General features: G+C 32.7%; 81 protein-coding genes and 2 pseudogenes. 24 read left to right on the top strand and 59 right to left on the bottom strand.

Annotation, left to right across the window (positions count from 1 at the left end; all coding sequences use genetic code 11):
• The first annotated feature begins 104 nt into the window (after positions 1-104).
• Complete coding sequence (locus AC061C_RS06755) at positions 105-1,781, top strand: outer membrane beta-barrel family protein (protein WP_478290537.1); 1,677 nt, start codon at positions 105-107, stop codon at positions 1,779-1,781.
• A 406-nt stretch (positions 1,782-2,187) separates the two neighbouring features.
• On the opposite strand, the gene AC061C_RS06750 is transcribed toward AC061C_RS06755, so the two are convergent.
• Positions 2,188-2,385 carry a transposase gene (locus AC061C_RS06750; RefSeq protein ID WP_478290540.1) on the bottom strand — a complete coding sequence of 66 codons (198 nt, stop codon included), beginning with the start codon at positions 2,383-2,385 and terminating at the stop codon, positions 2,188-2,190.
• A 345-nt stretch (positions 2,386-2,730) separates the two neighbouring features.
• Between AC061C_RS06750 and AC061C_RS06745 the strand changes: the two genes are divergently transcribed.
• Genes AC061C_RS06745 through AC061C_RS06735 form a run of 3 tightly spaced genes read left to right on the top strand, consistent with a single transcriptional unit; the run spans position 2,731 to position 3,732 of the window.
• Positions 2,731-3,003 (top strand): hypothetical protein, encoded by a 273-nt coding sequence (locus AC061C_RS06745; protein WP_478290536.1) that lies wholly within the window; start codon positions 2,731-2,733, stop codon positions 3,001-3,003.
• 47 nt (positions 3,004-3,050) lie between these two features.
• A complete protein-coding gene (locus tag AC061C_RS06740) occupies positions 3,051-3,320 on the top strand; it encodes a hypothetical protein (protein WP_478290535.1) in 270 nt (89 codons plus the stop codon).
• 4 nt (positions 3,321-3,324) lie between these two features.
• Positions 3,325-3,732: a hypothetical protein gene (locus AC061C_RS06735; protein ID WP_458566487.1), complete on the top strand. Its 408-nt coding sequence runs from the start codon at positions 3,325-3,327 to the stop codon at positions 3,730-3,732.
• Between the two features lie 147 nt (positions 3,733-3,879).
• Here the strand turns inward: AC061C_RS06735 and AC061C_RS06730 are convergent.
• Positions 3,880-4,512, bottom strand: a pseudogene (locus tag AC061C_RS06730) (IS6 family transposase).
• 446 nt (positions 4,513-4,958) lie between these two features.
• Here AC061C_RS06730 and AC061C_RS06725 point away from each other — a divergent pair.
• The 8 genes from AC061C_RS06725 (at position 4,959) to AC061C_RS06690 (ending at position 9,700) form a co-directional block, all read left to right on the top strand.
• Positions 4,959-5,798, top strand: a complete 840-nt coding sequence (locus AC061C_RS06725) for a helix-turn-helix domain-containing protein (protein WP_478290534.1) — start codon at positions 4,959-4,961, stop codon at positions 5,796-5,798.
• Positions 5,799-5,886: 88 nt separating this feature from the next.
• The gene (locus tag AC061C_RS06720; protein ID WP_478290533.1) at positions 5,887-6,435 is read left to right on the top strand and encodes a YbhB/YbcL family Raf kinase inhibitor-like protein; all 549 of its coding nucleotides are present in this window, start codon (positions 5,887-5,889) and stop codon (positions 6,433-6,435) included.
• A 4-nt stretch (positions 6,436-6,439) separates the two neighbouring features.
• The gene (locus AC061C_RS06715) at positions 6,440-6,886 is read left to right on the top strand and encodes an OsmC family protein (protein ID WP_478290532.1); all 447 of its coding nucleotides are present in this window, start codon (positions 6,440-6,442) and stop codon (positions 6,884-6,886) included.
• Between the two features lie 10 nt (positions 6,887-6,896).
• Entirely contained in the window at positions 6,897-7,298 is a 402-nt protein-coding gene (locus AC061C_RS06710; protein WP_309755596.1) for a GlcG/HbpS family heme-binding protein, read from the top strand.
• Between the two features lie 246 nt (positions 7,299-7,544).
• Positions 7,545-7,952: a hypothetical protein gene (locus AC061C_RS06705; RefSeq protein WP_478290531.1), complete on the top strand. Its 408-nt coding sequence runs from the start codon at positions 7,545-7,547 to the stop codon at positions 7,950-7,952.
• 170 nt (positions 7,953-8,122) lie between these two features.
• Positions 8,123-8,476, top strand: a complete 354-nt coding sequence (locus tag AC061C_RS06700) for a hypothetical protein (RefSeq protein ID WP_478290530.1) — start codon at positions 8,123-8,125, stop codon at positions 8,474-8,476.
• On the top strand, positions 8,451-9,380 hold the full coding sequence (locus tag AC061C_RS06695; RefSeq protein ID WP_478290529.1) for a hypothetical protein: 930 nt from the start codon (positions 8,451-8,453) through the stop codon (positions 9,378-9,380). The genes AC061C_RS06700 and AC061C_RS06695 overlap by 26 nt, the downstream gene beginning before the upstream one ends.
• An 89-nt stretch (positions 9,381-9,469) precedes the next feature.
• Entirely contained in the window at positions 9,470-9,700 is a 231-nt protein-coding gene (locus AC061C_RS06690) for a hypothetical protein (protein ID WP_478290528.1), read from the top strand.
• 112 nt (positions 9,701-9,812) lie between these two features.
• Here AC061C_RS06690 and AC061C_RS06685 read toward each other — a convergent pair whose 3' ends face one another.
• A complete protein-coding gene (locus tag AC061C_RS06685; RefSeq protein WP_478290527.1) occupies positions 9,813-10,028 on the bottom strand; it encodes a transposase in 216 nt (71 codons plus the stop codon).
• A 317-nt stretch (positions 10,029-10,345) separates the two neighbouring features.
• On the opposite strand from AC061C_RS06685, the gene AC061C_RS06680 reads away from it, so the two are divergent.
• Together AC061C_RS06680 and AC061C_RS06675 are read left to right on the top strand one after the other, a co-directional pair.
• Positions 10,346-12,133: a S41 family peptidase gene (locus AC061C_RS06680; RefSeq protein WP_478290526.1), complete on the top strand. Its 1,788-nt coding sequence runs from the start codon at positions 10,346-10,348 to the stop codon at positions 12,131-12,133.
• A gap of 799 nt (positions 12,134-12,932) precedes the next feature.
• Positions 12,933-14,054, top strand: a complete 1,122-nt coding sequence (locus AC061C_RS06675) for a serine hydrolase domain-containing protein (protein ID WP_478290525.1) — start codon at positions 12,933-12,935, stop codon at positions 14,052-14,054.
• Between the two features lie 122 nt (positions 14,055-14,176).
• Here the strand turns inward: AC061C_RS06675 and AC061C_RS06670 are convergent, their stop codons facing one another.
• A complete protein-coding gene (locus tag AC061C_RS06670; protein ID WP_478290524.1) occupies positions 14,177-14,347 on the bottom strand; it encodes a hypothetical protein in 171 nt (56 codons plus the stop codon).
• A gap of 50 nt (positions 14,348-14,397) precedes the next feature.
• Entirely contained in the window at positions 14,398-14,754 is a 357-nt protein-coding gene (locus AC061C_RS06665) for a transposase (RefSeq protein ID WP_478290523.1), read from the bottom strand.
• Between the two features lie 320 nt (positions 14,755-15,074).
• Here AC061C_RS06665 and AC061C_RS06660 point away from each other — a divergent pair, with 320 nt between their 5' ends.
• From AC061C_RS06660 to AC061C_RS06645, 4 genes are all read left to right on the top strand, one after another.
• A complete protein-coding gene (locus tag AC061C_RS06660; RefSeq protein ID WP_478290522.1) occupies positions 15,075-15,197 on the top strand; it encodes a toxin-antitoxin system YwqK family antitoxin in 123 nt (40 codons plus the stop codon).
• A 546-nt stretch (positions 15,198-15,743) separates the two neighbouring features.
• On the top strand, positions 15,744-15,995 hold the full coding sequence (locus AC061C_RS06655; protein ID WP_478290521.1) for a hypothetical protein: 252 nt from the start codon (positions 15,744-15,746) through the stop codon (positions 15,993-15,995).
• Between the two features lie 93 nt (positions 15,996-16,088).
• Positions 16,089-18,251 carry a TonB-dependent receptor gene (locus tag AC061C_RS06650; RefSeq protein WP_478290520.1) on the top strand — a complete coding sequence of 721 codons (2,163 nt, stop codon included), beginning with the start codon at positions 16,089-16,091 and terminating at the stop codon, positions 18,249-18,251.
• Between the two features lie 102 nt (positions 18,252-18,353).
• Positions 18,354-19,898, top strand: coding sequence for a PepSY domain-containing protein (locus tag AC061C_RS06645; RefSeq protein ID WP_478290519.1), 1,545 nt, complete (start codon positions 18,354-18,356; stop codon positions 19,896-19,898).
• Positions 19,899-20,432: 534 nt separating this feature from the next.
• On the opposite strand, the gene AC061C_RS06640 is transcribed toward AC061C_RS06645, so the two are convergent.
• From AC061C_RS06640 to AC061C_RS06625, 4 genes are all read right to left on the bottom strand, one after another.
• Positions 20,433-22,868, bottom strand: coding sequence for a TonB-dependent receptor domain-containing protein (locus AC061C_RS06640; protein WP_478290539.1), 2,436 nt, complete (start codon positions 22,866-22,868; stop codon positions 20,433-20,435).
• Positions 22,849-24,216, bottom strand: coding sequence for an HTTM domain-containing protein (locus AC061C_RS06635; protein ID WP_478290518.1), 1,368 nt, complete (start codon positions 24,214-24,216; stop codon positions 22,849-22,851). The genes AC061C_RS06640 and AC061C_RS06635 overlap by 20 nt, the downstream gene beginning before the upstream one ends.
• A 2-nt stretch (positions 24,217-24,218) precedes the next feature.
• Positions 24,219-25,334, bottom strand: coding sequence for an imelysin family protein (locus AC061C_RS06630; protein ID WP_478290517.1), 1,116 nt, complete (start codon positions 25,332-25,334; stop codon positions 24,219-24,221).
• A 72-nt stretch (positions 25,335-25,406) separates the two neighbouring features.
• Complete coding sequence (locus AC061C_RS06625; RefSeq protein WP_478290516.1) at positions 25,407-26,636, bottom strand: DUF4856 domain-containing protein; 1,230 nt, start codon at positions 26,634-26,636, stop codon at positions 25,407-25,409.
• Between the two features lie 159 nt (positions 26,637-26,795).
• Here AC061C_RS06625 and AC061C_RS06620 point away from each other — a divergent pair, with 159 nt between their 5' ends.
• Positions 26,796-27,962, top strand: a complete 1,167-nt coding sequence (locus AC061C_RS06620) for an imelysin family protein (protein ID WP_478290515.1) — start codon at positions 26,796-26,798, stop codon at positions 27,960-27,962.
• A gap of 66 nt (positions 27,963-28,028) precedes the next feature.
• Positions 28,029-29,423: a di-heme oxidoreductase family protein gene (locus AC061C_RS06615; RefSeq protein ID WP_478290514.1), complete on the top strand. Its 1,395-nt coding sequence runs from the start codon at positions 28,029-28,031 to the stop codon at positions 29,421-29,423.
• Between the two features lie 679 nt (positions 29,424-30,102).
• On the opposite strand, the gene AC061C_RS06610 is transcribed toward AC061C_RS06615, so the two are convergent.
• From AC061C_RS06610 to dinB, 9 genes are all read right to left on the bottom strand, one after another.
• Entirely contained in the window at positions 30,103-30,738 is a 636-nt protein-coding gene (locus tag AC061C_RS06610) for an SOS response-associated peptidase (protein ID WP_478290513.1), read from the bottom strand.
• Positions 30,739-30,756: 18 nt separating this feature from the next.
• Entirely contained in the window at positions 30,757-30,954 is a 198-nt protein-coding gene (gene xseB / locus AC061C_RS06605) for an exodeoxyribonuclease VII small subunit (protein ID WP_478290512.1), read from the bottom strand.
• 1 nt (position 30,955) lies between these two features.
• Positions 30,956-32,368, bottom strand: a complete 1,413-nt coding sequence (xseA, locus tag AC061C_RS06600; RefSeq protein ID WP_478290511.1) for an exodeoxyribonuclease VII large subunit — start codon at positions 32,366-32,368, stop codon at positions 30,956-30,958.
• Between the two features lie 410 nt (positions 32,369-32,778).
• Positions 32,779-33,453, bottom strand: coding sequence for a hypothetical protein (locus tag AC061C_RS06595; RefSeq protein WP_478290510.1), 675 nt, complete (start codon positions 33,451-33,453; stop codon positions 32,779-32,781).
• A gap of 392 nt (positions 33,454-33,845) precedes the next feature.
• Positions 33,846-34,253 carry a hypothetical protein gene (locus tag AC061C_RS06590; protein ID WP_478290509.1) on the bottom strand — a complete coding sequence of 136 codons (408 nt, stop codon included), beginning with the start codon at positions 34,251-34,253 and terminating at the stop codon, positions 33,846-33,848.
• Positions 34,254-34,830: 577 nt separating this feature from the next.
• The gene (gene ppsA / locus AC061C_RS06585; RefSeq protein WP_478290508.1) at positions 34,831-37,254 is read right to left on the bottom strand and encodes a phosphoenolpyruvate synthase; all 2,424 of its coding nucleotides are present in this window, start codon (positions 37,252-37,254) and stop codon (positions 34,831-34,833) included.
• A gap of 151 nt (positions 37,255-37,405) precedes the next feature.
• Entirely contained in the window at positions 37,406-37,738 is a 333-nt protein-coding gene (locus AC061C_RS06580; RefSeq protein ID WP_478290507.1) for an ATP-binding cassette domain-containing protein, read from the bottom strand.
• Positions 37,739-38,387: 649 nt separating this feature from the next.
• The gene (locus tag AC061C_RS06575) at positions 38,388-41,444 is read right to left on the bottom strand and encodes a DNA polymerase III subunit alpha (protein WP_478290506.1); all 3,057 of its coding nucleotides are present in this window, start codon (positions 41,442-41,444) and stop codon (positions 38,388-38,390) included.
• Positions 41,445-41,619: 175 nt separating this feature from the next.
• Positions 41,620-42,780, bottom strand: a complete 1,161-nt coding sequence (dinB, locus tag AC061C_RS06570; RefSeq protein ID WP_478290505.1) for a DNA polymerase IV — start codon at positions 42,778-42,780, stop codon at positions 41,620-41,622.
• 88 nt (positions 42,781-42,868) lie between these two features.
• Here dinB and AC061C_RS06565 point away from each other — a divergent pair, with 88 nt between their 5' ends.
• Positions 42,869-43,633 carry an XRE family transcriptional regulator gene (locus AC061C_RS06565; protein WP_478290504.1) on the top strand — a complete coding sequence of 255 codons (765 nt, stop codon included), beginning with the start codon at positions 42,869-42,871 and terminating at the stop codon, positions 43,631-43,633.
• A gap of 485 nt (positions 43,634-44,118) precedes the next feature.
• Here the strand turns inward: AC061C_RS06565 and AC061C_RS06560 are convergent, their stop codons facing one another.
• From AC061C_RS06560 to AC061C_RS06445, 24 genes are all read right to left on the bottom strand, one after another.
• The gene (locus AC061C_RS06560; protein ID WP_478290503.1) at positions 44,119-45,585 is read right to left on the bottom strand and encodes a 2OG-Fe(II) oxygenase; all 1,467 of its coding nucleotides are present in this window, start codon (positions 45,583-45,585) and stop codon (positions 44,119-44,121) included.
• Complete coding sequence (locus tag AC061C_RS06555) at positions 45,582-46,202, bottom strand: HD domain-containing protein (RefSeq protein WP_478290502.1); 621 nt, start codon at positions 46,200-46,202, stop codon at positions 45,582-45,584. Before AC061C_RS06555 ends, AC061C_RS06560 begins: the two co-directional genes overlap by 4 nt.
• Before the next feature lie 152 nt (positions 46,203-46,354).
• Positions 46,355-47,596, bottom strand: coding sequence for a hypothetical protein (locus tag AC061C_RS06550; protein ID WP_478290501.1), 1,242 nt, complete (start codon positions 47,594-47,596; stop codon positions 46,355-46,357).
• Positions 47,593-48,018, bottom strand: coding sequence for a hypothetical protein (locus tag AC061C_RS06545; RefSeq protein ID WP_478290500.1), 426 nt, complete (start codon positions 48,016-48,018; stop codon positions 47,593-47,595). The genes AC061C_RS06550 and AC061C_RS06545 overlap by 4 nt, the downstream gene beginning before the upstream one ends.
• A gap of 362 nt (positions 48,019-48,380) precedes the next feature.
• Positions 48,381-49,703, bottom strand: a complete 1,323-nt coding sequence (locus AC061C_RS06540) for a WG repeat-containing protein (protein ID WP_478290499.1) — start codon at positions 49,701-49,703, stop codon at positions 48,381-48,383.
• 175 nt (positions 49,704-49,878) lie between these two features.
• A complete protein-coding gene (locus AC061C_RS06535) occupies positions 49,879-50,256 on the bottom strand; it encodes a hypothetical protein (RefSeq protein WP_478290498.1) in 378 nt (125 codons plus the stop codon).
• Complete coding sequence (locus AC061C_RS06530; RefSeq protein WP_478290497.1) at positions 50,256-50,816, bottom strand: hypothetical protein; 561 nt, start codon at positions 50,814-50,816, stop codon at positions 50,256-50,258. The genes AC061C_RS06535 and AC061C_RS06530 overlap by 1 nt, the downstream gene beginning before the upstream one ends.
• 181 nt (positions 50,817-50,997) lie before the next feature.
• Positions 50,998-51,930, bottom strand: coding sequence for a CBASS system CD-NTase-associated NAD(+) hydrolase Cap12 (gene cap12 / locus AC061C_RS06525; protein ID WP_478290496.1), 933 nt, complete (start codon positions 51,928-51,930; stop codon positions 50,998-51,000).
• Positions 51,930-52,946, bottom strand: a complete 1,017-nt coding sequence (locus tag AC061C_RS06520) for a hypothetical protein (protein ID WP_478290495.1) — start codon at positions 52,944-52,946, stop codon at positions 51,930-51,932. The genes cap12 and AC061C_RS06520 overlap by 1 nt, the downstream gene beginning before the upstream one ends.
• Before the next feature lie 169 nt (positions 52,947-53,115).
• Complete coding sequence (locus AC061C_RS06515) at positions 53,116-55,995, bottom strand: type I restriction endonuclease subunit R (RefSeq protein WP_478290494.1); 2,880 nt, start codon at positions 55,993-55,995, stop codon at positions 53,116-53,118.
• Positions 55,992-57,539: a Fic family protein gene (locus AC061C_RS06510; RefSeq protein ID WP_478290493.1), complete on the bottom strand. Its 1,548-nt coding sequence runs from the start codon at positions 57,537-57,539 to the stop codon at positions 55,992-55,994. The genes AC061C_RS06515 and AC061C_RS06510 overlap by 4 nt, the downstream gene beginning before the upstream one ends.
• A 284-nt stretch (positions 57,540-57,823) precedes the next feature.
• Positions 57,824-58,201 carry a GxxExxY protein gene (locus AC061C_RS06505; RefSeq protein WP_478290492.1) on the bottom strand — a complete coding sequence of 126 codons (378 nt, stop codon included), beginning with the start codon at positions 58,199-58,201 and terminating at the stop codon, positions 57,824-57,826.
• Positions 58,202-58,377: 176 nt separating this feature from the next.
• On the bottom strand, positions 58,378-59,634 hold the full coding sequence (locus AC061C_RS06500) for a restriction endonuclease subunit S (RefSeq protein WP_478290491.1): 1,257 nt from the start codon (positions 59,632-59,634) through the stop codon (positions 58,378-58,380).
• The gene (locus AC061C_RS06495) at positions 59,634-61,196 is read right to left on the bottom strand and encodes a type I restriction-modification system subunit M (RefSeq protein WP_478290490.1); all 1,563 of its coding nucleotides are present in this window, start codon (positions 61,194-61,196) and stop codon (positions 59,634-59,636) included. The genes AC061C_RS06500 and AC061C_RS06495 overlap by 1 nt, the downstream gene beginning before the upstream one ends.
• A gap of 972 nt (positions 61,197-62,168) precedes the next feature.
• Positions 62,169-63,893, bottom strand: a complete 1,725-nt coding sequence (locus AC061C_RS06490; protein ID WP_478290489.1) for a HAMP domain-containing sensor histidine kinase — start codon at positions 63,891-63,893, stop codon at positions 62,169-62,171.
• 1 nt (position 63,894) lies between these two features.
• On the bottom strand, positions 63,895-65,022 hold the full coding sequence (locus AC061C_RS06485) for a sensor protein KdpD (protein WP_478290488.1): 1,128 nt from the start codon (positions 65,020-65,022) through the stop codon (positions 63,895-63,897).
• Between the two features lie 33 nt (positions 65,023-65,055).
• The gene (locus tag AC061C_RS06480) at positions 65,056-66,138 is read right to left on the bottom strand and encodes a porin (RefSeq protein ID WP_478290487.1); all 1,083 of its coding nucleotides are present in this window, start codon (positions 66,136-66,138) and stop codon (positions 65,056-65,058) included.
• 151 nt (positions 66,139-66,289) lie between these two features.
• Positions 66,290-66,850 carry a K(+)-transporting ATPase subunit C gene (locus AC061C_RS06475; protein WP_478290486.1) on the bottom strand — a complete coding sequence of 187 codons (561 nt, stop codon included), beginning with the start codon at positions 66,848-66,850 and terminating at the stop codon, positions 66,290-66,292.
• A gap of 57 nt (positions 66,851-66,907) precedes the next feature.
• Positions 66,908-68,941: a potassium-transporting ATPase subunit KdpB gene (gene kdpB / locus AC061C_RS06470; protein ID WP_478290485.1), complete on the bottom strand. Its 2,034-nt coding sequence runs from the start codon at positions 68,939-68,941 to the stop codon at positions 66,908-66,910.
• Positions 68,942-68,949: 8 nt separating this feature from the next.
• Positions 68,950-70,671: a potassium-transporting ATPase subunit KdpA gene (kdpA, locus tag AC061C_RS06465; RefSeq protein ID WP_478290484.1), complete on the bottom strand. Its 1,722-nt coding sequence runs from the start codon at positions 70,669-70,671 to the stop codon at positions 68,950-68,952.
• A 19-nt stretch (positions 70,672-70,690) separates the two neighbouring features.
• Positions 70,691-70,768, bottom strand: coding sequence for a K(+)-transporting ATPase subunit F (gene kdpF, locus AC061C_RS06460; protein WP_230158663.1), 78 nt, complete (start codon positions 70,766-70,768; stop codon positions 70,691-70,693).
• A 156-nt stretch (positions 70,769-70,924) separates the two neighbouring features.
• A complete protein-coding gene (locus AC061C_RS06455; RefSeq protein WP_478290483.1) occupies positions 70,925-71,206 on the bottom strand; it encodes a DUF7674 family protein in 282 nt (93 codons plus the stop codon).
• A gap of 246 nt (positions 71,207-71,452) precedes the next feature.
• The gene (locus AC061C_RS06450; protein WP_478290538.1) at positions 71,453-72,796 is read right to left on the bottom strand and encodes a sigma-54-dependent transcriptional regulator; all 1,344 of its coding nucleotides are present in this window, start codon (positions 72,794-72,796) and stop codon (positions 71,453-71,455) included.
• A 1,006-nt stretch (positions 72,797-73,802) separates the two neighbouring features.
• Positions 73,803-74,060, bottom strand: coding sequence for a hypothetical protein (locus tag AC061C_RS06445; RefSeq protein WP_478290482.1), 258 nt, complete (start codon positions 74,058-74,060; stop codon positions 73,803-73,805).
• A gap of 2,057 nt (positions 74,061-76,117) precedes the next feature.
• Between AC061C_RS06445 and AC061C_RS06440 the strand changes: the two genes are divergently transcribed.
• A complete protein-coding gene (locus AC061C_RS06440; RefSeq protein ID WP_478290481.1) occupies positions 76,118-76,468 on the top strand; it encodes a hypothetical protein in 351 nt (116 codons plus the stop codon).
• Positions 76,449-76,685 carry a hypothetical protein gene (locus tag AC061C_RS06435; RefSeq protein WP_478290480.1) on the top strand — a complete coding sequence of 79 codons (237 nt, stop codon included), beginning with the start codon at positions 76,449-76,451 and terminating at the stop codon, positions 76,683-76,685. The genes AC061C_RS06440 and AC061C_RS06435 overlap by 20 nt, the downstream gene beginning before the upstream one ends.
• A gap of 467 nt (positions 76,686-77,152) precedes the next feature.
• On the opposite strand, the gene AC061C_RS06430 is transcribed toward AC061C_RS06435, so the two are convergent.
• From AC061C_RS06430 to AC061C_RS06375, 12 genes are all read right to left on the bottom strand, one after another.
• A complete protein-coding gene (locus tag AC061C_RS06430) occupies positions 77,153-77,827 on the bottom strand; it encodes a DUF547 domain-containing protein (protein ID WP_478290479.1) in 675 nt (224 codons plus the stop codon).
• Positions 77,824-78,768 carry a radical SAM protein gene (locus AC061C_RS06425; RefSeq protein WP_478290478.1) on the bottom strand — a complete coding sequence of 315 codons (945 nt, stop codon included), beginning with the start codon at positions 78,766-78,768 and terminating at the stop codon, positions 77,824-77,826. The genes AC061C_RS06430 and AC061C_RS06425 overlap by 4 nt, the downstream gene beginning before the upstream one ends.
• Positions 78,769-78,770: 2 nt before the next feature.
• Positions 78,771-79,463: a methyltransferase domain-containing protein gene (locus AC061C_RS06420; protein ID WP_478290477.1), complete on the bottom strand. Its 693-nt coding sequence runs from the start codon at positions 79,461-79,463 to the stop codon at positions 78,771-78,773.
• 63 nt (positions 79,464-79,526) lie between these two features.
• A complete protein-coding gene (locus tag AC061C_RS06415; protein ID WP_478290476.1) occupies positions 79,527-80,183 on the bottom strand; it encodes a hypothetical protein in 657 nt (218 codons plus the stop codon).
• Positions 80,180-80,806: a hypothetical protein gene (locus AC061C_RS06410; protein WP_478290475.1), complete on the bottom strand. Its 627-nt coding sequence runs from the start codon at positions 80,804-80,806 to the stop codon at positions 80,180-80,182. Before AC061C_RS06410 ends, AC061C_RS06415 begins: the two co-directional genes overlap by 4 nt.
• Before the next feature lie 3 nt (positions 80,807-80,809).
• Positions 80,810-81,535 (bottom strand): ABC transporter ATP-binding protein, encoded by a 726-nt coding sequence (locus AC061C_RS06405; protein ID WP_478290474.1) that lies wholly within the window; start codon positions 81,533-81,535, stop codon positions 80,810-80,812.
• A complete protein-coding gene (locus AC061C_RS06400) occupies positions 81,532-82,308 on the bottom strand; it encodes an ABC transporter permease (protein ID WP_478290473.1) in 777 nt (258 codons plus the stop codon). The genes AC061C_RS06405 and AC061C_RS06400 overlap by 4 nt, the downstream gene beginning before the upstream one ends.
• On the bottom strand, positions 82,301-83,119 hold the full coding sequence (locus AC061C_RS06395; RefSeq protein WP_478290472.1) for an ABC transporter permease subunit: 819 nt from the start codon (positions 83,117-83,119) through the stop codon (positions 82,301-82,303). The genes AC061C_RS06400 and AC061C_RS06395 overlap by 8 nt, the downstream gene beginning before the upstream one ends.
• Positions 83,120-83,157: 38 nt before the next feature.
• The gene (locus tag AC061C_RS06390; protein ID WP_478290471.1) at positions 83,158-84,381 is read right to left on the bottom strand and encodes an ABC transporter substrate-binding protein; all 1,224 of its coding nucleotides are present in this window, start codon (positions 84,379-84,381) and stop codon (positions 83,158-83,160) included.
• Positions 84,382-84,426: 45 nt separating this feature from the next.
• Positions 84,427-87,402, bottom strand: a complete 2,976-nt coding sequence (locus AC061C_RS06385; RefSeq protein ID WP_478290470.1) for a TonB-dependent receptor — start codon at positions 87,400-87,402, stop codon at positions 84,427-84,429.
• A gap of 36 nt (positions 87,403-87,438) precedes the next feature.
• A complete protein-coding gene (locus AC061C_RS06380) occupies positions 87,439-88,140 on the bottom strand; it encodes a DUF2064 domain-containing protein (protein ID WP_478290469.1) in 702 nt (233 codons plus the stop codon).
• Positions 88,141-88,284: 144 nt separating this feature from the next.
• Positions 88,285-89,232 carry a hypothetical protein gene (locus AC061C_RS06375; protein ID WP_478290468.1) on the bottom strand — a complete coding sequence of 316 codons (948 nt, stop codon included), beginning with the start codon at positions 89,230-89,232 and terminating at the stop codon, positions 88,285-88,287.
• 397 nt (positions 89,233-89,629) lie between these two features.
• Between AC061C_RS06375 and AC061C_RS06370 the strand changes: the two are divergent.
• Positions 89,630-90,608, top strand: a pseudogene (locus AC061C_RS06370) (IS30 family transposase).
• 836 nt (positions 90,609-91,444) lie between these two features.
• On the opposite strand, the gene AC061C_RS06365 reads toward AC061C_RS06370, so the two are convergent.
• The 5 genes from AC061C_RS06365 to AC061C_RS06345 form a co-directional block, all read right to left on the bottom strand.
• Positions 91,445-91,744 (bottom strand): transposase, encoded by a 300-nt coding sequence (locus tag AC061C_RS06365; RefSeq protein WP_478290467.1) that lies wholly within the window; start codon positions 91,742-91,744, stop codon positions 91,445-91,447.
• 183 nt (positions 91,745-91,927) lie between these two features.
• Complete coding sequence (locus AC061C_RS06360; RefSeq protein ID WP_478290466.1) at positions 91,928-92,305, bottom strand: hypothetical protein; 378 nt, start codon at positions 92,303-92,305, stop codon at positions 91,928-91,930.
• 1 nt (position 92,306) lies between these two features.
• Positions 92,307-97,496: a fibronectin type III domain-containing protein gene (locus AC061C_RS06355; RefSeq protein WP_478290465.1), complete on the bottom strand. Its 5,190-nt coding sequence runs from the start codon at positions 97,494-97,496 to the stop codon at positions 92,307-92,309.
• The gene (locus AC061C_RS06350; protein ID WP_478290464.1) at positions 97,462-99,918 is read right to left on the bottom strand and encodes a TonB-dependent receptor; all 2,457 of its coding nucleotides are present in this window, start codon (positions 99,916-99,918) and stop codon (positions 97,462-97,464) included. The genes AC061C_RS06355 and AC061C_RS06350 overlap by 35 nt, the downstream gene beginning before the upstream one ends.
• A gap of 59 nt (positions 99,919-99,977) precedes the next feature.
• On the bottom strand, positions 99,978-105,684 hold a 5,707-nt coding region (locus AC061C_RS06345), incomplete at its 5' end, for a T9SS type A sorting domain-containing protein (RefSeq protein ID WP_478290463.1).

Genomic DNA, 105,684 nt, shown 5'->3' with positions numbered 1-105,684 from the left:
TTAACGCTTTATCAGTTGAGGATATTAAAACTATAGAAATCATAAAAAATCCTTCGTCGAAATATGAAGCTGAAGGAAAAGCAGTAATTTTAATTACACGAAAGTTGAGTAAAAAAGATGGTTTTGAAACTAATATATCTGAAGTTGCTTCTTTAAAAAAAAGATATAATAATTATTTGGGAATAAATTCAAGTTTTAAAAAGAATAAAACAGAAATAAAAACTAATTTTAGTTATAATCAACTAAGTCCTTGGGAAAGTATTGGGAATAATTTTGAAATTTCAAATAACAATATAACTTCAGATTTTATTGCTGAATCTTATACAAAAAGACGTCAATTTATTCTTGGAGGTGGTATTTATCATCAAATTAATGAAGCTGATTACTTATCATTTAATATTAGTGGGAAAATTCAAAAAGACAATGACAAAAACACGACAAATTCTTTCATTGACCAAAACAATATTCAAAATAACATTGAAACATTGAATAACAATGATGAAAACAGAAATTTTTTAAATTCGTTTGTAAATTACAACAAAAAAATAAAGAGTTTAGACGCAAAATTATTTACTGGTTTTCAATTCTCCAGTTTTAACCAAAAATCAAATAGCGTAATCCAAAATAATTATGATAATACTCAATTTGACTTAACACAAAACAGAAATCAAAAATTTAATGTAAATGTATTTTCAGGTAGAACAGATTTGGAGAAATTATTTAAAAATGAAATGAAATGGGAAATTGGGGCATTATATTTATCAGCAGACGCAAATACAAATTTTGAGCTTATAGATTTTATTTCAAATAACAATGAGCTTACAAATTATAATTTTAAGGAGAAAAATATAACAGGTTATACTCAATTGTCTGGGAAAATTAAAAAATTAAATTATTTGTTTGGTATAAGAACAGAAAATACGAACATTAAAGGAAAATTTAAGATTGATGATAATTTATTGATTGATAAAAATTACACTAATTTTTTTCCTAAATTTCAGCTTGATATACCACTAGATAGTACAAAAACTATAAGTCTTAATTATGCAAAAAGTATTTCAAGACCTAATTATTCATCAACAAGCCAAATTTCAATTTATACAAATCCTTTTTTAGTATTTTCAAGAAATATCAATTTAAACCCAACAATATCAGATGAAATTTCGGGGACTTTTCAGTATAAAAATAAATCTGTAAAGCTAAATTTCTTTCAAAGTAAAGATCCAGTATATTTTGCATTTTCATATGATTCTTCAATAAATTTGATTTCATTTAACTCTATTAATTATGCTAAAGAGTCTGGGGTTAATTTAGAATTTATGCTTCCATTTAAACAAAAATTTTGGACTTCTACAAACAATTTCAATTTTATCCTAAACAAAATTGAAGATAAATCTGCTGTTTTTAATGAATCAAAACCATATTTATACTATTACTCAAATCATATTTTTGAATTACCAAAAGAATTTGATATTTCTGTTACAGGTTGGGGTTTTACAGAACGAAGTGAAGGAGTTTTTAAAAGAAACTCATTATTCATAATGGATTTAGCATTATCTAAAACGTTATTTAAAAATTTTGATTGTACCTTAAGCTTTAATGATGTTTTTAGAAATATGAATTTTAATGAAAACTTCACAATAAATGATATAGCTTCAGAAGGAATATATTATACTGATACAAGAGAAATATCGTTTTCAATAAGTTATAAATTTGGAAGGATTAAAGATTCAAATTATCAAGAAAGAAAAATTGACGAAAACTCCAATCGAATTAGATAAAAACAACACACAACAGATAAGGTTTCGTTGCGGCTGCAAGCCGAACAATGAAACCTGTGTTGAACGGAACCGTTCATTGGCAGGAACTATGGAGTTATCGTAAAGTTATTTGAGTAAATTTCAAGAGGATTAAGTGTCCTCTTTTTTTGTGAAGTAAAATCAAGATGGTTTTTACGTGTTTTCCTTTACTTTCGGGCATACGTCACCTTACCCTTAAAATTAGTTTTCACACGGATTTAGATTTTGGCCACCGCTAAAAAACCATCGATAGCTATGGTTTCGCCACCTATCAAATCAGCATCTTTCAAGAACGAAACAAATAGTTTAAATAGCTTTTTCAAGGCAGTGGGATTGTCTTTCTAAAATCTGAGATGCTGTCGTAATTGGGACGAATATCCTTTAAAAGCTATTGCATTTCAATGTTTCTTAAACATTCCTTTACTAGATCTCGATCATTCCTGACCCCGTTGAAATAACAATATAAATACATCTTTAGAAATACTTTATTATTGAAACTCGAACGACCTTCAGTCTTGAGCGCTTTTACAGCACAATCGCGTTTAGAGAAGTCTATATATTCGACAAAAACATATATTAATAACACCAAATTATCAGGCTTATAGTATCTTTTAAACTTGAAAAACACATTTGATGGCGGCAAATTCCGGTAGTGTGCTGCATTCTTAAAAATATGAAAAATCTTCTTTTCATACTAGTATTTTATTATATTTGATGATAATACAACGGAGGTTTTTTCTCAAACTGACGTTAGCAGTAATTATAAAAAAACGATACAATGAAGTAACTATTATTATTGACTTTAACTCTTATTTCTTTATCAACTTATGATCAGGAGGAAAAAACACAAATGAAATTATTGCTGGGGCTCAAATAATTGGCGGAACACTTTTAATGTTTACACCATTAGCGCCTGTAGGAGTAGCTTTAATTGGAGCAGGTTACTCATTTTGCAACAACTTACAATGAATACAAACAAACAGGCGATTGGAAATCTGCATCAAAAAATGCTGGAGTGTTTTTTAACGTTTCTTTTAAGACTGATTTGGGGTATGGCACGGACAAACAAAACGGAGTTACTCAAAGTGAGCCGGTTGTAAAGTCTAAAACAGTTAAAGAGGTGAAAAAAGATAAAGGAGACGATTCGTTTCATCCTGGACAATATTTAGCTAATTTCAATCAGATATTGGATTTGATTTTTTAAAATTTAAAGGATCGCATTATGGTGTTCCTGAGTTTGAGTCAAGCGTAATGACTGGAGGAGCTATAACTCCTGGACCATTTGTTCTTTATCCTACTGGGGCAAGTAGTAATGAATATTATAGTACCCATGAACCTGGCCATGTATTACAATTTAGATTAATAGGAACTTATTATTTGCCATTTATTGCTATACCAAGTTTTCTAACATCTAGAATGGAAAATTCAGAAAATTTTTACATTGAAAAAACTGCAAATCAATTATGGTATTGGTGGTCTGGGGAATTTAATCCTAAAAATCCTGTTTATTTAAAAAACTAACATTATGAAAAATAAATTTTTATTAATAGTGTTACTATTAATATTTACCAGATGTGAATATAATAAAGATAAGCTTAAAATTAAAAATGAAACTTCAAATAAATTATTTTGTGAAACAATAACTATTGATAAAGAAGATTATAATTATCACCAAAATTCAGGAGGAGCTATAATTCCTGCTCATTCTGTTGGCTCTCCAATTGTAAGAGGAGGTGAGAATAGTATAAAATCTGATATACTCCAAAATTCAGTAGATGGTTATTTGTATATTATTTACTATTTTCAAAAGGATCAAGAGTATATCAATAAAAACATAAGAACAATTATTTTTGATAAAAGATTTAAAGTTGGTAAATATAATTTGAAAGAATTAGATAGTTTGGGCTGGACAATTACTTATGATGGGAACTAGGTAATTTAAAACAATTTGCCTAATTCATAAAATTAGTTTTGAGAGGAAATGGTGTTTTGGCTACCGCCGAGAAAAAATCTATAGCTATGGTTTCAGGTTCTGTCGCATCTGTCAGAATCAAATATAAGAATTTAAGTAATTTAAAGTTTAATCAGCCAATTTACAGAAAGATTTAAACATAGTTAGCCATGGTCCAATCATCTGATTCTTTCTCAGCATATGGACAACTTCAATTCCGCTCAAGGTTCGTTTGGCCGATTCAAAGCTTTTAAAGCCTAACCCGTTTTGTATCCTCCATTTTATAAATCGATGATCCTGTTCTACAATATTGTTGAGATATTTACACTGTCGGATTTTAATCTTTGAGAAAGAACGCTTGTTATATACTTTAATCGCTGCGGTATTAGAACCACTTTTATCAATGTTAATTACTCATGGCCGGCAATTACTACCATTTGCTTTAATTAGAAACGACTGAGCACTCATTCTCTGTCTTTTTCTGGTCAAAAGAAAGTCTACTGTATTGCCTAATTTATCGACCGCTCGATATAAATAACACCAAATACCTTTTACTTTGATATGGGTCTCATCCATGCTCCAACTCGTCCCCACTCTTCATTTTCTCATCTTCATCTCTGAATCAAACAAAGGTAATAACTTATATACCCAACATTGAATCGTAGCATGATCAACAGAAACTCCTCGCATTTTCATGATCTCTTAAACATCACGATAGCTTAATGTAAACCTAAGCTTAAAATATAATGCCTGCAGTATAATAGATTTCGGATAGCAATAACCTTACGTATTCATGAGTTTAAGAATTTTAAACAGACAAAGATAAAACTTAACTTTAGATGCGACAGAGCCCTTATGTTCAATTCTGAAACTAATGAGCTATTGGATTGAGCTCATTTTTTTTGTTTAAAACTTAAGCTTTAAAACTACTTTTACAGCTTGACTTTTAAAACTACCTACTTGTTTTTTGAAACACACTACCAAATTTCTCACGCAGCTCACTAATCCAGAAGTCCTACTAAAGTAATACTACTATTTATTATTTTTTATATTTATAGTATCTTTGATCAAAACAGATATGCTTGCTACAGAACTGAACAGCATAAAACTTGCAATTTTAAACCAGATTCCTATATTTGAAAAAAATATTTGGCCTATAGCTAACTATTTTCAACATTGAAACGATTGTACCTATTAATTACAAAAAAATGGAAATTCAATATTTACCTGAGCAGATAGAAACCACCAGCGATAGTGAACTACAACTGTATGAGTATTTTATTTCGAAAAGTATCAATAAAAACAAGGTACAACTATCTAAAAATGTTTTTAGTTTCTTGCTCAACGGTACCAAAGAACTCATCACTCAAAACCACACAACCCGCATCGAAAACGATAAATTTGTTATTATCAAAGCGGGCAATTGCTTGATGAGCGAAAGCATTTCTTTGAGTCAAAATTACCGCAGTATGTTGCTTTTTTTTTCAGACAAAGCCGTTGAGGACTTTCTAAAAAAATACGATTACAAGAACAATCACAAACAAAATAACGATCCTTTTATTATCACAGAATACGATCGAGTGATTCAAAATATTGTTAAAAGTTTGGTTCACCTTCAAACACAACCTGTTGATTTTATCAACAAAATGCTGCCGTTAAAATTTGAGGAAATCTTATTGTATCTCATACAAATAAAGGGAGTCGATTTTTTATTGAATTTTGTTCAACATCAAAACCCATCGGCAAAATCATTTGTAGATACAATGCACAAAAATGCTTTGAAGAATTTAAGCATCCAAGAGCTTTCGTTTTTATGTAACATGAGCGTTTCCACTTTCAAACGCTACTTTGATAAAGAATTTCAAACAAGCCCAATTCGATGGTTTCAAGAAAAAAGACTAGAGCACGCTGCCTACTTATTGCAAACCAAAAAAATGCGTGCCTCTGATGTGTACGAAGAAATAGGTTTTGAAAATTTATCGAGTTTTGTTCAAGCGTACAAAAACAAATTTGGAACCACTCCAAAACAATCACAAATTAATATTTGACCTTTTAGCAACATTTTTTGAGCTTTTTACTTTTAGATTTTATCTCGATATTAATGAATTTTGTAGTGTAATTTTTAAACTATAAATCATGCAAAAATCATTTTTATTTTTATTGGCTGTATTACTTTTTACAGGTACTCTTTTTGCTCAAAAAACGTTTACGCTAAGTAGTAAAGATCTGGGCGGATCCTTTACCATTCAAAACGAGTTTAATGGATTTGGCTGTAACGGAAACAATGCGTCACCCCAATTAAGCTGGGCAAATGCTCCAGAAGGAACCAAAAGTTTTGCTATTACGTGCTACGATCCAGATGCGCCTACAGGAGCAGGTTGGTGGCATTGGGTATCTTTTAACATTCCGTCAAATAGTAATGAAATTGTTTCCAAAGCAGGAAATCCAGCTTTAAATTTAATGCCTGCAGGAACAATTCAAAGTACTACAAGCTTTGGCGCAACTGGTTTTGGGGGTCCATGTCCACCGGCGGGTCATGGTATTCACACCTATATTTTTACTGTTTACGCACTAAAAACAGACAAACTAGTATTAGACTCAACTGCTAATCCTGAGTTAGTTGGCTACAATTTATGGGCCAACACCATCGCAAAAGCAACTATTGTCGCACATTATAAAAGATAACATTATGGGAACATTACGCAAAGCAACCGCCACATGGAACGGTACCGGATTAGAGGGAAAAGGAACTCTAAACTCCCAAAATCAATTTTTTAATAACACTCCTTACAGCTTTAATTCTCGTTTTGAAAACGTAGATGGTACACAAGGAACCAATCCAGAAGAACTCTTAGCTGCAGCTCACGCAGGATGTTTTGCTATGGCGTTGAGTTTTGCTATCACTCAAGCTGGTTTTACTCCAGAAGTTTTACATGTTGAGGCCAAAGTAGCACTCGACGCTGCTGGCGATGGATTTGAAATCTCCGTAATCAAACTTCATTTAACTGGTGAAGTAAACGGAATGACTGAAGCACAATTTAACGAATTAGCCGAAGCGGTAAAACTAGGATGCCCAATTAGCAAAGCATTAAGTGCAACACCTATTGAATTAATTACCCAATTTACAACCAAATAAGTATAAAAAAATGAACATTACATTACAACAAGCAGAAGCAGTAATCACTGCAGCAAAAAACAAATCAGTAGAAATTGGCACTAAAATGGACATTTGCGTAGTAGATGCAGGTTCAAATCTAGTTGCCTTTGCTAGAATGGATGGTGCATGGATAGGCTCTATTGACATTTCATTCAAAAAAGCAAAAACATCAGCATGGTTCACCATGGACACTGCCACTTTAACTCCGTTGGTAAAACCTGATGCTCCGTTGTACAACATAGAGCACAGTAATGGCGGATTGATTACTTTTCCTGGAGGTGTTGTTATCAAAAACAATGCTGGTGAAGTAATTGGAGCTATTGGAGTAAGCGGCAGCACCGTAGAAGACGATCATACTGTAGCAGAATTTGCAGCCAAAGCGATCCTGTAACTTACAAAACCTAATTTTTAAAAGCCTGACAAATATTTGTTTTGTTAGGCTTTTTTGTTTGAAGTCTAAAAGTTAGAAGAGTTCACTAGATTATGAATAAAACCGAATAAAGTATATATTTACCATGCTTTTGCTCATCAACAAACTGAAATAAATTACGCTAATCCAATGAAAACCTACCAAGACCAACTACAAATTGTACATTCTTTTCATGAAATGGGATAAACGATTGCTGCAGCGCAGTTCTTGATTGAAGAATACGGATTAACACACCCTAATTTCAAGAGTTTTGAACTAAGAGAAAAAGCAAAGCCTAACTTTATCTTGATGACTACCCAAGGACCACGGGCTGGACCACAAATTATTCGGATACCGGAGAATACTTTTGAATATCCGCTACATTTAATGCTCAACTTACTCCTGCATGAGATGATTCACGTGGCACAAAAAACGCCTCAAAACTCTATTGCTGACAAAAACGAGAGAGAATGGCAAGCGTATTATGAAATGATTTATCATGAACAATACCCCCAAGTTCCTGAACTATCTTATTTTCACAAACGCTTTTTTGCAAATAAAGCACTAGAGTATTATAACCGAATGGGCGAAGGCTCAACACTGCAAATAAAATACGGAACACAAAACAAAAATTAGACACATTACTGCAAGAATTACAAAAAAAGTAGTTTGTACCCACAACTCCATTTAACAGCAAAATAGCCTTAAACAATCTATATGCTAATGGTTTATTAAACTTTAGGTTAACCGTATACAAAACAAGGGAAAAGTTGCTATTTTAGCCATCCCAAATCAATATAGTAAACATGAAAACCACAAAACAAAAAATTGGTCTTTTTTTTAAGATATTCCTCGTGGTAATATGCCTTATTGTTGGAGGTTTTTTTGTGTTTAGAGATGCCGTTTTACAACAAACTCTAGATAAAATATCAAATGAAATGACGGTGGACTACAACAATACATTTACGGTGAAAAATGCTTCTTTTGATGTTTCGTTTGGTTTGAACTTATTCGAAATAACACTTGTTCCAAAAAATGCCGATACCCTATTTAAAATAAAAAAACTAAAAACAAGCGTCAACTTGTTGAAGCTATTTACAGGAGATGAGCAGTTGGGAACTCTAGAAGTTCACGATGGCTTTAACAAAAAACTTAAATAATTATGGATTTTACTTTGCCGGCCACTCTAAAGGAAAGATCTATTTAGGAAATACCATTTCTCTTATAACTATCATTGAGTTTGACAGCACATTGCAACATAAAAAACAATATTCTATTCAACTTACACCGTACACCTTACCTTTTAGAGCCGTTAGAACAAAAATTGTGGGTTCCTATTTTTTTCTTTACGATGGTTTTATTCCTATCATTTATCGGGGTTTAACTTCTAATTGGAAAGCTACCATTTGGGTTACCAAAAAACCTTACTTTACTATATTACAACCAATTGACTCTACTCCTTGTGTATTTAGAGGACAACAATTAGGTACTTACGAAAATGTATTGGGTACCGTATCTTTACTTGATTCTTTAAAAATTAGAAAGCAAAAGCACTTATTACAAAAACAAATAGACGGTATTTTTGACACGGACGGAACCCTGACTTACAGTGAGGGTTTAAAGAAAATCGTTTACACGTATTTCTATCGAAATCAATTTATTGTAGCCGATACAGCTTTGCAACTTGTCCATCTAGTTACGACTATTGATACCACTACCAAAGCTAAATTAAAAGTAGTCAGAGTCAAAAAATCAGGAGATAGTAAACTTGCAGCTCCGCCCTATTCTGTTAATTTAACAAGTGTGGCCTTTAATCAACTTTTGTTTAATCAATCAGGGCTTCGTGGTCGTTATGAAAGTGAAAAGAATTGGAGCTATGCCTCAATAGTTGATGTTTATGATATTACCAATAAAACCTATTTATTCAGTTTTTATATCTACCATGAAAACAAGATGAAAATGAGTGATTTATTAATAACTGAGAAAGCTCTTTATGCAATAGTAGGACATCAAATTGTCAAATATACATTTGGAGCACCTATCCTAAAGCAACTGAAAAAATAAAATGAAAGATATACTGGCCAGTATCAGGGGTAAGATCGAAAACCTGTAGAAAAGAGTAGATCGAAATAATAATTATTAATTTTTTTATTATGAAAACAGATTTTTTAAAATTGATTGTGCTTCCAATGGTGGCATTCTCATTGGATAGTGCTGCTGCTGTAACTACTAGTATGGCTAAAGAAAGCCAAACAGCTACTGCAATTATTAATGGTTATATTCATTCACCACTCCCTTCCAGTTGTAAACTTATAAACGTAGATTGCGATGTTACTGGAAATGCTTTTTTTCTTGTCATAATATCCTATTTCAGTTATCTTTGAAAAGTACTACTTTTTCGGTTTCGTGCTACGAAGGTTTAGTTCAACTTAGTTTTGGCAAGAAATTGTGTTTTGGCTACCGCCAAGAAAAAATCTATAGCTATGGTTTCACCACTTATAAAATTAGCATCTTTCCATAACGAAACAAATAGTTTGAAAGTGTTGTTTGATGCGATTGGGTTATTTTTCTGACATCGGTAATGCTTTGGTAATTGGGACGATTATCCTCTAAAAGCCATTGCATTTCAATGTTTCTTAAACATTCCTTTTCTATATCTCGACCAATCCTGACCCCGTTGAGATAACCGTATAAATAGATCTTTAGAAACACTATAGTATTGAAACTCGAGCAACCTTCAGTCTTGAGCGTTTTAACAGCAAACGAACCTTAGAAATATCACTAAGCCCTACAAAGGGATCTATAAGTCGCACCTGATTATCTGGACTTATAGTGTCTTCTAAACTTCAAAAACCCATTTGTTGACGTGAAATACCTGTGATATGTTATCATTCTTAAAAAAACGAAAAACCTTCTTTTTATACAAGTATTTTGTTATATTTGGCGATACTACAAGTAGCTTTTTCCACAGACTTATGTTAACAGAAATGCTTCTGTAAATTGACGAATTCAATAACTAAACTATACAAATGGGCAAATATTTAATCTTAAGTTTACTATTAATTTCAAACACAATAATTGCACAGACAAAATTAGAGACAAACAAATCGAAAACTAATCATGTTGTAAAAAGAACAGAGGAAAAAATATTTTCTTTTGAACTGAGAAAAGATAAATACTATTCTATAATTGTTGAACAACAGGGAATTGATGTAATACTGTATCTAAAAGACTATCAAAATAAAATTATTAAAGAGCAGGATAGTCCAAATGGACAAATTGGTCCAGAAAAAATTATTTTTTCACCTGATAATTCAAATACATTTTTACTACATGTAAAACCGTTAGATGAAAAAGAAAATTCTCAGGAAGGGAAATTTTCCATATCAATTAAAGAAATACCAAAGAAATTAATGCTGTTTACAACTCAACAATTAAATAAAGATTTTGATATTTTGAAAAACGCTTTTATTGAGACAAAAGTTGGCCTTTGGTATAATACTTACCCACAGTTTGATAGTATTTGTAAGGTTCAACGAAGCAAAATAAAAGATAAAATGAATGCATTGGAATTTTATCAAATTGTAGCACCACTTGTATCATTTACAAAAGAAGGTCATAGCAATATCCGAATTTCAGATGATGTAAGTACTTACATAAAACAAACAGGAAAATATTTTCCATTTCTTGTAAAAATATTAAACGGTAAAGTATTCTTAATTAATGATTTGAACAATTTTAATACCAAAGGATTTATTCTTACGAAGATTAACAATAACTCTGTTGATAAAATTTTAGAAACATTTCTAAAAATTGAACCTTCTGACGGTTTTAATATGACCAGCAAATTCAAATGGATAGAAACTGCTTTTTCAAAATACTATTTACGTTTTTTTGAACTAAATCCGACGTTTTTCACTATCGAAATTGAAAACCCTACAACAAATGAAAAATTAACCTATAAAAATATTCCTTCTTATAACTTTAAGGAATTTTCAAATTTGCTTCCAAATTTACAAGCAAAAATTCCTAATTATAGTTTTACGAAACCATCAGCTTTTAGCATTAAAAAAGATATAAATTGTGCAATTCTTACTATAAATGATTTGAATACAAATGTGTTTGAAAATGGCAGAAAAGGTTTTAAACAGTATTTAGAAAATAGTTTTAAGGAAATTAGCGAAAAAAATATTCAAAATTTAATTATTGATTTAAGAAAATGCGAAGGTGGTACACAAGGAATGGAAGACCATTTGCTATCGTATCTTGTCAATAAAGAATATCAAAAGTATAAATATGTAGAAATACCAGGTTTCAACTATTCGTTTATAAAATATTCTGATTACAATGGTAAAGAAGATGACTTAATCAAAGATTTAAAAACAGACTTTTACTTAACTACAGATGGAAGATATTTGACAATGAATGGGCATTATGAAGGTGATAGTATTAAACCAAATAACTTTAAAGGAAATATTTATATTTTAATTAGCGGACTTACTTTTTCAGGTGGTTCTGAATTTGCATCATTAGCACGAAATTATACCAATGCAAAATTTTTTGGAGAAGAAACAGGCGGTGGATATTATGGCAATACGAGTGGTTCATTTATTTCTTATACTTTGCCAAATACCCAACTAACAGGTAGAATTCCACTGTGTAAATTTGTAGTAGAAACGAATAAAAACGATATTCCTTTTGGACGAGGACTAATACCTGATTTTTATGTACAATCAACCATTGAAGATTATATAAACGGAAATGACACCGAAATGGATTTTGTAATAAAAATGATTTCTAAAAAATTGAACTTCTGAGAACAGCTAGAATTTCGTTGCGTGCGTAGCACGAACAATGAAATTACTATTGATCAGAACCGTTCACTGGCAGGAACCATGGAGTCATCGTAAAGTTTTGAGAGAGAATTTCAAAAGGATTTAGTGTCCTCTTTTTTTCGAGAAGCATTTTGGGTTTAGTTTTGTGTTTTCCATCACTTTTGCACATAAATTCCCTTACCCATAAAATTAGTTTTGACAAGAAATTGTGTTTTGGCTACCTCCAAAAAACATCGATAGCTGTGGTTTGTCCACTTGTAAAATCAGCATCTTTCTAGAAGGAAACAAATAGTTTGAAAGTGTTCTTTGATGCGATTAGGTTATTTTTCTGAAATGGGTAATGCTGCGGTAATTGGGACAACAGCGTCGATGAGCTACTAAAGGTTCTTGTTTCTAAAACATTCTTTTTCTAGATTTCGCGCTTCTAACTCCGTTGAGATAACAATATGAATAGATCTTTAAAAACACTTTACTATTGAAACTCTGGCGACCTTCGGTCTTGAGCGTTTTTATGGCAAAATAGCGCTTAAAGATGTCAATATATTCGACAAAGTCATATATTAATCGCACCAAATTATCGGACTTTTAGTATCTTGTAAACTTGAAAAACGAATTTGTTGACGGGAAATACCTGTGTTATGTTGCATTCTTAAAAATACGAAAAATCTTCTTTTTATATTAGTATTTTGTTATATTTGATGATAATACAACGGAGGTTTTTTCACAGACTGACGTTAGCGGTAAGTTTCCAAAACCCACTAAATTTTAGAACAATAACATTATGACAAAATTTTCATTCCTCTTTTTTGTATTTCTTTCTGTTCATTCTTTTGGGCAAAAAAAATTAAATTCAAGCAAAAATAATTTTGATAAATCTGTATACCATTCGATGGATACAGTTGCAGACTCTTTTCTGAAAAAATCAGGAGCTAATTCTGTTTCAATAGCAATTGTTAAAAATAAAAAAACTTATATAAAACACTACGGAGAGTTGGATAAAGGAAAACGCAATAAAGCAACCAATCAAACACTTTTTGAAATAGGCTCTACAACTAAAGTATTTACAGGAACGCTTATGGCTAATGCTGTATTAGAAAATAAAATTGGATTAGATGACGATATTAGAAAATATCTCAATGAAGATTTTTCTAATTTAGAGTTTCAAGGCAAGCCAATAAAAATAAAGGATTTACTTGTCCATAGAAGTGGAATACTAACACCTTTTCCTGTTACTCAACAAATAAGAGAAAAATACCCTGCTGAACTTTTCCTTTATTATAAAAACAGACTCGATAAAGCGTATACTAAAGAACTTTTCTTAGCTGATTTACGAAAAGTAAAAGTAGATTCACTTCCGGGAACTGGCTATAAGTATGGTGCTTTAGCACCAGAATTGTGTGCTTATATTTTAGAAAATGTATACAAAAAAAGTTACGATGACCTATTAGATGACGAGATTTTTAAAAAAGAAGGAATGAAATCTACAAAACTTAATGTAGGAAATAACGAGATTCTTGCAAATGGCTATAATGCAAAAGGCGATATTATGGAACCTTTAACAATTAGTATTTGGGGAGCATCAAAATTTCTAAAATCAACAATGGATGATTTAAGCAAATATATCAAGTTTGAATTAAATCCAAATAATAAGGTTGTTATTGAATCTCATAGAAAAGTTTACTCAAAAATAGATATGGGATATTTCTGGGACACAGTAGCAGATGAAAATGGAAATACAAACTATATAAAAGACGGAGGTTCAAATGGAACTTCTAATATACTTAAAATTTTACCAAAATACAATCTAGGAATCTTGATTATTGCAAATCAAAATGATAGAACTACAGGCGCAAACATTGAAGATACTTTAAATAAATTAGAACTAACTTTAAAAGAGTATTAAAAAAACTACCGCTAACAGCTAGAGATTCGTTGCGTGCGCAGCACGAACAATGAAACTCCGGTTGAACGGAACCGGTCACTGGCAGGAACTATGGAGTTATCGTAAAGTTTTGAGAGAGAATTTCAAGAGGATTTAGTGTCCTCTTTTTTTGGAGAAGTATTTTTTGGTTTGCTATCGTGTTTTTCTTCACTTTCGAGCGTAAGGCCCTTAACCGTAAAATTAGTTTTGACAGGAAATTGTGTTTTGGCTAACTCCAAAAAACCATCGATGGCTATAGCTTCGCGACTTATCAAATCAGCAACTTTTAAGAAGGAAACAAATAATTTGAAAGTGTTTTATAATGCTATTGGGTTATTTTTTTGAAATCGGCAATGCTGTGGTAATTGGTACAAATATCTTCCATAAGCCATTGAAGTTCCATATTTCGCAAACATTCCTTTTCTAGATCTCGACCACTTCTGACTCCGTTGAGATAACCATATAAATAAATCTTTAGAAACACTTTACTATCAAAACTTGGGCGACCTTCGGTCTTGAGCGTTTTTATTGCAAAACCGAGATTAGAGAAGTCTATAGATTCGACGAAACATCTATAAATCGCATCTAGTTGTAGGAACTCATAGTATCTTCTAAACTTTAAAAACACAGTTGTTGTCGAGAAACACCTATGATTTGTTGTATGCTTAAAAATATGAAACATCTTAATTTTATAAGAGTGTTTTGTAATATTTGTTTATAAGTAAACTAAAGTTTTTTCACAAACTGATTTTGTTATAAATTATAAATGAATCGTAGAAGAACATAATATTAATAAATGAAAAAAAATATTATCCTATTTATTATCAATTTATTACTTGTCTCTTGTAAACTAACAAAAGATACTTATGACAGTGGTGAATTAAAAAAAATCGGGATAGCAACAAATTATTTAAAAACTGAAAATTGGAAATTCTATCATAAAAATGGAAAGATATTTCAAAAAGGTAAATATCGTGATGGAAAAAAAATTGGATTCGGAAAATGTTTCACGAAAATGGAAAATTGCATCAGATTGGAGATTTTAATGAAGGAAAACAAAATGGAAAATGGAGATTTTTTCACGAAAACGGCAATAAAGAAGGAACTGGAACACTAAACAATTGAAAATTAATTGGTAAATGGGATTGGTTTCATACTAACGGCAAAATCTATACAGAACGATTATATACTAATGGAAAACTAATACAATAATTAGTTGTTTTGATGTAAATGCAAAGCAATTGATGAAGGTAACTTAAAAGACGGAAATGGAAAACTAAATTTATTTGACAAATACGGCAATTTAATAGAAATTCAAAACTTTAAAGATGGTGAATATCTAAAAAACGATATACCATCAGCTATTTTTTCTATGTAATTTAGGCATAAGGAATTAACATCTTTTGAATTAGTAATTAATTAGAAGTTAGTGCCTTATCTATTAAATATAAAAGCAATTTTCATAAAAATAATCCCTTAAAATAATCGAAAAAAATATAGAAATAGTTTAGAAAAAATGAGGATCAAAACTTAACTTTGCAAAAAAAATAGTTGAAATTTCTGTTTTCAATATTTCTAACATTAACACTATTACTAAACTCATTTAGTACTATCATTATTTGTGTTACTTTTAAAATCAATCAAAACGAAATTGCGAAAACACTTTGCGTATTGAGAAAACAAAAAAACAATAGTTGTAATGGTAATTGTGTTTTACGAGCGGAATTAAAAAAACAAGCCCAAAACGAAAAAAAACACGAAAATATTTTAAAAGAAAAAGTAGAAACCGTTTACACAATTAGTTCAATATCATACAACTTCACTCCTATAGCACTTTTAGAAATTAATAAAAATATTTCTTATTATTACGCTTCAAAACCAATCTCGGTTTCTTTTGCAATTTTTCATCCACCCACCGCATAATTATATTTTTTAATTTATCATTTCAATATCTCGAAATGCATTTTTTGTTGACTTTAAGTCAACGAAACGATTATTAATATTTATAATTATCTAATGAAAAAAATAATTTTAGTCCTAATTCTTATTGGGCAATTTTCTTATGCACAAAACAAAACGGTAAAAGATAGCACAAAAACGGAACAGCAACTTGAAGAAGTAATTATAACTGCAAATCGAGGCGCTGCAAAACGCTCGGAAATTCCAGTTTCAGTAAGCAAATTAACTGCAAAAACTATATCTGAAACTAAACCAACAAGTATCTACGAGGTTATCAATAAAACTCCGGGAGTTTTAATGGTCAATCTCGGAAACGAACAGCACGCAATGGCAATTCGTCAGCCTATTTCGTACTCTAGTTACTTTTTGTATCTCGAAGATGGCTTGCCAATTCGTCCATTAGGCGTTTTTAATCACAACGCTTTGTTAGAAATAAACCAGTTTTCGCTTAATAGTATCGAAGTTGTGAAAGGACCGGTTTCTTCTATTTATGGACCAGAAGCCATTGGTGGAACAATAAATTTTATTACACAAAGTCCAACTTTAGACCCAACTTTCAAAATTGGTGTTCAAGCCGACCAATTCGGTTATAAACGTTTGCAGGTTGCCGGTGGTGCAACAATTGGAAAAATTGGTTTTTATGTTTCGGGTTTAACTTCCGACCAAAAAAATTCTTGGTTAGCATCATCTGATTATTCTAAAAACAATATCAATTTGCGTTTGGATTATGATATCACTCCAAACACCAAATTGACAACAACTTTTATGAAAGGAAAATACTATTCGCAAACTAGCGGAAGTATTAACGAAGAAACTTTTAAGAGTAGAAATTATTCAAGCACAACCGATTTTACTTACCGAAAATCCGAAGCTTTAAGAACTAGAATGACATTAAACCATAATTGGAATGACAAATCCGAAACATTTGTAACCGTTTTCCATAGAGATAATAAACTGGGACAAAATCCATCTTATGGAATTCGTTGGAATCCAACACCAAGTGCAGCAAACGACACCAATAAAGCAAGAGGAGAAATAAACTCAAACAACTTCAAAAGTTACGGTGTTTTGGCACAACATTCTCAAAAATTCGAATTTTTGAAATCAAATTTAATCGCTGGGGCATTATATGATTATTCGCCTAACGACTACAATTCGTATCAAATAGATTTGAAGGCCAACTTAAATGCAGGAGGACTTTCAGTGAATAATTATCAAATTCTTGCCGAAAGACCTGATATAAAATTAGCAGATTACGAAGCGAAAATTAAAAATTCGGCAGGGTATTTACAATACAGTTTTAATGTTATCGAGAAACTTAAATTTACTTTAGGAACACGTTTTGACCAAATGGATTTGAGTTATATCAACAATATTGATAAATCTGAAGGGATAAAAAAATACAATAGATTTACTAGTAAAATTGGAGCAAACTTCAATTTGAATAAAAATGTTGGTTTCTACGGAAACCTTGCTCAAGGATTTGCACCTCCGGGATTAACCTCAATTTTTAGAAAAAAACCAGGGACAGGAACAGCAACAGTTCCAGCAGATTTTTATTATAATCTTAAACCTGCGCAATTTAATAATTATGAAATTGGCGGTTTTTTAAATTTACTTAAAAACAAATTATTTGTTGATTATGCAGTTTATTATCTACAAGGGAACAACGAATTATTAAGTATTCGCCAACCTGATAACTCGACCGATTATCAATCAGCAGGAGAAACAAGCCACAAGGGAATTGAGTTTGGCGTAAATTATCAACCAACCCAGGAATGGCAATTTAGAATAGGCGGAACAACAGCACAACACAAATTTATTGATTTTAAAGTAAGCGATAAACCAACCGACCCAGTTCAGAAACTCGATGGCTTTGAGATGCCATCTGCTCCAAAATGGGTAGGAAATTCTGAAGTGAGTTACTATCCAAAATGGTTACCTAATTTCAGAACATCAGTCGAATGGCAATATGTTTCTAGTTATTACCAAGACCAAATAAACACGGTAAAATATGATGGATATAGCTTTTTCAACGCTAGAGTCGCTTACAGGTATAAAGGCATAGAGTTTTACACAAACATTATGAATATAACCGATAAATTGTACGCTTATAATGTTTCAAAAGGAAACAACGCGACTGATAAAGCAACTTATACGGTTTCTGCACCAAGAACATTTATGTTTGGAATTCAATATAATTTCGATTTAAAAAAATAATTTTCACGAGCCAATCCCGCTATTCGTTACACTCTTTTTAAGGGCGAGAAAAATCGCCCTCAAAAAGGATTTTCAGTGCTATCGGACTATAAAAAAACTACAATGGAAAAACCTATTTCAAAAGAAAATCAATCTAAAAAGAAAGATTCAAAAATCATCAAAAAAATAAAGCAAAATATGTACAAATGGCATCGTTCATTAGGAATTATTACATTAATTCCAGTTATATTTTGGACTTTATCAGGTATAATGCACCCTTTTATGGCTCATTTTTTTAAGCCTGAAATTGCACACGAAAAATTGGAAATAAAACCGATTGAAACTACGCAAATAAAACTTTCAGTTCAAGAAGTTTTAATTCAAAATAAAATTGATTTATTCAAGAATTTTAGAATGGTAAGTTTTGCAAACCAAACGTATTATCAAATTAAAACAGTTAGAAATGAATATCGATATTTCAATGCTTTAAACGCAAATGAATTAGAAAATGGCGACCAAAAGTATGCTGAATATTTATCAAGATATTTTATCGATGATGCAAAAAGTAATGTTGTAAAAATTGAATTATTAACCGAATTTACATCGCAATACAAGTACATCAATCGATATTTACCCGTTTACAAACTTACATTCGATAGGGATGATGAAATGCAAGTTTATGTAGAAACCAATTCTAGTAAACTAGCAACTTACAACCCGAAATCGCGCCAAATTTTTATTTGGATATTCGATACTTTTCATAATTGGGCTTTTATAGATGCTATTGCAAACAACTACTTACGGATAATTTCGATGCTTTTGTTTCTCTCAATCATATTATTTTCAGCCATTAGTGGTATAGTAATTTATGCGTTTATGTGGAAGAAGTTTAAAAAAGTAACACCAACAAATCCAGAAGGGTTTTTAAGAAATAATCATCGTAAAATTGGTATAATTGTCTCGTTTTTGACTCTGACCTTCGCATTTAGCGGAGGTTATCACGCAATCCAAAAATGGCAACCCAATGTTTTGCCAAAAATGATATATGAACCAATTGTAAACGTTTCTAACATCAAAATTCTATCAACCCAAACTAAGGTAGATTTGAGCCAACTAATCAATATTTCAATCATTAAATTCAAGAAAAATTATTTTTATCAATGTGATTTGTATGATGCTGAAAATGAAAATTGGGAAAAACAATTTGTAAATGCAAATTCAAATCTTTTAGAAAAAAACATTGAAATAGAATACGCACAATTTCTGGTAACAAAATTTTCGAAAATGTTAATAAATCCAACTTCAAATTGTTGCGAAATGGACGGCACTGAAAGTTACAATCCTAATTTTGTATTAAAAAGCAGTTCGATCCTAACCGATTTTGACAAACGAGAATATGGTTTTGTCAATAAGCGATTGCCAGTTGTAAAATTAGAATATAACACACCCGACAATACAACATATTACATAGAGACATCAACATCTAGTTTGGCATCTGTGGTAAATAGAAGCACTAGGCTTGAAGGTTACTCTTTTGCTATTTTTCATAAATTTTTATTGATGGAATGGGCTGGAAAAAATATTCGTGATTTGATAACTGTAATTTCCGCTTTAGGAATTTTAATTGTGAGTGTTTTAGGTTTAATTTTATTTTTTAAAAGAAAATGAAGGTGAAATAAGAAAGATTAATAAAATTGTAATATATTATAGGATTAATAAAGGAAGATGCCGAACGACATCTTTCTTTATTAAATAGAGCAGGGTATGGTTTGGTAAAAAGGATATTAGGATAGTAGCTTATTATGAGATATTTCTAATGTTCTTAAAAATAATAAAAAAGATAACAGACAAAGATTTTATCAATTACAAACAAAGTAGTAGTATTGTTTATTTTTTTACAACAATGAAAGTATAGATTAGAATAATACTTCTAATTCTAATCTCGTGTTTCTATATCAACACCGCATATGAATTTTCGGATTCCGAAGAAAAGACTAATTTTGAAAGTGAAAGTCATGCTTATGTTAAATAATTTAGCAACCGAACCTTTGCAAACTGTATTATCCAAAGTATTCCCTATTGCAAAATAGATTGTTATACACCAATCCAGTATCATTTCAGTTCAATTTTACTTGCACCTAAATGTATTTCATTCTACCAAAAATCTTACTTCCTGAAACGGCATAAGCTTATTATTCTGCATTAAAAAACAAACTCAAGCGTAGTATAAAAAGTTCTAGTATCAGATGGTATTATTCCGGGACCGGGATAACCAGTCGCTCTTCTTGTAAAATAACTATTGTTTGTAAAATTAGTAATCCCAGCTTCCAGTTTCCATTTTTTCCATTTGTAGGAAGTTGAAAAATCAGCTACATAATAGGCAGGAATTTGACCAAAAATACCATACGTATTGTCATTCACATCTGTTATACTGTTGTTTGCTTCCGTAAATTGAGAAGATACATAGGTAAATTGTACACTCGAAATAAAATTCTTATATCCAATTCCTGTTCCCGTTTTTATGTTGTACAGCGGTACGAATTCCACTTTATTTCCTTCAATATTTGGTGCGTCCGATTTTAAATATTCCGAATCTGTAATAGCGATATTGGAGAAAACATTCCAAACGAAGTTTTCTTTTTGTTTGAAAAAAGTTTTATTCAAACTCCAATCAAACATCGTTTCAAAACCATAAGTGACAGCAGTTCCAATATTATCTCTGAACCTTACAATTGCTGCAGAACCATTAGGATTTCTGGTTTCATATTCCCCTATCTTATCGTCATAATACAATCCATAAACGCTTGCGTCAAAGGTTACTTTATCCCCTATTTGTCCCCGAATTCCAACATCAGAAGTATAGCCTTTTTCGTCCGAAATATTTTCATCAATCACCTGGCTTGGACTTACAGTTCTGATGTCATTGAACGTTACCGACCGATAATTTTGTGAAACATTTCCGTAAAATTCTATTCTATTCAATGGTTTATAGCTTAATCCAACCCCTAACAAAACAAAGTTTCTGTCTTTTATATTATTCTCAAACTTGGTTTCATCCAAAATCACATTTCCGGCCAAATCCAGATTTATTTTTCGATAAGAACCTTCTGCCTGTGTTTTTATTTTTTCGAATCTAAAACCTGGTGTTACAGAAAAATTAGAAGTTATTTTGAAAATATTCTCTCCAAAAACCGATACATTCAAGTTTGGATACGTATAATTGGATTGGTTGGCATAAAAAGGAAATTCTGCATCAGCAACATTAAAATTGGCATCACTACCCGAGGTTCCCGGACCTTGAACTCCTGAATTTTTAGATTGATAATATTTGGCTCCAATTAAAAAAGCGCTAGTGTTGGTTTTCATTTTGTAGCGTTTTAAAAATCGTGCCTCCGCTCCCCAATTGACAAATTCCCCAATTATTAAATCTCTTTCCGTACCTACTCCATCAGGATTTGAAACCCTATTAGAACGATATCCAACTGCTTTTCTACTTGCATCTAAACCAAATAATTGCAATGAAAAATCGGTATTTGCAGTAAATTTATGTTTTAATCGCAATGCAAATAAATTCCAGTTTACTGCAAACCAGTTTCGGGTTCTATTGCTTTGTGTTGGATCTTCATTAAACATCACATCAGTTAATCCGCCAGCTTGTTGGGCTAAATAATTAAAATAAGTATAATCAAAATGCAATGATGTTTTTTCGTTGAACTGATAATTCAAATTCCCAAAATAGTTTTTGCTTTCAAATTCAGAATTGGGTCTAAAACCATTTCCTTGTTTGTAATTATAAAAGGTGTAATAACTGAATTTACCTTTTGTACCGCTTAATGAGGTAAAATTGGTAAACAAACCATAAGAGCCAAGAGTGTTTCTCGTTGCGAATTCAAATGGTTTTTGACTTGGTGTTTTTAGTTTAAAATTGACTAATCCTCCAAATTGAGTTCCGTATTGCAATGATGCTGCACCGCGAACTACCTGAATTTCTTCGAGGGCTTCAGTAGGTGTAGCATAATAACTTTCAGGATAACCAAGAACATCTGCACTTATATCATAACCGTTTTGACGGGTATTAAAATTAGATGTTCGGTTTGGATCTAATCCTCGTCCACCAATACTTAATTGTAAACCACCATCAGAACTCTCGTTGATTGTTAATCCTACAACTTGAGCAAATATTTGACGTGCATTATTGGTTGCTTTATTTGCCGTAATTTTATTTAACGAGATTACTTCGGTTTTTTTTCCAGCGTAAATAGCAGTTTCATCAATATCTTTTAATTTATTGAGTGCAAATATTTTTTCTTTTTGTTTATTGATAACTACTTCCGAAAGGTTGGTTACTTTATCCAAAACAATAACAATGCTTTCATCGGATGTTGCAACTGTTTTTTCTAAAACCGCATAGTTTTCTTTGAAAAAAACAAGTTCATAATTCCCTGACTTGTCTAATTCTATTGAAAACTCTCCTTTAGAATTGGATAGATATTTAGTTCCGGAAGTTTTATTATATATTTCAACGGAAGCTAGTACCGCACCATTGCCAGCTGTTGTCATTCCTGAAATTTTAAATTGGGAAAAACTATTTATTGTAAAAAATAAAAGTAGAATACAACTAAAATCCTTTAATTTCATCGTTAAAAGGTAATATCCAAGTTTTGTGATGGAATGTTTCATTTTCTTTGGCTAAATTTATTGTTGGATTGATATATTTTTGACTTAATCTTCCATTGAGAGCAACATAGCTTTCTACTCTAACTTCGGGGTCGTGGATGCCTTTTTTTTGATAATAATCGTGTAAAAAATGTGCATATTCCAAAATAAAATCTGGTTGGAATGACATTTGCTTTTCCTGAAAAGTGGTTAAGAAATGACTGTTATTGATCACTATATATTCTTTCGTTTTAGAATTGGTAACACTAAATTGGGTATAACCAGCTTTTTCCATAAGCATCACGCGCCACGAAAATCGAAAACCTTCTTCTGTCCAAAATAATTCGTCTGGATAAAATACATACCGAAAAGGAAACAGTAACTGAAAAGATAAAAAACAGGTTAAAAAGGCTATTTTAGTATTATAAACTCCATTAAAATGCTGAATTTTTTCTTTACCGTTCTCAAAAACAGTCATACTGAAATTGAATAATTTTGAAATAATTTGTAAACCCTTTTTATGAAAATCCGAATTAAAAAAGAGCAATGAACTTAAAATCATTATATACGGAAAAACACCAATAGGGAATAAAATTTTAGTCAGAATATGAAAGACTACCACTAAAACAAAAGCAAATAAGCGAGTTCTTTTATACAGTAATAAAAAAGGTATACTTAAATCATAAATCATCCCCGTCCAGCTAAATGCATAGTGCACCCAATTCTCGTTTAACAACGAACCAATTAGAGGTAAATTAGAATTATTGGGTAACCAGATTTTGAGTGGCATCGCTTCAAAAAGCCAGTCGGAATTAAGTTTTGCCAAGCCAGCATAAAAATATACAATACCTAACAACAGTTTTAAAATATCAGTAGTCCATCTCGGGATTTTCTGATAGGCAATTCTAGGGTTTCTATACGCATCGATTGAAAAATAGACATTAGCAGGTAAAAAAATAAGTATAAAACTCACCACCGTAATAAAATAATAATGATTCAGGTAAGTGGTTTTGTCCATAAATTCAATGTAAGTAAAACTCAGGAAAAAGGTAATTATTGATATTTTGTATTTGTATCCTATTGCGACAAAAAAAGCTGCCAACCCTGAAACAAAAAACAATATATACGTGTAATTCCCTAGCGGTTTAACCCACTCAAAGCCATAATACGTGAAATGAAATTGGGGTTGGATATAAAATTTATCAATCCAACCATAACTCACAAATCGGATAAGACTTAAAACCATCATAAAGCCAAACGCTAGCCTAAAAAAAGCTAGCGTTGATGCCTCTGAATATTTATTTAGATATTTTGTTATACTTAAACCCATAATTAATCGCCATCGCCATCTACATAATCAATAGTAATATTTAATGCTTGCATCATATCTAGTTTTGTATAGATTACATTTTGCTGTAAAGCATCATATGCGGCAATCATTTTTGAATTATCAGCATTTACTTGCTGAGAAAAACTATTGTTAAGCGCATTGTTTACTGTATAGATAGTAGCAAATTGATTATTTATAATATCACTTAACTTCTGATTGTTCCTAATAGCATTTAAAAAATCTAAATACGTTTTTAGACCTTCGCCAGTTGTAGTACTATTAAAATGTTTTCCATTAAAAAAATCTTGCTGTGCTTTTATTGAAACATTCAACAACTCTTTAGAAATATCATTTTTATAATACCCTTCTACTTTTTCTGGAAATTTGGCGCCACTTGAAAAAACACCTGCTGGAATACCTAATTTACCGGTCCGAATATCTTTTTCAAGATTTTTTACAAATAAATTTGTTGTTTTATTCACTGAACTACTTACCGAAGTCCCATTGTTAGCAATATAACTATTTCTAAAACTTGAATTCCAACTGATTACAACTGCATCAGCATTAGTTTTTAGTTTGTTAACAACAGCTGTTAAATACTGCTTGTAATTTGCAGCATTTGCATTTGTAGCATAAAAACCAATAATTGACGCACTATTTGCACCCAGTCCATTAACTAAATAATCCAATGCCGGAAAACCTTGTTTGTCAAATTGAGACAACAGTTCCAGATTATAAGTTGCAGATGAAATATTTGATTCTATACCGATTGGATTTGTTGGATAAGTATTGGAAGCCATATTAAGATTAATCTCTTCCGCTTTACCCAAATTATACATCGATATATATTGATATGCTTTATAAGCCTCTAACCAAGAAGTTCTCATAATTTGAAGATTTGCTTCAGTTGGAGTTGCAACAAAAGTATTTGTGCTAGTTACCAATATTTGAACTTTCGCTTGATAATTTACATAACTTGGAATAATAATATTATCAGCCCAGTTTGTTAAAAGTGCTGTTCTATCGTAATTATCCCCGTCCGTACTATTTTCACCATCATTTGATGAGCAAGCTACAAATACGGCAACAAAACTTAAAACTAATAGTATCTTTTTCATATTCTTAAAAATTTAAGCAAAAGTACAAAAGCAAGAGGGTTAATTTCTCTTGCTTTGTTATTTTTTACTGAGTTAATTTACTGTGGTAGCTTGAGCAACTGTAAACCCAAATTTTGCTGCTATTTGTGTAGATATGGTATCTAATTTTGCTCCTAAAGTATCGATAGCCCACAAACCATTTGTTCCGCTTACCATAGAAGCTAACATTGCATCTACTTCTGATTTGGTAAAATAAGGACTATTTGTTCCTGGTTTATTTGTATATCGCAGTGACATAATAAATCCATAACCTTCAGACAAAGCGTGAAAAGCTTTTGCTCCCTTATCAGTTGCTAATTTACCTTTCCCTTCTTGCAAATAAAATACAGCTCTCACTGCTGAAACCATTGCTAGTTTTGATTTGATAATATCGATTTGAGCATCACGAACTTTATAATCATTAGCTACGATTGCTGCTCTACCTTTACGGAAAGCCAAGTCAATATCTGCTTTAAGAGTATTAAAATCAGTATCGGCATTAACTTGATTGATATAACTGCTCCAGAATTTGAAAGTGTTTGGCGTAACAGTTAAATTATCCGCTCCATAGATATAGCCATAAGCTTCATCCCAGTTGTGCTCCATTTCAGTATAACTCTTTCCTGTTAACAATACTTTGTTTGTGTTGTCAACTTTATTAGTACCGCCATCAAGCTTATTTAGACTTAAATAATTATTAGCTATTTGATCCATAAAGCAAGCCCCCATCATTCCTTTTAATAATACTTGTTGGGGCTCTAATCCATTTGCTGCAAATAAGCGCTTGCTTGTTCCATCTAGATAAACACCTGCAACACCCGCAGAAGCTGTTGCTCCTTGACTTGCAGCATCACCATTGTCAAATTGGGTTTCAAATAAATCACGAACACTTACTTGTTCAGCTATTGAACCACCACCAAGATATAATGAAAAATAATCTTTTGAAGCAGCCGTTTTATCTTTTAATTGTTTTCCTGAAGCGTTTAAACCTGCGCCAGTATAAAGGTTATTTACATTAGCATACATGTCTGATAGTACTGCGTCATCAGCGACAGTGCCGTTTGTTGCGGCTGTACTAAAATATTTCCCCATCTCATCAAGCATTAATAAGCGGCTCGATTGCCCAGAATAATCTACAGAAGTCACGGCATTTCTTTCGAATGTGTAGGTTGCTGGAACAGTATAATTATACGTATCTTCAACTGTAGCATCGTCATTTGAACAAGATGCAAGCGCTAACAATAAAATTGGGAATGCGGAAAGAGATAATTTTTTAAAGTTCATTTCAGTTAATTTAGATTGAATTAAAATAATTTCTGCAAATATAAAACCTAAATTAGAACAAACAAATTTTTATTTATATTTATTCTAAATAAAATTTGGCAATTTAATAAAAGTTTATATTTTTGCGTTAAGTTTATTCATTCTAAATAAAGCAAAACTATGAGAAAAATATTTTTAAAAGTTTCAATACTTTTAACAATGGGGGTTTTAATTACTTCTTGTAATACTAACGATGATTCTTCCAATACTTCTAATGTTACAAAAAAACAAGTTGTGGTAAATTATGCAAACATTGCTAACGCCAATTATCAAAAAGCGTATGATGATGCCGTAATACTAGAAACAGCAATAAATACATTTACAACATCACCAACTCAAGTCAATTTTGATAATGCTAAAAGCAAATGGAAAGCTGCAAGAGAAAGTTATGGTACTACCGAAGCCTTTCGTTTTGCTGATGGACCAATTGATAATGCCGATGGACCAGAAGGATTATTAAATGCCTGGCCATTAGATGAAAATTATGTTGATTATGTTCAAGGGGCTACAAATGCTGGAATAATCAATGATTTTACAACATTCCCAACAATAAACAAATCTCTTTTAGAGCGTTTAAATGAACAAGGTGGAGAAAAAAATATCAGTGTTGGATATCACGCTATAGAATTTTTACTTTGGGGACAAGATTTGACAGCTCCTTCGGCAAACCTAGCTGGATTGAGAGCCTATACGGATTATGTTGTTGGGGGAACAAATTCAAATCAAACAAGAAGAGCAGCTTATTTGAAAGCATGCGCTGATTTATTGACCGATAATTTGGAGTATTTAGTAAACCAATGGAAAGTTGGCGGTACCTATAGATCTAAATTCCTTGCACTACCTGATGATGTCGCTGTCAGAAATATTTATCTTGGGATAACTACACTTGTGTCTGCAGAATTACCAGTAGAGCATATGGATGTTGCACTTGGAAATGCAGATCAAGAAGACGAACATTCTTGTTTTAGTGATAATACTCATAGAGATATTGCTTTGAATCTTCAAGGAGTAATCAACGTGTATAAAGGGAATTACGGAACTGTTGATGGAGCATCACTGGAAGATTTGGTTAAACAAGCTAACACAAATACATACAATAGCACAGATGTAGCATTAAACGCTGCCGTAACTAAAGTTAGTGCGATAGTAACACCTTTCGATTTAGCTATTTCTGGCGGTTTAACCTCTACAGAAGGTGCGAAAGTTAGAATGGCAGTTTTACAGCTGAAAGATTTTGGTTCTAATTTGCTTGCTGGTGCTTCGAAAATTGGTATCACTGTAAATTAATGAATTCGTAAATTCAGGTTTAATCAAAGTGTCCTTGTAACTGTACACTTTTTTCTATTTAACAAAATGAAGAACACTTTCAAAGGTCTCGCTTTTCTAATTTGCTTTCAACTTTTTAGTTGTGCCAATACTGACGATGAATATGTAGCATTAACACCCGAAGAGAGGGAACAATATTCTGGTGGAGAAACTACTGTTTTTAATACTTCGGAAGAAGCTTTTGGCTTTTCTGCTCCCAACTTGACATTCGATGAGCAATCCGATTTTGGTATAGGAAACTCTTTTTTTAGACAAAGTTGGGTTTCTGCACCCTCCTCTACAACTGCTAGAGATGGTTTGGGACCGTTTTTTAATGCAATAGCCTGTGCAAGTTGTCATTTTAAAGACGGAAGAGGAAGAGCTCCTATATTTGATGGTGAACTTGGTCACGGATTATTATTAAGATTAAGTATTCCCGGTACAAACAGCAATGGAGGTTCACTTCTAGATCCAATTTATGGAGGACAATTACAAGACAATGCCATTCTAGGTCAAACCGTAGAGGGGAAATATGTGATTACTTATCAATCCATTGCCGAAACTTTTGCAGACGGAACTACTGTAATCCTGCAAAAACCAATCTATCAAATCAATAATTTGGGTTATGGTTCATTGGCAAACAATGTACAAATTTCGCCAAGAGTAGCTAGCCAAATGATTGGTTTAGGATTATTGGAAGCCATTCCAGAAAGTACAATTTTAAGTTTTGTAACCAATAATTATAGAGATGGTATCTCAGGAAAAGCAAACTATGTTTATGATGTTGTTTCAAATAGTCAGAAGCTTGGTCGTTTTGGATGGAAAGCAAATCAATCAAGTGTTCGTCAGCAAGTTGCAGGTGCTTTCTTAGGTGATATGGGAATAACAACGAGTTTATTTCCTAATGAAGATGTACCAACTGGTGTTGATGCTACGACAATTCCAAATGGTGGGACACCCGAAATTTCAGATTTAAATTTAAATCGAGTCGTTTTATATTCCAGTACATTGGCAGTTCCGGCACGGAGAAATTATTCCGATCAAAATGTTTTGAAAGGAAAAAAAACATTTGAAACTGTTGGTTGTACCAATTGCCATATTCCTTTAGTACAAACAGGAAATACACACCCTATTGCAGCTTTACGTAACCAAACCATTCGTCCGTTTACGGATTTATTATTGCATGATATGGGAGAAGGATTAGCAGACAATACACCAGATTTCTTGGCTACTGGCAATGAATGGAGAACGCCTCCTTTATGGGGTATCGGACTTATTAAAACTGTAAATAATCATACCAATTTATTGCACGATGGTAGAGCAAAGAATGTTGAAGAAGCTATTCTATGGCACGGTGGCGAAGGTCAAAATGCCAAAAACAAATACAAACAACTTTCTGCAAAAGACAGAAATGATTTGTTGAGTTTTATAAATTCATTGTAATCTATTATCCTGATATAAGTTGATGTAATGGTCTTCTTATATCAGGAAAAAGCAGACATAGCTATTAAGTCATTATTAATTGAAACTTTAGCTAACTTAGGTCTTGAAGGTTTAATCAGCAAAAGTGTGCTTAGAGAGATCTATGCTGTACCCATTTTTCAGACAGAAATCTCAACGTTTTAAGATAGGTTTTTAGTTTTATATTCTATTACCTTGGTTACAATCGGAGATAACTTTTGGCTATTTTATGCTGTACCCATTTTTCAGACCGAAATCTCAACAATTTAAGATAGGTTTTTAGTTTTATATTCTTTTATCTTGGTTAAAATCGGATATAACTTTTGGCTATTTTAAGAAGCCAAAAAAAGTTATTCTGATTTTATGCCACTTCTTTTTTGTAATAATTATTATAAGGCGTTCCAAAATAAAATAATTAAATAAAATAAAATTGGAAGTATAGGGACATTTTGTTGCCTCTGCAAAGTTGAAGTAATAGCTATTGATTATTGAAATTGTCCCTCAACAGTGATATGTTTCTATTTTGTCTGTAAAGTCAATTTTTCTTGATTTCCCATTATTTGCCACATTAGAAATATCTACTCTAGTTTATCTAATGCGCTTTTTTGTATAAGATAGAGCAATAGTTCCCTTTTGGGATTACCTGATGCTGTTTGGCTTGTTAGAAAAGAGAATTTTGATTCAGGTTTTTAGCCACCAAATTAACTTCAAATGGAAAGGCGAATGCTTCTATAGGATGATGTTGCAACCATTTTGCTTCGTCTTCTGGTTTTAGTATTACAGGCATACGTTTTTTGATATTGTGTATTTCTGACATAACTGTGTTGGCATGGGTGGTAACAATAGCATAGGTGTTTTTGATTTCACCTGTGATTGTATTGGTCCATTGCGCATAAATTCCAGCGAAAGCAAACAGATCCTCATTCCCAATTCCGATTTCAAATTTGTTTTTATTTTTTCCTTTGCTGTCAAGCCATTGCCATTCATAGAAGCCATTCACAATCACAAGACATCGCTTATTTACTGAGTTTTTGAAGGAAGGTTTTTCGTTGATTGTCTCTATTTTAGCGTTTAAGGTGAATTTTTTTATGTCTTCATCTTGAGCCCACGCTGGTATCAAGCCCCAATTGTAATGCGTAATGATGTTTGGTTTTTCATCAATGATTACTGGAGTTTTGGGATGTTCAAAACCATTGGCATGAGTTGCTGGTTTGAATTCTAGCGGATTGTCAATTGTAGCCTTGAACCTACTTTGTACTTCAAAAGCTATTTTGGTTAGTTTGGAATGATAACACATACTCTTCCCTTTAACTTTTTAATTTTCGAGTTCTTTTAAAATTGCATTCACATCTTCTGCTGTTATGGTTAGTTTTAACTTGCAAAATTTAATTAGTGTAGTGGCTCTTTTGACTTTCTCAGAAAGGTCATCAACTGATATTTCGCCTTGTTCTATTTCGGATACAATACTTTGCAATTCTTCAAAAGCTTTTGTGTAATTTAGTTCATCTTCCATTTTATTCTTTGATTTTTGTGATGGTGCTTTCTATCGTTCCGTTAAAAAGCACTGTTTCTATAGTAGTTCCCTCTTGAAGGTGCGTTGTATTTTTGACTGCTTTACCATTATGATAGGTGATACTAAAACCTCTTTTTAAAACATTTACAGGATCCATGATTTGGATGTTTTTTTCAATGTATGCCAATGCAAGTTCGGCATTTTTAAAGTTTTTAATGGATGCCGTTTTTATGGTTTCTTGCATTAATAATACCGCTAATTGTGATTGCTCAATCCTATCGGTTGTAGCCATCTGAGTTTTATGATACAAAGATTCTAAAACGTTATTGCTGTTTTTTATAATGAATTGAGATTGTTGCTTTATGGCATAACTTGCATTTTTTATTTTGTTTTCATTATTGTTAAGTATGGTATTTGTCAATGAACGAAACAATTTCAGTTCGGATTCTAGAGTCACATTCTCTTCACTGATCAACCGTCTGGCTTTGTCTATTATTTTTTCTTTTGCCTTTTGAATGGGAACCGAAATATTATGGAATTTTTGAAGGAGATATTCCGCAAGTTTTGTTGGTGTTATGGCATTGGTATGCGCGATCATTTCACATACGGTTTCATTGGTTACATGACCAATACCCGTAAAGACAGGAATGGGGAATAGTGCTATAACTTTGGCTAGTTCATACTTATTGTAACAGGATAGGCCGACATCGCCACCACCGCCTCTTATGATGGCTACTGCATCAAAATGATGGATCACTTTCCTTATTCGCTCTAGCTGAGCAATAATACCCGTTACAGCTTTATCACCTTGTAATATGGATGGAAACAAGAGGTAAAAGAATTTATAATTCCAATTGTTGTTGTCAATTACATTTAAAAAATCACCGTAGCCTTTGCTGGTTTCTACTGAAATGATTGCTAGCCTTTGCGGTAATAAAGGAAGTTCCAGCTTTTTGTTTACATCATAAATTCCTTCTTCTTTTAATTTTTTGATGGTTTGTCGCTTTTCATTTTCTAAATCTCCTAAGGTAAACTGTGGATCAATATCTATAATTTGGAGTGAACGACCGAAAGCGGGGTCAAAGGAAATTTTAGCCAGAAACAATATTTTAATCCCGTCTTTAAGCGGTTCCTGTAAAATTCTTAGAAAGTTGCGGTTTATATTTTGATAATCATCACGCCACATGGTTGCTTTGCATTGGGCTACAATTTTACCATCTACTTTTTCTATAATTTCAGGAAAACAATGCCCTGAATGACTGTAATGATTCAGTTTGTTCATTTCCGCTTTAATCCAAAAAACACTAGAATATCGTTGTTCCAGTGTTTTTTTGATGCTTTTTGTTACTTCAAGTAGCGAAAAAATAGTTTTGTCATCGGTTTTCTCAGGCATTCTGACGTTGGATTTATGCATCAAAGGACAGTTCCTTTTTTATTTTATCAAAGATAAAGTAGTTTTTTCAGATTGTTATAAATGGTTCAAAATGATTTAATAAATTTTTGTGGTGAAGAATGGGAACTATTTTCCTGTTTGTTCAATATGTTACTATTTCTAGAATCCTAGTCACATAGAAAGCAATCTTGAGCGAAAGGGTAATGATACTTATGGACAATAGTGATCAAAAATACGATATCAAAACAAAAATTATTTCTCAAAAAAAAGAGGCTTACTTGCCTCTTGATAGTCTCTCTCAAAATTTTACGATAAATCCATAGTCCCTGCCAATGACTATTTCTCCTGAAAAAAGGGCACAGGCCGTTCAAAAGGTTGTCATTGTTCGTGCTGCGCACGCAAAGAAACCTTATCTGTTAGCCACAGTATTTTTAATCACTACTTGTTGTTATATAAATTTCATGTCTGTATTTTGGTGTAACTATTTTTATTTCCTTTTCATTCCTCTTTTCCATAGTGATTTTTAACCCTTTCTTATTTACAGTTTCATTTTCTCGCTTATAGATTTTCTGTTCATCTCCATTTTCACAGCTTTCATATTCTTTTTTGATAATCATTTTTCCTGTCAATAAATTGAAATCTACATCTGTCCAGTAGTCACATAGTCGTCCATATGTACTTGAATAACCAATTAAGTAAAATTCTCCATCTTGATAGCGATATTTATCTGTATGTCCCCATTTCCAACTACTTCCACCATTTTGACTTACAAGCAAAATGCCATTTTTAATTTTAATTTCTTCGAATGGGTCACCCATCATTCCGCCATCTCGACTACCATATAGAGCAGACTTAGATTTTTTCCAAACAACCCAATTATTACTTTCTTTCTTATAAATTATTAATTCTCTTGGAACACTTTCAAAAGTATCTTCTTTTTCCTTTTGAGTATTGTAAGCTATGACTAATTCATCTATTCCATCTTTATTTAAATCACCTTTAACTGTGTCAACAATTGAGTAATTTTTCGGAATAAGCAAATTTTGTCCAGACATGGTCTGAATTCCAATTAATGAAAGGAAAATAAGTTGTGTTAGTTTCTGCATAATATTTTGGCTAATGGTTTGCATCTGCCCAATTGATCTGTCTTTTACTGTAAAAATTGATTTGAATAACTAATGTTCTATTAACCATAAAACTATCTACGGAACACGAATCTCTGCTTTTTGGGTAGCTGCTTTTACCAGCTAGTGTTTTCAAAGTCAGTCCATGTAGCATTTTGCAATTGTCTATGAAAATTCTTTATTCCTAAGCTATTATAGTTCACTATATAAAGATCTTCTTCTGTTGGTAAATGCTCGGCTGTACAATGAGGACAAATATATTTATTTGATACAAAGTCGTAAATTTTTATACCTCTGTAATCGTATTGCATCATTAACCAATTTCGGTAGTCGATTGTTAAAGAATGTTGATATGAATTTTCAGGCGCGAGAAGTTATGATAAATTATTTTGATCTGCATAATTTTTAAAATTCCTTTGATAGAAATCAAGTGAGATATGTCTTTCAAATACAGCTGGGTGTTGATAAGCGTTGTTGCATTTTGAGCAACGCAGGATTCGAATATTGTCTTTTTCTTTTATTGGTTTAAACAAATAAATCTGATCTGGTGTTGTGTTTTGGTCAAATAAAAATCTAAGTATGTCATAGAAAATTGGATACCATACACTTTGAGTTTTATCTGTATAATATGGTCCCCAGTCATTTAGAGACCCAGCACCACTAGCAGGCAAACTTCCACCTGCTCTTAGGCTTTTGAAAGTTGTCAGCCAAGTTGAGTCATTATTATACTCTACTAGTTTTATTAACGTTTCCACGTATATCTTTGATTTATTGATTCCCATAATTACAATTGCTATTAACGTCAGTTCGTCTAAAAAACTATAAACCAACTACTTCATTACTCATAGAGTAAATATATAAAATTTTAACTACATTTAAAATTCGTTCTAGTAAAACTCGCTTTATGATTATTAAAATAAAACAGCCCGTAAAAAGGGTTAAATATTGCTCTTAAACTTCCAAAATACAAAGCCAATATATTATGATATTGTTTTAATAGATTGTGTTCAATCAGGTTTAAGATTCGGCGCAGGTTGTAGGCGGTATAAATCAATCCAACATCAGCTGCAGCGCATTTTATGGTTTTCTTGATCATAATATAATAAAAGTCCCATTGCCGCTTTATAACCCAATAAGGAAAGAAGCAACTCGTTACAAGCGAGCGCCAAAGGGAGCCTTTTTTATATGCCTTGTACATTGAAATATATTCGGGTAACCGAATTTACTCCTTATTAATTCGTAATGATTTCTATTAATTTGTGCATCGTAAAAATACGGAATAATGCCAATAGTCCATAAAATTCTTGGTAAACATCAGCAAAAAAATCAACACTGATTAATATAGTTTTGACCTCATTCTCATCTCAAATCAATTCGCTGTTCCACTGCTGCAATTGCATTTACTGTTTTGATTACAGAATCTGGAGTAACAGAAATACTGTCTATTCCCAATTCTACTAAAAACTGAGCAAAATCAGGGAAGTCACTTGGACCTTGGCCACAAATACCAACTTTCACACCAGCTTTTTTAGCGGTTTGTATCAGCATTTCTAGCATTTTTTTGACTGCAGGATTTCGTTCATCATATAAATGTGCTACTAAAGAGGAATCTCTGTCAAGTCCCAGTGTGAGCTGGGTTAAATCATTACTGCCTATGGAAAAACCATCTATATGTTTTGCAAATTCTTCTGCTAAAATTATATTAGACGGAATTTCGGCCATCAAATACAATTCTAGTCCATTTTCGCCACGCTTCAAGCCGTATTCATTCATTACGTCGCTAACTTTATGCAGCTCCTCAACAGTTCTGCAAAAAGGAATCATGACCGCAACATTGCTCAATCCAATTTCATCTCGCACTTTTTTGATGGCTTTACATTCTAAAGCAAAAGCGGGTTTATAAGTTTCTGAATAATAACGGGACGCACCTCTCCAACCAATCATGGGGTTTTCTTCATGCGGTTCATAATACTTCCCACCCAATAAATTGTAATATTCATTCGATTTAAAATCTGAAAATCGAACTATCACTTTATGTGGGTAAAATGAAGCGGCAATTTTAGCGATCCCGTTTGATAGTTTTTCGATAAAAAAGTGTTCTTCATTTTCATAACCGATAATTTTTTTCTCAATTTCTACTGTAAGCGCCTGATCATTTAACGATCGGTGATTTAAAAGCGCTAACGGATGGACTTGAATATAATTATTGATGATAAATTCCTCTCGAGCTAAACCAACGCCTTTATTGGGTAAATGAGAAAATTGGAAAGCTAAACTTGGTGATGCCACGTTCAACATAATATCCGTTCTTACTTTGGGTAAATTGCGAAGATCGTATTCTGATTTTTCGTATTTAATTTCGCCCTCGTAAATATAACCTTCATCACCTTCGGCGCATGAAACCGTAATGATTTGTCCCTCTTGTAGCAATTCAGTAATATTGCCACAACCAACAATAGCTGGCACGCCTAATTCCCGTGCTACAATAGCTGCATGGCAGGTTCTTCCACCTTTATTGGTAATAATGGCTGATGCTTTTTTCATTATAGGTTCCCAATCAGGATCGGTCATATCGGTAACTAATACAGAACCCGCAATGAACTCGTGACCTTCACTTACTCTTTTGTCTAGCGAATATAATATCGTTGCTGGGCCAGATCCGATTTTATCTCCAACAGCAATCCCTTTGGTAATCAACTGTTTTAGTCGCTCTTGATCTTCGATTCGATATTCCGTGATGTTGTGTCGGTCTTTTTGAGAATGAATAGTTTCCGGTCGCGCTTGTACAATAAATAATTCTTTAGACAAACCGTCAATGGCCCATTCAACGTCCATTGGTGTCCATTTTTGTTTTATGGTCGTATAATAATCTTCAATTATAGCAACCCATTTTGCTAATTTAATGATGGTTTCATCTTTTAAACAAAAACGGTTGCGAAATGAATTTTCGGTTGGAATAATTTTTACACGTTCATCCCCACCTTCTCCATAAATCATCATTTTATCTTTGTTGCCCATCTTTTTTTCGATGATGGCATTAAAACCTAGCTTTACAAGGGGTTTAAATACAATATATTCATCAGGTGACACAGCACCTTGCACTATCATTTCACCCAAACCAAAAGAGGCATTAATAACTACGGCATCTTTAAAACCACTTTCCGTATCAATAGAGAAAGCAACTCCCGAAGTGCCTAAGTCGCTACGCACCATTTTTTGCACACATACTGACAAAGCCAACTGAAAATGATCGTATCCAAAACTCTGACGGTAGCTTATGGCTCGATCTGTGAACAACGATGCAAAACATTTTCGCACACAATCAATAATGTTTTCTGGACCTCGTACGTTCAAGAATGTCTCTTGCTGTCCAGCGAATGAAGCATCAGGTAAATCTTCAGCGGTAGCGCTACTACGAACGGCTACATCAGTAAAATCTTGATCGTATTGCTTTGAAATTCTTTCATAAGAAGCAATGATTTCTTCACTAACATCCGCTGGAAATTTTCCATTCAAGATGAGCTGTCGCACTTGCATTCCCCCTCTTCGCAATGATTCAATATTGTCGTAATCAATTTCAGCAACAATTTCATTGATGGTTTTTTCTAAATTGTTGTGGCTAATAAATTCATAATAGCCATCAACGGTAATAACAAAACCATCAGGAATATTGACTCCTAGTGAAGTAAGGTGTTCTAACATTTCGCCTAATGAGGCATTCTTGCCCCCAACGAGTGCAATATCATCAATGCCAACGCTGATGAGTGGTAAGGTGTATTTCATATTAAATTGTATATAGTTGGTTGGTTAATAGTAGTTGGGTTATTTGTAATAGTAGTCAATTGAACAAAATTTTTTATCTAGTTTTTGAAAAATTAAAAAACGTATGTTGCTAGAGGTTTAATTTTAGCAGACTTCATTTTGAATTTATGATTCAATGCAGTTTTTTAATCATTCCTGCATTTTTCATGCTAAGGAACCAATGCTGCCAAATAGTATTTTTTACGTTACTGAGTTTTTGAAGTTCTTTTTGATAATCAATTTCTTCTTGGTTTACATTGGTAAAAGTCTCTTGACCAGACTGCATCGATTCTGGTAAATTACTTGCTTCTTGTCCATTGACGTAGATTTGATCTTGTGTTAGGTACGTAACGCATCCTAAAATAGAACGTAACGTTGTTTTTCCTGAACCTGACGGTCCAATAATGAGTCCCAATTCTCCAAAATAAAAACTGAATTTAGAATAGTTAAACGTCGTTATTGTCATATCTCCCGTTTTGTAAATTTTATTTGTATTAACAACTTTTCAATTTCTTTGGGTTGATTCACAGTTACTTTTTTTAAATTTTATACTAAACCACCATCCACAATATTAAATCAGAATGGTGACATGATATTTTAATAGATTACTTTTTATCCTGCTTTTCCAACATTGGGATTAAACTAGATTATGGGAATATTATCTCTCATTTATAGATTTAAAACCACGGTAAAAAATTCATTTTCATGATTGTAAGTGCATCAAATTTATAATTTGCACGACAATTGTTATTTTGTTTATCTATTATTCAAAAAAGTTAGACAAATATAATTTAAAAAATGAATTCCTTACCTTTTTTATCTTTTTTTTTACGTTTTAATATTTTTAATGGATTAATGACTGCAATTATTCAATAATTAGTCTTTTGTTTACTAGTTTTAATTTAGGCTAGTTACTTGCATTATCATTAAATACATGCATGGGCTAGTATTTAAATTCTGTTGCTGCAAGGCTTTTGAATCAAAAAAAGCTAGTAAACAATTTCTAAATTTTTACAGTTTTATGATCTCTATCGCAGATTGCTAAGATTCGGAAAGTATTGCTACGCTACCATCCTTATCATTTATTCTATACCAAGAGAGATTATATCTATGACTTAATCTTTCATCTTTATTCTTGGTAAATTGATTTCGTGTTCTTGAGGATATGGAGCTCGTTCGGTGGTGCTAATATCGCCTCGCAGTTGTTCTGTTGCCTTAAATTGAAGTGTTTTTGAATTGGCATATCTTGGATCAGGCTTAAAAGGCATTTTGGCCATTTTTGAAACAGTAATGGTTGGAAAATGATAATCTACCTCAACCGTGCCTAAAAGTAAATAACATCCACCACCTTTGAACGAATAGTTGATTAGGCTTTTAGGAAAATGTGCTGTATCAAAATAATCTCCATTCGCATCAATCCAAGTGCCAAAAAACATCATTCCCATTTTTGTAGGGACTTGTTTTATAGATACTAAGTAAGCAATCAATTTCACTTCTTTCTTTAGGTAGTTAATGAGGTTATTGGCCAAAATACCACTCTTGAATTTAGTTTCTAATAAATCAAATGGTGAACATGAAACCGGAAAACTCAACAATTCAATTTCATCAAAAGCATCTTCTAAAATGGAACGTTCTATAATTGGAAATTTGTATTCCTTAGTTGGTTCTTCAATTAGTAAAGGAGTATTTACCTCCAGTTTATGATGTATCAAAAGCATTCGAGCCTCGATAATTAATTGACTTTTTGTTTTGCCAGTGCACCTGAAGGCTCCAATAAATATTAATGTTTGGATACTTTCTAATCCTGATGGGACTCTGGTGATGAAATTTTCAATCGATTTGAATGCACCATTTTTTTCTCGTTCAGCAACAATACTGAAAATATACTCGCTGTTTAGATTTTTTAAAAGCATAAAACCCAAATACACATCGGTTCCATAAACGGTAGTCTGATAAACACTTTTGTTGATACAGGGATTATGTATAGTTGCGCCACTCATTTTGGCTTCGTGAATGTAAATTTCGGGTCTGTAGAAACCACCACCATTATTGATAGCTGCTACCATAAACTCAATGCCGTAATAAGTTTTTAAATACAAGCTTTGGTAACTTTCTACGGCATAACTTGCCGAATGCGCTTTACAAAAAGAATATCCTGCAAAGCTTTCTATTTGCCTGTAGACTTCTTCACTCAGTTTTTCTGGATGCCCTTTGGCTTTGCAAGAAACAAAAAATTGGTTTTTTACGGATTGTAATTCTGCTAACGAACGTCCTTTTCCGCTGATGGCTCTTCTGAGAATATCGCCATAGGCAGCAGTCAACCCACCATAATGTAACGCAATTTTAATTACATCTTCTTGATAGACCATGACACCATAGGTTTCGCCCAACTGCTCTTTGAAAACCTCATGAAAATATTCAAATTTATCTGGATTATTGTGCCGGAATATATATTCTCGCATCATTCCACTTTGAGCCACTCCAGGACGAATGATACTTGACGCGGCCACTAGTGTTTTGTAATTGTCGCATTTTAAACGTCGTAACAAACCTCGCATAGCAGGACTTTCTATATAAAAGCAACCTAAAGTTTTACCTATACTGAGTAACTCGTTGCATTTGGCTTCGTTTTTAGACAATGAAGTATCCGAGATATCCACTTTAATTCCTCTGTTTTTTTCAATAATTTTAACGGCTTCATCAATGGTACCCAAACCACGCTGACTTAAAATATCGAATTTTTCAAAGCCTATATCTTCAGCTACATGCATATCAAATTGCACAATTGGAAAGCCTTTTGGAGGCATTTCTAGTGCAGTGAAATTGGTAATTGGTTCTTCAGAAATGATGATGCCGCAGGAGTGCATGCTTCTTTGATTTGGATATTTCTCTAGCATTATTCCGTATTCTTCGACATATTTTACCACCGAGTTACTTTCTCTTTGTCGTCCTTTGGCTTTAGATAATCCATCCAATTCGTCTTTAGACAATCCAAAAACTTTACCCATTTCTCTAAAAATAGATCGGTATTTGAATTCTACATTTGTGCCACAAAAGGCTACGTGATTTGGATCAAAACGCTTAAAAATATATTCTAAAATAAAATCACGTTCGCGCCAAGACCAATCGATATCAAAATCTGGTGGCGATTTTCGGTTTTCATTTAGGAATCGTTCAAAATATAAATCGAGTTCGATAGGACAGATGTCTGTAATACCAAGACAATAACTCACGATACTATTGGCACCACTACCCCGCCCTACGTGCATAAAACCTTGACTTTTGCTGTACTGGATAATGTCCCAAGTGATTAGAAAATAGCCACTAAAGTTTAAGTCGTTGATTACTTTAAGTTCCTTTATTACTCTAGCTTGCGCTTCTTTGTTCGTGTTTCCATATCGTTTTACTAAACCACTTTTTGCTAAGTTTTCTAATAATAAGCGGTCGCCTTCTTTGCTTTTGGTGTAGAATTTTTTGTTTCGAGGCGTTTTAAATTCAAATTCAAAATTGCATTCTTCCATAAGGAATTCGGTATTTTTTATAATTTCTGGATACTCACTGTACTTTTTAAGCAACTCTTCGGGACTTGTCAGTATTTCAGAAGTCTTGCAAATGTCCTCCTCTGTTAGTTTTGACAATAAGGTGTTGTTGTCTATGGCACGCAGAATTCTATGTAAGTTAAATTCCTTTTTGGATCTAAAAGTAACGGGTTGCAGGATTACCGCTTTTTGAATGATTGGCTTCCATTCGGTTTTGAATAATTTTATCACTTCTTCTGGTCGAATGCCAATGTATTCAAAATTTCGCAACTCGTTCGGCATATTAGCTGTTGGATAGATCACAAATACATTTTCAAATGCTGGCGCGACCTCTGGCAAATGGGTTTTGGATAGATTATGATGGGTTAGCAGCCGACACATTTCGCCAATGCCTTTTTGGTTTTTGGCTAAGCCAATAAAAAGCAATCTGTTGTTTTGTCTGAACTCAACACCCACAATTGGTTTTATGCCAACTTCATTGCATTGTTTTGTAAAATCGTAAATGCCAGTTACCGTATTAATATCGGTCAATGCAACTGAGGTAAGGCCTGAAATTTTAGCTTGTTGAACAAGTTCGTTCAGCGGAATTGTTCCGTAACGTAAGCTATGATAAGAATGGCAATTGAGATACATTGTGATGGTAATTGAAAATTAACGATTTTTGATTTTATAGTTTTTTGCGTTAGGGATGGAAGCGGCATCCTTTTGTGCAGCGCTAGCGGAACAAAAGATATGAGCCCGACCCGCCTCTTTCGGCGGCAAACGCCCACCCAAACCAGAACATGCAAACTGACGAAGTAAATTGTTTTTACTTTGCTTTTTGTTTTATAATGGTGCCTGAACAACGTGAAACCGCATCAAAACCAAACCTATTTTTAATTTTGTCAATGGCTTGGTAGAGCGATAATAATTCTGTTGTGTCTTCAAACATATTGATTTGATAGGTCCCACGAACCAATCCTGTGAACCGTATTCCCACCAACCGCAAGCGCATTCTTCTGGTGTACACTTTCTCAAAAAGGTCTATTGCTGTTTTAGTTAAAATATGATCGAAAGAAGTGTACGGAATTTTGATTTGTTTGGTCTCTGTATCAAAATTATTGTACCGTATTTTAAGTACTACTGTTGATGCTAAAAATCCTTCTGAACGCAATTGATAGGATAGTTTTTCGACCATTCCTGTGATTAGAGATTTAATGTTGTAAACGTCAATGGTATCGGTTTCAAAAGTATGTTCGGTTGAAATCGATTTTCTTTCGGTGTACGGTTCTACCGGATTGTTGTCTATTCCGTTTGCTTTTTTCCAGATTTCCACTCCATTTTTACCAATCATTTGTTGTAAAACTTCGACTGGCATTTCGGATAGTGTTTGGATGTTTCTAATACCAATTCTGGATAGTAATTGAAAAGTAACGTCGCCCAACATTGGAATTTTTTGAATAGGCAATGGATTTAAAAAAGGTTTTACATTAGCACCAATAATTTCTATTTTGCCTAAAGGTTTTGCTTCACCGGTTCCAATTTTAGAAACTGTTTTATTTACCGAAAGAGCAAAACTTATTGGTAAACCACTTTCTTTTAGAATTTTGCTAGATAGTTCTGTGGTCCACTTGTAGCAACCAAAAAACTTATCCATACCGGTTAGGTCTAAATAAAACTCATCGATGCTTGCTTTTTCAACAATTGGCGCTACTTCTTTTATAATCGAAGTTACTTCATGTGACTTATTCGAATAGTATTCCATATCTCCTTTGATAACCGAAGCTTGAGGGCAAAGACGTAAGGCATATTTTATTGGCATTGCAGAACGGACTCCAAATTTTCTAGCCTCGTAGGAGCACGAAGCCACAACACCACGATCAGAGCTCCCACCAATAATTAATGGCAATCCTATTAACTTTGGATTTACTAATCTTTCGCAGGAAACAAAGAAGGTATCTAAGTCCATATGTACTATTGCTCTATTCATCATCATTTCTATTTTATACCCTGCAAAATTAGTACAGATACTAACAATTTTATGTATATTTGTTGTTCCAAATTATAACAAAATAGCTATGTCTTTATTTTCTGATAATATTAGGAATCTTAGGGTGCAACATAAAATTTCGCAAGAGAAGCTGGCTGAATCCTTAGGGATAACAAGAGGCAGATACGTTAAATATGAAGATGGAACCTCTGAAGCTCCGTATGAAATATTGAAGAAAATGGCGCATTATTACCACATCAGTATTGACTTGTTGCTCTCTGTTGATGTTCGGAAAATTCCAGTAGATGATTTGTTGCAATTGGAAAATAATCGATTGGTATTGCCAATCACAGTAGACAATAAGGGAGAAAATTTTATTGAAGTTGTCACTCAAAAAGTAAAAGCAGGGTACTTGAATGGATATGCTGATCCCGAATATATTGAGCGTTTGCAGCAAATTTCATTACCTTTTTTGGGAACAGGAAAGCACAGGGGTTTTCCGGTTGAAGGCGATTCGATGCCTCCTCATGCAGATGGCTCTATCATTGTTGGACGGTATATTGAAAAGTTAGGAGATGTCAAGGATGGTAAAACTTATATTGTAATCACTAAGAATGAAGGTTTGGTGTACAAGCGATTGAACAAAAACAAAAAAAACACACTTGTTGTAGCCTCAGACAATACTTTTTATCCTCCTTATGAAGTTAAGGTTTCTTCCATCCTTGAAATTTGGGAATACGTGTGTAACATTGGGCTCTCTGATGAAAAACAAGAATTAACGGAATCTGCCAGTGTAAAAGATCTGTTTTTAGAGTTGAAAAGAGATATTAGTGAGTTGAAAACAAAGCGGTAGTTATCAGTGAATGCTTTCCATATAAAATAATGCCGAAGTCAGGAGACTTCGGATAGCGGTGTTCTTTTAAAATTGCATTCACATCTTCTGCTGTTGTGGTTAATGAAATGATAAGTCACGCATATATTAGACCTACACAGGTTTATTTAAATAAATTACTGAATAAGAAACTTGATAAAATTGTTGATGATGTATTTGAAAATTCAAAATATTATTAAAATAAAAACCATGTAATAATCAAATTTATTGCGTTTAATTACAATACACAAATAATTTTGCGGTGTAAATAATTTTAATACGTCGCAAAAATGCGGTGATTAAGTTGATTAATCATCGCATACTTTTATGGATCTACAGGCGGTTTGGTACTATATTAAGTAGATTCTTCGTCTTTACCAAATCTTTAAAATAAAAAACCAATTTCAAATTAATCCGAATACCCAAATTGCTTGTAGCGTTTGCTAGTTGCGGTTTTTCTCCGGTCGTCATAGTGTCCAAGTTTTAATTGTCCCGTCATACGATGCACTTATTATTGTCTTGTTGTCTAAAATTTCAATTGATTGTACAAAATTTTGATGTTCAAGTTCTGAAATCAATTGTCCGTTTAAACTCCAAATTCTCACTTTATTATCTTCTCCACCAGTGGTAATATGTTTGTCGTCTATTAATTTAATAGTTCTTATTATTCCAATATGTGCCTTGATTGTCTTTACTTCTTGTTGCTGATAATTGTCTGTCAAAGTTCGTATTGAAATTTTACCATTCAAACTACCGCTGAATAGTTGTCTTGTTTGCTTATTATAAGCAAGACTGATAATCGGGTCGCTTTCTTGAAAAGTTTTGATTGATTTTTCTATTTCGCAATTCCATATTTTTATTGAGTTGTCTTCCGAACTTGAAGCAATAATGTTTTCGTCAAGTTTTATAACTTGCCAAACCCAATTTGTGTGTTCTTTAAAAGTTCTTAAAACAGTTCCGTCAAGATCAAAAATTTTGATGGTATTGTCCCCACTACTTGAAGCGAAAGTGTTGTTATCTATACGGCACAACGAAAGCACAATTGCCGAATGAGCTTTTATTTTATTTAATACTTTGTAGTCTCTCCAAACGATTACTTGTTGGTCTCGTGAACCAGAAATAAAAATGTCGTCATTTATTTTCTCAATACACAAAATCGAATTTTGATGTCCTTGCAGAGATTGCTTTTGTTTTCCTGAAACAGTCCAAGCCTTTATTTCTTTGTCCCTGCCACCACTTAGAATTGTGTTGTTATCAATTTTGAGTAGTGACCATATGTAGCCCAAATGACCAGTAAAAGGTTCTTTGCTAATTTCTGTTTCTTTTTTTGAATATAGAATATCGCTTCTTAAAACAAATTTTTCGCCTTGTGTTAAAACTTCTCCTTCGTGCCATACATTGTGGTCAAAAACAATTAGATCGCCTTGTTTGGGAATATATGAAGCCCAAATTTCATTCGTTTCCTTTGTTTTGAAAAATAAAGTTCGTCCACCTTCAAATTCTGTTGCATTGTTCAAATAAATCATAAAAGTCAACTTTGATTGCGTTGTGTCATTTCGATAGTGAACGCCATCAAGATGTCTGTGGAAATATTGGTTAGACGAATATTTGCAAAATCTAAGTCTGTTATTCAATCCTTTTAAATGCCAAACTCCATTTTCGGATTGAATAACTGAGTTTATTTCGATTGTCTCAGGTAGATACGATTTTACTTTTTCAAAAAGTTGGTTAGCTAAAGTATCACTGTCCATTACAAATCTATCGTTGTTCCTGTAATAGGTTGGATAATTTGAAATAGCTTTTTGAAATGAGTTTTTAATGTCGATATTTAATAATTCCTCGCATTCTGCTTTAGAAAAAAGAGATGGGATTACAAAACAAGTAAAGTTTGTATCCGGCAGAATATTTTGTATTTCAATTTTAGAAGTTATCAAAGTAATTCTATTTCCATTTGTAAGTTCTGTTTGGCTTGTATCTCAAATTTGTTGTGAAAGAAGTCAGTTTTGAATATTCTTTCCATTGACAAAAAATGAATTAAAACTTTCTTTCGACCTGGATTGTAAACGAAATCGGGATAAATAGAATATTCCTCTCTAACGTTTTTATAATACAGTGAATACGTTTCCCAGTTATGGCCTAAAACTGAAAGGTCGGCATCTGTAAAATAATTAGTGTCGCTATCGGTTGATTTTATGTGAGATTTAGTTGCTAAAATTTGATTTTTGCAAAGTTCTATTTTGTCATTAGAAACCAAAATTTGTTTCATCCGTTTTTCAGCAAGTTCAGCACTTTTTTCTTCGTTATCTGATTTTAGAGAATTGTAAACTATGTCGTGGTAATAGAGACTAAACAAAATGTTGTTCCAATTTTGTATTTCTCCTTTTACATCGGTCAATTGAGCCAATAAACTGTCAAGGTGATGTAAAGTATGATAATATCTTTTTTTGCTTGAATAGTTTTTCTCTATTTCTGTCCATAGTTCATTTGTCAGACGGTCGTTGTCTGTATAGTTTGTCAAAAGTCTTATGAATGTTTCTTTTAACAAGGTCATCTTTTTAAAATCACAGTTAACGTTCTGGTAATATAGCGGGTTTGGGACTAAATTAAGCCCTATTTTCGGATTTGCCAAATCATTCGAAGTACAAGACAATCTTTCCATTAAGCCAAACGCCCAAATCTGTTGGAGTAGTTGTTGGTAGTAATTTACATAAAGTCAAAAACTGTTTTATTTTCAAAATCTTCCATTGTTAAAGCAAAACTATCTTCTTTAAAAGGAAAAATTGAATGAATTGTTATTTCTTTTTCTTTAGTAACTGAAATCAAATTTCTGTATCTTTTTGAAGAAGGATATGTTCTGACGTTAATTGCAGAAGTATTTTCAATTATTTTTGCTTTTGAATTTTGATAAAGTACAACTTTGTCAAAATATTCAACGACACAACCTTCAGGCACAATTGATGTAGACAATGGTTTTAAAAAAATTGCGCTACCGTTTTTTAATGTGGGTAGGGCTTTATTTTTTGATACAAAATATAATTGTTTATCCTTTGGTTTATTTAAATTAATATTTACAAAACTTCCGTCTTTCATAAAAAAGAATCCAGAAGTTGAGCTGTTAAAACAATAACTAATTTGCTCTTTTTCTATTCTTGAATTGGTTAATAACGTTGAAAGACCATATTTTTCAGAACCAAAATCTGTGATTCTTCTTCTTTCGCTGTCTTCATCAAATTTCGAATAATTTAATTTATTTTCAATTTTTTCTGTTTCATTTACGTAATAATCAAAATCATTTTGCTTGTCATAATTTATAACATCATAACCAGACCAGCCTGTTCTAATTGATTTACAGGCGACAGCCTTTTCGTTAACTTTAAGATTGTTAGAACTGTTTAAAAATGTTCCGTGAAATAATCCGTTGCTATTTGATGATATAATTATCTCTCCTGATTTAGCATTTAGACAGGTTACTTTACCATCAAAACGTTTTTGAGGTTTAGTCGGTTCTAAATTATATCTGTCATCCGAATTTAAATTAATTTCATATAGACCTTCTTTACTACCAACATATAAGCGCATTGCGTACATTTTTAGGTCAAGTACTGGCATTGAAGGAACTTCATCAATTACAGTGTAATCATTTTCATCAAGAATTATTGTAAATTCCATTTCTTCAGAAGCTTTTTCCCATAAATGAATGAAACTTTTTTTCATCTCTCCAATACCAAAAAAAACCTCTGCCTGCCTGTTATTTAAATAGTCATTACGTTGGAATGAAACCCTTATTAAATTTTCAAAATCAGGATATTCGTTTACTAGTTTAGCTATAATACGTGATAAAGGAGAATAAACAATTTGACCATTTGAAAGAATGAAAAATAAATGACCACTGTAAATGTAACTTTCAATTGCATCTACTTCTAATGTAAATTTGAGAGTTTTCATATAGCGCCTTTTAAAATTTTAATATGCATTCTTTTATCAATTATTTTATCATTTAACCATTTATCTACAGTTTTTGTACTTGGTTCAAATTCTCCACTATGAACAGGAAAACCGTGCCAAGGGTCATCTGAATTTGCTGGATTTGGAAAGAAAGATAGTCTTTCTTCACCATCTCCAAGAATAATTTCACCATTTTCTAAAATTCCAAATAATCCGCAGTTCTCATCACAAATCCATTCCCCTTCGTCAGAAAGTTTAAAAACTTCGTATTGTTCATTTTGCTTAAGAATCCATTTTGTTTTATCAGAATTATTCTTCGCAGTTTTATTATGATAAAATACAGGATGGTAAAAATTCTTATTTTCTGTTGGTCCAAAATTACCATTTTCATTAAGTTTAACTTTCGGGAATGTATATTTCATACGTTTTATTTTAGTATTACCACTAACTTGTTTATAGGTCTCACAAAATCAAACAAATCACACCAAAACCGGGTTGGCTTGTCTGACTAAAGTTATCATTTTGCTTTTGCTAATCTATAATTAAATTATTACAAACAAAAATATTTTTAAGTATATAATCTTACATGGATTTGTACCTTGTTCCTTTTACAAAAATCTCCACAAGCTCTTTCATTTTCATAATAACTCTGCTGAAGCGGATTATTAACCGTACCCATTCCAATTAGAAACTCTAAATTATTATTCATTAATATAATTTTCTAATCTTCTTACTTTGTGCGAATACATTGTGTACACAAAATGTAAATCCGAGTAATCGAATTTTATTCAACAAATCTTGCAAATCCATTTTTAATAGGATATAGTTGTTTATATTCTTTATTAATGATGCTTTCACCTTTTTCATTGATAAAAGTAAATTTTTCGTTATTTACTAATTTTACCAGTGCAATATTATTTCTGAAAGGGAATGCTTCTTTATAAACATTTGAAATAAAAAAATTTCCTTTTTTATCAATGTATCCGTATTTATCATCTTTTTTTGCAACTGCAATTCCGTTACTAAAATCGCCATACCAGCAAAACTCTAAATCAGGTTGAATAACTATTTGATTTGAAGAATTAACATAGCCAATTTTTTTACTATTTGCATCTTTACTGAAAAATGCTACATCTTCATGAAAAGGATTCAAATAATTATACTCAAAAGGAATGATTGTTAGATTATTCAGATCAATTGCTCCCCAAAAACCATCTTTTTTTGCAATTATTTTATTTTCTGAAATATCCTTAACTTGATCATAGATTAAAGGAATAATGATTTTATTATCTTTATTTACATATCCTATTTTTCCGTTTTTAACCACTTTCATCAAACCATTTTCAAAGTAACCTGAAATTTCATCGTAATCAGAAAAAAATAGAAGTCTGTGATTTTGTATGTCATATAAACTTTCAGGATAATCGCTTGCTTTTACTTTTGTCAAAAATTCTGTCAGTCCCGTTGCAATTGTTGTTAATTGTCCTTTTTTAAGTTTGTTTTTTTTCTCATCACTCACCAAAACAAGATTTTCTATTATAGGTTTATACGAAGTTTCAAATTTTTTTAAAAATTGAAGTTCATCTCCATTTTTATCTATATAAAACCATTTTTCACCTTTCTTTACTGAAGCAAACCCATTATAAAATGGGAATGCATCGTCATAAATCAAAGGAACAATAACTTTTCCCTTTCTATTTATGAATCCATATTTTTCCTTTTTTATCACTAAACCCAGAACGTCTTCATTCCAATAGGTAATGGAATAATCTGGAAAATATTTTACTTCTCCATTTTTAAAAAGTAATCCTGGAATAGAGTCTTTGACAATATTTGCATAATCTCCTTTAAAATCTGATGCATAGGTAAATTCAGCAGATTTAAAAACTTTCCCATTTTTTGAAATGTATCCAAATCTTCTGTTTTTTTCATTAGGGTCTTTTGTCATTAAGAAATTTATAAGATCAGAATAATATTCTGCAACACTTTCTATTGGATATGAATTTACTTTCAAAAATTCTCTTTGAAAAACATCTGACATGTTTTTATTCTGAGCATTTATTGTTACTGAAATCAAAAAAAATAATAGTAAAATTTTATTTTTCATATTTTGAATTTTATAAAGAATTTTGGTTTTTATTTATGTTAGCATACCAGCGCTTGTCTTGGTTGGGGAATAAAGAGGCGAGATTATCGTATTTGCAAAACTTCAAAATACAAGACCAACTTTAATTCAAGCCAAATCCTCAAATTACTTTTAGCGTATCTAACCGGATAGACTTCTAATCTACTTCTTCATCTTTTAAATAATCTTTTAAAAAAATTTCAATATTTGAAGTTTTGTATTGAACTGTATCATATAAATCAACAATTGCTCTATCATCATCAAAAGTGAATTTTGAATTTCCTAAATTATCAATTAATTCTAATTTATAATCTTCAATCCAATTAAACTCGTCTTCGTCATAATAGTGCTTCACTTTAAATTTGTACAATCTGAATAAATTATTTAAAACTTCAACAATATAAATATTATTTATAACTGTTTGTGAACCAATAAGTGAATTAATACGATTAGTACTTATTTCCCACTTAATTAAATCCTCTTTCGAATCTCTATTGAGTTTAAGTATTACTTTTATGTTGTCTTTAGTATTCATTATTTCGATTTATTTTTATTTTCTTTAATATTTTCCATTTGCCTTATCACTTCTAATAGTCCATCATAAATTATCCATATATCTTCATAATTTGTCTCATACATTCTTTTTGGATATTTTTTTAGAAATTGCACTATTGTAGAATCTTCACCTAATTTATTTGCAAAAGGTTTTTTTCTTCGATTTTTCAAACGTCGAATTAAACATCTAATTTTTATACTTTCAAGATAATTTAGTTTGTTTTTTAAATCTTGTAATTCAGCAATACAAATGCTAAGTTCTGTCTTTATTTCAGTTTTATTTTCTTCATAATTATTTAAATAACTATTTATTTTTGAAGAAGAATTTTCTAAATTGGTGGTGTGTTTTTTTATTCTTTTATCAAAAATTAAATCTGTTTTTAATTTTTTGATTTCAGATTTAATTATTAATGCTATTATAAAACTTACGATAGCAAAAATAAATCCAACCACTTCTAATACATTTGCCCAAGTTTCAAGATCCCAACCTTGAAATAATTTTGTATAGATATCAGGATGCAAAGTTTCTTGTGTTTTCAAAATCATTATTATATATCGTAAGTAATTTTTTTGTAGTATATCCACTAACGTTTTGTCACTATAGCGAGTTTGGGACTAAATTAAGCCCTTTTTCAGTTTAGTCAAATTATCCCAAATACAAAGCTATCTTTCCATTAGACCAAATACCCAAATCCTTTGTAGTAGCTATTAGCAGCTGGATTTATTGTTCTCGTTTTATTTCAATTAATGTATCAAAACTATTTCTTAATGCTAGTTGTTTGACTGTGTATATGAACCTTTCAATTTCTCTACTTATTATCGCTTCATAGTCAGAACTCATTGAATTAAAATCATTAGGCAAAAGATTTGAAATAGCATAATTTATACCTGATAATGTAGTTGGAAAATCAATGAAAACTAACTTATCATCTTTAATTTCTGTTTCCATACTTATAAATCTAGGTCGACCAGCATAGTGAAATGAAACATTTTTAGAGTTAAATCCTCTTTTAAGTTGCTCAAATTGAAGATTAACATCAGGATTTAGTCTACTTGGTATGATGACCTGAATTTTGCAGTCTTTGTATTTAACACCATCTACCTCAAAACCATCATTTTCTATCAAATATTTACAGGTTGGTAACAATAAATTCTCAAAGTAGCCAGAAGCTAGTGTTGAAGAAGGAAAGAAATTTATGTCTGAGTCAATTTGATTTCTAAAAAGTTGACTTACTTGACTAATAGCCGAAACAAAGCTTGGTGCATCCGATTTTTCAAATCGGGCAAGTGAAATACCTGTGATATCGGATAAGACTTTTAATTCCTTATCTATAACAAAAGCACATTTTGACAAACCTAAGCGACCTATAAAAAGACCTAACTCAAAAAGCACATTATCTCTAGGTTGCATTACTGAATCTCCTCTATACTTAACTTCATCATCGGTTGTTCCAATTAACAAACCAAAATCAAATTGTAACGAAGCTCTAAGCAAATCATTTAAGAAATTATTATTTATCTTGAATACAGAAGTATCCCAAACACTATCATTCCAAATTGTTACTTCAAAATCTCTTTCGAGTATTGATTTAGCCGCATTTGCAAGACTAAGCTCTTCAGATGAGGATCCTATAAAAATTCTTTTTTTTCTCATTATGAATATATTAATTCCCCTTTTTCAAAATAACCTAAATAAAGTTCTTTGTGAACATCTGCAATCAACTCATCTAGATCAGCTTTTATTTTTTTCATTCCGTCAACAGTATCGTCCTTTAAAGGTTTTTCAGTTCCATTTGGACTTTCTATACTTCTACGATATTCTCCGTCGTTAATTAACTTCTCTAATTGTTTGCTTATTGATTTAGCTATATTTATTTCTTTGCCTCGATAATAATATAGTTCGCTATCACTAATTGAATGAACTATTGTTGTTAAATGAAAACTGCTTATATCTATACTCGCATCTGCTTTTAATGTTTTTAAAAGTCTAATTCCTTTTCTTGAACCATCATTTGTTTTATCTCCCTTTGTATTAACTTGAATAATATGTGCAAAAGGATAGTCTAAAATTTTCTCGTCTTTTGTGAAATCAAATAGGTAAATTCCTCTATAATATTCGCTTGATGTTTCCTCATATTTTTTCGAGTTGTACCAAAAGCAAAAAACAATGTCAACTTTTCTATTTAGAGATTTGTTGAAAATAGAAATGTTCTTTTTCCCCGTCTTATCCACTTCGTCATAGATGTCTTCCATTATTTTTTCAGATTGCATTCTTAGACTTTTAATATCTGAATTTGGTTTTGAATCAGAATAAGGATTGTTGTTTGGAACTCCAATTCCAGTAAAATGATATCTATCGACGATCGTTAGCAAATCAAAATCACTATGAACTTTAATATTTGTCGAGGTAGTTACTGAGCCTTGAGTTCTGTATGCTCTAGAGAAATGTAAATCATAACCATTTTCTAAATGTTTTTGAACTCTATTAGCAGCTTCAATAGTTTTATCATTATATTTTTTGTCAATTCTGACCATTGACTCCATTAAGTATTTAATATTCTTTGGAATAGTGTTTGAACTGAAAGATTTTGTCAAAATCGATTCGTTCAATTCATTATCAAATCTTCTTGCGCTAAGATTCTGTAATCGTTTCTCGTAGTCTATTGCCATATTTTTTGTTTTATGTTGTTGCCAACTCATATATAGGTTTAACAAAGTCCGAAATATAATCGCAAAATTGGGTAGTTTGTTTCTAACAAACGTCATTTTTTCACTTTTGCTAATCTATAATTAAAATATTACAAATAAAAATATTGTTATATTTATAATCCTACACAAATTACGCCATCATCCCCTTCACAAATACCTCCACAAACTCTTTCATTTTTGCTATAATTCGATCACCAATGGTTCTGGCTTGCAGGATACTGGGTCTATTGTCTAAGCATTGAAAGACTTCATCTTTTATGGGTTCTCGACCGCTGTAGATGTAGGCATCGATTAAGGATTTGAATTGTGCTTTGTCCAAGTGTTCTTCCTCGCATAGTTTGCCTAATGCCAAGACTTTTTGATCTTGCCAGTATTTTTCAAATTCGTCTTCAATAGAATCACTGTCTTTGATGTTAGGCATATTCTCATCAATGAATTTTTGAATTAATTCTCGTTTGCTTCGTAGCTGAATGTCGCCACCCAATAAATCAATAATGGCCTTCTTTTGCGCTGCAGCAGCGTTTGGTGTCTTCTCCCCTTTTAGTTGCGCTAACAATTTCAAGATGTACGCCACGTTGATTTGGTCGGTGTGGATTAATTCTAATTCAAAATCAATGTCATCCAGAATCGATGTCTTTTTCTTTTCATTATCCTGCTTCACCTTTTGGTAGATGTCTAAATACTTGGCTTTGTAGTCTTCGTATTCTTGCTCATCAATTCCTAAATCCTCCCAATCAAAATCAGTGTAAGATTGCAATACATTCATGGCTCGCATCAACTTTCTGAACGCTTGCACAAACTGCGCATCTTCTTCTTCGTTTTTTAAATCATTTACGCTTTGATACGTAGGTGTAATTTCTCTTAAAAGTTTCAAAGCCTCGTCAAACTTCTCAGCAATTGCCTCATAATCGGGCATGGTCACTACTTCGATTGCCTCTTTATTCGAAAACAAAGTAATGGCATCGTCAGTCGCTTTTTTAAGATTTCTAAAAGCTAAAATGTTTCCTTGTGACTTCTGTTCTCCTAATATCCTGTTGGTTCTGGAATACGCCTGAATCAAACCGTGTTGCTTCAAATTTTTATCTACATACAGCGTATTTACTTTTTTAGCATCAAAACCCGTAAGCATCATGTTGACTACAATCACAATATCCAAACGGTCTTTCTCGTGATTGAAGTTTTCTTTTTCTCGGTCTTTTAGTCGTTGGCTAATGTTTTTAAAGTAATTCTCAAACTGTTGGCTGTCTTTGGTCGAAAAACTGGTTTTGTACATTTTGTTGTAATCACCAATGTATTTTTCTAGCTTGTCTCTGGTGTGTCTGGATTGATAGGTTGTTGGCTGTTCCGCTAAAACATCAAAGTCAACCTCGTCACTTGGCAAGAAATCTTGTGCTTCTTCTGAATCTTCATTGGTGCCATACGTAAAAATAGTAGCAATGCGTAAGTCGTGTGCTCCAGCTTCTTTCTTTTGTTGAAAAAGGTCGTAATACTGAATCACATTATCAATACTACTGACTGCTAACAGTGCAGAATAGTCTTTATTGAACGTCTTTTGATCGTGATACGCAATGATGTAATCTACAATTTTATTGATTCTCTTTTCGGAATCTAGCACTTCTTGCTTGTCAATGTCCTCTACTTCTATGTCAATAAAAGCGTTGCTTTTGTTCTTGTATTTCCCCACATATTCAATCCCAAAACGCAAAACGTTTTGATCCCGAATAGCATCTGTAATGACGTATTTGTGCAAGCAGTTACCAAACAAATCTTTGGTGGTACGTTTTCCTAAATCATTCTTGGAGGCATTTTCGGCAAAAATGGGTGTTCCTGTAAAACCGATTAATTGGCTTTTCTCAAAGAATTTAGTAATACGATCATGTGTTTCTCCAAATTGCGAACGGTGGCACTCATCAAATATAAAAACGATTTTCTTATGTCGTAAAGCTTCTATTTTGCCTGAAAACCGTTCTGAAATTGCATTGTTTAATTTTTGAATGGTAGTCAAGACCAGCTTGGTATTGTCAGTCAATTGCCTTACTAACGATTGGGTATTATTAGTAACATCAACACTGTCTTTTTTGAACGCGTTGAACTCATTCATGGTTTGGTAATCCAAATCTTTTCTGTCGACTACAAAAACGACTTTATAGACTTCGGGCAATTCCATCAAAATTTGGCTAGCCTTAAAGGAAGTTAAGGTTTTACCCGATCCTGTGGTGTGCCAAATGTAGGCGTTGTCATTCGAGTTTTTGACTTGGTGAATAATGGCTTCGGTAGCAAAAAATTGATACGGACGTAACACCATCATTACCTTATGGGTTTCGTTGATCACGATGTAATGCGCAATCATTTTTCCCAATTGATTTGGGTTTAGGAAAGCAGCCGTAAACTCGGGTAACTCCGTGATGTTTTTATTGTTGGCATCGGCCCAAAAGAAGGTTTGTTTGACCGATTGCAATTTATTGTTGGCCAAATATTTGGTATTGACACCATTGCTAATCACAAACAATTGTACGTATTGAAACAAACCATGGTTGCTCCAAAACGAGTGCATTTGGTAGCGATTGATTTGGTTAAAAGCTTCTTTGATTTCAATACCGGAACGCTTCAATTCTATTTGTACCAATGGTAAACCATTAACTAAAAGTGTGACATCAAAACGGTTCTTGTAACTGCCTTCTAATGATATTTGATTGGTAACTTGAAATAAATTCTTGCTGTTATCCTCCGCATTAAAAAACCGAACATAAAACGAAGTCCCATCCTCCTTAGTTAATTGAAAGCGATCCCTGAGTGTTTTGGATTTTTCAAAAACATTGCCTTTGGCCAAATGATTCAAAACGGCATCAAATTCTTTAGGAGTAAAAGTGGTTTCGTTAAAAACCTCCAACTGATTTTTGAGGTTGGCAACTAAAGCGTCTCCATCCTGAATTTTAACAGACGTATAGTTCAAACCAATCAATTGCTTGATTAAGTTTTTTTCTAATGTGGCTTCAGATTGGTGGCTCATACGTATTCTGCTATAAAAATTTGGTAATAGTTGTTTTCGATGTCTTTGGCTTCGAATTCTTTTAGTGCTAAAAACTCATTTTGTAAGGCTCGTTTTGATAATTCCCCTCGTCCTTGCTCTAAGAAACGAACTAGTAGTGCTACCATTTCATCGGGCATTTCATAATTATCATCAACATATCGCTTGAATTCATCATATTTGCGCAAATAATCTACTTCGGCAGGAATAATGTTTACTACGGTATCCTGAACGCAATCGTAGAGAAATTCTGCTTGGTCTGTTGCATCAAAATAACGATAATAATCAATAGTGTCATTTAGTATTGCTACATTTTTATCTGATGATGGTTTCCATTCAATTTTATCTAAAACAGGATGCGAGTACGACTGCAATGTTTTGTTATAATCTTTTATATGTGACAAGATAGATGCCGAAACAGGAAATATCATTCCCTGTTCTGAGTAGTGCATCTTTGCTAATACATGGTGAATAATATAGCGGTGCAAACGGCCGTTACCATCCACGAATGGGTGCATGAATACAAATCCAAATGCAATTTTAGTAGCGGCAAGAACTGGGTCTAGTGTTGAACGAACAAGGATTTCTTTGGTGGTCAAAAGTCCGGTTAGTAACGAATCTAAATCTTCGTGTTTTGCCGAAATATGGTCTGGAATGGGTTCGCCTGTTTCTCGGTCACGATCTCCTACAAATCCTTGTTGTTTTCGGATGCCCATTTTAGTAAAGCGATCATTTTTGATCACCAATTGTTGCAATCGATTTAATTCGTCACGAGTTAATGGGTTTAATCCTGCTTGTCCTATGGCATTCCCCCAGCGTGCAGCGCGATTACTTCGTGGTTTTTCCCCTTCTATAGTAAACGACGCTTTCGAATCTTTTAGTAATAAATAAGCAGAGGCACGTTGCAATACATCCTTATGCATTCGTTCTAAATAGGCGTTTTTTTGTTTCCCTATATTGGATTTAATGTAGTGTTCTAGCTTCTCTGTTTTTCGTATTAATGGACAAAAAGATACCGAACCAGGCAAATTATTTAAAACACGATGGCGGGGTGAGCTTACACCTGCAATAGCATATTGCAGTTTTTCATCTACTAAAGGAATCGCTTTTTTAATGGTTAAGTCGGGAATGTCTAACTTTTTATTCACTAACCATTCGTATAGAAACCATATTTTTCGACTATATATCCCTGTAGGTTCTATTTTTAAAAGTGCTAATACTTCCTCAGTTGTTAGTTTTTGGAATAATTTTTTAAAGAACAACAAATGGATTCCTTCGTATTTTAAAGCAAAAACCAATTGCTTATAAAGGGTTTCTTCAGGCTTATGTTTTGGGGTATATACTTGCCAGCCTTCTACGACATATTTTTTATTTTTGTCGTTAATAAGTGCAACTATAGTAGGAATAGGCACTGGCAGTTCCAAATTTTCAATAAGGGCAGCATAGCCCACGATAACACCCGCTTCTGGCAATTTTCTTCCATGAAAAGCAGGTATTCTGATTGAAAAATGGGTATTTATCGTCATTTTATATAAATTATAGGTATTGTTTTAAGAGTGAAAAATAGGTATTTTATTTGTAAAACAGGTATTATTAACTCATAAAAATTAAAAACAGGTATTTGTCATGCAAATAGTTGTTGCAACAGTCCTTTTTTAAATTCTTGCGTTTTACCAATTCACCATGAACTTGTTCAATTACTTGATTCTTCTTATTGTCTGAACCTTAATTTTCTTGATTCACTTGATTCACTTGATTTTTTGGATGGTACAAATTTAAAAATCCTTCTTTTTCCTTTACACCAAGAAAATCATGGTTTTAGACTGTTATTATGCACTCTTTTAAACTGAAGACTTTTTGCTCCAAAATTAATTAGCAAACCAATCTCAACGTTATATGCTTCTAAATAATTCATGGCTTGTGCCAAGTGAACATCTTCCATTTGTATTAATGCTTTTAGCTCGACCATAATGCAATTCTCAACAAAAAAATCGACTCTGCGACCGCCAATACGTTCTTTTTTATAATAAATATCCATCTCATATTCTCTCTGATAATTTAAACCCATGGCATGCATTTCTATTTCGAGGGCTCTTTGATAAATGACTTCTTGAAAACCATTTCCCAAAGTTTTGTGCACTTCCATAGCAGCGCCAATAATCTTTTGAGTAATTTCTTGATATTTCATTTGTATTGACTTTAATGACTTTTCTTATTGTCTGGACCTTGATTTTCTTGATTCTCGTGATTCTTTTTACTGTCCGAACCTTGATTTTCTTGATTTTCTTGATTTTCTTGATTTTTTTTAAATTCTAAAAAAAATCCTTTAATCCTCTAATCCTTTTTAATCATGGTTCAGACATTCTACACAAACATTTGCTGCAACAATCCTTTTTTAAATTCTTGCGTTTTTACCAATTCCCCATTTACCTGTTCTATTTTACCATCGATGCCCGATAAAAAATGGGCGATTTTTTGTTGTTCTTCAATAGACGGCATAACCAAATCTATATTTAAAAAATCGTTCACCCCAATATTTAATAATCCGTGATTTCTAGCACCCTCTTGAGCTACTTTTTCAATTTCTTTATTATGAAGTCCAAATTCAAAATATTGCTCCATAAAATTCAATGAAACCATTTCATTAAAGCAAAAACAGATATATAGAGTTGAAACAACACCCTTATCATATTTTTTAAGTCTTTTGATAGCGCCCATTGGATATCCATTAGAATAGCTTTTATTATATGCAAAATCATTCCGCTCTAATAAATAATAGTTTGTAACGTCTTTTGCTGAAACTGATTTATTGAAATATTCTAATTGACTTACAAGGCCAAGTTGTGCAGAAATCGTTAAAACATTAAGATTGTTTTCTTTGTTTTTTCTAGTAACTCTAGATGCAACGTCCCCCAACTTTTTCTCTTCCCAATCCGGATAATCTTTTCCATTTTCATCTTTGAAGCGCAATTTTTCTGAGAACAATTGTTGCATGACGCCTTTTTTGTATTGTACTAATAATTCCTTTTTGCGGGACAATTGCTGTATTTTTTCATCGACCGCACTTAAAAAAGAAGCTATTTTTTGTTGTTCTGGGAGGATTGGGATTGTTACATTGAAAGATTTAATTATTTGAAGATTCAAACCACCCCTTCCACCATCACCAGTTGATAAATTTCTTAATTCATCATATCTGCTATCTATATTGAGATATAAAAATCTTGAATTAAATTTTTCCTCATTTGGTAAAATAGCAGCAATTGACTGATTTATGCATAATTCAATCATATTCATAGCGGCAGTTCCTCTTGTTTTACCCTGTCCAGCTAAACCTATTAAAATTGAATTTTCAGGAATAATTTTTGTACTTGATTTATTTAATCCTAATTCAGTTATCCTATTTTTAACATCATAAACTATTTTTAAGTTTAATTCACCTGAATTCATCCATGGAATACTGCCGCCCCAAAATTCTTTTTTCAAAGTACTAGGAGTTCCGCCAGAAACTACATTTGTAAGATCCTTTATTTTAAATTTAACCCAATTATCTTCAAACTCTTGAAATCGTAATTTAGGAACTAAGGCTTTTTTCTTTTCGCTATGTAAAGTTACTGTACTCATTAAAATGGGGTTTCAATTCCTAATTCAGTACAAAAGCCTGCAATGGTAGCATCCGTTGTTTTACTTAGAAGTGCCAATTCTCGTAATTCATTAGTAATAGCAGTTAAATCAACAGAATCTTCTTCTTCAAAAGTATCTACATAACGTGGAATATTCAGGTTGTAATCGTTGGTTTCTAATTCGCTTAGTTGCGCCAAATGGCTGTATTTGTCTTCGGGTAAACGGTTTTCGTAAGTACTAATGATTTTGTCAATATCCTCGGTACGCAATACGTTTTGGGTTTTTACTTTTTCGAAATGTTGGCTGGCATCTATAAACAAGATGTTATCTGGATTGTCGCGTTTTTTCTTTAGGACCAAAATACAGGTTGGGATGCTGGTTCCGTAAAAAATATTGGCGGGTAATCCTATTACGGCATCAATGTAGTTTTTCTCCTGAATCAAATATTGGCGAATGTGTCCTTCGGCACCACCACGAAACAAAACGCCGTGTGGCAAAACAATGGCCATGGTTCCGTTATCATCCAGCTGGTGCACCATGTGTTGTACAAAAGCAAAATCAGCTTTTGAGCTTGGGGCGAGTTTCCCATAGGCCGAGAAACGCTCATCGGTCATGTGCAGCGGACTCGCAGACCAGTTGGCCGAGAATGGCGGATTGGCCACAATGGCTTCAAAACGCAAATCGTAATGTTGTGGGCGTTCTAGGGTATCTTCGTTTTTAATGTCAAAACGCTTGTAGTGTACATCGTGCATAATCATGTTCATGCGGCACAAGTTGTAGGTGGTAGGGTTCATTTCTTGTCCGTAAAAAGCGCTTACATCTTTTACTTCTTTGGCTACACGCAAAAGCAAGGAACCCGAACCACACGTTGGGTCGTACACGCTTTTAAGTTTGTCTTTGCCTACGGTTACTAGTTGTGCCAAAATGCTACTTACTTGTTGCGGCGTATAGAATTCGCCCGCTTTCTTGCCGGCACCACTAGCAAACTGTCCTATTAAATATTCGTAGGCATCGCCAAGTACATCGCTATCGGTATTTTCTAAATCAAAGTCAATTTCGTCAAGGTGAATCAATACTTTTACGATCAATTCGTTTTTATCGGCTTCGGACTTTCCTAGTTTGTGTGACGTTAAATCTAGATCCGAGAACAGGTTTCCAAAATCTTCTTCGCTTTCAGATCCCATGGTACTTTGCTCAATGTGCGTGAGTACTTTGGCTAGATCACCCAAGATGAAATTGTTTTTTCCGCCTGCGTTGCCTCTGCGTGCTAGTTCTGAGAATAAATCGGCTGGCTCTAAGAAAAAGCCTAATTTATCAATTGCCAGTTGTTTTATTTCTTGCATCAAAAGGGCTTCGTCAGGATGTCCAATCACGTCTTGAAAAGTCAAACCGTCGGGTTGTAGGATGGTGTTGGCATACAAATCCATTTTAGTACTCAGGTACTTGTAGAAAATGAAACCTAATATGTAATCTCTAAAATCATCGGCATCCATTTTTCCACGTAGGGTGTTTGCGATGTTCCAGAGTTGTTGTTCTAATTTTTGTTTTTGTTCGGCTGCCATGAAGCGGTTATTGTTTTGAATGATTTGCAATTTGCGCTAAAGTATTGAATAATTAATTAAGGCAAAAGAGGAAACCCATAAAGTCATTTTCAAATTCCAATAATTCCATACCGTTTGTTTTATTTTGATTGTATTTGTGTAAATAAACGAAGTTTAAAGTTAGTGTAACATACCCAGTTTTAGTGATATTAAGCTACAGTTTTTCATTTCAAAAAAACTGAAAACAAATTATAACATGATGAAATTCAGTTTTTTGATTAATCAAAAGAAGAATTAATCCGAGAATAGATTAAATTTTACTTTTTTCTTTAACATTAGAAATTCTAAATTTGACGTGAAACAGATTTAGAGATGATAAAATTAATAACAGTTATGTGCGAAACTGAAAGCTTAATACTATCAAATTATTGAGTCCTCAAAATAATTTGAGGGTTTATTTTTTTAAAATAATACATTCATACATCAAATCTGATCATCTTTGTAAACAGAAAAACAAGTTGAAATTATTACTAATTTTTGCTTTAATACTGAACATAAAATTGAATACGATTTTATAAAAAAAATATGGTTTTAGGTCCCGCAGGCCCAGTAAATAGGATTAAATTTTCGGTCTGCGCAATTCATCCCCTGAGGTCCCGAGTTCAAATCTCGGTCTCGCTACCAAAACCAAAACCCTAACATCAACATGTTAGGTTTTTTTGTTTGAATTACATTCCGAAAATACAGCCTTTAAAACACTCAAGTGAAGAAAGTGAATGCGGAAATTTATGAATTGAGTTGAGAATTCCTCTAAATATAAAGAAGAAGTAATGATAAAAAGTAGTGATCCATTTATATCATTTGAACTTTAGCCATGTATTTTAATTTCCAAAACTCTTTTTTATCACAGAAATCAAGCGGATTGGTTAAATATTCGATTGTTGACTGGTTCGATTTTAAATCTTTAACATAAATAAATCTGTTTAAAAATTTTTAAACCGTTTTCAATCTAAAGTAAAAAATGCTGCCAAGCCCCAAGTTACTTTCAACGCCAATAGTTCCGTTTTGTGCTTCAATAAATTCTTTACTTATTGCTAAACCTAATCCTGTTCCCGATTTTTCACTCCCTGGAACCTGAAAATACTTATCAAATACTTTAGTTTTATAACGGGTATCAATTCCCCTTCCAGTATCAATTACTTGAAAAACAACTTGATTGTTTTCATTTTTAAGTTTTACAAGAATATTGCTATTTTCTGATGAATACGTAATTGCGTTAGTTAAAAAATTTATCAAAACCCATGCAGTTTTTTCACCATCCGCTTTAATATCTGGTAAATTTTGTTCAGCCTCAATAACTAGTTCTATTTGCTTTTGTTCAGCTTGCACTTTTACAGCTTCGGTAGCATAATTAATAATTTCATAAGGATTACTCTTCTCCATATTCAGCTTAATATTTCCTGTTTCTAACTGCGACAATTCCAATAGTTCCCCAGTAATTTTTAATAACCGCTGACTATCGTCTTTTATACTATCTATTAATTGCTTTTGATCTTCATTAATAGTGCCTGTTTCTGCTTTTTCAAGTAATTGTAAACTTAATTTGATAGATGAAATAGGAGTTTTCAATTCGTGTGAAACGGTAGCAATAAAGTTGGTTTTAGCAAAATCTAGTTCTTTAAAAACAGTAATGTTTCTCAAAATAATAACATCACCAATATCAATAATTTGATCTTCACCTGTTGGTTTAATTGTAATGTTTATGGTTTCTTTTTCGAAATAACTTTCTTTACCATCTGCAAAAATTTTCATGGGAAGTGATTTCTGTTTTTCGTTCGATAAATCCTTTATTACCAAAGATTTTATCAAATCATTTGTCAGAGCAAGAGTTGTTATTAGTTTACCCATAACATCCTCTGATTTTAAACCAATTATTTTCAAAGCCTCATCATTAGCAAATAAAATTAAACCCTGATTGTCTAACCCAATAATTGGGTCATGCATATTATTAATTAAAGTTTCAAGTCTTTTCTTTTCAAATGAAAGTTTATACAAATTACTATTATTGTATTCCTGCAATTTTTCAGCCATGGTATTGAATGATTTGGCTAAATCTCCAAATTCATTGTGGTTCATAAAATTCACTCGTTGCGAATAGTTTTTATTGGCTATTTGTTTGATACTGTCCGTGAGCTCTTTTATTGGATTAGCGATATTGTTAGGCAAATTCACTAATAAATTAAACGCAATCAAAAAGCAAAGTGTTCCTGTTACCGCTATCCAAAAATTAGCGGTCTCTGCCGTGTGTTTTGCAATATCACTTTTTTCTTTTATCGCATTCATATTCAATTTCATAATCTTGAATATGTCTAGACGGATTTGACTTTTTAAGGTTTCATCAGTTCTATTTTTCTTCAAAAAATCAAAATTTTTCTGCAAATTATAGGTCGCTTTGTCTTCGCCAGCCTCGGTAATATTGGCAATTTGATTTTTAAGATTCGTTTCAAAAATTGCAATTGACTTTTCTTCATTATTATTAATTTCATCTAACGAAAGAAGCATGTTACGCGAATATTCTAGCGTGTTATAATTAGCTTTCAGAATATTTTCCGTGTCTTTTTTTATCGAAAAAATATAAAATGCCGCTACTAATGAAAGTATGATTATCATTAGAAATAGCAATCCAACGCCCAGGTTTAATTTGGTTTTAATTTTCATTTTAAGATAGAATTATAAGATCAATATCAGAAGAAGTTAAGTTGTTTAACAATTTATTAAAAGCAGTTGTCGATAAAATTACTTTAAATAAACTCAAATGCGGTTTCCCGATGCAAACGGTGGTAATTTGTTTTTGCGCGACCACCTCTAAAATAGCATCTGTTATATGAGTATTCTGAACTTTAATTACTTCGGCACCAAGTTGTGTAGCTAACTTGAAATTATTTATTAGATGCCGCTGTTTGTCGAGCGCAATTTTGTCGCTGCTTTCTTTGGGCGTTTCTACATACAAAACACACCATTTGCTATTGTAATAACTCGCTAATCGGGCCGTTTTTCTTATGATAGTCTTAGCGATTTTGTCGTTACTGCTGATGCAAGCCAGCAATCTTTCATGTTTTACTGCAATGTTTTTGGGCACTTCACTTTCCACTTTCCGATTGACTTGACTCGCTACTTCCTTCAAGGCCAGTTCCCGCAATTGTAAAATTTGATCGGATTTAAAAAAATTATTTAGTGCCGTAGGGATTTTATCTGCGGTATAGATTTTACCTTCTTTCAAACGGGCAATCAACTCATCTGAAGTCAAATCAATATTGACCACCTCATCCGCTAATTTCAAAACACTGTCCGGAATGCGTTCCTGAACATCAATATTTGTAATGTTTTTTACATCTGCATTTAAACTTTCTAGGTGCTGAATATTCACTGCCGAAATCACATTTATACCTGCTTCCAAAATCTCCAAAACATCCTGCCAGCGTTTTTCGTTTTTACTTCCTTCAATATTGGTATGTGCTAATTCATCTACAATAACCACTTCTGGACGCAAATTGATAATGGCTTGTAAATCCATTTCTTCAAGCAGTTTCCCTTTATAAAAAAGGGTTCGCCTAGGAATGACCGGTAAACCTTCTAACAGTTCTTGTGTTTCTTTCCGATTGTGCGTTTCTATAAACCCAATCTTTGCATCTATCCCGTTTTTCAACAAGGTATGTGCTTCCTGTAACATCCTGAAAGTTTTGCCCACACCGGCACTCATACCGATGTAGACTTTAAACTTTCCTTTGCGTGATTTCTGAATTAAATCCAGAAAGTGCTTGACATTATTTTCCTTTTCGTTGTCCAATTTGGTTTTAAGATTTTAAATTTTAGAAAAAAATTAAAAAGAAATAGCCAATGATGTAGTTAAAAATAGATTTTGATTACTAGGATCATTGTTTTTCAAAAAGATATCGTCTTTACTATTTAATGTTCTTGCTTCCAATCTAAACATAACATTATCAGTAAATAAATAATCAAAATTTGTGGAAAAACTATATGTTTTAAAACCATTAGATGTTCCCGATGCAATAATGACTCCTTTTTCATCGGCATAATACTCGGCTCTTGCTGCTAACTGGATTTTAGTTGTCGGTTTGTATTGCGCTATTAAAATCGGTGAAAACCAAACATCATATTCATCACTTTCTGTTACTTTTTGTTGCGCTCCAATATCAAAACCAGCTGTCAAACTTGTTTTTTCAGATACTTTAAATTGTCCGTAAAAGTTATTGAAATAACGCCATTTTTTGTCAGTATCTGGCTGTTCATTCCCGACATAAGTACTCCAGTTTAATGTGGTTTTGGCAGTAGGTTTATAGGTTACTTGTGTACCAAAAGCAGGTGTTTGATTGCCATCAATTCTCTGGATGCGTTGCCATCCGTTTAAATACAGGGCTGCCAAATACCATTTTTCGTCTTTTGATGTAAACCCAATTTTAACTCCTGCTTCGTAATACGGAGAATTATCAGCCAAAATACTTCTCGTCAAAGTGGCGCAATCTTTACCAATAGCGCTCTCAAAACCAATATGTGACGGCATAATTCCCGCATCAATCCACAAATTGTGTTTTGACGAAATTTTCACACCCACATTCGCTTCATAAACATTTCTTAGTAAATCCTGTTCTGCTGCCATATTGTATTGGGCATACGTTCCAGCCATTAAGGCAAAATTCCCGCGAACATTCTCTTTAGCATAATTTACTTTTGCCATTCCTAAATTTAAATTGACTTCGTTATGTTTGTTATGACTGTAAATAAATCCGGGTCTTACATGATTGTCTGGTTCGCCAAAATCATAACTGTAATACGTTTCTACATAACCCGAAAACGTGAAAGGACTTTGTGTTTTTTCAGTTTCTTGTGCACTAACTGTTGTAAATCCAAAAGCTATTAAAGCTGTAACTATTATTTTTTTCATTTTTTTGTCATTGCGAGGAACGAATCAAGCTCATCCTCATTATTTATTATTTGAAGCTATTTCCAGCTATCCACTGATATCTTTTTATTTTTAAAGAAAAAATAAAAAAGATATTATTTCTATCTGGGCTAAAAAATGTGCGTTTTATACTTTATTCAGATTTCAATTCATTCAAGGCTACATTCAACTCTAAAACATTTACGGTTGCAGTTCCTATTACTGCGGGCGTATTGATTTTGGCTTGCACCAAAGCTTTTACTTTTTCCTCTGATAGGTTTCTTTCTTTTGCAACTCTTTTTACCTGAATCAAAGCTCCTTGCGGTGAAATATTAGGGTCTAATCCGCTTCCCGAAGCCGTCACCATATCCGAAGGAATCTCTGATTTTTTCAGATAAGGATGCACGATTAAAAAGGTGTCGATTCTTTTTTGCACCAATGCTAAATAATCAGGATTACTTGGTCCTTTATTACTTCCCGCACTTCCCGCCGCGTTATAATCCACCGCTGAAGGCCTTCCCCAAAAGTAATTCGATTTATCGAATTTTTGACCAATTTTTTGATACCCCACCACTTTTCCATTTACGATAACCGTTTCTCCTTTTCCTTTATTGGGAGCCAATTGTGCTATTCCAAAAATTGCCGTTGGGTAAATAACCGCTAACAATACCACCATAAATAAGGTGAATTTTAATATTGAAAATATATTTTTCATTTTGTTTTTATTTTTTTTATTAACCTAACCCGTTTTTTAAACCTGTTAGGTTTGAATTTACATAAATAATGCTACAACTAAATCAATTATTTTAATTCCGATAAAAGGAATAATCAATCCACCAAGACCATAAATCAATAGGTTTCTCTTTAAAATAGCACTCGCACCAATTGGCTTATAATCAACCCCTTTTAGCGCAAGCGGAATCAATATCGGAATGATAATCGCATTGAAAATAACCGCTGATAAAATCGCACTTTCTGGACTGTGTAATCCCATAATATTTAATCCTTCAAGAGCAGGAATTGCCGTGATGAAAAGCGCAGGAACAATGGCAAAATATTTAGCCACATCATTCGCAATCGAAAACGTGGTAAGTGTTCCTCTAGTCATCAATAATTGTTTTCCTATTTCTATGATTTCAATTAACTTGGTGGGATCATTATCTAAATCGACCATGTTTCCCGCTTCTTTAGCTGCTTGTGTTCCGCTGTTCATGGCCACACCTACATTGGCTTGTGCCAAAGCGGGTGCATCATTAGTTCCATCACCCATCATCGCTACGAGCTTGCCTTGTTCTTGTTCGTTTTTGATGTAATTCATCTTATCCTCAGGTTTGGCTTCGGCAATAAAATCATCTACACCAGCCGCTTCGGCAATAAATTTGGCTGTCAAAGAATTATCTCCGGTTACCATCACCGTTTTTACACCCATTTTTCTCAAACGTTCAAAACGTTCTTTCATTCCCGTTTTGATAATGTCCTGCAATTCAATAACCCCTTGCACTTGAGCATTTTTTACTACCACCAATGGAGTTCCACCTTTTGATGAGATAGCAATCACTGCTTGTGCAATATCCTCGGGGAAAACAGTTCCTGCTTTCAGTGCAATATTTTTTGCAGCATCTTGAGCACCTTTTCTAATATCGGTTCCGTCCTTTAAAACAACACCGCTGGTTCTGGTTTCGGCAGTAAACTTGATTAAAGTAGCGCCTTCAACAGATAATTTTTGAGAAACTTCAATTCCTGCCAGTTCTACAATACTTTTGCCTTCGGGCGTGTCATCAGCCAACGAACTCAAAACAGCAGATATGATAAAATCGTCTTCCGAGATTCCTTTTGCTGGATAAAAACGAGTCGCTTTTCTATTTCCGATAGTAATAGTTCCAGTTTTATCCAGAAGCAATACATCAATATCTCCAGCAGTTTCTACCGCTTTCCCTGATTTGGTAATTACATTGGCACGCAAAGCCCTATCCATTCCTGCAATTCCAATGGCTGATAACAAACCGCCAATAGTTGTTGGAATCAAACAAACAAAAAGAGAGATGAAGGCGGCTATTGTTATCGGTGCATTGGCATAATCGGCAAACGGTTTCAAGGTCACACAAACAATCACGAAGATTATGGTAAAGGCAGCCAACAAAATAGTTAACGCAATTTCATTAGGCGTTTTCTGGCGGCTCGCTCCTTCTACCAAAGCAATCATTTTATCCAAGAAACTTTCCCCTGGTTCGTTAGTCACGATTACTTTGATTTTATCGGACAATACTTTAGTTCCTCCAGTTACTGATGATTTATCGCCTCCAGATTCCCTAATTACAGGAGCACTCTCTCCAGTAATGGCACTTTCATCTATAGTGGCCAAACCTTCGATGATTTCACCGTCGGTTGCAATTAAATCTCCAGCTTCACAAACAAAAACATCGCCTTTCTTCAATTCAGATGAACTGATGTTTTTGATTTCTCCATTGGCTAAAACTTGCCTTGCCGGTGTTTCTTCACGCGTTTTTCTTAAACTGTCCGCTTGCGCTTTCCCTCGTGCTTCTGCGATAGCCTCGGCAAAATTGGCAAACAAAAGGGTTGCTAACAAAATTAAAAATACTATGAAATTATAAGCAAAACTACCTTGATTGGATGCGCCAAACAAAATGGCAACACACACGGCAAGCATAATCGCAGTACCTATTTCTACGGTAAACATTACCGGATTCTTGAACATTATTTTCGGATTAAGCTTCACAAAAGACTGCACTAAAGCGTCTTTGACTTGTTTACTTTCGAATAATGAATTGGATTTATTGTTATTCATTTTTACTATTATTTTAATGTAAAGTACTCCGCTAAAGGTCCAAGTGCTAATGCTGGGAAGAATGATAAGGCTGCAATAATGGTGATTACGGCAAAAACCATAACTCCAAAAATGGTTGTATCTGTTTTTAAAGTGCCCGCACTTTCCGGAATATATTTTTTATTGGCTAATAATCCAGCGATAGCCAATGGCCCAATGATAGGAAGGAAACGACTCAATAACAACACGATTCCTGTGGTAATATTCCAAAAAGGATTATTGTCGCCCAAACCTTCAAATCCAGAACCATTGTTGGCTGCACTAGAAGTATATTCATACAGCATTTCCGAAAAGCCGTGATGCCCAGGATTGTTAAGCCAGCCAGTGGCATTACCGTTAAACCAGTAGCCCATTGCAGTATCATTTGCTGCAACATACGAAGCTAATGCCGTTCCTGACAATATCAATAAAGGGTGAAGAATGGCACTAAAAGCAGCAATTTTGACTTCTCGGGCTTCAATTTTCTTTCCTAAAAATTCTGGTGTTCGTCCCACCATTAAGCCCGAAATAAAAACAGCAAGAATGATGAAAATATAGAAGTTCAAAAATCCTACTCCGCAACCACCATAAAAGGCGTTGACCATCATAGCTAATAATTGCATGGAGCCAGAAACCGGCATTGAGCTGTCGTGCATACTATTGACCGAGCCTGTAGAAATTACCGTGGTGGCAATGCTCCAAAATCCAGAAATAGCGGGTCCAAAACGAACCTCTTTGCCTTCCATAGCTCCTGTTGTTTGGGCAACTCCCATTTTTTCGATAGCTGGGTTTCCGTTAAGCTCACTGATAACTGTTGGAATGACTAAAAGTAAAAATCCAAATGTCATCACCCCAAAAACGACATAGGAAAACCTTCTTTTCTTTAGATAAAAACCCAAAGCAAAAATCATCGCAAACGGAATAATTAATTGTGCCCATAATTCAACCACATTGGTAAAATAAGTAGGATTCTCTAATGGATGTGCCGAATTTGCTCCAAAAAATCCGCCGCCATTGGTTCCGATATGTTTAATACCGATAAATGCTGCTGCTGGTCCACGGGAAACTGCTAGTGAATCCCCTTGTAAAGTGGTAATTGTATCTTTTCCTTCAAAAGTCATTGGTGTTCCGCTAAATAACAAAGCGATGGCTACAAGTGCAGAAAGAGGCAGTAAAATTCTTGTACAGCTTTTGATAAAATAATTATAGAAGTTGCCCAATTTATCTGTGGTTCTCTCTTTCATTGCAGTAAAAACGATTGCTGCGGCAGCCATCCCTACTCCAGCAGAAACAAATTGCAGGAACATCAATACCATTTGTGACAAATAGGAAACACCTGTTTCACCGGAATAATGCTGTAAATTGCAATTTACCACAAACGAAATAGCAGTATTGAATGCCAAATCGGGAGTCATGTTTGGATTGTTATCTGGATTAAAAGGCATTGAACCTTGAAATAACAAAACAAAAAAGCAAAGAAAGAACCAAACCATATTCACGCTTAACAACGCTTTCAAATGTTGTTTCCAGTTCATTTCTTCAGTAGCATTGATACCACTTATTTTGAAAATAAATTTCTCAATTGGATTGAAAATCGGGTCAAGGAATGTTTTATCTCCCGTAAAAACTTTAGCAATATATTTCCCGACAGGAACGGCTAAAATTATAGAGATGATAAAAATACTAATGACTCCAAATAATTCTGTATTCATAAAAAAATAGTTTATTTAGTTAAAATTTTTCGGGCTTGATTAATACATAAACCAAATAGGCGAAAACGGCCAGTGCGACAATAAATAGTGCAGTCATAATTTATATTTTTTCAAAGAATTCTACGGATTTAAAACAAATCGCAAACAACAAAACGGCTAGTGCGAGTAAAAGGATTGTGGTGATCATAATTTTAGAGTATTGATTTATTAGAGTTTTAGACAATCGATCAAATAATTTAATCGATTAAACTTGTTATACCCCAGAGGCATATATTTGCTTGATGTATTCCGACTTTAACGATTTTGGAAAAAGATCTGAAATAGTGCAATGGCGCATTTCCATAAAAGAGGACATCGAAAAAAGATAGACATTGGAAATAGCAATTTTAGTTTCATTGCTTCCTGTTGCCAATAATCGCTCAGCAAGTGCCAAACATTTTTTTGCTCTGGAAATATTACCCGTAATAATGGCAGTCTTGGTGATTTCGGCGAAGCGTTCTGCTTTTTGGTAAATCGTGGTAACTTGATTTTTCATATGTATTTAATATTTGTTTTTTAAAGGAATATGGTATCGCTATTCTTCTGTTGTATTTCTAATTTGAATCATGGCGATTTCATAAGAATGATTTATTATGTTCTTCATCGCTTATGCCAAAATGCATTCCAAAAAACCACAGCATACCTCAAAGCTTTGTCAATAAAGGAATTGAGGTTTTTATGCCAAAAAAAACCATAAAAAAAGCCTATCAAAATGATAGGCTTTTCTCAAAATAATATGATTTTAATAAATCTTGTATTCGTCTAATTTTCTATAGAGCGTTGCAACGCCTATTTCTAGTAAGCGTGCGGTTTCTGCTTTATTCCCTTTGGTGTAATTTAATACTTTTTGAATGTGGAGTTTTTCAATACTTTGCATCGAAAAAGCTGACATCGCCTTATTGGCATTATCTTGTTGATGTTGAATCTCATAAGGGAGAACATCTAAGGTCAAAATCTCGAAATCAGTTAAAATAACGGAACGTTCAATCACATTTTTCAGTTCCCGTACATTTCCCGGCCAATGGTAAGTCTCCATCTTATGTAAAAAATGGACATCGATAGAGACTATTTTCTTATTTACTTTCTCTGAAAATTGTTTCACAAAATAATGAGTCAACGGCGCAATATCTTTTATTCTTTCTCTTAAGGGAGGAATTTTAATTTCGAAAATATTCAATCGAAAATACAAATCCGAACGGAAACGGTGTTCTTCACTTTCGGTTTTTAAATCGCGATTGGTTGCTGCAATCAGTCGGAAATTCGACTTTCTTGGGGTAGTATCACCAATCTGGATGTACTCGCTAGTTTCCAAAACCCGTAACAATTTGGCTTGCAATTCTAACGGCATTTCACCGATTTCATCCAGAAATAAAGTACCGCCATTCGCCTCTTCGATAAATCCTTTCTTGTCTTTTATAGCTCCTGTAAAAGATCCTTGTTTGTGTCCAAACAATTCACTTTCGAGAATTTCCTTGCTGAAAGTACTACAATTCAATGCTACAAAACATTTTCCTATTCGGTTGCTATTTTCGTGAATGGCTTGTGCGAAAACTTCTTTTCCGGTTCCTGTTTCTCCTGTTAAGAGTACAGTAGAATCGGTTTTGGCTACTTTTTTAGCCAAATCAATTACCTGTTCCAATGCTCTTGATTTTCCTATAATCCTATCAAAGGAATATTTATCGGAAATTCGCTTTTCTAATTGCTGGACTTTCTTTTGAAGTTGAACTTTTTCCAAAGCTTTGTATATCAGCGGAATAATTTTATCGTTATCATCCCCTTTCACAATATAATCAAAAGCTCCGTTTTTCATGGCCTGAACACCATCGGAAATTTTGCCATAAGCAGTTAATAAAATAACTTCGGCTAAAGGAAATACTAGTTTAATTTTTTGTACAAAATCAACGCCATTGCCATCAGGAAGTTTGACATCACAAAGTATCACATCAATATCATTGTGTTCCAGTTTTTTGAAACCTGATTTTAAATCGGAAGCTTCAAGAACTTCAAAACCTTCTGATTTTATAATTCTGGCGAGAAGTCCGCGAAGTTTTTCTTCGTCGTCGATGATAAGGATGTTTTTCAAAATAATTTTATATAAATTTAAGAGACAAAATTACATTTTTGCCTCTTTAGAGAGGTTATATCTACTACTAAATTTTAAAGTCTATCGAAAATAAAGGAAATCATCCATTTGTGGTAATTACTTTAACGAATACTTTTCAACTATGGTAATGCTTAAATAGACATTTTAAATTCATCTCGGTACACTTCATTATGAAAATTAACGCTTATTTTATTTATCTTGTATTTAAACTCTGAATTAACCCAATTATAAAATTTTAGAATCCTTCACTAATTATCAAAATAATAGTATAAATTTTATTGATTTAGTTTGCTATGTTATTATGAACCATACTCGATTACTTAATTTTCGAGTTCTGTAAAAGCATATAACGAAGTATATATTTGGTAAAAATATCAAATTCCAAGTATTGGTCAGCAAGACCCTGTTGTTTAACAACAGTTAATCTGGCTATAGCAGAAACAGTGCAATCTTTCGACTATTGAGGCATACAGGCTAATTTAAAGCTAGTATTTGACATAAACAATCATGTGTAATTTTCACCTGCAAAATGTCTTCTGTAAATAGCTGGAAATATTAGTTTATGATTTAGCCAGACTGCAAAAAAATTTCTCAAAAGAAAAAAGTAAGCATTACTAAATTCGATATACATCAAGCGGAGTGCTATAAGTATTGAATGATGGAATTGCGAAAAATGAGCGTTGACATTATGCGCACGCAGTTAAACTATACCCAATTCCTTAGTGGTACTTTTTTGTGATTTTTTATCGGGTAATTTTTGAGATCTTTGGGAAGCTATAAAACTCTAAAAATACTTATTTAAGCGATTTTTGAAAGTTTAGGCTCTCTTATTCAGATACGCAAGAAAACGTTCTTGAATAATTATTAAATCCTGAATAAGTGAGCATACTTTTTAAAAAGAATAATTTTTGAATTATGTATAAATTCTGACTATTTTAGGAAGATTTTTACACATGATTTAAAAAAAATTAACGCGATTAAAGATCATTTATTTGTTTTTTTGAAGTAACAAAATGGTGCCGATAAGATCATGGTTTGTAATATAGTCTAAGACAAAATCTTCTACCTCTTTTTTATTCTCAAGTGAAATGGAAAATGAATTGAGGTAATACTCTGTGTTTTCATCAGCAATATGAATAATTTCAGTATAACCTTTCGAAATAAGAGTACCTTTTAATTTCAAAACTTTAAGCTCACTATTATTATCAATTTCTTTTTTAACTCTTAGCTTAATAATTTTGTTCATTCGATGATTATATTTACACGCACTACTAATGCTGCGTGATTTATTTAATTTACTCTCTGTAATAAAAACAAAAAGAGGCTTGCGAGGTCTCTTTTTACAACTAATTATATCTTTTATAAAAGGTTTATTTAGCCTTCAATAATTTTTTCAAATACTCAACTTTATCTGTTTCGGCTTAAACCAAACATTCATATTTTTTCTGTTTTCGTCATTTGCTTCAATCAATTTGTCAATAGGATTAAAAGTGAAATTGTAATTTAATAATAAAGCGTTGTCGTGAAATTTATTACCTCTAATATTGAATACTACATTATCGCTATGATTTTTATCGCCTCAGCAGAAACCCTTAAAACTTCTGCAACTGCTTTTAATTTTTATTTTTCTGCAGTTTCACTTCCCTTAATATTACAAACTTATTGCTGACAAACATCAATTGCAAAAGTCAGCGCTTCTTGTTTCATTCCTCGAAGCTCAATAATTTAACTGATAGTTCTGAATATATATTTCGGCTTTGTTACTATGTGCAAAGATATTTAAAATTCTCTAATTTTTTTCAAACTGGTAAAATTCAAGCTTGAATTAGTATGATACAATTTCGATTATTTTGGTACGGTACAATCTATTGCTTGCTTACAAAGTATTTTATACAAAAAAAATACATTTTCGGATAAGTATTAATTAAAAAGGCAAAATAGGAATACTTCAAAAAACTTTCATTTCAAAAACTCGAAAACGAGTATTTATAAAATATCCTGAGACAATTAGTTAATCAATATAATATCATTCAAATATTTTTTACCAGACAAAAGTATTAGGGATTTAGCTGTTTAATTATCAATATTGAAAGCAATATAGATGATTAAAAACATCTGCATAGAGAATGGGTAAGAAAAGTTAAAGAACACTTTCAGATTAATATAGCTTTTATCTTCTCATCAAAACTTAGTAACCACTATTCTTTAAGTCCTCCTTTCATTGCTTTTTAATGCCGTGAGTCTGCTTTAATTTACCGAAATAAAGAGTTAAAAACCTGCTTATCACTCAAAGGGATTCGAAGAAATTCAAGAAAAGATTTAATGTTTGAAGACCATTTTCATCACGACCGTGATATTCATATGTCACAAGTCTAAAATCTGATTTCAGAAGGTTCCCCAAACAGTAGTTTTCATCCTATGCAAGATCAATTTAATTTGATCCTGAGCATTTAGAAGAACTATATTCGGCAAATAAACCTGCTTTGCTAAATTTAGATGAAAGAATCAATAGTCTGATTGAATACATTCCTTATAATCAGAGATGCTTTGTGAAACACAGCCACAACAAATTTTATCTACCGGATTTGTTTGTAAAAGTAAAAAAAGCAATAATCGATGATAAGCAAATTTATAAAATAGAATTATATGAAGCATTTGACATTACTGAACAAAGCATCTATCATCTTATCGAAAAACGGTTAGTCGAAATAAAAAATTGATAATAAAAGGACTATTTAAAAGACAGGATGTTATATGTCAAATTGATGACAAACCTGAAGATAAAATTCTCAGCGTTGTAATAGAAACCATATTGAATTCGGCAGAAGTAGAACAGATCTACTTATATCATCAAATTACTGACCATTAAATAACGACTTATTATCTGATGCTTATAGCCGTGTGTTGAAAAATCGGTCAAATTGACCACACAATTCCTGTGCAAATTGACCACCTGAATTTGAGGTAAAATTGGACATTAAAAACTACTGACTTTTTCATGTTGTTAGAACCATACATTCGTTTAAAAAAATACGGATTAAGGCAAACAAAATAACATACATGAGAAAAATTAGAAAAGCATTAAATTCTACTGTAACGGGAAAAATAAGTTATTAATAAGTAAGTACTAATCCCTTTCTAGAAACACGGTAAAGAAGTATATTTCTTTATTTGAAGTACTGAGATTAAGTTTTGAAGTAATTAGCGTAAAAACAGATTCCGAGTTATAATTTTTATTCACACACACCACTGTGGAATCAATCAGTCCCAAACTGCAAAAACTTCATGATTTTTTTTTCTAAAATGGAACGCGAACTAAAAAAAGTTGGAGTTACCATACACCATATGTGCGAGCAATATATTGCCTTAAATCATGAAGGCTACAGGAGTTCACAATTTGAACATCATTACAAAACATGGGGTAAACCAGTCAATCCAGTGATACACATGAATCACAAAGCGGGTGATAAAATGTATATGGTTTATGCTGGAAAAACACTGTCCATCATTGATAAAGACATGGGAGAAATTAAAGGAGTACAATTTTTTGTAGTCATATTGGGAGCCAGTCAATATACCTATGCCAAAGCTTCTAGGAAACCGCAAAAAGAGGAATTTGTTACTTCGGTAGAAAATGCCATGCGGTTTTTTTGAAGGACCTCCTGCGGCAATTGTTCTCGATAATTTAAAATCTGCAGTAATTAAAAGCAGTCGTTTTAAACCAACAATCAATGTAACTTTAGTCGATTTAGCCAAGCATTACCAAACTATAATCTTGTCTGCCAAAGCTTATAAACCTAAAGATAAATCATTAGTTGAAGGAGCCGTTAAGATATTATTTAAGGATTTATGTAAACCTAAAAGAACCTAAATTCCTTTTTCTAAAAGAATTAAACCAGCAGATATGGGATTTATTAGATGCTCGTAAGTGTCGAAAACTCACAGGACGTCCTTATTCTCGTATAGAAAAAATTTTAAAAGATGAGAAGCAAAAACTAAGTCCATTAGCATAAGAACGTTTTGAAATCAAATACCAATCCTTTTCAACAGTAATGCAAAATGGGCATATTCAATTAAGTCAGTACAGAAATTACTAAAGCATTCCTATCAATATGTCAAGAAAAAAGCTAAACTATTGTATACCAGATCAACGGTAGAGATCTACCACAAATAAAATTTTTTAAGTGATTTTTTTGATTTTGTAATCAGAATGTTTTTTAGGTAAATATCATAATTATAAATTCATCAGTTCATAAAAAACAAAATGATTATCAAAATTTTTATGATGAGTTGATCTCAATATTAAAAAGCCACTAGAAACTTAAATGAGGGAAAATATTAACTGTAATTATCTAATTTTTTTGTCCAGTTATAATCAGTATATTCTAGTAAGTAGTCATTTATTTGTAGATTGAAAATTTTTCCGATTAATATTTTAATATTTTTATTTGAGCCAAAATCACCTTTATACCATAAGAAAAGCTTGGATGTGGAAATTGTTTTGCTGTCAGCATTTATAGTCGTTTCTGCTTCAATAAACGAATCAGTGGCTGAATTCAACTGCTTCTCTAATTGTTCGAATTCGTATACAAAGATCGGTGGACAACTGATTGCACCGCAGTTTAATGCAAAATGAATTCTATAATCTATATTGTTTACTTGTAGTTGTTTAATATAACTAGCATAGAAAGGATTCTTGAGATAACCAAAGCCAATCACAAATTTGCCTTTTCTTAAAATTCCATGTTCTATAGTATCTAAGGAGAAAAACATATCTGCTATAATAATGACCTTTTGTGTATAAATTGATTTGTCTAGAATTGTTTTTGCATATATTTGATAAAATGAATTATAAATGTTGAGCCAAAAGGTCTTTTTATAATTGTCTGTTTCTAATTCCATTAACAGATTTTCATACCTTATTTGACTCAGTTCGATAATTTCATTTTGATATGAATTACCGTGTTTAATATTGGAAAGTAATTGTTCTGATAGTTTTAAAATTGCACTCACAAAATAGCCTCTTTAATTCCATTTTTATCAAATATTTCTTCCTTATGGCACTTAAAGAAATGATCACAATATTTACAAATATTTTGTAATTCTTCATTTTTAGATATAGCTTCTTCCTCGGTCACACCCAATGAAATTCCCATCTTTAATGGTTCCCCCTCATTTAAAATTTTAAATACTGCGCTTCTAGATGCTCTATCTAAAACAGTGCTAACTTTCTCTTGTCTAGCATCTCCCATCGGAAAATGTGTTCCTGGACAACATGGATTTATTCGCCATAGTTGTATACTAATTTCCTGCGGAATATCAGAATATCCGCCTAAAAAGTTTCGAGCTCCAGAAAGTATTGAACAAAAATTATGTTTAGAATCTTTTAACCAAATATTATTTTTGAGTGCTTTACCTCGTGCCCAATTTCCTCCTAACCACATGTCGTCACTTGCGCCCCAATAACCCCAACTTAAAGGGTTTTGAGTTAAGTAATGTTCACCATCAATTAGTGGGTCATTTTCTGTTCCTATGACATTACAACTTGCAAAAATATCTGCTAATTCTAGTAGTCTGCCGCCTGCTTTTTTATGATATCTATCTATGCTTGCAATATCAAAACGTTGCACTCCTTTTTGGATCAAAATCTGTAATTTTTCAACATTTAATAAATCCCCATTGGTTTGCAACATGATTTGAATAGAGTCCTGATACTTTTCCTTCACTTTATCCAATATAGAATATAATAGTTTTATATCTGCTAGAGGTTCACCACCACTTAAAATTAATCGATCTACTCTTTTCGGTAAATTTTCTATAATTTTCATACAGTCGGATTCACTTATTCTTTTACCAAAAGGACTAGAGTCATTATAACAATGGTCACAATCATCATTACACAACTGGGTAAAGACCCAATAAATTGATTGTATATGCTCAAATGATGTATTCATAATTATTTTTTTATTTTAAAAGTTGTAATAAAAAGTATATTCTCTTGATCAGCAGATCGCAGTTCTTTTGGTAAAATAACTGGTCTTTCATTTACTATTTCAATGGAGGAAAACCCAGCTTTTAGCAAATAATCTATATACAGTTTTTGATATCGTATTCCATTCAAACAACCTGTAAATTCTTTTATTTGCGGATAAAGCTCAGGTCCAAATTTTCCTTTTTTGTTAATATCAGAAAAACAAAACTGTCCGTTACTTTTTAAAATTCTAAATACTTCTTCAAATGTGTGCATCAAATTAGGCAATAAACTGAATACTCCATTACTTGTTATTGTATCTATAGTCTCATTTTCGAAGGATAATTTTTCAATATCTCCACATATGAATTCAATATTTTTTATTAGATATTTGTTTGCTATTGAATTTGCTTTTATGATCAGACTTTCAGTTAAATCTATGCCAGTAACAGTACCTTTATTAGTTATTCTATTAGCCATAATAAAACAGTCTATACCAGCAGCACATCCTAAATCAACTATTTTATCATCGTCATCATAGGCTATAAATTCAAATGGAAAACCACAACCTAGACCTAAATTTGCGTCTTCAATATATCCCCTAAATTTCGAATATTTTTCTCTTATTGGATTAAAAATTGGACCACACACTGATTCTTTTTGTTTTTCTGAGTTCAATTTATTTTGAAAAACAACTTCAATATAACCATTTTGAATAGCGACCTTTAGCATTTATCTGGATTATAAATTAATTGGTAATTCAACTCCGTAATTCTCTGCAGGTATCTGAAATGTACCAGAAACATTTTCTCCAGTAAGATAAAAAATAAGTTTGTCAACATAATTATCTAAATGTGTAATTTGCTGTATGCCATGTTCAACAATAGGATCTAAAGTAGTTACTAATAAATGTCCACCATATTCGGTTGTTTCCCATGTTATTATATCCGTATCATCTTTTCTTTGAATTACAGTTGCATTAGTTGGAATAGATGTGTACGCCCCATGTGTGTGCCAACAAGAATGTCTTGGCGATAGTCCTTTATACAACGGATGAGAAAAATTAGTTTCAGATATTGGAGGATTATTTGGATTATCTACCCACCAATAATTATTTACTGGTCTGTCTTCCCATTTAGCATCGAGCCAATTTGCAGAAGAATCACCTTCTACCATGATTTTTTTTTCTTGCGCTAAAAAAGAATACAGTAAATCTTTATGCTTTGCTATTTCAATATGATTGGATTGAAATGGAATAATTATAGCTTCTAAATCAGCTAATAATTCTTTTGATAAATCATAAACGTATAATAATTTTATGCTATTGGCATATTTTGGAGCCGTAGCAAAAGTATAATGACTCCAAACACCATTAAATATTAAACCTATTTTTTTCATGATTCTAGTTTTTTTATGATTAAAAATACGCTATTTTGATATAATTGCGCTAAAGAATTGTTTAGATTATAGTTAGTATTTGTAATACCTATATCGCCTAATGGTGCGCTCGCAGTTAAAAATAGTGTTCCTTTCGTTGATTTTTCATCCAGTACAACTATTGGTCTTTTCCAGGTATCTTGCAGAATAACTTCTGCTTGTTCACCTGCATTAATGTATCCACAAGACCACCATCCACTCATTTTATGACTATATATCAAATCCTGAATATCCACATTTTCAAGTAAATTGTTTTTATCTGAATTCACAGTATACCTTTGATCAATACTTTTTAAATCATTACTCATAATCCATTGATTGTTTGGCACCCAATTTGTGAACCATCCATCAAAACAAAATAATGCTTTACCATCATTTAGAAAATTTGCAACTTTATCTTTAATTTTAGACATAGCAATATTATCACTTCCATTCGGGACAATAAGTAATTGGTACGATTCTAAATCTGGATCAAAATCATTTGAAATTTCAAGAAAACTGTAGTGAATTACATCACTTGAAATAAAGTAATTTTTCAATCCTTCTATTCCATTTGAAACAACTGCTGCTTTTAATTTCTTCATAGACTATAAATTATATTGTTGCCAAAAATTGATTTCCTCTTGTACGCCAGAATTTTTATCTTTTATAAAATCAGTGGGGCTGCAATATTGCTTTAAAATTCCGTTTTCAATTTTTCCGAGAGCATCTCCCATGATTATGGCTTCTTTGATGTCGTGCGTTACAAAAATTGACGATACATTCATTTGATGCACCAAATCCTTAAAAAGAATTTGCATTTGTTTTCTTGTAACACTATCTAAAGCTCCAAATGGTTCATCTAACAATAATATTTTAGGCTCAATCACAATTGCTCTTGCAAACGAAATTCTTTGTTTTTGTCCACCTGAAAGTTGATTTGTCATCTTTAAGGACTGACTTTTTAAATCAATTAATTCAATTATACTATTAACTTTCTGTTGAATAATATCTTCTTTTTCTTTTTTAATACGTAATCCAAATGCAATATTTTCAAAAACATTTAGATGGGGAAAAAGAAGGGACTCTTGGTATAGATAGACACACTGCCTTTCTTGCGGTTTGACATTACTGACCTCTAACTCGTTTAGATAAAGATTGCCCTTATCTTGTTTTTCAAGACCAGCAATAATTTTTAAAAGTGTCGATTTTCCGCTTCCAGATGCTCCGAGTAAGCTTAAAGTCTTATCTTTTTCCACTATTAAAGATACATCTTTGAGTACACTCTCTAATCCAAAGGTTTTCGAAATATTTTTTACTTCTAGGATATTCATAATATTGTATTTTTTTCTACAAAAAATAGTAGTTTTTTATTAATGTATACTAAAAGCATAGGTGGAATGACTAGAAGTACTGAAGCAAATGCAGCATAAAAAATATTAGCTTCATTTATATATTTAAAAACACTTAAAGTTAAAGTCATAATTTTCCCGGTACCAATAATACTTGTAAGCCCATATTCAAACCATGAAATTAGAAAAATCTGAAAGAAACACAATTGCAAAATATGCTTTGATAGTGGTAAGATAATCTTAATATATGTTTGCTTTTGCGAACTTCCTAATGTGTAACTTAAATCTTCTATTTTCTTTATTTTGTTAGTCCAAAAGCTAATGAAAATAATAATGCCAAATGGAAATGAAACTAAAAATTGCGCCAATATAACGCCAAAAAATGTACCAGTCAGATTACTGATTATAAAGAAATAGTGAAATAAAACAGCCATAATTACTGGTGATAATAAATATGGTATATACGCAAGCAATATATACAAGGTTTTATTTTTACTATATGCTATAGACTTTGAAATTATAAAACTAAAAGAAGTTACAAGTATAGCGACTATGGTAGATAATAATAATGAATTCAAAAACAGCGCTACAATATTTGCTTCAGTGGATAGAATACTTAACCAATTTCCAATTGATAATTCTACAGGAATAATGTTCGGAAATATCCAGTTTTTCCCCAACGAAAGTATTAGCAGGAATAGCAATGGAAATCCAATGGCGCTTACAAAAATATATTGGCAGACTCTTTTAATCATTGTGCTCTTTTGTTGCAAAAAAGTTAGGATTTTTAATTGCTAAAAACCCAAGCAATACAATCAAAAAAGTAACATAAATAATACTCATTGCAAAACCATTAGGAATATCGTACAAGTTGAATCGTGTTATTTTTTGAACAATTGCTACTGAAATTAATTGTGGATTTTGCCCACCTAATAATAATGGAACTTCATAATTTCCCATTACGAATAGTATAAATAATATTAAAGAAACGGCTGTTTTTCTAAACACAATTGGTATTACAATTTTTTTCATAATTTGACTTTTTGAAGCTCCCAACGTCGATCCTAAATCTGACAGTTCATCGATCCTTTCTGATTCGTATACTGCAGAAAATAATATGATAAAAAAAGGGGAAATCAATAGAATCATTGTAAATATGATTCCTATTCCAAGTGTGTCGTTTATAAGAACGGGAAAGTTAGAAATTCCATCAGTAATTTGGAGATAATTCGTAATTCTAGAAACAAATCCAGATTGCGAAAACATTTGGAAAATAAAGAATGCAACTACCGTTGCAGGAAAACACAACGGTAGATAAATTACATAACTAAGTAGTCCACTCTTGAAATTTGATCGCCAACTTATTGCTATTAAAAAGGATAAAATACTGCTAATCGACACACTTAAAATGCCAACATATAAGCTAAATAAAATACTTTTCCAGAAATAAAAATCGGTTAAGACTGATTTCCAAGCATTAAAGTTTATCTCTGAACTTAAAATTCCAAAAACACCAATGCTATATAAAAAAGCATATGACAGTCCCGAAAAGACAGGTACCGCCACAAATAGAATAAATAGAATTATATTAAGTTTGCTTAACTTCAATTTTGTGCTTGATTATTTATTACATATTTTCTAAAATCTTCCGCAAGTTTTACCATGTATTCTGGAGCTAATTCTTTTAATGCTTTATTTTGAATATCATTTCGTTTTGGTGATTTAATTCTTGCAGGTATTTGTTCAAAAATTGATTTATCCTTTTTCGACAATTTATTTAAATCTAAAACGGTTCCATCACCCCATATAATTGGATTCATTTTTTTTGATTGTGCTTCAACAGAAATTAATGCATTTGCAACCACCATAGCTGCAGCTTTATTGGCACTATTAGACGATATTCCTATGTAATGTGAATTTTGAATTGTTCCAAACTCTGGTACGTAAGCTATTGTAGAATTAGGAAAAAGGCCCTCAGCTATTTTACTATCTACTTCTGCATCATTGTTACTCATTGTAAACCAAAGTTCACCATTTGAAAATAGTTGATGTACTTGAGCTACATTTTCAGGAAATACTGTTCCTTTTCTCCATAGATAAGGTCTTAACTCATTGATGTACTGCCATAATTCTGTACTATATTCTTTGTACTTTTTGCTGTTGAAATCTCCCGACAAATTATCTTTGCTTCCTGAAATATCTATTAGCAATGATTTTAAAAAAGTTAAGCCTGTAAATTGATTATCAAAAGTAAAGATGCCAGGATTTTGTTTTACAAACAGTAATAATTCCGCTCTTGTTTGAGGTGGATTTTTAACTTTATCGCTATTATAAATCCATGCCATCTGAACGTTACCCCATGGTAATTCAAAACCGTTGATTTGCTGCTGGAAATCGGTACCTATAAAAGGATTTTTAAAATCGATATTCTTTGCATTTGGTAATTTATCTGTCCATGGACCATACAAACCATTAATTTGTTTTAGTTGATAAAATGTTTCCCCATTTATCCACATTAAATCTATATCACTATTAGATTTATTTGCTTGTTGTTCTGTCATTAAAAGCTGAACTACTTTTGACCCCTGACCATCAATTATTTGCAAATTAATATTATTTTCTTTTTTAACTTTAGGAATAATATAGTTCCTCATGTATGCATTTATTTTTGCATCACCCATCCACATGACCATGGTAATATCTTTGCCTGTGGCTTGTTTTTCAATTGATGACCAATTCGCAAAATTTAAATCTTCCCTTTTTTCTTCTATTTTCTTCTTACATGAAAGGAGTAAGATAAAAACTAATAGTATGCTGATTTTTTTCATTGATTATTTGTTAAAAATGGGGTTCCTAAGAACCCCACTAATTTATTAAAATAAGTATCTAACACCAAATTGAAATTGTCTTGGTGGAGACGCATTCCTTTTTGTAAATAGTCCACTTGCTACTGAACCACCTTGAATTTGATTACTTTGCGTAGCATTGTTGCTATATCCGCTCAAATTTTCGGCATTAAGTAAGTTAAATATGTCTGCTCTAAATTCTAATTTGCCATTTGCTGATATTTTAATTTGATGTTGTAATCCAAGATCAAAGGTAGCATTCCACGGCAAACGATCATTGTTTCTAGATTCACCTGGAAAACGATCACTATTACCTTGGTAAGCATCGCTAAATCCAGATCCATCTCCGTTTAAATCTGTTGTTGAAAATCCAAATGGAATTCTATTAATCGGCTGTCCGCTTTGCAGTAAACCCGCCAATGTTATAGTAGTGCCTGTAAAAGGATAATAACTATATATTCCATTGATATTATGTGTTCTATCATTAATAGATGGTCCCCACTCATTACCATAGTTATTTCCATCTTTAGCTCTAAAATTTATATCCTCTGTATCATTTTTTAAGGATGATAAAGTATAATTTAAACGATAAGAATAATTATCAGTACCTCGTGCTTTTTGATAGTTTAAACTCATTGCATAATATTTAGATTTCCCTTCTGATTCGGTCATAACGACATTTCTTGCTACGCCTGTTATTGTTTGACCATTAATTGTAGCAGAATTATTAACTATAGGAATAGGTCTTGAAGCGTCCGCTTGTTCGGGAGTTCTAACAATTACATTCGTTGGATCTATTACATATTCAGATGCTGCGTTTAAGTTTCTCAAACGAAATAAATCTTTACCTAGATTGTGAACAAAATCCACATAAAACAATTTATCCTGATCTACCTGTAATTGATACCCTAATGAGTATTGTATTGAAAACGGATTTTTAAAACCATTGGGATTTAAAATTCGTCGTTCATTACTAAAAGCACCTTCTATTTGATTTTGTAGTGAGCTGCCATTTGGTCCTTGCAAGTAAGGAACACTTGATAAATTTGCTGATACATTGCCATTAAAAGTAACAGCATCTAAATTTGTATTAGCTGGTAGAATACCTAGGTTAACAAATTGTTGTAACTGTGTGCGGTAATCTACTGACTTTGTATTTTGTTGTAGCGCATCGCTGAATATAGCATAATTTATCTTATCGTAGGCAATGCCATATCCACCGCGAACACTACTATTATTAGTTAATTTGTAATTGAAGTTAAATCTTGGCGCTATATTATTTGAATCACCTTTATCACTTCCTCCCTTTGATAAATTATCGTAATCATACCTCAAACCTACAGTTAGATTTAACTTCTGTGTAACTGACCATAAATCTTCAATGTAAGTAGAATAAATATTTTGATTAGTTCCAAATGCAGCAGGTCTTAATTCAACATTATAATTTAAAACATTCACATTTGATGGAATATCATTAATAGAAAGATAACTGCCAACTCCGCTAGAGTTAAGTGTATTTATCTGATCTTGATTTAATTTAACAGTGTAATTACCGTTTGGATTTCCACCACCAAATAATTCATGATCGCCTCTTATAAAGTTAAATCCTCCTTTAAAAGTATGATTATTGAAATAGTATTTAAATTTTTGTTGAAATTGTATTGTATTTTCTAACGCATCAAAAACATATCCTGGATTTCCTAATATTGCTAATGTTTCATCGTTTGTTCCTAATACTACTACTTGAGGAGAAGTTGGGTTATTCGGTTTGGCGAAGTTCCATCTAAATCTACTATATTGTACATTACTTTCCGCAGAAATTTTCCCAAAAGAATAAGCATTTTTAAAAGCCATCAATATACTATTTCTATCTTGCGTATTCCCTGCTGATTGAAATGTTGCACCGCCATCTAATCCACCGCCTTGTCTTTCAATTGAAACTAATCCAACATTCGCACGCAAAGATGATCTAAAATTTGGATTCCAAATTTGATCCACTTTAGCAGAAAAATAATTAAATGTATTTGTTCCTCTTACTGTTTCATTGATACCAAATTGTGGCACATTAAGTAAATTATCTTTTACGTCTGTAGTATGTTCGAAATTCAAATAATAGAAAGTTTTATCTTTAACTATAGCACCACCAACGCCTGCACCAGCTTGATATCTTGCAAAACCATCTTTAACTTGATTTCCGGATAAATCACGTTGAGCGAATGTAGATTTACTATCAATTGCTGGACCTGGACGCGTTATAAAGAATGTTTCCCCTTTTAATTCATTTGAACCTGAACGTGGTGTAACATCAATTACGCCACTTCCTGTTAATCCATATTCTGCGGAAAAGTTACTCGTTAAAACGGTTAAATCTTTTACAAATCCTGATGGAATTGCAAATTTTTGTCCGCCAAGAAAACGTTCATTATTGTCCATACCGTCAATTAAATAGGAAGTAAATAAGCCATTAGCTCCATTTATACTAACGTTGGGTGCTTCATTATAAAATCCGGTGGCCTGCGATACATTTGGCAATCGATAGAGAACTCTAGTTATGTCGCGACCTTCAACAGGAATTTCTTGTATTTCTGCTGCCTTAAGTTCTGAAGATACTTCTGCATCTTGACGATTTATTTTGGTCGTAGAACCTGAATATAATATAACTTCATTTAATTGCTCGGTAGTGTTTTTTCGTAACACTAATGTCAAATTGGGATTTTGATTGGAACGGATACTTATCAAATTAGACGTTTCTGCAGCAAAATCATTCGACAGTTCTGATATAACTTGGTAATCATCTAGCGCTTCTAAATTTCTAAATATGGCTTTTCCTTGATTATTAGAAATTTGATTTAAAAGGATATTTCTACTGGTATTTTGTAAGGTTATAGGATAATTTGGTACAATTTTTTTAGTCGCAGCGTCTATAACAGTGACAGTCAAATCTTGTTGGGCTATTGCAATTGTAGATATACAAAGCATGACCCAGATATAAAGATGTTTCATCTGGATTTTATTTAAATTATTTCGGTTTGTGTTTCACTAAGTTCCAATTAAACTTGGTGGTCCTCTATAATTTAAAATAATTAGTAATGAAGTAGAAAATTTATGTTCAATAAAACAAAATACATAATGTAATTTGTAAGATAGACAAAGAAGAATATTTTTTAAATAACTATTGTAAGGAAGTTGATAAATGGCTTTCTTAAATGAGAAAGAAGAATTTATATCATTTAAAAATGGAAGCAAAAAAACCGTTTCATTAGCAAAAAATGAGATTAGATTTTTATGTAAATTTCTGGTTTGCCAATCAAAATTTTCCCAGTCTAGTTTGTTAAACTTATTTTTTGATATACCTAATATGTAATCACCACCACTATAATCTGGACCAAAAACGAAATCGTTTTTTTGAAGATGATCCTGCACTAAATGCAAGTGTTGTGTCTTTAACTCTGGACAATCATTTCCGATTACTATTACCTTATCATAGCCCTCATTGAATATGTTATTTATGGCATTACTTATCTTTTGTCCAAATGTTAACCCCGTCTGAGCAGATTCATTGACAACGAAAAAAGGTATTTTTGATTTTTGTGTTATTTTTAATACGTTATTGTTTAATGTACTCCAAAGCATCATGTTATTGATACTTGAATCTAATATTCTTTTTGACTCATTTTCGCAAACTGCACTCTTAGCAAATACTAAAATAGCACAGTTACCTATCTTTGAAAAATGACTCATAATTTAAACGGATTAAAACTACATTTGCGTAGAGAATTGTAATTCAATAAATGTGTTATCACACTCATATACGAAGATATTGAATTGTTGGTTTTGTGAGGATGAACATTTGTATAAATTGTGTTAACGTTTTACAGATTTATTTTAAAAATTTAAATCGTCTTTATCAACGTTATTTAATAATTCATCATCGGCGTTAATAGTTGGATTGTACCAATCTAATTTTGATTTTGCCCAAATAAGCCATTCTTCGATTTCTGTACTTTTATTTTCTTTGTTTTCAATTAAAAAATAATACTCTTCAAGTATTTTGAATTTTTTCCATCGATGTGCATCATTATAAAATTTGGTAAACTTGCTTAGTTCATTTGCTTGAAGTTTCTGTTTATTTTCATCAACGTTTATAAACTCATTATCATTAATTCTTTCAATTTTTAATTGACTTTTTATGTATTGTATTTCTTTAAATTTGCTTTCAATTTTTATTAATATTTTTTCAATTTGATTTTCAACCAATAGTGTATTTGTATCTGAAAAATCAAATAAACCAAACAATTTGATTTTGACAGATAATTTTCCGTTAGGTATAAACTCCCTTGATTTCTGTCCATCAATATTGATTGTATCTTTTGTGTCATTTTTTTCTCTAATGTAAATTTTCATTACATCATTGTTGATAGAAACGATATGTAAGCCAGTTTTACGCAAATCAATTTTGTACCCTAATATTTTAAAATTTTTTATTAAAGTATCCAAAATTCTTAATGATCGAGAAATGTTTTTTACAGACACTATAATATCCGGAAAACCGCTGTCTGTTTGAAGCATTCCTTTTGATGGGTTCAAAGATTCTAAATGTTTTTTCTCTTCAAAGTGCGCCTTAGTTTTTAAAATTAAATCTTCTGGTCGTTGCAATTGATCTGCTACTTTAAAAATTAATGATGTATTATTTCTTATTTTTTCCTCAATAATTTTTTTTAACGGATTATTTAAGCTTGAATTAAGCTTTGTATTCATGGTATTGATAATTATTTTTTCATCCATATTATTTTTAGGGAGTGGAATTATAGAAACACTTTTATTAGATTTCATTTTATTCCAATGTCCTTTTAGTGGAATTGGAATGTCATTTTTTTCACATATTTTCCTCAAAATTACGATAGGTATCATGTATTCTTCGGCCAACGTTACAATTGGCATTGACCACACTTTTTCATACAATTCTTGTCTATTTATCGTAAGTATTTTCATCGATGAATATATAATTTCTTACAAGCACTGCTACTGCTCCCTAAATTATATTAAATCATGATCGAGATAAATTACAAATGATTAATTATTAATTTGTTGTAAGTAGTAAGTTCAAGTTATAAGTGCAACAGATAAATTAAAAACACTTAAAGTTATCTCTCAAGTTTTTAAGGTCAAAAGCCTTAATTTGTCTTACATGAAAAAATATAAACAATTAACCGGAGAATAAAGGTACCAAATCGAAGCTCTAGTACAAGCTGGTTTTAATCAAACGAAAATTGCAGATCAGTTAGGTGTTCATCGCAGTACTATTGGTAGAGAACTAAAACGATCTATACCAAAAAGAGGAAGGGGTTCTGGAGAATACTGTGCTTTAAACTCGCAGCGAAAAACAAGTAATCGTAATAAAGAAATGTATAAAATAGTTTTATTAACATCTGATTTGAAGCAAGCTATCTTCGATAAAATGATCTTGGACAAATGGAGTCCAGAGTTAATTTCAGAACGTTGGAAATTAGAAGGCAAAGCAATAGTTAGTCATGAAACAATTTACAAATGGATATGGGAATCTAAGCACATTAACAGGATAGAGAATAAACCTTTTAAGACACTTTACCAAGAATTGAAACATGGTAAACGGAGACAAAAAAGAGGGAATATAAAAGACACTCGAGGAGCAATTCTGAATCGTAAAAATATAAGTGAGAGGCCAGCTGTTATTGAACAAAGAAAAAGAATCGGAGATTTAGAAGCCGATTTAATGATTGGAAAAGACCATAAATCAGCATTACTAGTCCTTACAGATAGAACTACATTAATTACCATGATAGATAAGTTGCAGGGAAAAACATCATTAGAAGTCACACAGAAAATAATTGAAAGGCTTTCTAGATTTAACTCCTGCTACGTCAAAACAATCACTTTTGACAACGGAAAAGAATTTGCTGAAAATACTGAAATCGCAAAATATTTGATCTAAAAACCTATTTTACAACACCATATACCACGCAAGAAAAAGGAAATGTAGAAAATAGAATCGGTGTAATTAGAAGATTTTTTCCAAAGAAAACTGATTTACGAATTGTAACCAATGAAAGAATTAAACAAGTAGAATTAAACAAGTAGAATTATTAATTAATAACAGACCCATTAGAAAATTCAATTACCTTAGTCCTATTGAAACTCTAAATAATAAGTTTGTTGCACTTATGAGTTGAACACAGCAATTAAATAACTCGTAAAAACACTTAATTAAATATCTTAAACTTAAAAATAATTATTGAATTAAATTAATTAAACAATTAAAAATCAATATACTACATCACGATTTTAAGCTCTCAAAAAACGTCAATATCGGAATTAGGTGTTCGATTGTAGGCCCTGTAAGTCCACAAAAGGGAAGGGATTGAACACCTTCCCTTTTTTAATACTAAAACACTATAGACCAATTAGTTACTAGTTTGCGCAATAAGTATTAGACACAGTTTATTGCTTAAAAAATACCAAATTTGTTAAAAAAAATAAAGAGTCAGCGGGAATTGAACACCTTCATTAATTGAAATACAATTGCTTATATTTTGGCTCGGTTCTATTTTTTATCTTTTTTAATTTTTTGATTTTTTTCATAAAACTCTTTAAGAGTTGCATCAACAATCACCCCCTCTCGTGCTCGTTTGCAACGAGTACATACTTACTTAAAGACCGAAAATAAAGCGTTTGCAACGCGTGTTATTTAAACAGATTACCATAAAGGTTCAACATTTACGTTGCAAAAAACAGTATTTTCTTATTCATAATTTCTATAGCTGCTCTTTACATAATCTCTTTCATGAAATACAATTTCCACTTCAACTGGATAATCACGGATGTAGTTTACTCGTTGTTCCATTTTTTCCAAAGTATCTAAGGTATCGGGATGAAAACCATCTTTCCAAAATTTATAATTTGTTGCTCTTCCTGATTTTTGAGCTTCAAAATTAAATTTTTTTAACAGCTATTGGCTCCGCCGAACCACTACTTTAGGTTTCGCGTCTACTCTGCTTCACCAGTTCGCCTAAGGGATCGGGTCGGGATGTTCTTGTATTGCTTTAATTAATTTTTTTGAGGTATACTTCTTAAAATCACGTATCACATTGTGCAATTCCACTTCAAGTGTTGTACCTATTAAATGAATATGGCTTGTCATATAGACATAGGCATGCACACTCAATCCTTTTTCTTTAAGACAATAATTCAAAGATTTATCTAAGATATTGCAATAAACGGGACGTGTAAATAAATCAACCCAATCAACAACGGTAATGGTAATAAAAGTAGGTACCGTACTATCTATAACTTTGTATTTCTCAGACATTATTTGTAATAAAATGTATTGATTTTAAAAGAAAAAATTTACATGCACAAATTAAATCCTGTTTTAGTTTGCCGCTTTGCAAACGCTACTACTTTTTTTTATATGTAAGTATGCACTCGTTGCAAACGAGCGCCAGTGGGTATAGCACTTTTGAGCAGTATGTGATACTTTAGAAAACACCATTTAGGTGGTTTCGTTTAATTGATTAATTTCTTTCTCTAATTCGACCCTATCAAATCGATTTGGTAAAACATCTGAATAGTATATTCCTGCCATTATAAATTCCTTAAGAGATTTAGATTTATTATACGCAATTCTTGCAATTGGTATTGAAACAAAAAGTAAATCTGTATCTATTTCAAATGCACTTTCGTATGCTTTTGACGACCCCATTAATGATCGATGATATAATATTGATTCAGCAATTTTTTTTGCTAGTAAACTATTTTTATTATCAAATTTTAAAAAATCATTCCCAATTGACAATAATTCTTCCCATGAATCTAATTGTATCTTATGATCAAGATTCAAAAAAGCAGTAATTCTTTCTTCTATATTCATTTTAAAAATCTGGTATATATGATTGTGTATTGTATTTTACAGGGGCACTCCAAAGGCTTCTGTCAAGCACTAATGTTTGAGTAGCTCCACCAGTAGTTGTGTAGCCTCGTTGTATTGTTGGTGCTATTGTACTTCTATAAATTGGTGCTGATTGATTTGCAGTAATTTTATAAATGTCGTACTCATCTGCCATACTACCCAACGGCAATCCTGACTTACTTTCAAGATTACTACCCTTACTCATTAAATCATCTAATTCCGATTTGGTTACCCAGTATTCTGTAACATCAGAAGGTTTTCCTCCCTTTTTTACTACTTTAAATAATTCTGCACCTTGTTGATATGTTACTTTTTGAGGTACTGTGCTTCCAGATTCTAACAATTCAATTATTTTACTCGCTTTTTGTTGTGTTGTCCAATTAGTTCTACTTCCTAAATCTGCAAACATATCATTATAGATAGTGCTGGTAATATCATTTGTAGTTTTACCACCAGTAGGAGAAAAATCAATAAAATCTAAATTGCCGTGTTGTGTTTTTAAGTTCTGTAATCTTTGTTTCTGCTTATTTAATAGAGCTAACAAGTAACTCCCCGCCCCATTCACTCCCATCAACTCATCAGCAAATTTATCAAATTCATCTGAGTTATTGATAAATCGGCTACCAAATTTTTGAACAGCGATATCTACAGCAGTTGCTGAAATGGTTGCAATTGCATAATAAGTGTTTATTTCATTCCATCTTTTTAAACGCTTTTGTCCATCAGGAGTTTTAGCCCATTCTTCGGCTAAGTTGTCATTTATAACTATATCTGTGATGGACATCCCAACATCTCCAAGCGCTTTAATTCCGATATAGGAAGCATATATATTTCGTGTAGCTTGATAGGTTTTGTACGCAGCTTGCAATTCACCAACTCCAACAGCAAACAATGCAATGTTAAACATTGTTTTAGATGATGATATAATTAATTCTCGTCTGTCTTTGTTGAAAAGATAAAGTGCTGCTAATGCTGGCATTTTAGCAATACTTCCAGTTTTATAGCCCATTGTTTGGTCTTTAAAGCGAACTAAAACATAATCTAGAGGATTTGAAATTTTAATAGTTTGTTCAGAAACAGGAATACACTCTTTGCATTGTCCGTATGCTTCTCTTTTTAAGATAAAAGAGTCACTTGTGATACTGCCGCTTACTAAGTTATCTATATATTCAATTCTCTCTATTTTATTTTCTAAAACGGATGATACTGCTCTCTCATCAGTTATTGGATAATATCGTAATTGCCAAGAAACTAATTTTTTAGCTATGTCATCAAAGGTTTGAAACTGTGTTTTGTCTAATAATGGATAGATCATTTTTTCTTGTACAAGCCAATCTAACAAAGCTTTTTCATCATTGGCCGGAGTAGATAAGATGAGCTTGTAGGTTATTGGCTCGTAGCAATTACCTATTCTAATGTTAGGATAGCTCTCACTTTCAACACAGCTTGTTAAGGCCCATTCTTTTAACATTGTTTGTAATAATTCTTTTCTTTTTACTAGGGTTATAGTACCTAAGCATGCTGCACTTTTACTAGCATAGAAATTATTTACAAGGTAATCAACGGTAATTTTTGTAATATCAGTAGGTAATTCTGGACAGTTAATCGTTTGATTTTGTGCACCATTGCAAGCCAACGTTGCCCAATAAGTGGTTCTATTTTCGTCCTTTACTTTCCTTTTAAGGGTTTGATCTTGACTAAAACGATTAATAAAATCAATTAACTTTTTAGCATCTTTAACTTTTGCACTTATGATTGCTTGAAGTTCTGTGGTATAAGTAGTTCGTAAAAAATTGCTATTGCCACAAGAGGCATTGTTGTTGTAAAACAAATAAATTTTGGAGCCTAATGTTGGTTCTTTTACAATTGCCTTTGTGTTTGTTACTCCTTCTTGGCTTACATAATTCTTTCCATCCCATTTGTACATTACTTTGTTAGTATCAACAAATCCACCCAAAAATCCTTCGGGTGCTGCTTCAAGATTAGCAACCGTTGTTTCATCCCCATTACTTACAAAACTCCAATCAGGAGCAAGAGCATATCCTCCTGCTAGAGCCCCTGCAGTACTTCCTTGCGTAAACTGATACAACTGCAATCCTGGTGCGTGCATGATTTCCCAATCATTATGATTAAGTGTCGTACCATCACCATAATCCATAAGTAGATCTGTGCTCCCCTTAGAAGTTCCATATTGCTTAAAAGGATGTTGCAATCCAAAAACACCGTGACCCAACTCATGCGCGAGTGTTTTATTTCTTCCATCAAATACAAAACCAAATTGTCGTTTCAAGGGCATAAACCCTGCATCATTCTTTACTGTTCCTTCCTTAGTGTAGAGCATGTAGTAGGTATCAGTGGCGTACTGTGCTCCGAGCTCTGTTTTTAAAGCCATGGTTATGGCTTGTTGTTCAGCGGTGTAGGTGTTGAGTAAGTCGCTATCGCCCGTTTCAATTGTATTGTCCCAAAAGTGGTTTAAGGTAATGGGTTTAGTTTTGACATTAAAAGATATTCCTGTAGGTTCATAAATTTGATTTATCGTTCTTGCAGCATCTTCTGGTATTGCAGCTCCATTCACGCTTACCAAAGTCACATTAATTTTTTTATGGGTTAAATGCCATAAATTAAAAGTTCCTGCAATGTCATATTTACCTGCTGTATCCTTAGGATCTTTAGAAGCAGCGGGGCGAACTGCTGCAATAACGGTTTCTTTGGCGTAGTCTAAAGTACGTTTTAGTTTTAAAATAGCTGTATTTTCGTTCCAAGTACTTTTTATTAAAGTACCATTTTTGGTTTTGAATACGATATCATCTTTTGTTTTTCCGTTTTTAAAATCTACAGTAGCTACAATGACATCTGTAGAGTCTGGCCTGTTTGAAATGGCTTTAAAAGGGATGCTATACGTGCCACCGCTCTTTTGAGGAATTGATTTGTAGCTTTTGCTTAGTTTACCATTTTGTGTGGTAGGTGCTGTATCAAAAGCATATTTTCCGTCGCCTTTTGTGAAAACAACGCTCACATCTGCCGAAGAAATTTGTTTTACAACACCGCCTGCACCCATTCCGTTTGTATTTGCAGCCGTAGGTATTCCGCCTGGTGCCAATTGTCCAGAAGACTCTATTTTCCCAGGCTGTGCATTGGCAGGAATTGTATATTGTGTGCCATCTTTATCAGTAATAACAATATCATTAACTGTTTTATCTATTACAGTAACCACATCTGTCTTACTAGTAATTGTTATGGTACCGTCTTGATTTTTTATAACGGTTTTAATATCAAAATCAATTTCATAATTGACCACATTGCCCGCATCTCCAAAAACTTCGTTAAATGCAGGGTCAAGATCAATCATGCTTTTCCACTCGGGGTCATAGCTTGCTATAATGGAACCCGATATGAGTTTAAAATCAGTATTTACACCAATATCACTAAAGCTAACGGCGATGCGGGTATACTTTCCTATATTTGTGGAATAATCCGGTACCATTCCCGCTAGAGCATTTGCCTTGTCACTTACTAATGCTGCAGTGCTTTTAATTTGATCTGTAACCCCTTGCGTAGGATTATTTATTGTTTGACCCGTGATGTCTTCTACTTTAGTTACTACATTATTAACTTGGGTTGCACCGTGGTTTGCAAGTACAGTAGCAACTGTAGCGGCATCTGTTACGATACCTGCGGCTTTTTTTGGAATTTCTCCAAGATTATCTGCAGTGTCAATTAGTTTTCTATATCGTTCTAAGAGCGGTAGTGTTACATAGCCCTCACCGCTAAATCTGCCGTTACCACCTGTGGCTTCAATCACTACTATAGGGAAATCACCCGCTTTGATCACATCATTTGGGACCAAATTGTCTAACGGACTTAGGTTACTTAAATCAACTGGATCTGGTATGATACCGCAGGTTACAAGGGCAATTTCGTCTTGAGCCAAGGTGGTAAATTCTTGTATGCTGCTGTGTATATATTTTCCTTTTTCGCAAGAGGCTCCTACGGTGTATTCGTAGGCGGTTTTGGGTTTTAAATTGGCTAAAGTGGCATACTCGCGCGGGGTTTCAAGAGGATACCATTGTGAGTCGGCATTTTTTTCGCGGTAGTTTACTTGGTAATCAAAATTATCAAGGGCGCCGCTCCACGTTATTTTGGCTTGGTCTTGGCTTACACCTTCAGTGGATATTAGTAAAGGTGGCGTGCAATATACTTCATACGTAAAAGCAAAGATCTCGCTATACCCATTGTTCTTGAATACTCCAATCTCTTCGGCGCCCACAAGCGCTTTGGCTTTTATGCGCCATGCGTAGCGTTTACCGGTAATCAATTGCGGTTCTGCCACACCATATTGCAGCGTGGTAGCTCTAGTGGTGGTGGTATAAATAGGTTTAGAGTAAGCAAAAGCGTTTTGAACTGGAGTGTATTGATCCCAAATTTCAATCAAATCAAACTGATATTCTACATTGCTCACATTGATTTGTCTAGGTGTCCAGCTAAAAAGAATGTTTTGGATGTTTTGCTGAATGATGCTAACTTGGTTCAAAGGCAAATTGAGTAACGGTGACTCGTTCTGGAAAATAATAACCGTTACAGTACTTTTTCTGGATAGTTTTTGTCCTGTGGCCACATCATACACTTCTACCGCGAAGGTATAAATACCCTCGGGCATAGCTTGTGCATATTGATTTGGTGTTATCCCCAGTATGTTTTGAAACTCAAAATAGGGCGCTAAGTTTACATTGGTCAATTGCAATGGTACACCACCTTCTAGGAAAAGTGGTTGGGCACCTACCACAAAGTCATTGTTCATAAACGAAATCCCGTTGCCTTGCCAGTAGCATTTTATTCGCACCTGTCGATTTGCAATTGTTAAGTCGTTCAGCACAATTTGCATTTTTATGGGGCTATTGCTGGCGGTAGCATCAGCATAATTGCTCCAATAAATTGGCGAAGGTTGATTAATCTGGGTGCTTATGGAAACTGGAAAGGTTTGTGAAAAGCCCGTAATTCCTACTAGCAAAAGTAAAAAGATAAAAAAGTAGGTGTGTTTTTTTAGCATTTTAGTGGTGTATTGGTTGTCTATGCAGGGTTTGTTTTCAGTACGTGAGATGTAATTTTTTTTGCCCATTTTATTTCTGAAGGTATTTAATGTTAACATCATCATTACTTGTGTTTTTCGAAGCTAAATCATGGTAAAAAGGAATTAGTTTCATTTCAATGGCACTTATGATTTCTTCGGATGTTTTTTTATTTTTTATCAATTCAAGTGTACTATCTATTATTTGAGAACTAAAAACTGAGAAATACTTGTTTTCTTGAATAGCATTAGGTTTTGTTTTTGCGGCCAATGAAATTTCGTTGTACATCCAGCGGTGTCTTACTAATTTGTTTTTATTTTGTTCACTTTTTTTAAGCAGTACTACATACGATTTATACCCGTTTTTATTGCTTATTTCTTCCTCTTTTTTGTCGTGAAATGGGTGCATGTTTATTCGCCCCACTAGAGACAGGTATTCTTTTTCAAGGCTTTCATCCTTATTTTTCATATCGTTTTCCAGCTTTGTATACGCTTGTATTAAGTACTCCTCATATTTAACACTGTTTTTAGTGCTCATATCTTGCGCCATTAAATAATCTAAAACATTGTTTTTAAAATCTTTATCCGTCTCAGCTTGATTTATAGCTGAGAATAATTGCTTTAAATTAGATTGGTCCGCATTAGATAAAAGAGCTGTATCGGGCTGTTTAGTAGCCAGTTGCTCTGTAATTTCGGATCTATTGCCTTGATACGTTTGGCCTTTATAAAGAATCCTTATAGCTGGCTTAGCAGAAATACTGTCTTTTTGCTCTTTCGTTTCGGCTGTTTTAGTAGGTCTCAGTTTAATTTTATCAAAAGAATAGGAATAAGATAATGTGGCCGTAATATCTTTGTTTTGAGCTGTTTTAGTATTGTTAAACAGGGAAATAGCATTGAAACTAAAATTGTGTTTTTCTTTATAAATATAAGATCCATTGAGTCTAAAATTAAAGACGTCATTTTGTTTCACACCATTATTACTACTTGTATTGTAGCTTATAGCGGCCGATGTATTTAATTTTTTATCAAAAAAAAGTTTGTTTGCTGCAAGTGTTGGCCCTAGTATCAAGCTTCTACCAGTATCTGTTATTCCTAGTGTATTATTTACAGATGCAGTAAGATTTAAAGCCCTTTGAGGAAGTCCCACTAAATAGGAAATAGCGTTATTGTAATACGTTGTTGCGCCACCAGCAATGGTTTTTCCTTGTTGTTGATTTATGGCGTCTTGCATGCTAAAATTAGCATTAAAGGTGTGTTTAATTTTCTTTGTGTTTTTTAATAAATAATTTACAGACAATGAGGCACTTTTATTGACTTGTCTAAAATTAAGGGTATCGAGGTTCTCAAAGTTGGAAGTTTGATTGATAAAGTCAAATTGATTGCGACTATTAGTAAAAGACTGAAAATTCGAGTAATTAGCGTTTAAGTTTAATTTCTGATTTACCTTAACATCTGCAGTTACAGACGAAACCAAACGTTTCATCTGACTTTGTTTTTGTTTGTCTAAATTGTCTTTTTGTAACCCAAAATTCATGGCAAGGTTTACTTTGTTTTTTAATACGGTTTGTGTAGCATTTACAGTTATGTTTTCTAAATCATTGTTAAAAAAATAGCCTCCTAGGGTTCTATAATTAGGATCTATACGCTCATATCCTAGCCCTAAAGTTCCGTTACCAGCTGGGTAGGCTAGTTGTCCTCTAAAAGCATTATAATTTGCGGTTGTTGAATTAGGGTTTAAAAATAAAGAGGCATTAATTTTTCTTGTAGCTCCTGTTTTTTCTCTAATGTCTTCGGTGACACTGCTGGTGGCGACTTCAGTAGTAATTTGTACTTTTTGAAGGAGTTTAAATGCTGTTTCTAAACTTATGGCTGTGTTCTCTTTTGGAGTAACTCCTAATTCAAATGGAAATAATGGATTAATGGAGTTAACTTGGTCTTTTGCTTTAAAAAATGTAACTCCAATGTTTACTTTTTCTAAAGCATATTGCGTTTTAAATCCGTATCCAAATCTTTTGTAGGTAGGAAGTAGGTCTGGGAGGTTGCAGTTGTACTCATTGCTTCGTAATAATCGTCCGTACATGGCACTGATTTTGAACTTTCCTTGTGGGGTCAAATCAACACCAAACCCTGTGAACTGATGTCCACTTAAAGTATACGGAGAAAAACTCATACTGGCATCTCCTATATGTGCCGTAATCCATTTATATGACGGATGAATGCTTAATCGATTCATTAAAACAGGTTTGCCAAAACCTAATTTTTGATTGGTATACGAGAAAGAAAACGGCAAATTGTACAAGCCCGCTATATTTAGATTGATATTACCATTTAGGAAATAATTAAAGGGATCACGGGTAGCACTGCCAGAGTAAAAAATACTACTGGCTGATGCTCCTCCGCTTACGTTTATTAATTTGCTTTTACCTACTTGCTCAATATTAAAGTTTTGTCCAAAACTTATGACACATTTCAGGAAAAGTAATACTATTATAATTCGATTAAAGTTCATTATTTTATGGTGAGACTTTAGAAAGTAAAGTCTTTATTATTATTTATAAATACTGAGTACTATTTGATTATTATTTTTCTCAACTTGCTTCCTTGTTGAGATTCAAATAGAATAAAATAGACTCCGGGTATCATACCACTTAAATTAAAATCAAAAGTATAGGTTTGTTTGCCGTTTTCTGATTTTGATGCAATGATGCTATTATTGATTAAACTGAATATTTTAACAGTAGCTGGCATTACTTTATCTAAAGTGATATCTATTGAAAATATACCATCAGATGGGTTTGGATAGATTTTCAAATCAAAATTTTTCATAGTATCCGTGCTTTCTGGATCTTTGTATTCTCCGTCTATAACTAATACTTTTTTAGCTTGAATAGCGGTACAATTTCCTTTCTTACTAGACATGGTAATTTCGTATTCTCCTGTTTTTGCAAAGCTTATCTCAGCAAAGTCTTTGTTTTTTATTTTGACGATCGCTTCAGCGGGTAATATCCATTCGATGCTATCTGGTCGGGGATTACTGATATCAATAATAGTAAAAACCTCATTTGTAAACACTTGTGACGACATAGCAAATTCAGCGCTAATAGGAGTATTTTGGCTACTAATTGTAATGGTATCTACAGCTTTACAACCTAATTTATTGGTGATTGTTAGGGTATAATTTGCAGCTTCTTTTAAGGTTACAATAGGTTTATTACTAGTAAATCCTTTATCTGATTGCCAAAAATACGTGGCTTTATCATCATTTATAGTAGCATTAATTGTTAAGGTTTGATCGAGACACAAGGTCACATCTTCCCCAAGATTTAACAGGTCCTTTGGAGGATTTTCAATTTTATACTCTTCTTTAATAACACATCCTTTTACATCCGTAATTGTTACAGAATAAGTACCTGCCTTAGCATTACTCAATTGGCTTGATTGTGCTCCTGTACTCCATAAATAGGTGTATGGGCCCTTTCCTCCTGTCGTTATCAATACAATGGTAGCATCATCTCCTTCAAAGCAGGTTGGTTTTTTTATTTGAGCTGCTGTTGTAAGTGGCTGTGGAGCGGTAATCGTAATCTCATTGGTTACACGACAGCCATTTTTATCAGTAATAACAACACTATACTTCCCAGGTGCTACATTTTGTATGCTCGGGGTTTTATCTCCAGTGTTCCAGCTGTAATTGTATGTAGTTGTCCCGCCTGTTGGAGCCGTTGTAATGGTCCAGTCGTTTGCATCCCCGCACAACGTATAATCAGCAGATAGCGTATTTTTTAAAATATCTGGTTCCGTTATGGTTATACTTTTACTGGTCGCTTTATTGCCGTTAGAATCCGTTACAATCACATAATACGACCCTTTTCCAATATCACTTAAAATTGTGTTTGTGGCTAATAGCGTTGTATTTCCGTCTGCAAACCATTGGTAGGTATAGTTTTCCCCTGGTTTCAAGAACCCTCCCGAAGTAATCGATCTAACACTTCCGTTGGCATCACCATTACACAAAATGATATTTTGAACTGCCGCTGAGGTAATTAAAAGCGCAGGTTCTGTTACTTCGATTAGTAGGGAAGTAAGCTTACATCCTTTTGCGTCTGTCACATTTACAAAATACTTTCCTGCTGCAAGATTGTTGGCTGTAGCAGTATTGGCAATAGTTGTTGTTGAACCGTTTTTGTACCATTGGTAGCCATAGTTACCGTTTCCACCACTAGCTTCAACAGTAATAGAACCGTTAGCTAAACCAAATCCTGAAGCAGCTGTAACAATTGTTTTTGAATTGACTAAACTTATTGGAGCTAAGGGCTGCGCTATGCTAACCTCTAAATTTGGTACATTGCTGCATAAAATTCCATTTTTGTCTTTTATTTGAAAAGTGTACTTTCCAGCTTTAAGCCCTTCTTGAATTGTACTGTTTTTAGAAGTAAAAGAGATCCAATTCCCATAACTATCGTTTTCTGGTTTGAAACGATATTCAAAAGTATTGCTTCCTCCTGACGCTTTTAATGTTACACTTCCATTTTCTTCGCCAATACAGTTCACATCAACAACTGTATTACTTGTAAGAATCAATTCTGGTTCTGTGATTGTTACGGATGTACTGGTAGCTGTATTTCCGTTTTTGTCTATCACTATTAAATAATAATTTCCAGCACCTACAAAAGGTGACGCAGGATTAGTCCCTATCATAAAGTTGGAACTATCATACCATTCAAAGTTATAATTTGGCACACCTCCAGCAACAGTTGCTGCTAATTGGATACTTTTATCGCCATAGCAATAAATTACTTGGTTTATTGGATTAATAAGAGTATTAAGTTTTTCTGGTTGTGAAATCGTTATTAATTCTGACGTAATACTACAATTTTTTGAATCGGTGATTTCAACATAATATTTACCAGCTACTAGATTTATTGCTGAACTAGTTGATTGGTTGATGTCAATTTTATTTTCATTAAACCATTTATACACATAGTTTCCGTTACCACCATCTATAACCACAGCAATACTTCCGTTACTTAGTCCAAAACCAGAAGTACTATTTGTATTTATTTTAGAAATGGTTAAGATAGAGGGTTGTTCTATCTTGGCTAGAGCTGTTGCTATTGCATTACATCCCTTAGAGTCTTTAACATATACTGTATAATCTCCCGTTGGAAGATTACTAATAATTGAAGTATTGCTTGCTGAAAAAGCAGTCCAAGTAATAGTATCTAAACTATACAAATAGGAACCACTACCACCAATAGCATTTATAGAAATAGTACCATCATTAGCTCCGTTACAAGTTGAATTAGTCTTCAAAATACTTTTAATTTCTACTACATCAGGTTGAGTAATAATGATCGTATTACTTATCACTTCTAATTTAGCCGTATCTATACAACTAAACTTATAATCACCCGGGCCATAATTAGTTAAAGTTGATCCGTTTTCTAGTGGTATAATTTCATTGTTTTTATACCATGTATAGGTTTTAATCCCTAGACCGCCTGTTACGAGTGCTTCAATATTTGCTCCCTCACCATTGCATATGATTTGCTTGGTTTGCTGAATTGAAGCTGCTAATACATTATTAGTTAAATCAATAATTTCTGTTTTAGTACATCCTGTATTATCAGTGACACTTACAGTATAAATATCTGTTGGTAATTGATTGATCAATAGAGATTTGTCCGAGACTACTTTTTCTAAAAGTGTATTACCACTACTATTTTTAATACTGTACTTGTAATCATTTTGTCCACCTTTCATCACCACATTTATTGACCAGTTTGTTTCTGGTAAAATTGGTTTAGTTAGTGTGAATTTTTCTTTATCAAAACCAAAATCTTCCGGTTCTGTAATTGTAAATGTGTTGCTTTGAACACAATCATTACTATCTGTTACAGTTAAGGTGTAGGTTCCTGCTAATAAGTTTTCAATAGCCGAATCATTAACTTGAGATGTGGTGTTTTTATTTATGTTTAATAAAGTGTATTTGTAATTTGGTGTACCTCCACTTGTTTCAAAAATAATACTACCGTCGGCTTCATTAGGACAGGTGGCGTTATTCTTTTTGATTTCTACTACTGTTAATGCCTTGTTAGGTTGTTCAATAACTACAGGTATTAAATCATTTAAATTTGAAGGAGTGGTGTTTAAATTAAAATCAGTTACTTGAATGTAATAGGTACTAGCAAATTTTGTGTCAAATTTTGCTTCTAAAGCTTTTTGGCTTTCTAATACATTTTTATTCCTATCAAAAAGGGTATAGGTATAAAAACCATTGTTGTCTTTTACACCACCTGTGGCTATGGCATTAATACTACCGTTTTGTTCACCAAAACATAAAACTTTAGTTATTAGAACTTTAAATTCTAAAAGTTTTGGTTCATTAATGGTGAAAGTTTTTTCAATAGAACAAATAAGATTTGCATCTGTTACGATTACTTTGTATTCACCCGGAGCTAAGTTACTAAGATTGTTATTGCTCTGATTATTTATAACAGTACCATTAAAAAACCATTGGTATTGATAAGTTGGTGTTCCTCCGCTAGGATTTACTTCAATTTTTCCATTATTGGTTTGATAACCTGTAGCATTAGAAGATGTAAATGAGCTAATTGCTAATTCATTGGTAGGTTCAGAGATTGATGTAGTTACAACATTAACGCAATAAGCCGTTAAATTAGAAGTATAGTTGCTATCTCTTATCTCAAGTGTGTAATTACCTTTAGAAAGGCCTTCAATTTTTGATGTATTACTTCCTATACTTGTAGTTTCTTTTTTCCAAATATAAGTAAAAGGAGCAGTGCCGCCAATTACTACTGCTTCTAATGATCCGTCATTTCCATTATAACAAGAAACATTTTTTTGAATTAAGTTTACTACTATGGGAGCAGGTTGCTTAAAAGTAACAGGTATAGTATTTGAAATTATTCCAGCCACATCTGTAGCGGTTAGCTCATACTCCCCGTCTGCTATATTTTCAAACTTAGCTTTAGTTCCAACAATAGATTCAGTAATTCCTGTTGTTCTATTTTGTAATTTATACGTGTATGTTTTTTCAGATTGATTTTGCTTAAATGTTGCTCCACCTGTGGCAGTTGCATCTAGAGATCCCGTTAATCCATTGCATTTTGCTTGTAGATGCGTTTCACTTACTATAGGTTGTGTAGGTTGTAAGACAGTAAATGTTTTAAGCAATTCGCAACCCTTAGTATCAGTAATCACTACAGAATACTCACCCGCAGCACTAGTACTTAGGGTTGGACTATTAGTGCCAATTGTATTACCAGCACTATTTTTCCATACATAGCTGTAAGTTGGTGTGCCACCGTCGACACTAATTTCTATTTTTCCTGTAGCGAGACCAAAACCTGTAGTTGGAGTACTTACTTCACTTGCAATAAAAAGAGCTTTTTCGGGTGCTGTAATATCGATAGTTTGTTGGGCAGTTTGGCAACCATTTGCATCCGTCACTTTTACAATATAGCTGCCTTTTGCTAATCCAGAAATAATTCCGTTTTTAGTATCAATTGTACCACCACTGCTAGTAATTGAGTATGGATTATTAGGATCGGTACTTTTTGTCCCTCCTGTTATAGTAAGTTGAATGCTTCCATCAGAACCACCAAAGCAAGAAACGGAGGTTGGTGTTGTTGTAAAAGCCAATACATCAGGTTGATTGATGGTAAAGGTGTTGGTGCCAAATAAAATATTATTTTTTGCATCTTTTATTGTAACAACATAATTACCATAAGCTAAATTTGAAGCTACTGAAATAGTATTTAAAGTGGTTATAGTTTCAATAGAAGAATATTTTTGTCCAGTGGTAGTATTTAACCATTCAAGTGTGTATTCTTTAACTCCACCTGTTATTAGTGCTCTATATTCAGCTGTTGTTGCACCAAAACATTTTAATTCGGTATTTGGAGTAGGCGTCAGAACTATTTCCAGTTTATCGGGCTGTGTAATTTCATATTGTACTTTAGGCAAAGTGCAACCGTTCGTGTCTTTAACAAGTAAATAATACATTCCTTTGCTAAGATTAGCTATAGAAGCTGTTGTACCAATTATTGTTGTATCTGCATCTTTTGTCCATTCATAACTATAATCTTTGGAACCTCCCATTACTTTTACAACTATGCTTCCGTTGTTGGTTTCATATCCTGTTAAGTTTGTTTTGGATACATTATCTATTTTTAGTGGTTCTTCAGGTTGTGAGATAACTACCGCATCATGCAATGTTGCAGTACAATTATGTCCAACTGCATCAGTAACAATA

The organism is Flavobacterium sp. GNP010 (genome assembly GCF_056428945.1).
This window is presented reverse-complemented; position numbering and strand designations above follow the sequence as displayed.

Bases quoted from the DNA above. Each gene is read 5' to 3' on its own strand.
- AC061C_RS06700 (WP_478290530.1), top strand. From the start codon at position 8,123: ATGAAAACCACAAAACAAAAAATTGGTCTTTTTTTTAAGATATTCCTC.
- AC061C_RS06630 (WP_478290517.1), bottom strand. From the start codon at position 25,334: ATGAAAAAGATACTATTAGTTTTAAGTTTTGTTGCCGTATTTGTAGCT.
- AC061C_RS06640 (WP_478290539.1), bottom strand. From the start codon at position 22,868: ATGAAATTAAAGGATTTTAGTTGTATTCTACTTTTATTTTTTACAATA.
- cap12 (WP_478290496.1), bottom strand. From the start codon at position 51,930: ATGAGAAAAAAAAGAATTTTTATAGGATCCTCATCTGAAGAGCTTAGT.
- AC061C_RS06710 (WP_309755596.1), top strand. From the start codon at position 6,897: ATGAACATTACATTACAACAAGCAGAAGCAGTAATCACTGCAGCAAAA.
- AC061C_RS06520 (WP_478290495.1), bottom strand. From the start codon at position 52,946: ATGGCAATAGACTACGAGAAACGATTACAGAATCTTAGCGCAAGAAGA.
- AC061C_RS06495 (WP_478290490.1), bottom strand. From the start codon at position 61,196: ATGGCAGCCGAACAAAAACAAAAATTAGAACAACAACTCTGGAACATC.
- AC061C_RS06355 (WP_478290465.1), bottom strand. From the start codon at position 97,496: ATGATGATGTTAACATTAAATACCTTCAGAAATAAAATGGGCAAAAAA.
- AC061C_RS06725 (WP_478290534.1), top strand. From the start codon at position 4,959: ATGGAAATTCAATATTTACCTGAGCAGATAGAAACCACCAGCGATAGT.
- kdpA (WP_478290484.1), bottom strand. From the start codon at position 70,671: ATGAATACAGAATTATTTGGAGTCATTAGTATTTTTATCATCTCTATA.
- AC061C_RS06620 (WP_478290515.1), top strand. From the start codon at position 26,796: ATGAGAAAAATATTTTTAAAAGTTTCAATACTTTTAACAATGGGGGTT.
- AC061C_RS06545 (WP_478290500.1), bottom strand. From the start codon at position 48,018: ATGAAATATACATTCCCGAAAGTTAAACTTAATGAAAATGGTAATTTT.
- AC061C_RS06475 (WP_478290486.1), bottom strand. From the start codon at position 66,850: ATGAAAAATATATTTTCAATATTAAAATTCACCTTATTTATGGTGGTA.
- AC061C_RS06565 (WP_478290504.1), top strand. From the start codon at position 42,869: ATGTCTTTATTTTCTGATAATATTAGGAATCTTAGGGTGCAACATAAA.
- AC061C_RS06400 (WP_478290473.1), bottom strand. From the start codon at position 82,308: ATGATTAAAAGAGTCTGCCAATATATTTTTGTAAGCGCCATTGGATTT.
- AC061C_RS06665 (WP_478290523.1), bottom strand. From the start codon at position 14,754: ATGTTTCATATTTTTAAGCATACAACAAATCATAGGTGTTTCTCGACA.
- AC061C_RS06435 (WP_478290480.1), top strand. From the start codon at position 76,449: ATGCCATGCGGTTTTTTTGAAGGACCTCCTGCGGCAATTGTTCTCGAT.
- AC061C_RS06550 (WP_478290501.1), bottom strand. From the start codon at position 47,596: ATGAAAACTCTCAAATTTACATTAGAAGTAGATGCAATTGAAAGTTAC.
- AC061C_RS06350 (WP_478290464.1), bottom strand. From the start codon at position 99,918: ATGAACTTTAATCGAATTATAATAGTATTACTTTTCCTGAAATGTGTC.
- AC061C_RS06610 (WP_478290513.1), bottom strand. From the start codon at position 30,738: ATGTGTTATCATTCCAAACTAACCAAAATAGCTTTTGAAGTACAAAGT.
- AC061C_RS06385 (WP_478290470.1), bottom strand. From the start codon at position 87,402: ATGAAACATCTTTATATCTGGGTCATGCTTTGTATATCTACAATTGCA.
- AC061C_RS06695 (WP_478290529.1), top strand. From the start codon at position 8,451: ATGGCTTTAACAAAAAACTTAAATAATTATGGATTTTACTTTGCCGGC.
- AC061C_RS06505 (WP_478290492.1), bottom strand. From the start codon at position 58,201: ATGAAATATCAAGAAATTACTCAAAAGATTATTGGCGCTGCTATGGAA.
- AC061C_RS06740 (WP_478290535.1), top strand. From the start codon at position 3,051: ATGACTGGAGGAGCTATAACTCCTGGACCATTTGTTCTTTATCCTACT.
- dinB (WP_478290505.1), bottom strand. From the start codon at position 42,780: ATGAATAGAGCAATAGTACATATGGACTTAGATACCTTCTTTGTTTCC.
- AC061C_RS06675 (WP_478290525.1), top strand. From the start codon at position 12,933: ATGACAAAATTTTCATTCCTCTTTTTTGTATTTCTTTCTGTTCATTCT.
- AC061C_RS06445 (WP_478290482.1), bottom strand. From the start codon at position 74,060: ATGAACAAAATTATTAAGCTAAGAGTTAAAAAAGAAATTGATAATAAT.
- AC061C_RS06615 (WP_478290514.1), top strand. From the start codon at position 28,029: ATGAAGAACACTTTCAAAGGTCTCGCTTTTCTAATTTGCTTTCAACTT.
- AC061C_RS06480 (WP_478290487.1), bottom strand. From the start codon at position 66,138: ATGAAAAAAATAATAGTTACAGCTTTAATAGCTTTTGGATTTACAACA.
- AC061C_RS06410 (WP_478290475.1), bottom strand. From the start codon at position 80,806: ATGAAGAAATTAAAAGCAGCAGTTGTTTCAAATGGAATAGAAGGATTG.
- AC061C_RS06360 (WP_478290466.1), bottom strand. From the start codon at position 92,305: ATGAATATAGAAGAAAGAATTACTGCTTTTTTGAATCTTGATCATAAG.
- AC061C_RS06580 (WP_478290507.1), bottom strand. From the start codon at position 37,738: ATGACAATAACGACGTTTAACTATTCTAAATTCAGTTTTTATTTTGGA.
- AC061C_RS06515 (WP_478290494.1), bottom strand. From the start codon at position 55,995: ATGAGCCACCAATCTGAAGCCACATTAGAAAAAAACTTAATCAAGCAA.
- AC061C_RS06660 (WP_478290522.1), top strand. From the start codon at position 15,075: ATGTTTCACGAAAATGGAAAATTGCATCAGATTGGAGATTTTAATGAA.
- AC061C_RS06650 (WP_478290520.1), top strand. From the start codon at position 16,089: ATGAAAAAAATAATTTTAGTCCTAATTCTTATTGGGCAATTTTCTTAT.
- AC061C_RS06415 (WP_478290476.1), bottom strand. From the start codon at position 80,183: ATGAAAAAAATAGGTTTAATATTTAATGGTGTTTGGAGTCATTATACT.
- kdpF (WP_230158663.1), bottom strand. From the start codon at position 70,768: ATGACTGCACTATTTATTGTCGCACTGGCCGTTTTCGCCTATTTGGTT.
- AC061C_RS06535 (WP_478290498.1), bottom strand. From the start codon at position 50,256: ATGAATACTAAAGACAACATAAAAGTAATACTTAAACTCAATAGAGAT.
- AC061C_RS06365 (WP_478290467.1), bottom strand. From the start codon at position 91,744: ATGTCTGAGAAATACAAAGTTATAGATAGTACGGTACCTACTTTTATT.
- AC061C_RS06590 (WP_478290509.1), bottom strand. From the start codon at position 34,253: ATGGGAATCAATAAATCAAAGATATACGTGGAAACGTTAATAAAACTA.
- AC061C_RS06735 (WP_458566487.1), top strand. From the start codon at position 3,325: ATGAAAAATAAATTTTTATTAATAGTGTTACTATTAATATTTACCAGA.
- AC061C_RS06390 (WP_478290471.1), bottom strand. From the start codon at position 84,381: ATGAAAAAAATCAGCATACTATTAGTTTTTATCTTACTCCTTTCATGT.
- ppsA (WP_478290508.1), bottom strand. From the start codon at position 37,254: ATGAAATACACCTTACCACTCATCAGCGTTGGCATTGATGATATTGCA.
- AC061C_RS06690 (WP_478290528.1), top strand. From the start codon at position 9,470: ATGAAAACAGATTTTTTAAAATTGATTGTGCTTCCAATGGTGGCATTC.
- AC061C_RS06425 (WP_478290478.1), bottom strand. From the start codon at position 78,768: ATGAATACATCATTTGAGCATATACAATCAATTTATTGGGTCTTTACC.
- AC061C_RS06595 (WP_478290510.1), bottom strand. From the start codon at position 33,453: ATGCAGAAACTAACACAACTTATTTTCCTTTCATTAATTGGAATTCAG.
- kdpB (WP_478290485.1), bottom strand. From the start codon at position 68,941: ATGAATAACAATAAATCCAATTCATTATTCGAAAGTAAACAAGTCAAA.
- xseB (WP_478290512.1), bottom strand. From the start codon at position 30,954: ATGGAAGATGAACTAAATTACACAAAAGCTTTTGAAGAATTGCAAAGT.
- AC061C_RS06405 (WP_478290474.1), bottom strand. From the start codon at position 81,535: ATGAATATCCTAGAAGTAAAAAATATTTCGAAAACCTTTGGATTAGAG.
- AC061C_RS06540 (WP_478290499.1), bottom strand. From the start codon at position 49,703: ATGAAAAATAAAATTTTACTATTATTTTTTTTGATTTCAGTAACAATA.
- AC061C_RS06510 (WP_478290493.1), bottom strand. From the start codon at position 57,539: ATGACGATAAATACCCATTTTTCAATCAGAATACCTGCTTTTCATGGA.
- AC061C_RS06645 (WP_478290519.1), top strand. From the start codon at position 18,354: ATGGAAAAACCTATTTCAAAAGAAAATCAATCTAAAAAGAAAGATTCA.
- AC061C_RS06440 (WP_478290481.1), top strand. From the start codon at position 76,118: ATGGAACGCGAACTAAAAAAAGTTGGAGTTACCATACACCATATGTGC.
- AC061C_RS06635 (WP_478290518.1), bottom strand. From the start codon at position 24,216: ATGGGTTTAAGTATAACAAAATATCTAAATAAATATTCAGAGGCATCA.
- AC061C_RS06490 (WP_478290489.1), bottom strand. From the start codon at position 63,893: ATGAAAATTAAAACCAAATTAAACCTGGGCGTTGGATTGCTATTTCTA.
- AC061C_RS06455 (WP_478290483.1), bottom strand. From the start codon at position 71,206: ATGAAAAATCAAGTTACCACGATTTACCAAAAAGCAGAACGCTTCGCC.
- AC061C_RS06380 (WP_478290469.1), bottom strand. From the start codon at position 88,140: ATGAGTCATTTTTCAAAGATAGGTAACTGTGCTATTTTAGTATTTGCT.
- AC061C_RS06575 (WP_478290506.1), bottom strand. From the start codon at position 41,444: ATGTATCTCAATTGCCATTCTTATCATAGCTTACGTTACGGAACAATT.
- AC061C_RS06375 (WP_478290468.1), bottom strand. From the start codon at position 89,232: ATGAAATCTAATAAAAGTGTTTCTATAATTCCACTCCCTAAAAATAAT.
- AC061C_RS06680 (WP_478290526.1), top strand. From the start codon at position 10,346: ATGGGCAAATATTTAATCTTAAGTTTACTATTAATTTCAAACACAATA.
- AC061C_RS06555 (WP_478290502.1), bottom strand. From the start codon at position 46,202: ATGACCTTGTTAAAAGAAACATTCATAAGACTTTTGACAAACTATACA.
- xseA (WP_478290511.1), bottom strand. From the start codon at position 32,368: ATGCATAAATCCAACGTCAGAATGCCTGAGAAAACCGATGACAAAACT.
- AC061C_RS06500 (WP_478290491.1), bottom strand. From the start codon at position 59,634: ATGAGTACAGTAACTTTACATAGCGAAAAGAAAAAAGCCTTAGTTCCT.
- AC061C_RS06625 (WP_478290516.1), bottom strand. From the start codon at position 26,636: ATGAACTTTAAAAAATTATCTCTTTCCGCATTCCCAATTTTATTGTTA.
- AC061C_RS06720 (WP_478290533.1), top strand. From the start codon at position 5,887: ATGCAAAAATCATTTTTATTTTTATTGGCTGTATTACTTTTTACAGGT.
- AC061C_RS06715 (WP_478290532.1), top strand. From the start codon at position 6,440: ATGGGAACATTACGCAAAGCAACCGCCACATGGAACGGTACCGGATTA.